Consider the following 88831-nt stretch of genomic DNA (forward strand, 5'->3'; position numbering starts at 1 on the left):
GCGAAGAGCACTTCGCGCCACGAGTAATCCCGCGCGGTGGATGTCGGTGCTTGCTGTTCGCCGCTGATCCGACTCCATACCCTGGTGAACACCGCGTTCGCCGCGAGGCCACCGAGCACGCTGATCACCATGCCGAGTGGCTTGTAGAGCGTCTTCATCGCCGCCTCCGTGCGATCTGCCACACCAGTGCCGTGATCACCGCGGCGCCGAGGGCGGCCGGGATCGGATGCGCGCGCAACGCTGCACCGGCCTGCTTGCCGCGTACGGCCACCGGCTCCGGTGTCGCCTCCACCGCACGGTGGGCGAGGCCCGCGGCGGCCGTCCGGGCCTGCTGAGCCTTCTCCGTGACGGCGAGCGCCGCCTCCGACGCCGCGTGCTGGGTCGCCTCGACGGCGTCGTGCGCCTTTTCCTTGCCGCGGGCGGGCACGTCGAGTTTGTGGCCGAGTTCCTCGACCGTCCTGCCGAGGTCTTCTCTGGCCTGATCGCGGTCGCGCCGCAGCGCCGCGACGTCGTCGGCGGGCCTGCCGGCCTGCGATCGGCTGTCGCTCATCCTCGCCTCCTGTCCTTGATCACTTCGATGTCCTCGCGCACGCCCTCGACCGCTTCCTGGGGTATCGGCGGGGTGGCGGTCTCCACGCTCTTCTTTCCGGATAATCCGAGGATCGCCGCGACCACGAGCAGCGCGCCCGCGACGATCAACGCCGAAGCCCACCCCGGCAGCAGTTCGGTGAGCCCGAGCACCGCCGCGGCGACCAACGCCGCCCCGCCGTAGAACGCCAGCAGCGCGGCGACCCCCGCCAGGCCCGCTCCGCGCCCGAACTGTTTGCCCTTCTGCCGCATCTCCACGCGGGCGAGCTGGAGTTCGTCGCGGATGAGCCGGGACAGCTGTGCGGTGGCGTCCTCCACCAACTCGGCGACCGACCGTGAATTCGCTGGCGGGCGGGTCGGTGTCGTTCCGGTCATGAGACCTCCTTCGGCATGTCGCACCTCCTGCAGGGCGACTACCCGCGCGGCCGCATTCCAATCGGACGCCTCCGCGGGGATCGCGCCCCGCGGGCTCGGGACGTACGGAGGTGGGTCACCCGTGCGATCGGAGATCACGCCGCGTTCCGAAGCGGTTGGGCCGCAGACGAAATCGCTTCAGGACGGATCGATGTAGTCGCCGATCTGCCCGATCGCTTCGACCGGATGCCGGGCCCGCACTCCTCTGCCGATCCCCTCGAACTGCCAGCCGCCGTCGGTGCGACGCACTCGACCGAGCACCAGGCCGGTGTGCGCGCCGCCGCCGGTGAGGTCGTAGCGGGCCAGCTGGGTGCCCGCGGCGGTGTCGATCACCCGGCAGTAGGCGTTCGCGATCCGCTCGAAACTCTGGCCGGTGTAGCAGGTGACGAGGAACAGCACTGTCGTGACTTCCGTGGCGAGCCGGGACAAGTCGACGCTGATGATCTCGTCGTCGCCCGACCCCTCACCGGTGATGCTGTCGCCGTGCAGCCGGACCGACCCGTCCGTGGAGTTGAGTTGTTCGTGGTACACGACGTCGACCAGCCGGCCCGTGGCGAAGAGCAGAGCCGCGACGTTGAGATCGATCTCCTCGCGCCGGCCGAAGAAGCGCCGGTGCGCGGCGGGGTCCCAGCCGATCGCCACGGTGACGAGCTCGAGCGGGATTCCGCGCTCGTCGCGGAGCACGGTGAACATAGGGATTCTCCTCTGCGTCGGAGCCCGGGGCGGTATGCCTCCGCCATCGGGCGTCGAGTGCGCTCTGGTCGTCGGCCGACGCGCTGAGCGTGACCGCTGGGCGACGTTTGTGCCGAGACGATCGGGACGAGTCGGCGGACGAGCAGCGTACCTGTGCCGGTGTCGAAAATGGCGAGAATCCAATCCGCCAGGCGCAGCGCAGCGAAGTCCAAGGCATGCGGGTTGGCACAGGGCAGGTGCGCCGAGGCCGCGGCGCGGATCCACCCACGCGCGGTCGTTCGCCGGCGCGATCCGCGGTCCGTTCGAGTCCCGAGGTAGCGGCGAGCGCGCGATCGGCGGGTGGGGTGCGGGCGATCGGTGCAGGACATCCGGTCGGTCCGTCACAAGGCGACCGGCCATGACCGACACCAAGCCGTGCCGCGCGGAGCTGACCGACCTGGCGTACCCCTACGCGATGGACGCGGTGGCCGAGATAGAGCGCAGGCACATCGAAAACCGCCTCGCCGGAGCCGATTTCGGCACCGCGGCGGCATTCGCGGTCGCGGTGCGCGGGATCCGGGAGACGCTGGCGGCGCTGAGCGGCGCCGAGGCGGTGAACCCGCCCCCCACCCTCGAGTCGAAGATCCTCCGGGCGATCGACGACTCGGCTCCGGCCGCGCGGCGCGGTCGCCGTGACCTCCGCGAGGTCTTCCGTCGCCGCCGCGTGCTCCGCCTGGCGGTGGCCGCCGCGGTGGTCATCGGAGTGGGGACGGGCAGCGTGGTGGTGGCCGAGCGGATCGCCCGATCGCATGCCGCGTCGGTCACGGCCGACCAGATCCTCGGGCAACCGAACGCGCGGTCCCGGGAGATCCCCCTGCCGAGCGGCGGCAGGCTGACCATCAGCACTTCCGATCAGCTCGGAGCCGTCGCGATCACCTTCGACGCGGTACCCGAGCCGCCCCCCGGACGGGCCTACCAACTCTGGCTGGTGTCCGCCGCCGGTGCCGCGCGCTCGGTGGGAGTGCTGACCACGGTGCCGCCGCTGGGTGTGGCGACCGGATTCGATCCGGCGGAGGCTCTCGCCGTCACGATCGAACCGGCGACGGGATCGGCCGAGCCGACCTCCCCGCGATTAGGCACCGTCGCGCTCAGCTGACCGATGCGTCGGAGCGCTGCGCTAGTCGCACCCTTCGAGGGTCGCGCCCGCCACCTCTTCGACGACATCATCGACCTCGCCGCGCGCCCGCAGCGCCCGCACCTGCCGTTGTGCGCCGTTCCCGCGGGCGAGCAGGCGAGCGAAGGCCTCGTCGACGAACTGGCGGTCACCAGCGTCCTCCAGCGCGGGCGAGATGTGCTCGATCAGCCGCAGCAGCAAGGTGCGAACGGGCGCCACGTTGCTGTCGTGGGGGTCGACACCCTCACCGGAAAGTCCGGAACGCGCCGCTTTCCAGTACGCGGCTCGCAGCACTTCGGCGGGCACCGGCGGCGCGACGTGGCCGGCGGCCAGAGATCTCCGCGCCGTTGCGACGATGGCGCGCACCATTGCCGCCAAGAGCGCGGTTTCCTCGACCATTGCCGGGATGTCGCTCACCCGCACCTCCACGGTGGGGAACGAGACCGACGGACGGACGTCCCAATAGACCATCTGCTTGTCCAGGATGCTGCCGCTGTTGAGCATCATCGCCACCATCGCCTCGTAGTGCCGTGCGGACTCGAAGTACGGCGGGGGTCCGGCGCTGGGCCAGCGTCGCCACAAGATGCTGCGCCAGCTGGCGAACCCGGTCTCGGTGCCTCGGTAGATCGCCGAATTGGCGGTCATGGCGAGCAGTTGCGGCAGCCACGGCCGCAGGTAGTTGCTGACTTGGATCGCGGTTTCGGTGTCCGGGATGCCGACGTGCACGTGGCATCCCGACAGCCCCTGTTCGTGGGCGAGCATGCCGAAGTTCTCGGCGATGCGCTGGTAGCGCGGGGTATCGGTGACCGGGAAATCGTGCGGGACGGTCGGTGGGATACCGACCGCGAGCAGGCGAGCGTCGTTGCGATCGGCGCAGGCGGCGATCCCGCGGCGCAATTCGCGAAGCTGCCGGTGCAGTGCGCCGATGTCGGTGTGCACGGCGGTGCTGGCCTCCACCTGGCAGCGGGTCAGCTCGAGCTGCAGGTCGATGCCGATCTCCTCGGCCGTGCGCGCCACTTCGACATTGCGCGCCAGCGGTGCGCCGGTACGGGGGTCGACGAGCAGGAACTCTTCTTCCACACCGACGGTCAGGCGCCCATCGTCCATGCGGGTGCGATACCCAAGTCCGCGCGGCCTAGTCAGGTGATCGCGCGGGGATCGCCGACTGGTTGCTGCCCGGCTCACGGCCGTTTGAACAGCCGAAAGGCGGCAACGCGCACCACAAGGGGGCCGGAAGAGAAGGAGTTGTCGGATGTTCCGCATCGCGCTACGTCTCGCCGTGACCGGGAGTTCCGCCGTGGCGGTGGCCGCCGCCTGCGCCGGGCAGGCCGCTGCTGGACCGACGTTGTCGGCGGACACCCAGGAAGAGGGCACTATCGCGGTGAGTAGCCAGCCGCCTGCCGAGGATTGGAACTGCGTGCTGGTCGGCTCGGGCGAGCAGGCGGGTATGCGGGTGGACATGGCCCGCACCGGTGAGAGCCGGGGCGGCTTCGCGCCGGGCAGCACCGTCACCGCCGGCTGTGCCGGGCCGCAGTGGCCGCTGGTGGCCGTGACCACCGGCGTCACGTCGCTCGACGACGACGACTGACGCCGACAGCCGCACCGCACGCGCCTCCCACGGGCGATGCTGCGAAAACGCCGCGTGGCGCGCCGGGCTGGATACGCTCGCCGACACGCTGCCGCGACCTGGTACCCGCTCTCGCCGACAGTGAAGTGCTGGAAACCGTGGTCGGATTGCGCCCCGGCCGCCGCGAAGTCCGCGTGGAACTCGACCACGCCGTACTGCCCGGCACGCCCGTAGTCCACAACTACGGTCACGGTGGCTCCGGGATCACCATCGGTCACGGATGCGCGCTGGAAAGCGCCGCTCTGGTCGCCGCGCTGTGAGCGGCGCGCTCTCCCGTCCGATCAGTTGGCGTAGCTGCGCGCCACGACCGAGTTCAACGCTTCCAGGAAATCGCTGAGCACGCCCGGCTCGACCCGGTCTCGCGGTGTGCGGCGCTCGGAAGAATCGGTCGCGGGGACCGCGAGGCGCGCGTCCACGCTGTCGCGCAGGACGGCGTGCACCGCTTCGATCGGAACGCCCGCCTGGGCGCACCGGCTCGCCGCGTGCTCGAACCGGCCCAGTGCGAGGCTGCCCGCGGCCTCGGCCGCGTCCACCAGGACGAGGGCCAATTCCAGACCCATTCTGATCAGCGCGTCGGGACCGCCGCGGTGGGTGCCACGATCGAATCTCGCGGACACCTCGGCAATGTCCCGATCTTTTTCGTGCGGGCCGATGTTCATGGCCCTCCCTCCGCCCGACGACCCTGCCGCCACCGACGTTACGACGGGGATCGAAAGTTTTCGACCGCGCGAATACGACTTGTGAGGCTTCACAGGGGCGGGCCGTCCGATTCGGGTGGTGTCCCCAACCGGGGGCTCGGCCCTCGGAACGTCGATCCGGTCAAGTTACCGTTGAGTACTTTCCGCGATCGGGGAGGGAAGGAGTCACATGTCCATCACCGATTCGGCAGGTCCGGATCTGACCCTGTCGGGCCGCCCGGCCAGTTCTTCACTGCGAGACGTGCGGAATCTGTCGCGCAAAATGGTCGGCCACTTCATCGAGACCGTCGCGCACTGCCGGACGCTACCCGGGGAGGCGCTCAACGGAGACATCACCAACATCACCCGTCTGTGTCTGGAACTGGCCGTCAGCATGCTCGACGGCAGCGACATCCCCGAGAAGACCCTCCTGCTGCGCAACGCCGCGGCGGGCTGGGCGCGTGAGGGCATCCCGATCGACACCATCCACCACGCCGTGCACGAGGGATTCAAGCTCGGCTTCGACCTGATCGTCGCGAACGCGACCGCCGCCGACTTCGACAGTCTCAAGGACATCAGCCGCCGCCTGCTGGAGATCCTGGACACCATCACCTCGACCGTCTCGCGCGCGTATGTGACCGAGTTGCGTGCTGTGGTCGGCGAGCATCACACGGCCGCCCACACACTCGCCTCGGCCCTGCTCGGCGGACATCCCACGTTCACCATGGCCCGCGAATGCGGTATCCAGATCGCCGACTCGTATTCGGTTCTCGCGCTCGCGATTCCGCCTCATCCGGAGGAGGGCAACCCGCAACTCGACGCGGCGGTGGTGGCGCGGCGAAAGCTGCGCCGAGTGCAATCCGAACTCGCGACCCGTTGCGGTGACACGGTGCTGTCGCTGCTGAGCGTCGACGGCGGCACCGTCCTGCTGCCGTCCGCGCAACCCGAGGACAAGGCGCTCGACGAACTGGTGGAGAGCCTCGGCCGCGCGGCTCAGGTACCGATCGCCGCCACGGTGATCGCCGCGACGCCGGTCGAGGTGCCGACTGCCGCCGACCGCGCCCACGAGTTGCTCGACATGGTGCAGCGGCTGCGCTGGACACGCGGGCTGTTCCGCTTCGACGACCTGGCGCTGGAATACCAGCTCACCCGGCCGGGGCCCGGGCTGGAAACGCTTCGGACCCTGCTCGATCCGCTCGACGAGCACCCCGAACTGCTCGAAACGCTCAGACGTCATATCAGTACCAACTTGAACCGCCAGCGCACCGCGCGCTCGCTGCACATCCACACCAACACGGTGGACTACCGGCTCAAGCGCATCGGTCAGCTCACCGGATTCGACCCCGCACAGGCATCCGGCGTGTGGTACCTACGCGCCGCGCTGGTCGCACGCAGCTACCGGGACTCCGAGGGCGAACCGCCGGTCGGCGCGTGGTCCGGGACCGCCACGATCTCCTCGTAGGCCCGACGCCGCCCCTCGCCTGCGCCGAGCAGCGCGCGGACTGCCTCGGGGGTCCATCGCCGGTCGGCGCCGGGACGAGTGGCGAGATAGCCCGCGGTCGCCCGGATGGACCAGCCGTGCGCGACGCGCAGACCCGCCGCCAGGTACCGCAGGTAGGCGGCGGCGGGTGGATTGCCTCGCACGTCGCGATAGCGCCAGGGCGCGGTGAAGGTGAGCACGGGGTGCCCCGCGTGGGTGCCGGCGCAAACCAACGTTTCGTACCGGCCGGAGCCGAGACTGGTTGTGCCCCTGTCGATCACCTCGGTCAACTTCACCTCCGCACCCGGTGCCCGATACATCTCTTGGGCCACGATGTCGGAGAACTGCGCGGCGGTGAGCAGGTGGGCGTGCACGGCGACCTCGCCAGGACAGCCCGGGTCGTAGAAAGCGCGGCCGCCGGTCCAGGTCAGCGATTCGGTGGCGAAATACAGCACGCCCGGCAGCAGGAGGGGTATCGAGCGGACCGGGTCGGACGGGTCGCGGCAGCCGGGCAAGGTAAGGGCTCCGCCTTCCGGCCTGCCGCCACGAAGATAGGTACGCAGCCTGTTCGGGCACATATTCGAGCCGTACGCCGCGTACCAGACCAGGCCGGATGCGCGGCGATCGCCATCCGCCGCCGACCCGGCCCCCTCGGTATGCGACGCCGTCATGGCACCCATTCTCGGCGCTTCGCCACGCCCTGCCCACCTACGTGGACCGTTCGCGCCGGAATCGCGCTCGGAATCTCGGAGAATTGCGGAAGCGAATCTTCCGCAATAGCGCGGAGAGTGTTCTGTATGACGAACACGAAGCAGATCCGCCCCTTTCGCATCGACATTCCCCAAGCCGAGATCGACGAGTTGCGGGTGCGGCTCGCGCGGACGCGCTTTCCGCACGTCGTCCCGGGTACCGAGGGGGATTGGGGGCGCGGGATAGCGCCGCGATACCTGCGGGAACTGGCTGAATACTGGCGTGAGGAGTTCGACTGGCGGGCGCAGGAAGCGCGGCTGAACGCCTACGACCAGTTCACGACCGAGATCGACGGGCAGATCGTCCACTTCTTCCATGTCCGTTCGCCCGAACCGGACGCGATTCCCTTGCTGATCACGCACGGCTATCCGGGCTCGGTGGTGGAGTTCGTGGACCTGATCGGTCCGCTGACCGATCCGCGGTCGCACGGCGGCGATCCGGCGGACGCGTTCCATGTGGTGATCCCGTCGCTGCCCGGGTTCGGGTTCTCCACGCCGCTGGCCTCGACGGGATGGGAGCTGGCGCGCACCACCGAGGCGTTCGCGGAGTTGATGAGCAGGCTCGGCTACGAGAAATTCGTGGCGCAGGGTGGCGACATCGGCGCGGGCATCACCGGGCGACTGGCCGCTACCCATCCGGAGCGGGTGATCGCGACGCATGTGAACAGCGACCGGGGCATGCTCGGCCTGGTGGGCGAGCAGCTGCCGATGCCGGACGGGCTCACCGACGACGAACGCGCCGAGATCGCGGCCGCACGCGAGGAATGGGATCAGCACAAGGGTTACCTGATGCTGCAGAGCACCCAGCCGAACGCGCTCGCGGCCGCGCTGACCGATTCGCCGGTCGCGCAACTCGGCTGGATCGCGGAGAAGTTCCAAATGTGGACCGACCCGGCGCGTCCGGAAGGCGAAGCGGTGGATCGCGACCTGCTGCTGACCAATATCAGCATCTACTGGTTCACCCGCAGCGGCGCGTCGGCGGCGCAATTCCTGTGGGAGTCCGCCCATTCCGGCCGGAACTGGGTCGCGCCGTCCGGGGTGCCGCAGGGATGGGCCGTGTTCAACACGCATCCGCTGATGCGTCGCGTGATGAACCCGGAAGGTCACATCGAGCATTTCACCGAATTCGCCGAGGGAGGGCACTTCGCCGCGGCGGAGCAACCCGCACTGTTCGTGGCGGACGTACGCGCGTTCTTCCGCGATCATCGCGGCTAGCGGCCGAGCGTCGGGCGGCCGCACGAGCGCGCCGCCCCGAGCCCCTTCCCTAGGCCGACTCGGCCAGACCCGCGGAGCGCCAGATGCCGGCGAGGTCGTCGAGGGGGACCGAGAGCGCCTGACCCAACGCCACCACGGTGCCGAACGCGGGAGAAGGCAACCGACCGGTCTCGATCTTGCGTAGCGTTTCCGGTGATATCCCGGCCGCGCGTGCGACTTCGCCGAGTTCGCGGTCGGAGCGTGCGGCACGCAGGGCGGCACCGAGGCGGCGGCCTGCTTCGATCTGCGCGGCAGTCAACGGGAGGCGGACCATGCGCTCAGGCTACGGACGGTATTTATATACCGCAAGCGACTCGATTGGTATTAAAATACCGACGGAGCTATGGTGGTATTAAAATACCGATGTTCTGGAGGATTGATGGTCGAGTTGAAGAGTCCCGCGGAGATCGCGCGGATGCGAGTGGCGGGGCGCTTCGTCGCGGACGTGCTCACCGAATTGCGTGAGCGCGCCCAGGTGGGAGTGAACCTGCTCGACCTGGAAGCCCACGTTCGCGAGCGCATCCGCGAGCGTGGCGCGCAGTCCTGCTACTGGGACTACGCGCCCTCGTTCGGGCGTGGGCCTTTCCGAAACACGGTCTGCCTGTCGGTGAACGACGCCGTGCTGCACGGGCTTCCGTTCGACTACGCGCTGCGAGACGGCGACGTGCTGAGCATGGACCTCGCGGTCGGGATCGATGGCTGGGTCGCGGATTCGGCGGCCACGGTCGTCGTCGGCGGGGGCGCGGAGGAGGACCTGCGGCTGGTGCGAGCAACCGAGGAGGCGCTGGCCGCCGCGATCGCGGTCGCGATGCCGGGCAATCGCATCGGCGACATCTCCGCCGCCATCGCCGCGGTGGCCCGCGAGCACGGCTATCCGGTGAACATCGAGTTCGGCGGTCACGGCCTCGGGCGCACCATGCACGAGGATCCCCACGTGCCCAACGATGGCCGCCCCGGGCGTGGCTACCGGTTGCGGCCCGGGCTGACCATCGCGATCGAGCCCTGGTTCGCGCGAACGACCGATCGGATCGTCACCGACCCCGACGGCTGGACCATCCGGTCGGCGGACGGGTCACGCACCGCCCACTCCGAACACACCGTCGCGATCACGCCGGACGGGCCGGAGGTGTTGACCGCGGCCTGACCGCCGTGACTACCCGCCGGACAGCCACGCGGCCAGGTCGTCGGGAGCGCGCAGCTCGTCGGCGACGGCGGCGCGTTCGTCCGGGGACATCTCCATCGCGCGCAGCTCGGCGCGGATCTGCTCGGCGCGGCCGGGGTCTTCGATCGCGACCGACACTTCGGCCAGCGCCGCGAGCGCCCTGGCCACGTCCAGCCGCGGCGCCTCGGCTCGGAACCGGCCGAGGCCGACCTCGAGTACGCGGAACGCGGCCTTGTCGTCGTTCTTGAAATCGCGCAGGATGCGGGCGTTGTCCAGCACCTTCGCCAGTCCCTCCAGCGCTTTCGATCCGCCGTACTCGACTTTCATGGGTTCGTCGCGCTGGATGAAGATCACTTGATTGCCTGCCGGGTCGACCACGGTGAACCGGCTCTGCCCGGGCCGGAAGCGGGTGATCCGCGGAAGGCCCTTTGCGGGTACCTTGCCGTATCGCGCGCGCAGCACCTTGGTGAAGAGCTGATGCCTGGTCGCGACGTCGTCGACCATGACCAGGCAGCCGGCGCGTTCGGCGGGCACGTCGCCGCTGTCGGGAACGGACACGAAGTGCAGAGCGCAACCGCGATCCTCCACGGCGCCGTAGACGTAGGGCCGGGTCTGTTCGTAAGTCACGGTGTAGCCGAGTGTTTTGTAGAAATCCAGCGTGCCGACCAGATCGCTGGTCCAGAGCTGCGGTACCGCCGTGTCGGTCATGGAACCTCTCGATCACCTACAGTAGTCAACTTTGAGTAGTCGAGCTTAGGGTCGATCTGGGGCGGAAGTCAAACTTGAGTACCATACGACCGGGAGTGGAAAAGGAGGTCTCCGTGTCGGTGGTGCGCTTACTGGTGCTGGGGGTGATGCGCCTGCGTCAGCCCGTGCATGGCTACGCCGTGCGTCGAGAACTGTTGTCCTGGCGCGCCGAAACCTGGACGAACGTCAAGCCCGGTTCGATCTATCACGCGCTGAAGCAACTCACGCGTGAGGGGAAGCTGAGCACGTTCGGCACCGAGAACAGCGACCAAGGCCCGGGGCGCACGCTGTTCGAGCTCACCGAGGCGGGCGAAGCCGAGTTCCGCCGGCTCATGGACGAGGCGCTGGTGAGCATCGACATGGAGGAGTTGGGCGCGGGCATCGCCTTCATGGACGCGTTGCCCAGGGCGCACGTCATCGCGAAGTTGCGTGAACAGCGCCGCCGCAGCGAGGAGGTACGCGCCGGCCTGGTGGCGATGATCCCGGAATTCCCGGGGCGATACGACGCGCCGCACGCGACCGATCTGCTGGAGTTGTGGAGCGGCGTGTTCGGCACCCTGTCGAAGTGGACCGACGGCGTGGTGGCGCGCCTGGAGGCGGGGGAGTACCGGATGCCGGAGTAGGACATCGGCGAGTCGCCTGGCCGGGGGATACGCTGCCCGCATGACGAATTCGCTGGACGCCGTCGCCAAGGCCGATTACGTGCTGCTGACCACCTTCCGAAAGGACGGAACCCCCGTCGGCACCGCGGTGTGGGCGGTGTCCGAGAACGGCAAACTGTACGTCTGGACCGTGACCGACAGCTGGAAGGTCAAGCGCCTGCGCCGCAATCCGGCGGTCACCGTGCAACCGTGCAGCGCGACCGGTAAGCCGCACGGAGATGTGGTCGAAGGGACCGGGCGGATCCTCGACGCCGAGGGCACCGAACGGGTGCGCAAGCTGCTGCGGCGCAAATACTGGCTCACCGGTCCGCTGATCATCCTCGGCAGCAATCTGCGGCGCGGCAAGGCCGGGACCATCGGCATCGAGATCAGTCCGGCCGCCTGATCCCCCGGGTCAGGTGGCCTGGCTGACCGACGACATGTGGAAGTCGGGAACGCGCATGGGCGGCATGGCCGTGCGAGTGAACCAGTCCTTCCACTCGCGCGGCAGCGTGTGTTCGGTCGCGCCAGCCTCGCTCACGCGCCGGAGCAGATCCAGTGGGCTCTCGTTGAACCGGAAGTTGTTCACCGCGGCGGTGACCTCGCCGTTCTCCACCAGATACACCCCGTCCCGGGTGAGACCGGTGAGCAGCAGCGTCGCCGGATCGACCTCGCGGATGTACCAGAGGGTGGTCAGCAGCAGGCCCCGCTCGGTGCGGGCGATCATATCCTCGAGCGTGGCGTCCGAACCTCCGGTGAGCAGCAGGTTCTCTCCGGGCACCGTGGCAGGCGCATCGAACTCGGCGGCGGTGGCGCGCGGATAGATCAGCGCGGAGATCACGCCGTCGCGCAGCCAGTCGACCCGCTCGGCGGGCAGGCCGTTGTCGAAGACCGACATCGATTCCGACGACGCGGTCGCCGCCACGAACGGACGGTATTCCAGACCGGGTGCGTACGGATCCGAGTAGAGCGTGAGCGGAACAGTGCTGAGACGCTCGCCGACCCGGGTCCCGCCCGCCCGCGCGAACGCCGTGTGCCCTTCCTGCGCGCCGCGCCCTTCCATCGACCACGCCAGGTAGATCATCAGGTCGGCGACGGTCGAGGGCGGCAGCAAGGTCTCATACCGGCCCGCGGGCAGCTCGATCTTGCGTTTGGCCCAGTCCAGGCGCCGGGACAGGTCGGCGAGCAGGCCGGAGACGTCGACATCGGTGAAGTCCGCGGTGCCCACACCGACCCACGCGCTGGCCAGATCCGCGCCGTCGCCGCGTTTGCCGTTGATCTCCACCGAACCGGTGGGCTGCACGAAACGGCGGCGGATGCCGGTCGAGGTGCCCAGCCATGTGGTGTGCATCTGGTGGTGGGCGAAGCCGTAGAGGCGGTCGGCGCTGTCGAACCCGGCGGCCAAACCGTCGGCCAGACCGGTGAACACCTCGATGCCGGTGCTTCCCGCGGGAGCGGCCCAGTCGTCGTCGACGGCGTCCGGTTCGAGCAGCGGCATCGCGTCCCGGGCGGGCTCGGCGCCGAGCGCGGCCTCCTCGGCGGCGCGCACCACCGCCTCGATGTCGCCGGGGTCCACGCTGGTCGAGGCGATCGTGCCGACGCGGGCGCGGGTGGGCCCGTCGCGGAACACCGCGATCACCGCCCAGTTGCGCGAGACCGACGACCCGTTGGTGGTCATCGAGTTCCCGGCCCAGCGCAGCGATGCCTCGTGCTCGTCGCGGACGATCACCATCGTCTCGTCGGCGCGCGAGAGCGCCAGCGCCCGCTCCACGGTCGCGCTCGCGGGAAACAGATCGTCGGTCACCGGCCCGCCTCCGTCCGGGTGTTGAGCACGTTGACGCCGCGTACCAGGATCGACGGGCAGCCGTGGCTGACCGCGGCGACCTGGCCGGGCTGGGCTTTTCCGCAGTTGAACGCGCCGCCGAGCTGCCAGGTCGAGCGTCCGCCGACCGCCTCCATCGCTCCCCAGAAATCGGTGGTGGTGGCCTGGTATGCGACGTCGCGCAACTGGCCGTCCAGTTTGCCGTCGCGGATGCGGAAGAACCGCTGGCCGGTGAACTGGAAGTTGTAGCGCTGCATGTCGATCGACCACGACTTGTCGCCGACGATGTAGATGCCATCGTCCACCCGCGAGATCAGCTCCTCGGTGCTGGTGTCCCGATCCGGGTCGGGTTGCAGTGAGACGTTGGCCATCCGCTGGATCGGCACGTGATGCGCCGAGTCCGCGTACGAGCAGCCGTTGGAACGATCCAGGCCCAAGCGCGGCGCGAACACCCGATCCAGTTGGTAGCCGACCAGGAGGCCGTCGCGGACCAGATCCCACCGCTGCCCGGCGACGCCCTCGTCGTCGTAGCCGACACTGGCCAGCCCGTGGGCTTCGGTGCGGTCGCCGGTCACGTGCATGATCGGGGTGCCGTAGCGCAGCGTGCCGAGCTTGTCCGGCGTGGCGAAAGAGGTGCCCGCGTAGGCGGATTCGTAACCGATGGCCCGGTCGTATTCGGTGGCGTGACCGATGGATTCGTGGATGGTCAGCCACAGGTTGGTCGGGTCGATGACGAGGTCGGTCGGTCCGGCCTGCACGCTGGGCGCTTTCACCTTCTCGGCCAGCCACTCCGGGATCCGCGCGAGTTCACCGTCCCAGTCCCACACTCCGTCGGCGCCGGTGACGTACTCCCACCCGCGGCCCACCGGAGCGGCCAGCGTGCGCATCGTCTCGAACACACCCGCCGAGGCGTCCACCGTGATCGCCTCGAGGCTCGGGTGCAGCCGCACCCGCTGCTGGGTGATCGAGGAACCCGCGGTGTCGGCGTAGAAGGTCTGCTCCTTGACCTGCAACACGCTCGCGGTGACGTGATCCACCCCGTCGGCGTGCGACAGGCGCTCCGAATAGTCCTGCAGCAGTGCCACCTTCTCGCCGGTCGGCACGGCGAACGGGTCGAGCTCGTAGGCCGAGACCCAGCGCGCGCCGGCGTAGCGCGGCTCTTCGGCCAGCTCGACGCGTTCGCGGTTGAGCGCCCGCAACGTGGTCGCGACGGTGACGGCGGTGCGCGCCACCTCGGCGGCGGTGGCCGGGGTCAGCGCGGCGTGCGAAGCGAAACCCCAGGTACCGTCCACGATCACGCGCACGGCGAAGCCGAGTTCGATGCTGTCGGTGACGGCCTCGACCCGGCCGTCGCGCAACCGGATCGACTGGGTGACCAGGCGGTGCACCCGCAGGTCGGCGTGCTCCGCGCCGGACGCCGTGGCCGCGGCCAAGGCGGCATCGGCGAGCGCGGCCAGTGGCAGGTCGAGGAACTCGGCGTCCACGTCTCTGGAAGTCGCGATGCTCACCCGCACCAACCTAGCCGGTGCCGCCGACAGCGTGAGATGGGGTGATCACACGCTGTGGGGAAGCGCATCGGCTGCCCGCTCGCGCCGAATGCTCGGTAGCGCAGCGTGAACGGCGCGCGCGACATTCGGGCTTGCGGCGTGTTGCTCACCGGATGCCTTACTGTGCCCGCGTGCCGCCATCCCCGCTCCGTGACCGCAAACGCGAACGTACCCGCCGAGCCATCCTCGAAGCCGCAGCCGAGCTGTTCGAGACCAGAGGCTACGAGGAGACGACGGTGGCCGACATCGCCGCGGCGGCGGACGTCGGCACGCGCACGTTCTTCAACTATTTCGCCAGCAAGGAAGAGCTGCTGTTCCCGGAATCCGACGAGCGCGTGCGCGCTGCGGTGGCGGCCATCGCGAGCAGGCGCCCGGGGGAACGTCCGGTGGAGGTCCTGCTGCGCGCGTTGCGCGCCGCCGGTGACAATCCCGGTGAGCACCTCGTCGACGACCTCAATGCCCGGATCGGCGCGCTGCGGGCCCAGGTGTCACGGACCGTGCCCGCGGTCAGCGGCCGCGCCGCGCACGCCCAGCTGGTCACCCAGCGGGAGATCGCCAGGCAGTTGCACAAGGCGTTCCCCGCCGAACTCGACGAAGTCGGTGCGGCCGCGTTGGTCGGCGCCGTCGTCGGCGCGGTGTCGGGTGCGTTGACGGTGTTGTTCCAGCAACCGGTGACCGGGGTGGAGGACGGTGAGCGCCTGCACCGCAAGATTCACGAGACGACCTCGCGGGTGCTGCAACCCTGGCTCGCCACCCACCACGCCGGGCCGGTCGGCTGATCAGCCGAACTGCTGCCAGCCCAACCGGATCACCATCCCGATCACCACCACCAACAGCACGATGCGCACGAACTCGGCGCCCTTCCGCAGCGCCATGCGCGCGCCGACCACCGCTCCGAGCACGTTCGCGACGGCCATCGCCGTGCCGAGCGCCCATAGGATGTGCCCGGTCGCCCCGAAGAACAGCAGTGCGCCGAGGTTCGAGCCGCAGTTGATCACTTTGGCCATGGCGGCGGCCCGAACGAACTCGGTGCCGAGCAGGGTCGCGAAGGTGATGATCAGGAACGTTCCAGTGCCTGGCCCGAGCAGGCCGTCGTAGAAGCCGATCAATCCCGCCGCCAGCGCCACCGTGAGGACGACCTTCCGCCGGGTGGGCGGGTGGGTGGCCAGCGTGACCCCGATCGAGGGGCGCAGCGTGACGAATACGGCGACGCCGACCAGCACCACCATCACGATCGGAACGAACAGCTCGCGGTCGATCAGCGACACCGCGGCCGCGCCCAGCGCCGCCGTCAGCGCGGCGATCGTCGCGGCGGGCAGCAGCACCCGCCAGCGCATCGGCACCTTGCGGGCGAAGGTCAGCACCGAGGCGCTCGTCCCGGCGACCGCGGCGAGTTTGTTCGTCCCCAGCGCGGTCTGCGGCGCGATCCCGGGAGCCACCACGAACAGCGTCGGCAGGACGATCAGCCCGCCGCCGCCCACCACCGCGTCCACCCACCCCGCGGCCGTCGCCGCCGTCAACAAAACCGCCCAGTCTCCGATCTCCACCCCGTCAGACAACCAGACCCCGGTCGGGAGGTGTACGCCGCGGCGGGGAGCCCTCCGCCGGTGCGGTGTGTCCGGCTTCCGGGCGCACCTAGGCTGACCACGTGCGCCGTTTCAGTCTGTGGCTCAGAGGCAAGCCCATCGTCGCCGATTCGGTGCTGGCGGCGGTTCTCCTGCTGCTCGAGATCGTCGGGGTGGGAAACGCGCACAACAAACTCGCCTACCTGGCGATCGGGGTGCTGCTTCCGCTGCCGGTCACCCTGCGGCGGGTGTATCCCCGGGCCATGGCGGCGGTCACGTTGGCCCTGTCGCTGACGACGTCGCTGGTGGGGTTCCTGACCGAGGACGACGCCGAGCACATAGCGCTGCTGTCCCACGGCATCATGCTCTACACGCTGGTCGCCTACGTCGGCAGGCGGGAGGGACTCTGGTACGGGGCCGGCCTGGCGGCGGATCTGGCGCTCGCAATCGTGGCGATCGGGAAACCCTCCGGGCCCGACATCGTCTTCACCGCCATGTTCTACGCGCTGTCCTGGACGCTCGCGGAATTCATCGGCGCGCGGCACGCCTACGACGCCGAGGTGGCGGCGCGACTCGCGGTCGCCGACTACGACAAGGAGCGGCGCGCGCACGACGCCGTCGCGGCCGAACGCACCCGCATCGCGCGCGAACTGCACGATGTGGTGGCCCACGCGGTGAGCGTCATCATCGTGCAGGCCGACGGCGCGAAGTACGCGCTGCGCCGCGACCCCGACGCGGCCGAACAGGCGCTCGCCACCATCGCGAGCACCGGCCGCGAAGCGCTGCGCGAGCTGCGCAGAACCGTCGCCCTGCTGCGCACCGAGCACGCCCCCGACCAGCTGCCCCAGCACGGCACCGCAGGCATCGCCAAGGTCGTGGAGATGATGCGCGGCACCGGCTTGGCCGTGGAACTCGAGCTGACCGGCGAACTCGACGACATCGCGCCCGAGGTCAGCCTCGGCGTGCATCGCATCGTGCAGGAATCGCTGACCAACACCCTGCGGCATGCCGGTCCGCACCCCAAGGCGTGGGTGCGGGTGCGTCGCACGGAGGCCGACGTGCTGATCGATGTCACGGATACCGGCGGTGTGCCGCTGCACGATTCGGGCACGCGCATCGAGGGCAGCGGCCTCGGCTTGGTCGGGATGCGCGAACGGGTCGCCGTGCTGGGCGGCAGCCTCGACGCAGGCCGCGACGCCGACGGGACCTGGCGGGTGCGCGCCAGCATCCCCTTGCGGCCCGGTCCGCCGGAGTGAGCCGGGCCCTGCTCGTACGCGAGGGTGTAGAACGCTGCGCCACAGTCGGATTCGCTCGGCCCCGCGATTCGGGCGTCACCCGGACGAAACCGGTCGCGCCCAGCTCGCCCGGTGCGCGGAAGCGGCCACGTTACATTGGGGACGTGCCGATCACCGTTCTCGTCGTCGATGACCAGGAACTCATGCGAATGGGATTGAAGATGGTGCTCGGCGCACACCCTGACATCGAGGTGGTCGGTGAGGCCGCCAACGGCGCCGCCGCGGTCGCCAGAGCGGCGGAACTGCGACCCGACGTCGTGCTGATGGACGTGCGGATGCCCGTGGTGGACGGGGTCGTCGCTACCACCCGCATCGTGGAGGCCGGGCACGGCAGCAGAGTGCTCGTCATGACGACCTTCGACCTGGACGAGCACGCACTGGGCGCGCTGCGCGCGGGAGCGAGCGGGTTCCTGCTGAAGGACACCCCGCCGGAGGACCTCGTCTCGGCCATCCGCAGCGTCGCCGCCGGTGACGCCGTGGTCTCGCCGAAGGTCACCAAACGCCTGTTGGACCGGCTCATCGCGGAGAATCCGGCGCGTACCCGCGACCCCGGGGTGCTCGACGTGCTCACCGCCCGCGAGCGCGAAGTGCTCGAGCAGATCGCGGCCGGACGCTCCAACGCCGAGATCGCCGAGCAGTTGTACCTGTCGGAGGCAACGGTCAAGACGCATGTGGGGCGGGTGCTCACGAAACTCGGTCTGCGGGACCGGGTTCAGGCGGTCGTGCTGGCTTATGAGACCGGGTTGGTGCGGCCCGGCGGCTGAGGCCGGGCGATCTCAGCGACCTATCAGGCGCATCGGGGAGAAAAATCCGGGTGTAAGACGTTGAACCGGGTAGATCGTCCGAAAGGATCGCCATGCCCGCGTTGTTGTTCGTGCTGTACATCGTCGTCGAAGTCGCCGCCCTGGTCACAGTCGGTCAGCTGCTCGGCGTGCTGCCCGCCATCCTGGTGCTGATCGCCGGGTCGGTCGCGGGCATGCTGCTGGTCGGCTCGCAGGGGCGGCGGGTGTTCGAGCAGTTCCGCCGGGCCGCCCGCGGGGAAGTGGCGCCAGGGACCGCCGTGGCCGACGGCGCCCTGGTCGCCGCCGGTGGGGTGCTGATGTTCGTCCCCGGCCTGGTCACCTCTCTGTTCGGTCTGCTCCTGCTGCTGCCGCCGACGCGGCTGCTGGTGCGTCCGCTGGTCACGGCCTTCGCCGCACGCCGCTTCCGTGGGCTCGCCGCGGCCGCGCCCTACCGTGGCGTGGTCATCGACGGCGGCGAAGTGGTCGACGGTGTCGTCGTGGGGCAGTGGTACGACGATGGCCAGGGCAACGCGCGCCGCGCGATCACCTCGCCCTGAGGGCGAATCGCCGCAGCCGGTTCCGTGTGGTCCCGCGAAGGGCTATCGTGGCGCGATGGCCACCGAGCAACTCACCGTGACGGTGAGCGAGGAGCTGGCCGCCGCGGTGAAACGTGCGGCGGCTGCTGCGGGACAGTCGATTTCCGGATTCACGGCCGCGGCGCTGCGGCTGGAGCTGATCGCGGTGGAGGCGGGCTGCCTGCCCACGGCGGCCGCGGGGACCGGTGGCGCGCCGCCGGAATACGCGGAGGTGATGGCGGTGCTGGCGCAATCGGAGGATCTGGCGCGCCACCCCGTCCTGAACGGCTGACCGGAACCGCCGGATCGGGCATACGGCAGACTGGTGCCTCGTGAGTACCCAGTTGCTGATCGGCGGTCGTTTCTACAGCGCCAGTTCACCCGACGCCACGGCGATGGCGGTGAGCGACGGTACCGTCGTCTGGCTGGGCGCCGAGCAGCCCGGCCGCGTGCTGCACCCGGACGCGGAGATCGTCGACCTCGACGGTGCGTTCGTCGCCCCCGCGTTCGTCGACCCGCACGTACACCTCACCGCGCTGGGCTTGAAGCTGACCGGACTGGACCTGTCTGCCGCACGGTCGCTAGAGCACTGCCTGCGGCTGCTGCGAGACTATGCCGAGGCACATCCGGACGGCGCCGTCCTGGGCGACGGGTGGGACGAGACAGCCTGGCCGGACGGGCGGCCGCCCACGGTCGCGGAGATCGACGCGGCGGCGGGCGCCGGGCGGCAGGTCTACCTCTCGCGTGTGGACGCGCACTCAGCGGTGGCGTCCTCGGCGCTGCTGGACACGCTGCCCGAGCTGGCGACAACCGACGGATTCACTCGTGGCCAGCCCGTGCGGGCCGCCGCCCACCACTTGGTGCGCACCGCCGCGCTCGCGAGTCTGTCTCGGGCGCAACGGGATCGAGCGCGCGCCGCGGCGCTGGACCATGCCGCCGCGCACGGCGTCGTCGCGGTCCACGAATGCGCCGGCCCGGAGATCGCGGGGCGCACCGACGTACGCGAACTGCTCGAATTCGAACACGGCGTGCAGGTGCGGGCCTATTGGGGGGAGGCGGTGCGCAGCGCGGAGCAGGCCCGCGCCCTGATCGCGGAACTCGGCGTGCACGCCCTCGGCGGTGACCTGTTCGTGGACGGCTCCTTCGGTTCGCACACCGCTCGGCTGCGTGCGCCCTATGCCGACGAGACCGGCTGCGGCCGAAGCTATCTCGATGCCGAGGCGATCGCCGACCACGTTCGCGCCTGCACCGTCGCCGGTATCCAGGCGGGATTCCACGTGATCGGTGACGCCGCCATGGACGCGGTCGTCGCCGGTGTCCGACGGGTGGTCGCCGAACTCGGCGGCCCTGCCGTCGCGGCGCTCGGACACCGCGTCGAACACGCCGAACTGATCCACGCCGAGCACATCGAGCTGCTGGCGCGCTGGGGTGTGATCGCCAGCGTGCAACCGGGATTCGACGCTGCCTGGGGCGGCCCGGACGGCATGTACGCCGCGCGGCTGGGGGCCGATCGGGCCGCGACGCTGAATCCGTTCGCCGCCATGGCCTCGGCAGGCGTCGCCCTGGCGATCGGCTCCGACGCCCCGGTCACGGCGCTCGATCCGTGGGCGGCGGTGCGGGCCGCGGCCAACCATCGCACACCCGGCCACGGCCTGTCCCCACGCGCGGCCTTCGCCGCGGCCACGCGGGGCGCCTGGCGTGCGGGCGGGGTGCGCGACGGGGTGGCGGGGACCCTGGTACCCGGGGCTCCCGCGTCCTACGCGATCTGGGATGCCGACGAACTCGTCGTCGCCGCCGCCGCGGACTCGGTGCAGCGCTGGTCCACCGATCCGCGCTCGCGCGTGCCGGGATTGCCCGCGCTGGAATCGGATTCACCGCTGCCCACGTGCCTGCGCACCGTGCATCGGGGAGTGACGATCTATGCGAAATGAGCGAGCGGTCGCGGAGCCGATGGTTGCCGACGGCTCCATGACCGGCGTTCGTGTGCGTGATCACCGGAGTTGCGGTAGGGATGGCCGGCCGCTCGGAGTGTTCACGCCCGGGGCGGAACCGCTGGACGGGGGGTCGCCGGGAGGGGCGCGGGTCGCGGATCTCCTGATGGACTCGCCGACGATCACGGCGCGGACGCCCCGCCGCGCCATCGTCGAGGCGCGATCCTGGACCGCCGAGTCACCGCGCTGGGCGTGGAGCGAGAGTGCAGAGCGGTATGACGTGGGCGGGCGAGCGACGGAAGTGTCCGCTTCCGTCTACTCGACCGGCTCGCTGTGGGAAGCCGCTGTCGGAAGTCCGGCCACGCCGTTGTGGGCGCAAGCCTCGCAAGGCCGGTACCGCACCGTCCGGTGGCCTGCCCGCGCGCAGTGGCGTCCGGTGGGGCGCAGGACGGAGTTGACCCGAACCCCCGCCGTAGAGGGCTTCACGGTCCGGTCGCGGTCGTCTATCGACGGGTGCACCCAGGTCGGCTCCCACACAGTCGGCCGTCGACGTGTGACTCGTGTCGTGTCCGCCGCGGGGTGCTGCCGCGTACTGAACCGGCAGCCACAGACTGCGCCGGGTGAAGCGGATCGCCACCGGGCCGCTTCGACCACACTCTGCGCCGCTCGGCGAGCCGACGCTCCGATGGCAACCCCCAGCGGCCGCTCCGGCCGACGGCGTCCAGGCCTGAGATGGCACTCGGTGCCGCCTAGGCACACGCCACTTGTCTCGCCTGAGAGACGCCGGTCCGTCCGGTGGAGTCCGAGCCCGGAGCCGACATCGCCCACCCGGTGGTCGACGCTTCCGCGGCCATCCGCGATCGCAGAGTGCGCACCTGCCGATTCGTACATGGTGGTTCGTGGTCGTCTGGGCCGTAACCTCACCGACGCGGTCGCGCCCACCAGGGTTGTGCGGTGCGCTGGGACTGCTCTGCGCACGCGAGGCATGGCGTTTTCGACGCCCGGTGTGAGAAGCGTCATAGTGAGCCCGTGGCCGGGTTCCGCCGGGTGGCGAACCGTTGGTGGATTGCGCCCATCGGCTGTCCGGTGCCCATCGGCCGACCGGCGGTCGCAGGCGCCATGCCGGACAGTGGCCGAGTGATGGTGCGAGAGCGAGTGCTCGGAGCGATGCGACCGGCCTGGGCGGCGGTATCCCGGCATCCGGTGGCGGCGCGCTCGGCGGCGGCGATCTTCGCCGGGCTGCTGTTGTTCGGCAGCTTCCCGCCCCAGCCGTGGTGGTTTCTCGCACCGCTGGGCATCGCGGTGCTCACCCTCACCGTACGCGGCGACGGACGTCTGCGGGCGGGCTTCGGGTACGGATTCCTGGGCGGTCTGGCGTTTTTCGTCCCGCTGCTGCCGTGGACCGGTATCTACGTCGGGCCGTTGCCGTGGCTGGCACTGTCCACCGTGTGCGCGCTGTACGTGGGCGTGTTCGGCCTGCTCGCCCGGTTGATCGGCGCGCTGCCCGGCTGGCCGCTGTGGGTGGCGCTGGCCTGGACCACCGCCGAGTGGGGTAGATCCAGCTTCCCGTTCGGCGGATTCCCCTGGGGCCGTTTGGCCTTCGGCCAAGCCGAAGGCTGGTTCCTGTCGCTGGCAGCGGTCGGCGGCGCCCCGCTGGTCGGATTCGCGGTGGCGCTCACCGGAACCGGTACGGCGGCGCTGGTCTCGCTGCTGTGGCGAAATACCGCCGGTAAGGGGAGCGGATCCGCCGGAGACGGGATCGAGCGGCCCGGGCGGCACACTCCGAGTGGACCTGCCCCGGCGACTCGACTCGGGTACGCCGCTGCGGCTTTCACCCTGCTCGTCATGCCGCTCACCGGTCTCCTGCTCACCTCTGCCCTGCCCGATCCGGACGAGGGCGATCGAACGGTCACGGTCGCGGCGATCCAGGGCAGCGTGCCGCGGCTCGGACTGGACTTCAACGAGCAACGGCGGGCTGTGCTGGACAACCATGTACGGCGCACCGAAGAACTGGCCGCCGAGGTAGCGGCGGGCCGCTCCCCTCGGCCCGATGTGGTGATCTGGCCGGAGAACTCCTCGGACATCGACCCGTTGCGCAACGCCGACGCCGCCGCCCTGATCACCGCGGCCTCCGAGCGGATCGGCGCGCCCATCCTGGTCGGTGCCGTGCTGATCAACCCGGATCGGACGACGACCAACTCGGTGATGGTGTGGAACGGCGCGGGGGGGCCGGGCGAACGGCACGACAAAAAGATCATCCAGCCCTTCGGCGAGTACCTGCCGATGCGCGGATTTTTCCGGCTTTTCTCCGAATACGCCGATCGGGCGGGATATTTCGTGCCGGGAAATGGTGACGGAGTTGTGCACGCGGCAGGTATCGACATAGGCGTCGCAACGTGCTATGAAGTGGCCTTCGACCGGTCGTTCGAAGACGCGATGCGCGCGGGCGCGCAGCTGCTCACCGTGCCAACGAACAACGCCACCTTCGGCGACAGCGAGATGACCTATCAGCAGCTGGCCATGTCCCGCATCCGTGCCGTAGAGCACGGTCGAGCGCTGGTCGTCGCCGCCACGTCGGGTGTCAGCGCCATTATCGCCGCCGATGGCGCTGTGCGGCAGGAAACCGCGTTGTTCGTGCCCGCAGCCCTGGTCGCCGAGCTTCCGTTGCGCGATGGCACCACTATCGCAACGCGAATAGGACCTGCGCCGGAGCGGTTGTTCGTTATCCTGACGGCTGTTGCCGTACCGGCCGCCGTTATTCGGCGGCGATCATCCGCGCGGGAGGGCGCCCGGACCGGCGGTCGAGCCGTCGCCGGCCGATAGCGGGTTCCCTGCCGAACCAGCGTTAACCGAACTTTCGGTATGTTCTTTCCTCCACCGCCCCGAAAGTAAAGGTGCGGAATTAAGTTGCGCAACGTTCGCCTGACAAGCGGGACGCCTGGCGAAGTACCATCGAACAGTCTGGTCAGAGCCCGTTTTGCTTCGGTTCGACCTAGTTGAGTCACAATGTTTGCGGAAATGTAACCAACCAAAGTGGCCTTCTGCCAAGGACGTTGGATGTGAAACAAATCCAAAACGTCGGCAATCCGGCTTAGGCGATGCTCCGAATCATAGGGCGTGGATCACGTCCTACGGCAGGCGCGCGTGCGCTTGCTGTAGTGGTGCTCGGGGAGTTGCGTCAACAGCGGCAGAACGGAGTGATTGATGAGTTCATTGGCCACGGATCGCGTCGACCAATGTTCATCCGGCGAATTTTCGGCACAACCGTTTGCACTGTCACCCGCACAGACGGCTCTCTGGTACGCGCAGCGCATCCGGCCCGACGTACCGTTGACGATCTCCCAGTACGTCGAGATACACGGCGACCTGGACGAGGGACGGCTGCTGTACGCGATCGAGCGTTTCGGCGCCGAGACCCAGGTGGGTCAGCTGCGCTTGGTGGAGATCGATGGCACTCCGTATCAGATCGTGGATCCGGTGCACCGGCCGGGCTGGGTCCGCATCGACCTGCGTGGTGAAGCCGATCCGTACGCCGCGGCGCTGCGCTGGATGCACGAGCACACGAGTTCGCCGATCGATCTGGAACGCGACCCACTGACCTCCAACGCGGTCCTGCGGATCGGGGAGACCGACTACATCTGGTATTCGTTCGCCCACCACATCGTCATCGATGGTTACGGCGCGATGAACGCACTGACCCGTACCGCGGAGATCTACACCGCACTGGAGAACCGAACCGAGCCGGTCGCCTCGCGGGCGACTCCGCTGGCCGAGATCTACGCCGACGAGGCGCGCTACCACGACTCCAGCCGCTTCCAGAGCGATCGCGAGTACTGGGCAGGGCAGCTGTCGGGGGTGGGCGAGCCGGTGAGCCTGGGCGGGACCAGGCTCGGCGCCGCCACGCACGACGCCGGACGCAGGCTGGCCGCCGCCGTGCTGACCGACGAACACCATGCCGCGATCGAGGCGGCGACCAGCGCGTGGAACACGACCGATTCGGCGGTGTTCGTCGCGGCGCTGGCCGTCTACGTGCGGTCGGTGACAGGCAACCCGGACGTGGTCTTGAGCCTGCCGGTCTCGGCGCGCACCACGGTGTCGCTGCGCCGCTCGGCGGGCGTGGTGTCCAACGTCGTGCCGATCCGGCTGCGGTTCGACGAGTCCACCACGATCGGCGACCTGGTGAAAGTCGTCGAGCTGCAGATCACCGGCGCCCTGCGTCATCAGCGCTACCGGCACGACGACATCCGGCGCGACAGCGGTTACTCCCGCGACGCCCGCGGGTTCTTCGGTCCGATGGTCAACCTGATGCTGTTCCACGAGGAGCTGCGTTTCGGCAGCCTGGTCGGCTCCATGCACGTGCTGGCCACCGGCCCGGTGGAAGACCTCTCGGTCAACGTCTACAACGGCGCGGGCGGGCGCTTGCACGTCGACTTCGAAGCCAACCCCCGCCTCTACGGCGAGGCCGAGGTGAACGTGCATCACGCACGCTATCTGGACTTCCTCGGCCGGTTCCTGGCAGCTGAAGCGACGCAGCCCACCGAGTCGCTCGGCGCGATCACCCTGGCCGAGCGGGAACAGGTCCTGCACGGCTGGAACGCCACCGAGGCGACCCGGCAAGAAGGCACACTGGCGAGCCTCTTCGCCGAGCGCGTCGCGACCGACCCGGAGGCGATCGCGCTCGAATTCGGCGACGAGGCGCTGACCTACGCCGAACTCGACGCCCGCGCCAACCGCCTGGCTCGGCTGCTCATCGCGCGGGGCGCCGGACCCGACACGACGGTCGGTCTGTGCCTACGCCGCAGCCTCGACCTGGTGGTCGGCATGTACGCGATCATCAAGTCCGGGGCGGCGTACCTACCGCTGGACACCGAGCATCCGGCCGAGCGGATCGGGCAGATCGTCCGTCAGGCCGAGCCGCTGTGTGTGCTCACGGTGGCCCGCGACGAGATCGAACTGCCCGCGATCGCCACCCGGCTGGACATCGACTCCGCGCAGGCGTCCGCCTTCGACGACGCGCCGATCACCGACGCCGATCGCAGAGGCGAGTTACGCCCCGGCCACCTGGCCTACGTGATCTTCACCTCCGGATCGACCGGAAAACCCAAGGGCGTCGGTGTGACTCATGCCGCCATCGTCAACCGCCTGCGCTGGATGCAGCACGAGTATCCGCTCAGCCGCGCCGACGCGGTGCTGCAGAAGACCCCGGCGACCTTCGACGTCTCGGTCTGGGAGTTCTTCTGGCCCTTACAGATCGGCGCACGGCTGGTCGTCGCCGCGCCGGACGGGCACCGCGACCCGGAGTACCTCGCGCGGGTCATCGCCCGCAAGCGCGTCACCACAGCGCATTTCGTGCCGTCCATGCTGTCGGTCTTCGTTACGGAGGCCGATCTGCGCGGTTGCACCAGTCTGCACCGGGTGTTCTGCAGTGGCGAGGCGCTGCCCGCCGCCACGGTGCGCGAGTTCTACGCGGCGTTACCCGCGTCCGAACTGCACAACCTGTACGGCCCGACCGAGGCCGCCGTGGACGTCACCTACTGGCCGTGCCCGCCCGACGCGAGCGCCGTGCCGATCGGTTCGCCGGTGTGGAACACCCAGACGTATGTGCTGGACGACCGGCTGCGGCCCGTTCCGCCCGGCGTGGTCGGCGAACTGTATCTCGCCGGGATCCAACTGGCTCGCGGCTACCTCGGACAGCCGCGGCTCACCGCCGACCGGTTCGTGGCCAACCCCTTCACCCCGGGCGCGCGGATGTACCGCACCGGCGACCTGGCCCGCTGGCAGATCGGCCGCTCCGGCGCGGAGCCGGGTGTGCTGGAATATCTGGGCCGCAGCGATTTCCAAGTCAAGATCCGCGGCCTGCGCATCGAACTCGGTGAGATCGAGGCCGCCCTGCTCGAAGACCCGAAGGTCGCTCGCGCGGTGTGCGTGGCGCACACCGGACGCGCCGGTGACGAGCTGGTCGCCTACGTCGTCGCCAAGCAGGAGCACGACGACGCCCGGCTGGACACCTCAGCGCTGCTCACCACCCTGCGCCATACGCTGCCCGGGTACATGGTGCCCTCCGCGCTGATGGAACTCGACGAGCTACCGTTGAGCGCCAACGGCAAGATCGATCGCAAAGCGCTGCCCGCTCCCGTGTTCGGGCCGCGTTCGATCCGGCCGATCGCCGAACCGCGCACCGAGGTCGAGCGAGTGCTCGCGGGCATCTTCGCCGAGGTCCTCGACACCGAGATCGGCATCCAGGACAACTTCTTCGATATGGGCGGCAACTCGCTCATCGCCGCTCGGGCGGTGGCCAGGATCAACGCCGCGCTCGGCACCGCGCTGAGCATCCGGGATCTGTTCGAGGCCGCCACGATCGACGCGCTCACCCAGCGGTTCGCCATGCAGACCACCGACGCGTCCTCACCGCGGCTGGCGCCGGCCGAGCGGCCGGAGCGGATTCCGCTGTCGCAGGCGCAGCAGCGGCTGTGGATCCTGAACCGGTTCTCCGAGCATGCCGCCGCGTACAACATGCCGCTGGCCGTCGCGGTGGAGGGACCCCTTGACGTGGCCGCGCTGCGGGCGGGTCTGGTCGATGTGATCGAGCGGCACGAGAGCCTGCGCACCACCTTCCCCGAATCGCCGGACGGGCCCTACCAGCTGATCCACCCGGCAGAGGCGATCCCGCTGACGCTCGACCCGATCGATGTCACCGACGACGACGTGGCCGGGCTGGCGACCGAGTACGCCGGCTACGGCTTCGATCTACGCGCCCAGGCCCCGATCCGGGTTGCCCTCTACCGCACCGGAGCGCAGCGGCACGTCTTCCTCATCGTCCTGCATCACATCTGCGGTGACGGCTGGTCCATCGCGCCGCTGGCCAAGGATTTGATGACCGCGGTGGCGGCGCGTGCGAACGGTGTCGCGCCGCAGTGGACGCAGTTGCCGGTGCAGTATGCCGACTTCGCGCTGTGGCAGCGCGAATTGCTCGGCGAGGAATCCGATCCGGCCAGTGCGCTCAGCCGCCAGCTGACGCACTGGCGTTCGGCGCTGGCCGGGCTCCCCGAGCAACTCGACCTCCCCCTGGACCGCCCGCGTCCACTGCGCCGATCGACCGTCGGCGGCCGCGTCGAGTTCACCATTCCGGCGGAGATCCGCCGCGGCGCGATCGAGCTCGCGGCCAGCCGGGGCGTGAGCATGTTCATGGTGCTGCACGCGGCGCTGGCGACGCTGCTGTCGCGGTTGTGCGCGAGCGATGACATCGCCATCGGCACCCCGATCGCGGGCCGTTCCGATCCGGCGCTCGACGACTTGGTCGGCATGTTCGTCAACACGCTGGTCCTGCGCACCGCGGTCGACCAGGGATCCGGGTTCGACCGGATGCTCGACGTGGTGCGCGAGACCGACCTCAACGCCTTCGCCAACGCCGACGTGCCGTTCGAGCGGCTGGTCGAGGTGGCCAACCCGGAGCGTTCCCCCTCGCGCCACCCGCTGTTCCAGGTGATGCTGTCCTACGACCACGCGCCGGACCTGCGGATCGATCTGCCCGGTGTGCGTGCCGAAGTGCTGCCGATCGCCTCCGACGTCGCCAAGTTCGACCTGCAGCTGGTCGTGCACGACGACTCCGGCGACGGACCGCTGTCGGCCGAATTCGGCTATACGACCGATGTTTTCGACCGTTCCACGGTGCAGTCGTTCGCCCGCCGTTTCATCGCGGTGCTCGCCGGCGGCGTGGCCGCCCCCGAACTGCCGGTGGGCGACCTGCCGATCCTGGACCGCAGGGAAACCGAGAACCTGGTGCCCATCGGGGGCGCACCCGCCGAGCCGCCGATCACCCTGGCCACGTTGCTGACCGACACCGCACGCCGCGTGCCGGGCGCGGTGGCGGTGCGTTACCTCGGCGCCGACACCACCTACCGCCAACTCGACGAGCGCTCGAACACGCTGGCGCGCGCCCTCATCGACCACGGCGCCGGTCCAGAGACGGTCGTCGCGATCGCGCTGCCGCGCGGTCTCGACGCGATCACCGCAGTGTGGGCGGTCGCCAAAACCGGTGCGGCGTATGTGCCGATCGATCCGAACTACCCGGGCGAGCGAATCGCGCACATGATCGGTGACTCGGGCGCGATGGTGGGCCTGACCGATCCCGAATGCCTCGCGGCCATGCCCGCTTGGCCCACGGCGCGGGGCAAGCACCGCAAGGCCTACGTCGACTGGCTGGTTCTCGGCTCCGCGGAACTGACGGCCGAACTCCGAGGTCACTCGGCGGATCCGATCACCGACGAGGAACGGCACCATCCGCTGCGGGTGAGCCACCCGGCCTATCTCATCTACACCTCCGGCTCCACCGGCACGCCGAAAGCGGTGGTCGTCACCCACGCGGGCATCGCCTCCCTCGCCGGTGAGCAGAACCACCTGTTCGGCATCACGGACGCGGCGCGCACGCTGCACTTCTCCTCGCCCAGCTTCGACGCGTCGGTGCTGGAGATGCTGCTCGGTTTCGCCGCGGGCGCGACGATGGTGATCGCCCCCTCGGGCATGTACGGCGGCGCCGAGCTGGCCACACTGTTGCGCGAGGAGCGGGTCACCCACGCCTTCGTCACACCCGCCGCGCTGGCCACCGTGCCGAACGAGGGGCTCGACGAGCTGGCGACGGTCATCGTCGGCGGCGACGCCTGCTCGGAGGAACTCGTCGAGACCTGGACCGCCGGACATCGCATGCACAACATGTACGGTCCCTCGGAGGCCACCGTCGCGGCGACCGCGAGCGGGCCGATGGAGCCGGGCCGTCCGGTGCCGCTGGGGACGCCCGTGCGCGGCATGCGACTGTTCGTGCTGGACAACCGGTTGCACCCGGTCCCGCCCGGCACGCCGGGCGAGCTGTACGTGTCGGGTCCCGGTGTCGCGCGCGGCTACCACGGGCGTTGCGGCCTGACCGCGCAACGGTTCGTGGCCAACCCGCACGGCAGGCGCGGGGAGCGGATGTATCGCACCGGCGACCTGGTCGTCATGGAGCGGTCGGGGCAGCTGCGGTTCCTCGGACGCGCGGACGACCAGATCAAGATCCGCGGTTTCCGCATCGAACTGCGCGAGATCGACAACGTGCTGCGCCTGCATCCCAGTGTCCGGTTCGCGCTCACCGTGGTGCACACCGACGAGCACGGCCAGGTGCGGCTCGCGTCGTATGTCACGGCCGACCGTCCGGTGGAGGCGCAGGCGGTGCTGGAAACCGCGCGCAGGCGGCTGCCAGGCTACATGGTCCCGGCCTCGGTGGCCGTACTCGACGAGATCCCGGTCACTCCCGCGGGCAAGTTGGACCGAAAGGCGTTGCCGGAACCGGTGTTCGCGGCCGCCGGGACGTCTCGCGCGCCGAGCACGGCACTGGAGCTGGCCGTGGCCGGCGTGTTCGGCGGGGTGCTCGGGCGCCCGGTCACCGGAGCCGAGGACAGTTTCTTCGACCTCGGCGGCAACTCGCTACTGGCTACCCGGCTCGCCGCCGCGCTACACGCGGAGTTCGGTGTGGAGCTGCCGGTACGGTCGATCTTCGAGGCGCCCACGGTCGCCGGGATCGCCGCGCATGTGGACCGAGCGCCCCGGACGCAGCGGCCGGCGCTGGCGGTGCGGACGCCGCGTCCGGGACGTATCCCATTGTCGCTGCCGCAGCAGCGTCTGTGGTTCCTCAACCGCTTCGCGCCCGAATCGAGTGCCTACAACATCGCTTTCGTGATCCGCGTCGCCGGAGATCTGGACGTGCCCGCGCTGCGGGAGGCGCTCACCGACGTGCTGCGGCGACACGAGGTGCTGCGCACCGTCTTCCCGGAGGACGCCGAGGGCGCACAGCAGGTCGTGCTTCCGGTCGAGCGGGCCGTGCCGGATCTGACGGTCACCGACATCGACGACTCCGGCGCGAAGGACGCGCTGGAGTCGTTGGCGCACAACGGATTCGATCTCACCAAGCAGACGCCCGTGCGTCTGGCGCTGCTGCGCACCGCGCCCGAGCGTTACCTGCTCGGCGTGGTGGTGCACCACATCGCCGCCGACGGCTGGTCGCTCGGTCCGCTGACCAGGGACCTCGCTGTCGCGTACGCGGCGCGGCACGAGGGAGATGCCCCGTCGTGGACGCCGCTGCCGGTGCAGTACGCCGACTTCGGGCTCTGGCAGCGTGCCTGCCTGGGCTCCGAAGACGACCCCGGCAGTGTCGCGGCGACCCAGCTGGAGTACTGGCGTACCGCGCTGGCCGGCATCCCCTACCAGCTGCCGCTGCCCTATGACCGGCCGCGTCCCTCGGAGCCGACGCAGCAGGCCGGGACGGTGCGCTTCGCGGTGCCGGAGCAGCTGCGGCGCGGGCTCGCCGCGCTGGCAGGCGAACAGGGCGTCAGCACGTTCATGGTGCTGCGTTCGGCGTTCGCGGTGCTGCTGCGCTGCGTCACCGGCGGTCGCGACATCGTGATCGGCACACCGGTGGCGGGCCGTACCGACACCAAGCTCGACGACCTGGTGGGCATGTTCGTGAACACGCTGGTGCTGCGTTCGGACGTGGACCCGGACCGCAGCTTCGCCGATCTGCTGCGCGCCGACCGGGACACCGAGCTGGCCGCGATGGCGCACGCCGACATTCCGTTCGAGCGCATCGTGGAGGAACTCGGCGCGGAGGCCCGCTCCTCGGGTCGTCACCCGCTGTTCCAGGTGGCGCTGAGCGTGCAGGACGGCCCGGTGCCGGCACTGCAACTGCCCGGCCTCGCGCTGCGCGCGGAGCCGTTGGACATCGCGCTGGCGAAATTCGACTTGGAGCTGCGCGTCTCCAACGACGCGGGTGGCCCGGGATCCGTCTCGGGCGATCCGGAGAGCGTTTTCGAATTCGTCTACGCCACCGAGCTTTTCGACGCGATGACGATCGAGACGCTGGCGGACCGGTTCTTACGCGTGCTCACGGCCGTCACCGGTGACCCGCGCGTACTGGTCCGCGACGTCGACGCGCGCACCGACCACGAGCACCGCACCCTCGCCCCGGCGCGGGGCGGGCAGGCGGCACCGCCGTGCACGCTGGCCGCGTACTTCACGGCTACCGCGCAGCGGTATCCGCATAACACGGCGCTGCGCGCCGGCACGGCATCGCTCACCTACTCCGAGCTCGACCGGCGCTCGAACCGCCTGGCGCGTGCGCTGATCGCGCGCGGACTCGGCCCCGGGACGCGTGTCGCGCTGGGGCTCGTCCGCTCGATCGACTCGGTGGTGACGATGCTGGCGGCGGCGAAGTCCGGCGCGGCGTTCGTCCCGGTCGACCCGAAGTACCCACCCGACCGGATCCAGCACATGCTCACCGACTCCGGCTGCGCGATCGGCGTCACGGTAGCGGCGCATGTGGAGCAGCTGCGCGCGGGCGCCCCCGCTGGAGGACACACCGAGTGGCTGCTGCTGGACCGTCCCGAGTTCGCCGCCGAACTCGACGGCCACGACGACGCGCCGATTCACGACAGCGAACGCTCGCGCACCATCCAGGTCGCCGATCTGGCCTACCTGATCTACACCTCGGGATCCACCGGAAAGCCCAAGGGCGTCGCGGTGACCCACAGCGGCCTGTCCAACCTGGCCGACGAGATCCGCGACCGCATCGGCGTCGACGAGCATTCCCGCACATTGCACTTCGCCTCGCCGAGTTTCGACGCGGCGATCCTGGATCTGCTGATCGCGTTGGGCGCGGGCGCGGCGATGGTGATCTGCCCGACCGACATCTACGGCGGCGACGAACTGGCCGCGCTGATGGACCGCGAGGAGGTCTCCCACGGCTTCATGACGCCGGCCGCGCTGGCCACCATCAATCGCGAACAGTGGCCGCTGCCGCACATGCGTGCGCTCCTGGTCGGCGGTGAGGCGGTGGCGCCGGACCTGGTGGCGCGCTGGGCGCCGGGCCGCGTGATGTGCGATGTGTACGGACCCACCGAGACCACGGTCGTCATCACCATGTCCGGTCCCCTGCGGGTCGGCGAACCGATCAGCATCGGCAGCCTGGTGCGTGGCGCTCGAGGATTGGTACTCGACGAGCGGCTGCGCCCGGTGCCGGTCGGCGTTCCCGGCGAGTTGTACCTCGCGGGGCACGGTGTCGCGCGCGGTTACTTCGACCGGTTCGGTCTCACCGCCGCACGTTTCGTGGCCGATCCGTACGGCCCGGCGGGAGCCAGGATGTACCGGACCGGGGACGTGGTGTGCTGGAGTGCTTCCGGCGAGCTGGCCTACCTCGGCCGCAGCGACCACCAAGTGAAACTGCGCGGTTTCCGCGTCGAACTCGGCGAGGTCACCGCCGTGCTCGGCGAACACCCGTCCGTGCGGTTCGCGCACACCGAGGTGCGCCGCATCGCGGGCGCCGACCGGATCATCGCCTACGTCCAGCCGGCCGACCGCACGGCCGGGGTGGACCCCGAGGCGGTGCGCGCCTCCGTCGCGCGACGGCTGCCCGCACACATGGTGCCCGCGGGCATCACCGTGCTGGACACGATCCCGCTGACGCCGGTCGGGAAGCTGGATGTCAGCGCATTGCCCGAGCCCCGATTCCTCGCGCACCCCACCGGTCGCGAGCCCCGGACCGAAACGGAGGGTTTGGTCGCCGCGGTGATGGGTGAGCTCGTCGGCGCCGCGGACGTGCGCGCCGACGACAGCTTCTTCGACATCGGCGGCAACTCGTTGCTGGCCACGCAGCTCGTCGCCCGGCTGGCCGCGGCGACGAACGTGCGACTGGCCGTGCGCATGGTGTTCGCCACGCCGACGGTCGCCGGGCTCGCCGAGTTGCTGGACGCGGGCGCCGAGTCCGACGCCGACCGCCCCGCGCTGGTGCGCAGGCAACGCCCGGAGCGCATCCCGCTGTCGGCCGCGCAACGGCGACTGTGGTTCCTCAACCGTTTCAACGCCGGTGGCGGCTCGGCCCCGGGACAGTCGGCCGGCGCCTACAACGTCCCGCTCGTGCTGCGCATGACCGGCAGCTTGAACGTAGACGCTCTCATTCGCGCACTGCACGCGGTGCAGGCCAGGCACGAGACCCTGCGCACGGTGTTCCCGGAGAGCGACGGCGCACCCGCCCAGGTCGTCCTCGATCCGGCCGAAGCGGCGATCTCGCTGGCGCGGGCGACGGTGCGGCCGGAGCAAGTGGAGGGCATCGTACGGCGTTTCGCCGCACCGGGGTTCGATCTGGCCGCGGCCGTTCCGATCCGGGCGGCACTGATCTCGGTGTCGACCGGCGACGAGCCCGCGGAGCCCGCCGAGCATGTTCTGGTCGTGGTCGTGCACCACATCGCGATGGATGGCTGGTCGCTCGAGCCGATGGCCGCCGATGTCGCCGTCGCTTACCGCGCGGCCTGCGGCGGTAACGCGCCGGACTGGGCGGAGCCGGAGGTCCAGTACGCCGATTACACGCTGTGGCAGCAGGACGTGCTCGGCAGCGAGGACGACCCGGACTCGGCGGTGAGCAAGCAGCTGGACTACTGGCGGCACACTCTCGACGGCATCCCCGAGTTGCTGACCGTACCAGCCGACCGGCCGCGTCCGCCTGCTCCGTCCTACCGGGGCGGCACGGTGGAGTGCGCGGTGGACCCGGTCACCCACCGCGAACTGCAGGCGATCGCGGGCGGCAACAACGTCAGCTTGTTCATGGTCCTGCACGCCGCGCTCGCGGTGCTGCTGCACCGCATGACGGCTACCGACGACATCATCGTCGGCACCCCGATCGCGGGCCGCGGTCACCCCGCCCTGGACCGGCTGGTCGGCATGTTCGTCAACACGCTGGTGCTGCGCACCCGCCTCGACCCCGGCGCACGGTTCACCGACCTGCTGCACGCGGTGCGCGAAACCGATCTGGACGCCTTCGCCCACGCGGACCTGCCGTTCGAGCGTCTCGTGGAGGTGCTCAACCCGGCCAGATCTCAGGCGCACCATCCGATGTTCCAGGTGATGCTGTCGGTGCGCAACGAGCCGGTCGGCGGGCTGGACCTGCCCGGACTGCGCATCGAGGCGGCTGACATCGACACGGGAGTCGCCAAGTTCGATCTCCAGTTCACGTTGACCGAAACGCAGACCGCGCAGCGCGATCCGGCCGGCATCACCGTGGCGGTGAACTATGCGAAGGATCTGTTCGACGAGTCGACCGCGCAGCGGCTCGGCAAGCGGCTGACCCGGTTGCTCGCCGCGATCGCCGCGAGCCCGACGACCGCGGTGGGCGATCTGGAACTGCTCGACCCCGCCGAGTGGTCGGGCCTGGCGCCGGTACGCGGTGGCAAACCGGACCGGCCGATCACCTTCCCCGAGGTGTTCGAGCAGGCGGCGAGCGTCGACCGCGCCGCGGTCGCCCTGGTCTCCGACGGTACCGAGGTGACCTACGGCGCCCTGGATCGCTGGACGAACCGGCTGGCGCGGGTGCTCATCGCCCGTGGGGTCGGTCCGGAAACTCTGGTGGCGCTCGGCATCCCGCGATCGGTCGAGTCGGTGGCGACGGTGCTCGCTGTGGCCAAGGCCGGAGCGGCGTTCGTGCCGGTCGACCCGTTGTACCCGCAGCAGCGCATCGCGCACATGCTGTCGGATTCCGGTGCGGCGCTGGGCATCACGCTGTCGGGCTACCGCAACGAGATGCCCGAGGGCACGGAGTGGATCGTGCTCGACGATCCGGACTTCCGCGGGCTGGTGCTGGACGCGCCGGACGAGCCGATCGCCGAGACCGAGCGCCTCGCCCCGCTGCGGATCGACAACCCGGCGTACGTGATCTACACCTCCGGCTCCACCGGCACGCCGAAGGGCGTGATGGTCACCCACGGCGGGTTGTCGAACTTCGCCGCCGAGACGGCGTCCCGGTTCGACGTCCAGCCGGGGTGCCGCGTACTGCACTTCGCCACGCCGAGCTTCGACGCCGCGATGCTCGATCTGCTGCTGTCCCTCGGCGGCGCTGCCACTCTGGTGATCACGCCCACCGGCGTGGTCGGCGGCGATGACCTGCGACGGGTCTTCGCCGAGGAGCGGATCACCCACGCGTTCATCACCACCTCCGCCCTCGGCACGGTCGACCCCACCGGACTCGACGAGTTGCAGCACGTGCTGGTCGGCGGTGAGGCGCTGCCGCCGGATCTGGTGACCAGGTGGGCGCCCGGCCGCAGCCTGTACAACGTCTACGGTCCCACCGAGACGACCATCGTCACGGTCATCTCACAGCCGATGACGCCGGCTGGGCCGATCACCATCGGCGGCCCCATCCGTGGCGTCAACGCGGCGATCCTGGACGCGCGACTGCATCCGGCTCCGATCGGAGTGACCGGGGAGTTGCACCTGGCCGGTGACGCTCTCGCCCGTGGCTACCTGAATCGTCCTGGTCTGACCGCCCAGCGGTTCGTCGCCAACCCGTTCGGCAAGCCGGGGGAGCGGATGTACCGCACCGGCGATCTGGTGCGCTGGTGGGCAGGGACGCGCGAGAACGGGTCGGCGGACGCCGCGCACGAGATCGAGTACGTCGGCCGCACCGACCATCAGGTCAAGATCCGCGGTTTCCGTATCGAACTCGGTGAGATCGACGCCGCGCTCGCCCGCCATGGCGCGGTGGCCTTCTCCACCACCATCGGGCATCGCACCCCGGCGGGCGCGACGGCGCTGGTGTCGTACGTCAAGGCCCGCGACGGCGTGACACTCACCGCGGCCGAGTTGACCGGGCACCTGGCCCGGCTGGTGCCGAACTACATGGTTCCGCAATCGATCATGCTGCTCGACGAGGTGCCGCTGAGCCCGGTGGGCAAACTGGACCGCGCCAAGCTGCCGGAACCGGTGTTCACCACGGGTGAGGGCTACCGCGCCCCGTCCACCCCGACGGAGCAGGCGCTGTGCGCGGCCTTCGCCGAGGTACTCGGTGTCGAGTCGGTGGGCGTGGACGACGGGTTCTTCGAACTCGGCGGCAACTCCCTGCTGGCCACGAAAGTGGTTGCGCACGTCCGGGAAACCGGCATCGACCTGCCGGTGCAGCTGATGTTCGGCGACGCGACGCCCGCGGCCATCGCGGCGCGGCTGGACGGTGAAGGCGCGACCTCGGGCGCCGCGGTGGCGGCGATGCTGGCGCCGGTGCTGCCGATCCGGCCGAGTACCGCGGCAAGCCCGGCGCCGCTGTTCTGCGTGCACCCGGCGATCGGATTGGCATGGTGCTATTCGGGGTTGCTCGCGCACCTGCCGTCGGACCGCCCGGTGTACGGCTTGCAGGCTCCGCATGTCGCGGGAGAGGCCGGGCACGAGTCGATCGCCGAGGCCGCGAGCCACTACGTGGCCCGGATCAAGGAAATCCAGCCGCAGGGGCCCTACCACTTGCTCGGCTGGTCACTCGGCGGACTGATCGCGCAGGAGATGGCGGTGCAGCTGCAGGAAGCCGGCGAGGAGGTCGCGCTGCTGTCGATGATGGACAGCTACCGGCTGTCGGACGCATTGCTCGAGGAGGCGACCCCGAGCGTGGCCGAGATCGTCGGGGAGTTCGGCAGCGACGAACTCGACGGGGAGATCGATCCGGGCATGAGCCTGCGCGACGCGGCCGAACTGCTGCGCGCGCGTTCCGGGCCGTTCGCGGCGCTGACCGTCGAACATCTGGAGCGGCTCTACGCCGGCTACGAGAACGGCACCGTGCTCGCGCACAGCTTCCGGCCCCGTGCGTTCGACGGTGACCTGTTGTTCTTCACCGCAGGCGACGACCCGGTCAACCGGGCCGATCCGGATCGGCGCGCCGAGGCATGGCAGCCGTACATCACCGGCGCGGTCCATGACTACGAGCTGCGCTGCGGGCATTCCGCGATGACCACACCCGAGGCGCTGGCCGAGATCGGGCCGGTGCTGTCGAGGTGGCTGGAGACGAAGGAGACGCACCGGTGAGTCTGGCGGTGGAGGTAACCGGCCTGGTGAAGAACTATGGCCGGGTCCGCGTGCTGGACGAGGTCGACCTACGTATTCCCACCGGCACCGTGATGGGCTTGCTCGGCCCGAACGGCGCGGGCAAGACGACGACCGTGCGGATCGTCACCACGCTGCTGAAGCCATCCGCCGGGTCGGTGCGGGTAGCGGGCATCGATGTGCTGCGTGACCCGGCGGCGGCGCGCAAACGGATCGGGCTGTCCGGTCAGTACGCCGCCGTGGACACCAACCTGTCCGGCTACGAGAACCTGCGTATGGTGGCTCGCCTGTACGGGATGTCCCCGAAACAGGCGAGCGCCCGGGCCACCGAACTGCTCGATGCCCTCGGGCTGGACTATGCCGCGCACCGCAGGGCCGGAACCTACTCCGGCGGCATGGCCCGGCGGCTCGACCTCGCGGGTGCGCTGGTCGCCCGGCCGTCCGTGGTAGTACTGGACGAGCCGACCACCGGGTTGGACCCGCGCGGCAGGCTGGACATGTGGAAGGTGATCGGCGACCTCGTCGATGACGGCACCACGGTGCTGCTCACCACGCAGTATCTGGAAGAGGCGGACCTGCTGGCCGATCGGATCACCGTCATCGACCACGGGCGCGTGATCGCGCGCGGCTCGGCCGACGAGTTGAAGACCTCGATCGGTGGTGACCGGCTCACCGTCACCCTGGCCGCCGGGCAGGCCGCCGCGCCCGCGCTGGCGGTGTTGGCGCAGATCGGCGTCGGCGAGCCCGCGCACGAGGCAGGCACCGAGGAGGTGTCGGTGGTGGTCGGCGACGGCTCGCGCACCATGGTGGAGGCGCTGCGCAGGCTGGACGACGCGGGCGTCTGCGTCGTCGACGCGAACGTGCACCGGCCCAGCCTCGACGACGTATTCCTTTCCCTCACCGGCAAGCCGGGCAGCGCGCCGGCCATGGCACCGGAAAACCACGACCTACCAGAGGAGATCATGTCGTGAGCACGGCAATGGTCGGGGAACAAACCCCGACGGCGGAGCCGGAGCCGAGAAAAGACGCGGCGCAGCGGGATTCCGGCCCGCGGCTGCGGCTGTTCCGGGACAGCGCGATCGTCGCCCACCGCAATCTGCTGACCATCCTGCGCGTGCCCACCCTGCTGGTGACGGCCACGATCCAGCCGTTGATGTTCGTGTTCCTGTTCGCCTATATCTTCGGCGCCTCGCTCGGCGGTGGGCAGTACCGGGAATTCCTGCTCGCGGGCATCTTCACCCAGACGGTCGCGTTCAACGCCGCGTTCACCACCGTCGGGCTCGCCGGCGACCTGCAGAAGGGCATCATCGACCGGATGCGGGCGCTGCCGATGTCGCGGTTGGCCGTGCTGATGGGCCGCACGCTGTCGGATCTGGTGGTCAACATTCTCAGCTTGGCCGTGATGGTCGGGTGCGGGTACGTCGTCGGCTGGCGCATCCACGGCAGCGTCACCGACGCGGTGCTGGCGTTCGCCGTGATCCTGCTCTTCGCGTTCGCGATGTCCTGGATCGGCGCGCTGACCGGCTTGCTGTCACCGACAGTGGAAGTGGCGCAGAGCGCGGGGCTGATCTGGCTGTTCCCGCTGACGTTCATCTCCTCGGCGTTCATCTCGGCCGAGACCCTGCCCGGGCCCCTGCGCACGATCGCCGAATGGAATCCGATCACCGCGGTGTCGGCGGCGGGACGCAAGCTGTTCGACAACGACTCGCCGCCCACTTTCGTCCCGCCCAGCGGCTGGGCCGCCGACCACTGTGTCGAATACGCGGTGGCCTGCTCGGTGGCGATCCTCGCGGTGGCCGTGCCGCTGGCGCTGCTGCGTTATCGCAAGGTGGCGAGCCACTGACGGGCGAGTGACGACACGAACAGCGAACGGCCGCCGCATCGAGAAGATGCGGCGGCCGTTTCCGTATCAGCGGGCCGTCAGGCGCGGCGGCGGGTCTTGAGCAGTTCGAGGCGCTCCTTGAGCAGCTCCTCGAGCTCCTCCTTGCTGCGGCGCTCCAGCAGCATGTCCCAGTGCGTGCGCGGCGGCTTGACCTTCTTGGCCTCCTGCGTGGTGCCCTCGATCAGCACGCCCTCCTGGCCATTGCGGCACAGCCAGGTCGGCGGGATCTCGGCGTCGTCGGCGAAGGGGACGTCGAATTCCTCGCCGTTGTCGGTCCGGTACCGGGCGATCCGACGCGGAGCCAGGTCGTGGTCGCGATCGGTCTCGTAGCTCACCGCTCCGAGCCGACTGCCTCGGAGTACGCGATCTGCCATGGTGTGCCTCTCCCTGTGTGCTCGAGTCTTCGTGCGCTGCGACCGTGTCCGCACGAGTGCGCGGTGCGCTCGCCGGACCTGAAGTACAACGATCGGGCCTGCGCCGATAGTTCCCGACGCGGCCGCGGTGAACCGTTCCATTGTAGTGCCCTGGTCGCGGCAGGCTCGTCACGCCCGGCGCCGGGTGATTCGCGGGGGTCGCTGAGCGGATGGCGGGCGGCGAGCTACTAGTGTTCAGCGTCATGTCGCGCCGCTTGTCCTGCCAGTGGTGTGGGCGGGAGATCGTGGAATCGGAGGCCGGCCGCCGTCGCCGGTACTGCCGTCAGTCCTGTCGCCAACGCGCCTACGAACACCGCAACAGTCTGAAGGGAACCGGGATTCCCGACGATGCGGTGGTGCTCAGCGCCCAGGAGGCCGCCGACCTGGCCGATCGCTGGTTCGCCGCCCGCTGCGCCGCCGAGGACGTCGCCATCGCCATCGACGAGGGGGCGACGCCCGAGGAGCTGGCGGCGCTGGGCAAGACCCTGGTCGCGCTCACCCGCGACGCGGAACGTCTGCGCTGACCAGCTCCCTCGACCTCCGGCGGTGCGCGCCGCCGGTAGCACGGTGGCGTAGATAGACCGTGCCGAGCAGCGCTGCGACAGTCGTGGCGAGCCCGCAGCCGGCGAGCCAGGTCGCGGTGTCCGGGTGGACCAGCGACTGCGCGCGCATCGCCTGCCAGAAGACCAGCGCCAGCAGTCCCGCGTAACCGGCCGCCAGTACACCGACGACCGCGGTGCGGGCTCGCTCCGGGCGCAGCCAGCGATAGCGCGGAGCCAGCCAGGCGAGGGTGACGGCCGTGAGCAGCAGAATCTGAATGCCGTGCAGTCCGACGAAGTGCGGAACGCGCAGGTCACCGCCGACGGTGCTCCAGTGCGTGATCGGCATGCCGCCCATGGCGTCGCGCGGCGCGAGATCGCTCGCGTCGGGCACGACCGTGTGGCCGGCGGCCAGTTCGACGATCCGTCCGTCGCTGTCGCGCACGAGCTGCCTACCGGTGAATCCCATCAGGTAGCCCAGCGCCATACCGACGACGGCCAGCGCCAGGCCGGCGTGGATGGCTCGTGCCGTCGGCCGGTCCACCAAGCGCTGCCAGGACAGAATGAGCACGATCACGAGGTTGGCGAGGAAGAGGCCCGGCACGCCGGAGGCGAAGATCACCTGCCCGATCGAGTTCACCGGGTCGTCCTCGGTGTTGAAATGGCTGAACGTGCCGCGTGCGGCCTGCAAGACGACGAAACCGACATCGACGAAACCGGTCACCGCGAACACCGTGCCCAGCCACCAGGTGGCGCGGCTGCCCTTGTGCGGCAACGACAGCAACCAGGCCAGGGTGAGGCTGTAGAGGAAGAACGCCGAGCCGAATTTCATCGGCTTGAGCCAGACGGATTCGCCCAGCAGTGTGCGGTCGTCGACCAGCATCGCCGCGAGTGAGAACAGGACGAGCGCGGCCATCGCGGCGACCGTGCCCAGCAGCGGGCGATGCAGTCGCCCGCGCATCGCTACCTTCGTACTCGCGCCCTGCCGCGGCGCCGACGACCCGTCCCGTGGTGCGGCGGCGAAATGTGTTGTGGACATGGACCGAACGTAGGAATCGCCGACCCTCGTGAGCGTCCCGCCGCGGCGCTATTCGCCTCTAGTACCACGGTATCGGCTACCGGCACGGGCGATACCGCGGAACCGTCGCAGGTTGGCGCAGCGTCGAAAATTCGCATCGATAAACCTGACATCGCATGTACCCAACACGGTGGTAACCATGTTACTGTCTGGTTCGTGCTTGTTGTGACCGAAGCCATAGCAAGTACCTATCGTGATGCAGGCCACTCCCGCTGATGCCGGGGCGATACCGATGGAGAGTTGTCGATGTACGAACCGGGATCGGTGGCATGCACGACTCGAGCGGCCGCTGCGGCCCGGCTCGTTCCGCGCCGACGCCGGCCATAGCGCTCGGCCGATCGAGTCTGCTCGAACCGCCATCTCGCCGAATCGGCTACCCCGCTGCGCTCGTCGGTCTCGGCGACCTCGCAGCACCCGAATAAGCGCTCGGTGAAGCTTTCGACGAGCGAGTTCACGGCGTGCCTTGCGGTATGCCCACCATGAAGGATCCCTGATGACAAGAATCTCGCGCCGCTCACTGTTGACCGGCGTCGCCGCGGTCGGCGCCGCGGCTCTTGGTGCTCGTTCGATGGCTGCGCCCGCCGCCGCCCAGGTGAACAACGTTCCGTTGACTCGTGAAGAGCACCGTGTGGTGGTTGTCGGTTCGGGTTTCGGTGGTGGTGTCAGCGCCCTGCGCCTCGCTCAGGCAGGGGTGCCGGTGACCGTGCTCGAACGGGGCCTGCGCTGGAGGACCGGGCCGAACGCCGAGACTTTCCCACGAGCGTCCTCGCCCGACAAACGACTGCTGTGGTGCCGATCCAGCCCGAATCTGTTCGGCCGTCCGATGGTGTTCGAACCCTACACCGGCCTGGTCGAAGCGGTGCCGGGGGAGAATATGACCGCGCTGTGCGCGGCGGGCGTGGGTGGCGGTTCTCTTGTCTATCAAGGGATGTCGCTGCAACCGAGCCGGGAGGTGTTCGATACCCACTTCCCGCAAGAACTCGACTGGGCGTTGATGGACCGGGTTCATTACCCGCGCGTGGCCGGGATGCTCGGCCTTGCCGAGGCCCCCGACGAGCTGATCGCCAGCGAGAATTACCGGGCGGCGAGGGTGTTCGCCGATCGTGTCCGTCGGGCGGGCATGCCGTTGTCGAAGATCCCGATGCCCATCGACTGGGATTTCGCGCTCGCCGAACTGCGCGGGGAGATGAAAGCGTCCTACACCAACGGCGACGGCGCGATGGGCGTCAACAACGGCGGCAAGCATTCGGTCGACGTCACCTACATCGCGGCCGCCGAAGCCACCGGTCGGGTGCGGGTGGAGACCTTGCACGAGGTGACCGACGTGGAACGGGCTTCCGACGGCCGCTGGATCGTGCATGTGCAGCGGCTGGACACCACCGGCGCGGTGGTCGAGCACAAGGTTCTGACCACCGGCGCGCTGATCCTGGCGGCGGGCAGTCTCAATACCACCCGGCTGCTGGTGCGTGCCGGGGCCAAGGGGCTCATCCGCGATCTGCCCGACGGATTGGGACAAGGCTGGGGTACCAACGCCGACCGCATCTACGTCTGGACCGATCCCTCGGCCGAGTTCGGCGCCCCGCAAGGCGGCCCGGTGGTCTACGGCAGCAAGAACTGGGACGACCCGCACGCCGCCCACACCGTGATCCAGGCCTCCATCCCGCCCCTGTCGCTGGACGCTCGCAGCACCATGATGGTCGGATACGGTGTCAGCGACGGACGCGGCGGCTTCACTTACGATTCGGCACGCGACGACGCGATCCTGCACTGGCCCGCCGGCGGTGACAGCTACATCCAGGACAATCACATCGGCCCCGCCGTCCACAAGATCGCCGGTCCGGACGGCATGCTGATCGATACCAACGCCTTGTTCCCCTCGACCTGGCATCCGCTCGGCGGGGCGAGCATGGGCGCGGTCTGCGATCTCGACGGACGCGTCCACGACCAACCCGGACTCTACGTGCTCGATGGAGCGCTGATGCCGGGTAACACCGCGGCGTGCAACCCGTCGATGACGATCGCCGCCGTCGCCGAACGCGCGTTGGACAATATCGTCGCCCGCGACCTCGGCAACCGGATCTAATGGGCCGTGAACGCGTTGTTGCGTTCACGGCCCGTCGCGGGCGACGGCTCTGCCGCCGAGTCGGTTCGCAAGCCCCTCATGTCCCGCGAACGAGAGGGATCAGTCCTCCGGGGCGTGCCCGACGTCGATGCCGCGCTGGGCCAGCCACGGCTGCGGATCGATCGGTACGCCGCCGGGAAGGTGGACCTCGTAGTGCAGATGCGGGCCGGTGGAGTACCCACGGTTGCCGACCGTCGCGATGACGTCGCCCGCGCGGACCGGCTGGCCGACGGCGGCGAGGATGTCGTTGACGTGGCCGTAGACGCCCACGGTGCCGTCATCCTGTTGCACGCGCACCCACAGCCCGAAGCCGGAAGCGGGACCGGCCTCGATCACGACGCCGTCGGTGACCGCGGCGATCGGCGCGCCGAGCGGGTCGCCGAAGTCCAAGCCCGCGTGCATCGTGCCCCAGCGCGCGCCGTAGTTCGAGGTGAGCACCCCGCCGACGGGCCGGACGGTCTTAGGGCGCGCGAAATTCTGCGCGAGGCGATTCGGATCCCAGGCCTCCGGCGCGTGGGCGGCCTGCGGAGCTTGCGTTTCGTGCGGGGCGAAGAGGGCGAATTGAGCCATGCCCTCTGCCGGGCGGATCTCGCCGGAGGCGATTTTTCCCGCGACGAGGCGGGCGGACGCGTCGGCGTCCTGGTCCTGCTGTGCCGCGGCGAGGATGCCGAGGGAGGCGGTGACGACCGCGGAGGCGGCGACCACGCGGGTGGCGGCGTGATTGCGGCGGAACCGGGTCACGCCGCGACGGATCGGTAACGGAAAGGTCACGGGCATGGGAACGAACGTACGGCAGCCGTGTACCCCGCTCGCAATCTTGTGGCAACCGTCACGGGCGGATAAATGCCCAGTTCGACGGTCACGAAGAGGTAACGGATCGTCGCGGTTTTCGGCGCGAACTGGGAAAACGATGTCTTACCCAGGAGTTGACCAGCAAAACGTCAGTTGACCAGACTGTGTGAGTGGCGACTAATGGAGTGCGCGCCCTGACCGCTCTGGCGGACCCGACCCGTCGCGCGATCTTCGAGGCCCTGCCGCAGGCCCCGCGCTCGGTGGGCGAACTCGCGCGAGAAGTCGGCGTGACCAGTTCGGCGGTCTCGCAGCACCTGCGCGTGTTGCGTGCGGCGCGGCTGGTCATGATGCGGGCGGAAGGCAACCGCAGGCTCTACTCCCTGGACCCGCGCGGCCTCGCCGATGCGCGCGACTATCTCGAACAGTTCTGGCCGAGTGCGATCGCTGCCTATTCGGCGGCGCTGCGCAGTGCCGCGACAACCGCCTGAATGCGGTGGGAGCGCGCACTTCCCCGAGTGACCGTCATCCCCGGGTGGCTTCGGGACGGCGGTGGCGGCGTCAGCCGACGCGCCGATACGCCGTCTTGCGCCGCTCGGTGCCCGTGCCGGGCCAGTTGCGCTTGCCCAGTTGCTTGTCGACGGCCTCGATCACCTCGCTGACCCCGATCTGCAACAGGCCGGGGTCGGGGGTGTCGGCGTCCGGGTCGCCGATCCGGCCGCTCCACAGCACGGCGTGCCTGCCCAGCAGGTGGGACGGCGGACCCGCCCACCGTGGCGGTGTGGGGCCGAACAGGAGGACGGTGCGGGTGCCGAACGCCGTGGCGAGGTGTGCTACGCCGGTGTCCCCGCAGATCACCAATGCGGCCTCGGCGACGGTGGCGGCCAGATCGATGAGGCTCTGCTCTCCGGCCAGCACGCGGCCGATCGGCAGCCCGGCCCGTGCGGCGATGCCCAGCGCGAGTTCGCGCTCGTATTCGTCGCCGGTGAGCACCACTTCGCGCCCGAGCACCAGCAGATGTCGCACGACCGCGGCGAAACGATCCGGGGGCCAGCGGCGGGCCGGTGCGCCCGCGCCGACGTGGACGACAACGCAGTCGCGACGGCTGGTCGTCGAAACCGGCGGAACCAGTCCTAGGTTGCGGCGATCCGCGCCGATGCCGTCGTATTGCAGCAGGTGACACCAGCGGTCCACATCGTGCATGTCCGGCTCCCATTCGGGGCCGGACACCTCGGGGAACGCCGAGTTGCGGAAGGACAGGATGCGCCCGGGCTGGGTCTTGGACAGCGCGACGAGGCTTTCGGGGCTCGCGCCGTGCAGGTTGACCGCCAATTCGGGCGGGGGAGCGTTCCAGCGCAGGGTGCCCAGTTCGGCCGTCGGCAACAGCGCGTCGACCGACGCGATCAGATCGACGATCGGCTTGAGCCGCTGGGGGGCCGCCAAGACGATGCGATCGTGCGGTTTGGCCCGGCGCAGCGCCCGTAAAGCCGGGACCGCGGTGAGTAGATCACCCAGCCCACGCGCCTGCAACACGAGCAGAACCGCCACCCTCTTCTCCTAGCCACCCGAGTCTCACCGAACCCCGACCCACCCGTGCAGCCCAGGGGCGCCGACGAAGAGTCACTCAGTACTGACTACCCGACCGCTCCGACGGCGAAACGTGAACAACGGGCAACACCGTGGTGCTGAGCCGAGCGAGCACGGAGAGACGCGGTAGGCAAATGATCAGCAATCAAGCCTGAGCGGGTTATAGCATCGGCAAATGACGACAAACAGCGTGGTAGAGGGTCCTCTGCAGTCTCTTGCCCGCAGGGCATGGCAAACCATCCTGCTCACCGGCGTCATGGCGGTGATTCTCGGCGTCCTCATCCTGGTCTGGCCGGACATCACCCTGCAGGCCGCGGGCATCATCTTCGGCGTCTACCTGGTGGTCACCGGAGTTCTGCAGTTGGTCGCCGCCTTCGGCGCGCCGACAGGCACGGGTATGCGGATCCTGTCGTTCATCATCGGCGTGCTGTCCATCATCGTCGGCGTCTTCTGCTTCCGCGACGAACTGGCCTCCCTCTTGCTGCTCGGCTTGTGGATCGGCATCGGCTGGCTCTTCCGCGGGGTGGCGCTGCTGGTAGCCGCGATTTCCGAGCCGGGAATGCCGGGGCGCTGGTGGCAGGTGTTCTTCGGTCTCGTGACCGCCATCGCCGGTGTCGTGCTGATCGTCTGGCCGGTGCGCTCGGTGGCCACGCTGGCCATGGTGGCGGGCGTCTGGCTGATCATCCTCGGCATCATGGAGATCATCGTGGCCTTCGGCGTTCGCAAGGAGGCCGGGACCGCTGTGCCCGCGGGCGTCTGACCAGCACGGTTCCTTCCCGCTGGAACTCGTGACAGAATCACAGGCGCATTTTCACCAGACGTCGGCTTCGGGGTTGGCCGACATCGAAAAGAACTGGAGGCGCGAATGATTCGTACTGCTGGGTTTGTCGGTGCGCTGGCCCTGGCAGGGGCCGCGGCCATGCTGTCGGCGGGGACGGCGCAGGCCGCGGTCGGCACGGTCACGATCAACGGTGAACGCTATGAGGACCCGGTGGGTTGCCTGAACACCGACCACACCACCACCCTGCTCCAGAGCACCATCGGCAACAGCACCGATCGTGCCGTCACGTTCTACTCCGGGCGGGATTGCACCGGCTCCGTCCTCGGTGAGCTTCAGGTGGCGACGTTGGGATTCCTGCCCAAGGGCGGCAGCATCCTCGTCAGCTGAGGCTGCTCGTTTCGGCGGCCGAGGCATGCGTGGACGCCGCCGCGCGCCGGTGAGCTCATGCGCTTCGCCGGTGCGGGCGGCGAGCAGCCTCGGCCGCTTCCGACTATCTACCGCCGCCTACGCAACCATGATCGCCACGGCGACCAAGCGGGATTCGGTGAACCGCGGAATGCCCGCTTCGTGCGGCGACGGCCTGGCAGCCGTCGCTGGAGAGTTGGGTGAGGGCGTGTCGCCGACGCGGGGGAGCAACCCGTGTAGACGCCGTCCTCGACGATCCGGCTCTCGCACATGATCCGGTATGCGACCTCGGTGCGATGCTCGATTCAGCGCGTGCGCGGCCACTCGCCGGGGCGCCGCACTGCGGACTCGGCGGTTACCGAGACCGGGACCGGCTCGGCGTCGCCCGAGCGGCGACGTCCTCGCGGATCCCACGCCATCGCCGTCGCGGCCGAACCCAGCAGGACGACCACGATCATCGCCACAACGCACCAAACCAACACAGTCATTGCCTCCCTGGCAGCACCATCCGGCTGACAGACTGCGTTGGCTTGGCAAGGCGGACAGTTGTTTTCGAGTCGTCCACAGTATTCACGGAATGGGTGGCGCGCGCGAGTCAGCGGCGTAGTCGCCGGAGGAGACACGGATCACGGCTCAGCCGTAGCCGGTCAGGTGTGCGGGGCATGTCTCAGTCGAACGGTGCCCGGCTGTCGGACGCGAGACGGGGCCGTCGACCTGTCGACGCGGTGAGGGGTGGCGTCGACGCATCCAGCGGGACGCATCCGAGGTTCCCGCGCGACGCGGCCGGATGTACTGCGGACCTTGCGAGCGGTCGCTTCGAGTCCGTGCAGAGGGATCGCGAGAGGCCGCTGTCTGTTTGCTGCCTTTCCGCCGGGGTAGCACGGTGGAGACGGAGATCTCCCGGAGACGCCGGAAAGGGCTGGTTCGACGATGTCCGACTCCATACCTGGCGCGACGACAGATCGGCGGTCCCCTGTCCAGGTCGCCGCCGTGGCGGTGGGAGCGGTCTTCCTCCTTGTCGGAATTCTCGGATTCATCCCCGGCATCACCACCGACTACAGCGAAATCGGCTGGGCGGGACATCACTCCGAAGCCCAATTGCTCGGGATTTTCAACGTATCCGTGCTGCACAACGTCGTCCATCTGGCTTTCGGAATCGCCGGAGTGCTCGCCGCCCGGGCCGCCACATCGGCGCGTGGGTACCTCGTCTTCGGCGGAGCCGTCTACCTCGTCCTGTGGCTGTACGGACTCATCGTGGACCCGGACAGCACCGCCAACTTCGTGCCGCTCGACACGGCGGACAACTGGCTGCACTTCGCCCTCGGTATCGGCATGATCACGCTCGGCATGGTCTCGGCTCGGAGGCCCGCGACACGGGCGCCGGGAGCGGGTGGGCAGACCGGGATGCTGGAATGACGCGAGGTAGTTGCCGAGTCATTGCGGTGATCGACATCGTGTCCATTGAACCGATCACTCTTCGGACGTAGAAAGCCGACCGGCACGCATGCCGGACTCCGGTCACGCCTGCTCGGCCCGACCTCGTCGCCGTGCGGCCGGGTCGGGTTCGGCCGCACGGCCGATGCGCTGCGTGCGGCAGTGTGCGCTGCGTCTCGTGTACTCGGAATTTGCTGCTATGCAGGACATCTCGCGCCTAGCGGTCCACCCGGCCGCCGCCGGGTACTCGGCGGTACCCTCGACGTGGGCGGCGCTCGGTCGCTGCGCGGAAGTGGCGTTCGTCGGATGCCGCACATGTTGACATCGACTGCTGTTGACAACATATGATGTCAAGACCTTGCTCAGCCTGCACCTCGATGCGCCGACACCGCGCGAGCTGCGGGAGTGCAGGCGCTTCGACCACTTCAGCAACGACCCGCGGCAAGGGAGAACCGATGAGGGCCAAGCCACCCGCGCTGGGATATCTCCGCAAGGACGTCTCAGGGGTGTCCCAGGATTGGGACGAAGCGCAGATGCGGAGTTTGGCGAAACGCCTGGGCTATGAGTTGTGCAAAACCGTGACTTTCGGCGCCGGTACCGACGCACCGGTGGATCGCCTGGTCGACGTCGTCCGGAACTTCGGTGTGGACGCGGTCATCACGCCGAACCTGCGTCACTTCGGCAACGCGGTACCGAACGAACTCGTGGAAGTCTGCGACCTGATCACGGTGACGCCGCAGGAGACCTACTCCCGCTCGGCACTGTCGCGAATCTGGGCGTAGGCCGCCCCCGTGCGCGAGTAGTTCGGCCGCCCGATCGGTTCCTTCCAGGCCGTCAAACGCGCCTGCGCGGACATGCTGGTGCAGATATCGGTGGCCCGGAAGCTGGTGGCGGCGGCCGTCCGAGCCGAGGCCGGATTCGCGCCGGATGCGGGCGTCGCGGCGTCGATGGTCAAAGCGTTCACCACCGACACAGCCGTGCGGGTGGCGGGGAAAGCCATGCAACCACACGGCGGCATGGGTACCTCTGGGACGGGATAGTGGAATCCACACGTACATCAAGCGAGCCACGCTCGATCGGTCCCTCTTCGGGACGCCCACCGAGCCTCGGAAGCGACTGGCCCGGCGATACGCCTCGGCGTAATCGGCGCCGGAGCGTATCGCCGGGCCGCCTCCGGCAGGCGTACCGGAATACCGGATCAGTCGTCCGGAGTCTCGGTGAAGCGCTGGAGGTACAGCGGCTCGCCCAGCTTCTCCACCAGATCGAGTTCGGTCTCCAGGTAGTCGACGTGCTTCTCTTCGTCTTCGAGAATGTGCTCGAAGATGCGAGCCGAGGTCACGTCGCCGCGCGAACGCATCAGCTCGATGCCCCGCCGGAGCCGGTCGACCGCCTCCATCTCGATCTCCAGATCGGCGCGCAGTTGCTCCGGCACGGTCTGCCCGATGCGCAGCGCGTTGAGCTTCTGATAGTTGGGCAACCCATCCAGGAAGAGGATGCGGTCGGTGAGGAGCTCGGCATGTTTCATCTCATCGATGGACTCGTGCCGAGTGTGCCGCGCCAGCTTGGTGAAACCCCAGTTCTCCTGCATCTTCGCGTGCAGGAAGTACTGGTTTATCGCCGTGAGTTCGGCCGTCAGCTGCTCGTTGAGCAGCGCCACGATGTCGTTGTCGCCGTCCATAGCTGCGATCGTGGCACAAATTGTGCGCAGCGGCGGATAGACCGCCTGGTGTGTCGTATCAGGCGGCCGACGGTTGTGCCTCGGCCGATGCGCGAGCCCGGCCGAGCACCTCGGCCAAACGCGCCGTGCAACTGCCACAGCCCGGCTTCCAGCCGCAGGCGTTCTTCACCTGGCGGATGCTGTCGGCGCCGGCCGAAACGCAGCGGTGCACGTCACCTTCGGACACTGCGTTACAGATGCACACGTACATGAAGCCTCACCAGGGTCAAGTTTTCACTGAGGTTAGCCTCGACTAACGAGGTAAGCCTCCCCTAATGTATAGCAGCTGAGTCCTCAGGTGGGAACCCCCGGGTCGCGCCGGTCGCGGGGACCGCTGTCCGGCCGGTCGTCGCCTGTGCTCGTCCTCGCCGGGCAGCGGACGCAACTCGTTGCCGCAGGCGATGACCGCCCGGCGTGCCAGCGCACGTCGGTGTGCGGCTGCCGGAAAGCGTGGCGTTGCGGATCAGCATGTGCCGCTCAGGCCAGGTACCTCACCACGTGCTCCGCGACGCAGGCTGGCTTGTCCGCGCCCTCGGCGGTGATCGTCACGGTGCGTTCGGCCTGGACCCCGCCGGGCACGTCGGTGACGGCGGTGAGTGTGACGGTGCCGCGCACCCGGCTGCCGACCCGGACCGGGCTCACGAAACGCACCTTGTTCAACCCGTAGTTGATCGCTATCCGGGCCGAACCCACCGTCATAAGTTGCTGGCTGATCGGAGCGAGCAGCGCCAGGGTGAGGAATCCGTGCGCGATCGTGGCCCCGTACGGACCGTCCGCGGCGCGGCCTGGATCGACGTGGATCCACTGGTGGTCACCGGTCGCCTCGGCGAACAGATCGATGCGCTGCTGGTCGATCTCGATCCACTCTCCGGGCCCGAGCACGGTGCCCACCGCGGCGCGCAACGCGTCGAAATCACCAAATTCGGTCATACGGAATCCTTTTCTGCGATCGGCGCCTTGCACGATATCGGGCGCGTGCCCGCGCTTGGTCAGCAGCTACCGCAGGGCCGTTCCTGCGAAACAACGAAACTCGGGCCTCGGCGATCACCGGACCCACCGGCGCGGCGAGCAGGTAGCGCAGGCCGAGGAAACCGAGGCTGTCGCCGGGGGTGAGCGAGAGCACGGCCTCCTCGGCGGCCAGCGCGATCAGGCCGCCGTTGATGGTGTCGGAGGCGTTCAACCCCTCCGTCGACCGCGGGAGTACCACCCTTCCGGGGGTGACGCGCTCACAGCCGGCCCGATCGGCCAGCGATAGGGGCAGCTGCTCGGCGGTGGGCGGCAGCTCGACGCTCAGCCACGGCGGCAGCTGCACGTCCGGATCCGGTGCCACCATGAAAGAACATGAAAGAAGCGGCGCCTAGAGCGATCGGCGATTCCGGAGATTCCTCGCCGCTGCGCCGGCGAAGTCTCGACCGTGGCTCGATGAGTCGACTCGGCTCGTGGCCGCCTCTCATGCTGGTCGAGCGGCGGTGTCGGAGGTACTCGGATCGGCGCTGACCGCGAAGACCGGGAACCTGTCGTCGCGGGGACATGCTCGGAATCGCACCCGGACCGGCGCCGCGGAGGACGGCGGTAGTTCGCCGTGGATCGTCGTGTACAACCACGGACCCTCGTCGAGTTCGACGATCGCGATCGTGGATCGTTTCGTCTCGTCGCGCGGGTGCGCGGAGCAGCGCAACACCCGCCACGACACGATCGACCCGCCGCCGGAGGCGGGCACCCATTCGAGGTCGGCGGACCGGCAGTACGAACACGCGTCGAACAGCGGCGCCAGCAGTCTGTCACAGCGCCCGCAACGACGGATCATCAACGTTGTCGCCGCACCGCCGGCGGGGGCGTCACCGACGTTTCGAGTGTGCATCGGGTTGTACTGGTACATAGAAGCAGCCGCCTGGGTGTGCTCGTGCTGTCGAAATCAACCACGTCAGCCTCTCGTGCCCGCAGTCCGGCCCGCGACGGCCGATCGGCCGCAGGTATACCTATTTTTCCTCAACCGGCGGTACGGCCCTTCCCGTTGAGCGCTTCGTCCAGCGCCGTCATCCGGGCTCGCGAGAAGGCCCGCGAGACGGGCGCTCGGTGCTCGATCAGCTCGAAGCCGTGGTAGCCGCCGCGCACCTCGTGCAGGGTGCAGGGAACACCCGCCTGCCGTAGCCGGTCGGCGTAGGCGATGTTCTCGTCGTAGAACAAGTCGTTGGTGCCGACGCCGATCCAGGCGGACGGCGCCGCCGACAGATCCACGTAGCGGGCCGGTGCGGCCAACGGTGGAACCGGGCCGTTTGCGACCGGGCCGAGGTAGGCGCGCCATCCAAGCCTATTGTGCCGCTGGCTCCACATACGCAGCCGCCGCGGGTCGATGTCGGTGCGCTCGGCGGTCCGGTCATCCAGCATCGGGTAGGACAGCGCCTGCAGGACCGGGCGCACCTCGGCACGTTCGCCAGCCAGCAGCGCGAGGGCGGCACCGAGGCCTCCGCTGGCGATCGCGATGCGTTCGGCGTCGACGTCGGGCTGGGCGGCCAGCGCAGCGCGGCGTAGCAGTCCTAGAGGGGCGCGGGGAACCGATGCCGTGGCGCCCGCCGGTATTCCACCGCCGCGGCGACCGCCCCGAGCCGCGCGGCGACGCGGCGGCAGAAATGATCGCCGAGCGATGCCGTGCCCAGGACGTATCCGCCGCCATGGATGAAAAGCACGCCGGGGGCTGCCGGATGACCGCGACGGCCGCATCGTCGGCTGTGTCAAGTGCGGGGAAGCAGTGGGCGCACCGCCGTGGCTTCGGGGCCGCGCTTGCGCAAGGTGGCGGTGAATAGCACGGGCTGGCCTGCGTACAGCGACTTGTACCCGCTGGTCTCGATGCTGGTGTACTCGACGAAGACCGGAGTGGGGTCGTCCGCGGGTTGCAGGAACCCGAAGCCCTTCTCGATGTTGAACCAGACCACCGTGCCGCGGCGCCAGAAATTCGCCGCGGTGCGGTGGTGGGGCTGGTCGGTCACGGTAAGGATCGGCGGTCAGGCGGCGTCGCGGCGCAGCGGATCGGGGTGCATGATCCGGCGCCACCAGGCGTCCAGCGGGCTGGGGTCGGGCCAGATGACCGCGGTCTCGGACGAATTCCCGGATCCGGGCTCGGCCGGTGCGAGCAGGGGGTCGCGTGGTTCGATGCGTGCCATGATCGGTCGCTCCATCAGGTTTCCGTTGGCGAGTAAGTCTTGTGCGGTAACGCCTTTCGCGTTCCAGCCCAGTGCGGGCCCGGAACTCCGGGCCCGCCCGAAAAGGGTGATATGACACTTGTCGCAGAGCTGTCGCGCCATCGCTCGATACGCCATCACCTCACTTCTCGGTTCCGGTAGCGTTCGTATGCGGTCGGTCAGGCGTCGATCGCCTTGTGTCCGTTGCCGCGACCGATCTCGATCTTGCGCGGCTTGGCCTTCTCCGCGACCGGAATGGTCAGTCGGAGGACGCCATCGGTGTACTCGGCACGGATCTTGTCGGTGTCGAGGTTCTCGCCCAGGAACAGCTGACGGCTGAACACGCCGCGGGAGCGTTCCGCGGCGATCATCTCGCGTCCCGAGTCGAGTTCGGGACGACGCGCGCGCACCGTCACCACATTGCGCTCGATGTCCAGGTCCAGGGACTCGGGGTCGATACCGGGCAGATCGAACTCCACGACGAATTCCTCGCCCGCGCGCCAGGCGTCCATCGGCATCACCGCAGGATGTGCCTTCGTGCCGAACACCTGCTGCGTCAGACGGTCCAGATCGCGGAACGGATCGGTGCGCATCAGCATGGTCGCCACCTCCAACTCACTCCATTCTCCATAGTAGGGACCTCAGATAACCTCTGTTATCCGGCAGAGATTTTTTATAGCATCGAGAGGAGTTGAGTGCAAGACGCTAAACTAGGAAATCTGTTGGTCAACATGAAGTGAGGATGGATGGCGCAGGAGAGGGGCTACTCGGGGCATCTGCCGGATCCCGGCCAGGCGGTCTACGGGATTTCGGTCGCTGCCGGGCTGGCTGGAATCGGCGTGCAGACGCTCAGGCTGTACGAGCGCCACGGGTTGTTGACTCCCGCCCGCAGCGACGGGGGCACCCGCCGCTACAGCGGCAACGATCTGGCTCGCCTGCGGCGTATCACCGACTTGGTCGCGACGGGGGTCAATCTCGCGGGGATTCGCCGCATTCTCGACCTGGAAGACGCGAATGCCGACCTGCACGCGGACAACGACCGGCTCTACGCGGACAATGACCGGCTGCAAGCGGACAACGTCCGGCTACGGGACGCGCGCGACCAGCCGCACGGCAAGCCGTAGGCGCGCGATCATTCCGTGAAGCGTGCGCGCAGATCGACCACAGTGCCGGAATCGCCGGTGGTCACGCTGACGTCCGGGATGAGCGCGCGGATCAGCTGCATGCCGCGCCCGCGTAGTGAATCGGCGGCGTGCGGATCGGGCGGTTTCCAGCGGCCGCTGTCGGAAATGGTCACCCGGAGTTCGTCGCCGTCGATCGACGCCCGCAAGCGGACCACGCCGCCGTCGCCGCGATGGCCGTGCTCGACGGCGTTGGTGCAGGCCTCGCCGACGGCCAGCAGCACGTCGTAGGCCGGGCCGGGCGCCATCCCACTGGCGGCCAGCCATTCCTGGAGGGTGTGCCGGACGGTTGCCAATTGCTCCGCCTCGGCGGGAAAATCCATGTCCAGCGGCGTCACGGCGTTGGGTAGCGGGACCCGGTCGCCCGCGCTCACGGGCGCGTACCAGCCGCGGTCCGGGTGTGTCTGTCGCGGAGAGGCCATCTCGTCGTCGTCTCGTGTCGAGGGCGTCGATGCGCCGTCACCTCGTTACCTCCCTGTCGGGGATCGGTGCGCTGTACTCGCGCCACGCCGAGCACGTGGGCCGTCGTCGGGCTCGGCTGTCGTGTTCGCCGTGCGTGTGCCATATTCCCCGAAGCTATACCCAAGTGATCATTCCCCATTCATCCCCGCGGTGCCGCCGGTGAGAACCCGGTCATCCGAGGTCTCGTGGACACCGTAAACGGCTGTGCCGCAGATCGGCACAGCGGGGGGAACGCGGCTACTGCTTGTGCGGCGGCAGCCGGACGACCTGGACGAAGAAGTCATCGATCTGCTTGATGGCGGCGACGAACTGGTCGAGGTCGACCGGCTTGGTGACATACGCGTTGGCGTGCAACCGATAGCTGCGGAGTATGTCCTCTTCGGCCGCGGAGGTGGTCAGCACGACCACCGGGATGTGCGACAGGTCGGGGTCGGCTTTGATCTTCTCCAGCACCTGCCTGCCGTCGTACTTGGGCAGATTGAGGTCGAGCAGAATCAGGTCCGGTCGCGGCGCGTCCGCGTACTCGCCCTGGCGGTAGAGGAAGTCCAGCGCCTCCTCGCCGTCTCTGGCGACGTGCAGGTTGTTGCCGATCTTGTTGTCCTCGAACGCCTCTCGCGTCATCAGCTCGTCGCCCGGATCGTCTTCGACGAGCAGGATGTCGATGGGCTGGCCGGAAGTGGTCATGCGGGGGCTCCTTCGTGGACGGGGGCGTCGGCGGTACCGGCGCTGAGGTCGGCGTCGGCGGCGCGCAGGGTGAAGCAGAAGCGAGTGCCGGCCGTGTAGTCGGTGTCGATCCAGATCCGGCCGCCGTGATACTCCACGATCTTCTTGCAGACGGCCAGCCCGATGCCGGTTCCGCTGTACTCCTCCCGATTGTGCAGCCGCTGGAAGATGACGAACACCTTCTCGGCGAATTCGGGCGCGATCCCGATGCCGTTGTCGGTGACAGACAGCAGCCAGCCGCTGCTGTCGTCGGTCGGTGCGCAGGTGATCTCTAGCTCCGGTGCGCGCTCGGGCGCGCGGAACTTGATGGCGTTGGCGACCAGGTTCTGCCAGAGCATCGTCAGCAATGTCGGATCGCCGATGATCTCGGGCAGGTCGTCCGGTCGCCGGATGACGGCGCCGGTGTCATCGATCGCGTTGGACAGATTGGTCAGCGCCTTGTCCAGGGACTGGCCCAGGCCGGTGGGTTCGGTGCGGTCGGTGATCCGGCCCACGCGGGAGAACGTGAGCAGATCGTTGATCAGCACCTGCATCCGCTTGGCGCCGTCGACGGCGAAGTCGATGTACTGCTTGCCCCGCTCGTCGAGCTGGTCGCCGTACCGCTTCTCCAGCAGTTGGCAGAACGACGCCACCTTGCGCAGCGGCTCCTGCAGGTCATGGGAGGCGACGTAGGCGAACTGCTCCAGCTCGGTGTTGGACCGGCGCAGTTCCTCGGCCTGGAGATCCAGATCGGTCTTCTGCTCGGCGAGTACGGCTTCCTTGGCGCGTGAGGAACTCAGCTCGGTGACGATGCGGCGGCGCATGCTCTCGACCGCGTTCGCGACGGTCGCGAGATCGGCCGGGCCGTGCACGTCGATGTGATGGTCGAAGTCGCCGCCCGCGACGCGAAGCGACGCGTCGGTCAAGGAACCGAGGGGACGGGCGATCAAACGCCGGATCAACACGGTCAGCAGTACGCCGGTCAACAGGAACGCGACGACCATCCCGGCCAGCACCGCGTCCCGGACCTTGCGGGTGTGCGTGAGCTGTTCTTCGTCGTGCGCGATGGCCGCCGTGAGGTTGCTGTTCTGGGCTTCGAAGCGCATCCGGAGTTCATCGAAGAGCGGTTTACCGCGTGCCGGGACGGCGGGATCGACGCCGCGGGCCGATCCGGAGGCCAACGCCGCGACCAGCGGTTCGGCGTAGTCGATGCGCCATCGCTGTGCGGCGCGCTCCAGGGCGTCGAGTTCTTCGAGCAAGGGTTGCCGGTCGGCCAGCAGCTCCCGCAGGCGGGCGACGGACTGCGCCTCGTCGCGGGTGCCGTCGCTGTAGGGTTGCAGGAACTGCGGGTCCGCGGTGATGGCGTAGCCGCGCAGGCCGGTCTCCTGATCCACCAGCGCGCTCTGCAACCGGTAGGCCTCGGCCGCCGCGGGCAGCGAGTTGTCCAGCAGCCGATCGGTCACGCGGTTGGTGTGTGCGATCACCTGGGCGCCCGCCACGGTGCCGATGATCACCACCAGCACCATCGCGGCCAGCACCAGCTGGAACCAGGCTTGGGCGGTCAGCCGCGCGCTCAGCGGCGGCCGGCCGGTCTTCGTCGTCATCAGTTCTGGTCCTGTCCTTGCCGGTCGCGATTCCACCCGAGGTACAAGATCGCGACATCGTCGTCCAAACCCCCGGACGCGCCCGCCAGCCCCTCGACGCGGCCGATCAGCTCATCGACGAACCAGTTCGGGTCCGCGGCTCGGACCGCGCGGGCGACCTCCATCAGCCCCTGCTCGCCGAGGCGTTCCTGATCGGTCCCGACTCGTCCCTCGAACAAGCCGTCGGTGAACACCATCAGCCCGGAACCCAGCGGCAGGTCGAGTTCCTGGACGGGCCACTCGGCGCGACCGGGCAGAAAGCCGAGAGCCGGCCCGCCGGGCACCTCGACCCAGGCCAACTCGGTGGCCGAGCGCAGCAGCATCCCGGGGTGCCCGGCTCGCAGCACCTGAGCGCGGCGATCGCCCGGATGCAACATCAGGCTGGTGACCGTCGCGAAGGTCTGCCTGCCGGTGCGTTCGGCGAGCAGGACCTGTTCGAGCAGCCGGAGTTGCCGCTCCCCGGTCACTCCGCTCAGCACCAGGGTGCGCCAAGCCAGGCGCAACGCCACACCGGTCGCCGCCTCGTCCGGGCCGTGTCCGGACACGTCACCGATGACGGCGTGCACGGTGCCGTCCGCGTCTTGCACCACGTCGTAGAAATCGCCGCCGAGCAGGGAATGGGCCCGGCCGGGACGGTAACGCGCCACGACGTCGACGACTCTGTGTCCACGCAGGAGTGGGGTGGGCAGCAGACCGCGTTCCAGCCGCGCGTTCTCCTGCGCGCGCATATTGCTCGCCTGCAGTGCGGCGCTGGTGCGCTCGGCCTGCTTGCGCTGGATCGCGTAGCGCACCGCGCGCCCGAACAGTTCGGGCTCGACCCGGCCTTTGACCAGATAGTCCTGGGCTCCGGCCGCGACCGCGGCCAAACCGGTCTGCTCCTGATCGAGCCCGGTCATCACCACGATCGCGACCTGGTCGGTGTGCTGGCGGATGCGATCCACCGCCTCGAGCCCTTGGGCGTCGGGCAGATGCAGGTCCAGCAGCACGCAGTCGGGTTCGGCCGCGGACAGATGCTCGGCGGCCTCCGCCAGCGACCGGACCCAGTGCAGTTGCAGGCCGGGCGCGCCGTCGGAGACCAGTTCCTCCACCAGCAGCGCGTCGCCGGGATCGTCCTCGATCAGCAGCACCGAAGGTTGCTGCCAGGGCCAATCCGCGTCCACGATCAGCTCGGGATCGTCGTCCGTCCCGTCACGCCGCACGGACACCACCGGTCGCGGGTCCAGTCGCGGTGGAACGAATGGCAGCGTCACTGCCGTCGTCGGCGAACACCGACAACCCGGCCTCCGATCACCAAAGGGCGGCACGAGCGCACGCCGACTGTCTCCGCGGCCTTTTGCTGGACCGCGAGGCAGCCAAGATCGTATCCGATCCGCTATCCGACCGAGACATGACGGTGTTGACCTGCGCGAGCGCGGAGGCCGGGGGAACGGCGGCGGGAGTCAGACCGTTGTGCCGGTGAGCCGCGCGGTGGGCTGCTCGTCCCGCATTGCGCCCTCGCGGCGCGGGGAGCGAAGTTCCGCCAAGCTGCGTGCGACGACCGTGGCATGGACCGCGATGACGGCAAGGGAGGCCGAGCCGATCACAGCAAGAAGCACAACCACGACAGATACCGGTCCTTTCGGGTGCGAGCGGGCCCGTTGCCCGCTCGATCGGGTGCCGAGATCGCGTCCGCGGCTTCCGGCGGGCGCGCGCTCCGCCTCCAACGTGCCCCGGCTCCTCCGGATCAAACACACCGATTCCGGCGGCGCGAGCGGATGGTGCGATCACGCGAGGACGACCTCCGCCACCGCGCGACCGAAGATTTTGCGCCCGTCGTGCTCGGCGGTGATCGCGATGGTGGCGCTGCGCGTGTCCGCGTCCATGCGTTTCACCCGGCCGGAGAACTCGATCCGGCCGCCGGTGACGCCGACGTGGACGGGATTGGTCAGGCGCACGTTGTAGGAGCGCAGGGCGGTGGGATCGCCCAGCCACGAGGTGAGTAGATCCACACTGAGCCCGATGGTGAACATGCCCTGGGCGACAACGGTTTCCATGCCCATCCGTGCGGCTGTCTCGGTGCTCCAATGGATGGGGTTCGGGTCTCCCGACACTCCGGCGTAGTTGACCAGATCGCCCCGCCTGACCGTGAGTGTGCGTGGCGGAAGCTCCGCCCCGGCAGTTACCTCGTCGAAGCGCCGCACCCACGGGCTCGCCGGTACGGGCTGCGCCTGGCTCACGGACTCGATGCCGTGTCCCACGTAGCGCGGGGCCGGCGCGCGGCGCGCGTTTCGCGCTTCCTGGCGTGCGCCGTGCATGACGACCGCGTCGAACCACGGCGGGAGAGCCTCGTCATCGCGCCCGACCAGGCTGGTCCGAGACGTGAGGACCGGCCGGTCGTGCTGGTCCAGGATGGTTTGGCGCAGTCCGATGAGGTCGCCGCCGAAGGCGTGCCGGAACGAATCCAGGCACATCTCGAACCGGATGCGGTCGCCGGCCAGGAGCGGGCGATGGAATTCGATCATCTGATCGGTCTGGATGGTCCGGCTCAGGTCGTAGCCGGGCAGGATCGTGTCGAACACCTCGGCGTAGGCGAGATATCCGGGGACCGCGCCGAAGGTCGGGGGAGCGAGCAAGCTGTGGTAGCCGAGGTCGGCGGCGGCCTCCTGCGACCAGTGCGCGGGGTGGTTGTTGCGCACCGCGCGGGCGTACTCGCGGATCTTCTCGCGACCGACCTCGTAGTGATCGCTGGTGCGATACCGGCGCCCGACCATCGAGGCGGGGAGCGCGGCATCGGTCACGTCGTCCGCACCGGAAGTGGTAGGGGTTCTGGACATCGCGGGGAATCTACCCAACCAGAGCCCGAATTCCGGTCAGCCCGCATCGCACGCCGTTTCGCGGCCTCCGGCGCGCCGACCGGCGCGGGTGCGCAGGAGCGCCGGTCAGCCGTGGTTTGAGGAACAGGTCCCTGGGAAGTCGATCGACAGATCTCGTGCCGCTCGCCCGACGGTGTCGTCGCCGGGCTCTCGCCCGCGGCTCGTGGGAGAGGAGAGAGATGTCCGTTCCGAACTACACCACCGACGACGCCGGGATCCCGGTACCCAGCGACGAGCATTCGCTGACCGTCGGGCCGGATGGGCCGATCCTGCTGCAGGACTGGTATCTGATCGAGAAGATGGCGGCGTTCAACCGGGAACGGGTGCCCGAACGTCAGCCGCACGCGAAGGGCGGTGGGGCGTTCGGCGTCTTCGAGGTCACCCACGACGTGAGCGCATACACGATGGCGGAGGTGTTCCAGCCGGGCAAGAAGACGGAGATGCTGGCCCGGTTCTCCACCGTGGCCGGCGAGCGCGGCAGCCCCGATACCTGGCGGGATCCGCGCGGGTTCGCCCTGAAGTTCTACACCGAGCAGGGCAATTTCGACATGGTCGCCAACAACACGCCGATCTTCTTCGTGCGCGATCCGATGAAATTCCAGGACTTCATCCGGTCCCAGAAGCGCCGCGCCGACAACAATCTGCGCGACCACGACATGCAGTGGGACTTCTGGACGCTCTCACCCGAGTCGGCGCACCAGGTCACCTGGTTGATGGGTGACCGCGGCATCCCGCGCACCTGGCGGCATATGAACGGTTACTCCAGCCATACCTATATGTGGGTGAACGCCGCCGGGGAACGGTTCTGGGTCAAGTACCACTTCAAGACCGATCAGGGCATCGAGTTCTTCACCCAGGACGAAGGCGACCAGATGGCCGCGATGGACACCGACTACCACACCCGCGACCTGTGGGAGTCGATCGAAGGCGGCAACTATCCGAGCTGGACGCTGAAGATGCAGATCATGCCGTTCGACGAGGCGAAGACATACCGGTTCAACCCCTTCGATCTCACCAAGGTGTGGCCGCACGGCGACTATCCGCTCATCGATGTCGGCAGGATGACGCTCGATCGCAACCCGGCGGACTACCACACCGAGATCGAACAGGCGGCATTCGAGCCGAGTAATTCGGTGCCCGGCACCGGCCCCAGCCCGGACAAGATGCTGATGGCCCGCTGGTTCTCCTACCCGGACGCCCACCGGTACCGTATCGGCGCGAATTACAAAGAGCTGCCGGTGAATACGCCGCACGCCACTACCGTCCGGTCGTACAGCAAGGACGGCGCGATGCGCCACCGCAACCCCGGCGACCCGGTCTACGTGCCGAACTCGAAGGGCGGCCCGCACGCCGATCCCGCTGTCGCGGGCCCGCCCGCGACCTGGTACGCCGACGGCGAACTCGTGCGCTCGGCCTACACACTGCACAAGGACGACGACGATTGGGGCCAAGCGGGAACCATGGTCCGTGACGTGCTCGACGACGCGGCGCGGCAGCGGCTGGTCGACAACATCGTCGGACACCTGCTGAACGGAGTTTCCGCGCCCGTGCTCGACCGGGCCTTCGAGTATTGGCGCAACGTCGACAAGCATCTCGGTGACCGCGTCGAGGCGGGTGTGCGCGCGAAGCAGGGTGAGCGCGACCCCAAGGCGGCCGGGCAAGCCAATCCGGCTCGCTCGTCGGCGCAGGCCAAAGCCTGACGGGTCCCGGCGGCGGCCGGTGACCACCGGCCGCCGCGGTGTGCTAGTGCGCCGTGCGGGTACGCCGGGATGTCGGTGACCATGCCACCACCTATCGACACCGTTCGTGATCTTTTCGTTATTCCCTGGCTCGTGTGTCCCGATGCGTCCCTCCGATCGCATGCGGAAACATGACCGCCGGATCCAGCGACACATAGCACCGTGGTGTTTCGAATCAATTCGAGGCTCGGTGACATCCGCGCGCCACCGGATGGTCGCATCGGGCCGGTCGACGGAGATCGGAGGACCGCATCATGGCGTTCGACGCCGATGTTCGACCTGATCGACGCTCGCAAGGAAGGCCGTGGCGAGCGATCACAGTCGCGGCTGCCACTCTCGCCGCCGCGGCAGCACTCGGCGCCGCACCGGCGGGGGCGCAGCCGTCGTCCAGCGGCGCACCCGATGTTCCGGTCGAGGTCCCGATACCCGGTGGATTTCCGGGATTTCCCGAAATCCTGCGATTCATCCCGCCCGCGCCTCCCACCCCGCAGATGCCGTTCGGTCGATTGGTGCCGCATGGCAGCCCTGTGGCGGCTCACCCGGCATAGGCAGGTTCATCCCGTCGTCGCGTCCGCGGCGTTTCCCGCAGCAGCCCCGGAACCTCGTCGTCACCGGTCTGGTCGAACTGCCGATAGCCGCTGGCGCCTGATCAGCTGACACGCCGCGCACGACCCGGCCACTGCGGTGGCCGGGATTTGAGCGTTTCAGACAATAATCCGAGCTTTTCGCTCATTCTTCTGCTCGCGGCTGATCCGTAGAGTCCTCAAAGAACAGGCGGGGTTCGCGCCGGCGCCACCAGGGCGGCGACCTCGGCGAGAACTTTCGATCAGCACACCTTGATGGTGTTCCCGGCGACACGGAGGAAGTCCGTTGACAGAATTTCCACAACCGGCGGTGCCGACAATTTCCCGGCATGACCCGGTTCGGTTCGTGACGGGAATCCGCGACACGGATAGCCACGAGACATCGGACAAGATGACGCCCGACCTCGTCCGAGCGGCGTCGCAGGCATCGTTGGAAACCGCCGAAGGATGGGCGCGACGATGACCCTCCGAAAGATACGAACCGCCGTGCTCTCGGCATTGGCCGCGCTGCTGCTGGCCATCACCAGCACAGCGTTGTACACCGAGGCCACCGACCGAGCCCAGCGCGAGGCCTGGCTCGACAGTTGGTCCACCGCGCAAATGGCCGACGTCGATGTGCTGGGACCCAATTGGTCGACAAACGGTTTCGTCAACCAGACCATCCGCCAGACCGTGCGCCCTACCCTCGCCGGTGACTCCGTACGAATCACGATGACCAATCTCTTCGGCGATCGACCGCTGCGGATCGCGGCAGCCACCATCGCGCACACCGCCAAGGGGGCAGCGGTGCGCTCCGGCACGGTCCGCCCGCTGACTTTCGGCGGTGCAGCGGGCGCGGTGATCCCGCAGGGAGACGAACTGGCCAGCGACGCGACCGATTTCCTGGTCAACGCCCGCCAGCCGATCACCGTGACCCTCTACCTGAGCGAGGCAACCGGGCCGGCCACCTTCCACTCTCTCGGCAACACCACCGCTTACCGCGCGAACGGCGATCACAGCGCCGACATCGAAGGGGTGGCGTTCACCGAGTCCGACAAGTCGTGGTACTACCTTGCCGACATCGAAGTCCGGGGCACACCGAACCGCGGCGGTGTGGTGACCTTCGGCGACTCCATCACCGACGGAGCGGGCGCCGGCGTGGACGCCGACAACCGGTACCCGGATGCCCTGGCCGACCGCCTTGCGGTCGACAGCGAGCCCCGGGCAGTGCTGAACACCGGCATAGGTGGAAACCGGATCGTTTCGGACTCCGACTACCTGGGCCAACGCGCGGCCACCCGATTCCGTCGCGACGTACTCGACAAAGACGGGATCGGCACCGTCATCCTGCTCTCGGGTATCAACGACATCGGCGCCAGTGAACTCTCCGAGCCGTGGCTGCGACCGAACCCCGAGATCACGGCCGACCAGCTGATCGCCGAGTACCGACTGCTCATCCGGATGGCACGTGCCGACGGACTGCGCATCCTCGGCGGCACCCTGCTCCCATACCGCGGAGCCCCGTACTACAGCGAGCGCGGCGAACGGGTCCGAGACGAGGTCAACTCCTGGATACGCCATTCCGGAGAATTCGACGCCGTCATCGACTTCGAGCGCGCACTCGCCGACCCGGCGGACCCGGACGCACTCGCCGCGCAGTTCGACAGCGGAGACCACCTGCATCCCGGCCCCGCGGGGTATTCCGCGATGGGCGACGCCGCCGCGCTCGTCCTGCACGAGACGGTCGACTGAGAGGCAGGCGGGACGGGATGCTGTCCACGGGGCTGTCTGTAGTCGCGGCGGCCCCGTGGACAGCGCACGATCACCCGTGCGGCCGCGCGGCGGATACGTCCACACCCGGACCGTTCTCTCCCGGCGGTGAGCCCGATAGCGGCGAGTTGTCGAGGTATCGGATCTCGTAGACCCGTTCGGTGAACTTCCAGCCGTCGGTCGTTCGCCGGTAGCGATCGTGGTAGATCGCGTAGTTCAGATGTGAGCTGCCGCTTTTCAACCGCCCGAGTTCACAGATGTGGGCGCGACCGGTCGCGGTGTCGCCGTCGATTCGGATCGCACCGGGATGGGTGTGCTGAATGAAATAGTCCCAGGCGTCTTGCATCAGCCGTGCTTTGGTCTGGAATTCGGCGCGGCCGGCGACTTCGATACCCGCGTCGGGGATGCGCAGCACCGCGTCGTCGGTGAACAGCGATGCCAGGCGATCGAAGTCGCGCATCATCACCGCGTCGGTGAATTCGCCGCGCAGTGCTTCGATCTCGACACGGTCGGCGAGTGACCGGAAGTCGTGTGGTGACAGCATGATCGGCTCCTCAGGAATCGACGAGAGTGGGTTCGGCGCTTGCCCGCCGCAGCGGCGCGAATGCGGCGCTCCATGCGATGACCTGATCCAGCAGCGTGTGCAGGGCTGTGGTGTGGTGGTCGCCCGGTGTGAAGGTGGTGTAGTTCTCGAAATCGGTGAGCACCGAGATCGTGACCTGGTGGCTCACATCGGCCATCCGCAGGGCGCTGCAGACCAGCCGCAGATGCTCCACCGCGCGGACGCCGCCGCCGGCACCGTAGGAAACGAATCCGACCGCCTTGTCGGCCCATTGGGCGTACAGGTGGTCGATGGCGTTCTTCAGCACTCCGGGGGCCGAGTGGTTGTACTCGGGGGTCACGATGACGAAGCCGTCCAACGGGGCGATCCGCTCGGCCCAGGCGCGGGTGTGCTCATGTACGGAGGGGCCGAACATCGGCGCCACCGGCTCGTCCAGATGCGGCAGCGGGTGGTCGCGCAGGTCGATCAGTTCGAACTCGGCATCGCCGCGCCGCGACGCCGTGTCCAGAACCCACTGAGCGACCTGCGGACCGTTGCGGTTGGGCCGGGTACTGCCGAGAATGATGCCGATTCTGATCACGGTCGGAACTCCTGCTCTGCGGAAGGTGTCACAACCTTCCGACGACGCAACCGGCCGGAATGTCAGGCGGCCCCCACTTCGGGTGCGCCGAAGCGCCTGGACTCGCAGGTGACCGAGTCGAGGGGTCGACGGCTGACGGCTCGACGCGCCGACCACCGGAACTGCCGATGAGCAGGGACATCGCGCCGATGCGCGGTGCTGTGGCCGGATGCTCGGACAGCCGCCGATGAGCCTCGGCCAGGCCACGATTGTCGACGACGTGGACGGCGGCATGCGGAAGCCGCCGCTCCACCCGGTTCGGCTGGGTGTTCGCGCTGCCCCGGACACGGACCTCAGCTGATTCGCGGATATCGGGCGCCGTCGAGTCGCTGTCCCGGTTCCCGATCCGGCACCGTGTCCTGGTACCACGCGTCGGGGTCGGGGTGGTAGACCGCCTCGGCGTCCATATACACCGTGGCCAGCGAAATCCGCGCCATATCCGTGTGGTTGGCGCCCGCTGAGTGGACCAGGCGCGCATCGTGGAAGGTGCAGTCGCCCGCGCGCACAGGGACCGTCACGTGTGGCCACCAGCGCAGTTCCGGTCGAGCTTCGTACGGCTCGCCGACCGTGGGGATCGCGTCCTCGGGCCACCGGTGCGATCCCGGAATGAAGGTCAGGCACCCGCGCTGCACCGGGACGTCGACCAAGGCCACCCATGCCGTGAGGGTCACGGGGGCCGCGGCGATCGGAAAGGCGGGGGCATCGATGTGCATCGGTGTAGGCGCGCTGTCGGAGGTGTGTTTACGCAACAGTTCGGATTTGAACATTCGCAGTGGCTGTCCGGCCAGACGCTCGGCGATCCCGGTGATCTCCGGATGCAGCGCGAGCCTGCGCATCAGCTCACTGGCGTTCTCCGGCTCGGGCACCCAATCCATGACGTTCCCGCCTTCGGCCGCGTTCCAGGAAACAAGGCGCTGCCGGTCCAATTGGGTGCCGGCGTCGGCCAGGTACTCCTCCACCTCGGAACCGCCGAGAACACGGGGAATATGGACGTAGCCGTCGCGGTGATACTGCTCGACGAGGTCGACCGAAAGGGTGCGCGCGGTCGTGGTCTCGCCGCTCGGGCGCGGGTGTTTCGTTGTTTCGATCACGGATCCCACGGTAGAAAAAGCTTAGGTCGATTCGCTTCCTAACGATGGACGAGGCCGCGACGGGGATTTCGGTGCCGTCCGGGCTCGAGGCGACATCGGCCGGGTGCCTCGAGATCGAGCGTGACGGCCATCATCAGCCGACCCGTTCTGTCACGGCACCGTTTCTTCGCACGTACGTAAGCGATGCGACAGCCCGCGTAGGGGTGTTCGTGGGGCTGCTCGTGCACGCTCGGTTCCCGCAGGAAGACCGGAGAGGTGACCGGGGGCGAGATGACCGAACGGCGCGCCGGCAACGCTGTTCGCGCGCAGCGGCGCGACGATGGACGGCGGATCGGATCATGGTTGACCGCGGGCGCGGTCGTGCTCAATCTTCTTCAGCTCTTCGCGCTGCCGCTGCTGCTGTTGCCCCGGGACCCCGCGTGGGGATGGGCACTGCTGCCGTCGGCGCTGCTGACGACGACATTCTGGTCGCTGATCCACGAGGCCGTCCACGGGAACCTGCACCACCGGCGCTCGCTCAACGACAGATACGGACGCGTGCTCGCCGTGCTGTACGGTTCACCGTTCGCGTTGCTCAAAGCCGGTCACCTGCTGCACCACCGCTACAGCCGGACGCGGGAGCGGGCCGAGGTCTACGACCCAGCGACGTCCAGCTGGGCGAAAGCCGCGCCCGGGTACTACCTGCGGCTGTTCGGCGGGCTGTATCTGCTCGAGGTCGCGGCGCTCGTGCCGGCGGCGCTGCCCGCCGCGGCGGTGCGCCGGCTCGCCCGCGTGGTGGACAGGCCGGACACGGTGGCGGGGCCGCTGCTCGGACGCGTCGCGCAGGCCGAGGTGTTCCGTCGGTTCCGCATCGACGCGGCCGTGATCACGGTGCTGTACGGCGCGGCGTTCGTCGCCTACGGCAGTCACGGATGGATGTTGCTCGCGGCGCTGGCCGGGCGCGGCGTGATCGTCTCGCTGTCGGACAACGCCTATCACTACGGCACCGATCTCGACGAGCCGCTCGACCTGGAACTGCCCGCGCCACTGGAGGTTCTGGCCCTGAGCTTCAACCTGCATGGGCTGCACCATCGTCACCCGGGCCTGCGCTGGTACGAACTGCGGCCCGTCTTCGACGCCGAGGGCGGCCGGTACGATTCCGGCTGGTTCCGCGCGGTGGCCCGCCAGTTGCGCGGCCCGATCAGGAGCACTGATCGCTGAGCGGGTCGGCGCGGGTGCGACGTGACGCCGTGCCGGGTCACTCCTCGGTTTCCATGTGCGAATCCATGCCGCGCGAGCATCGGCACGTACTGTCGGAGCACTGCGCGGGCGCTGGAGAACACACGCCGCAGCCGGGTGGTGTCGAGAGCGGAGGAGTGGGTCATCGATCGATCCCGTCTGTGAGCGCGGACCCTGTCCCGCATCGGGCGATGTTCAGGTGCGTACGCGGCGCGTCGCGCTGAACGCGATCGGGTTCGACGGTGATCCACTGCGGGACGTTCTCGGCCGACGCGTCAGATCCGCTTGTCGTCGATGAGTGCGGCCAGCACTCCGAAACTGTCGTGCGCTTCGGCGCCCGCGACGGCTCGCTCGACGCCGCCCCGGGAGACCTCGAGCGGCTGCATGCGCGCGCCGGCTTCGGCGGTGCAGACGGCTGCGAGGTACAGCTCGGTGATGCTTGCGCGATATAGGGTCCACATGCGATCAGCGTCGGCATGAACGCCCGCGGCGCTCAGCCCGGCCGTATAACGATCGACGAGGCCACGTTCGATCGTGCGCAGCAGATCCGGTTCGACCGACGCGTTGGCGAAGTAGGCGATGTCGCGGATACCCGCCCCGGCAGTCGCGATCTTCCAGTCCAGGAATCCTGGGCCGGAACTCTCGAAGAAGAGATTGCCCAGATGAGGGGCGCCATGGATCAGAGTCTGCGGCTGGGCGGCCCAGAAGGCATCGATATCGGCGCTGCGGTCCAGTCGGTAATCGTCGGGCCCGATGACTCGGACCCGGCCGGTGTAAACCGGGCCGTCACCGTTGCCGCCTTCGCGATCCACATCGGAGACCCTCGGCAAGCAAGGGTCGTACGAGGGATGGCAGTCGGGTCCGCACCATGCCCGTAACGGCGTTGTCGTCGACTTCGTCCCGGATGCCGGGACATCCTCGACGACCTGACCGAACCCCGCAGCCGATCGACGAGCAGGGGCCGGGATTCAAGATCACGCTGATCGCAATCCTTCTGCGAAACGTTCTGCCTCTCTTACTGTTCGGCCAGCCCGCTGTGCGATCTGCTCGATGACCGGAACTTCGATCGGCTCCGCAGCGCCCACGGTGCGCCGACGATGCCTCGACCGGGTTCGCGCCGCCTGCCGGGCGACGCGAAAGCCGGCGGGCGGTCGAGCGCCGCCCGACTCGGCTCTCGACGCCGACCTACGCCTGATTCGGAGTGATGGTGCAGCCAACCCCATGGACAGCCGATGACATTCGATCCGGAGGAGCGCCCAGCGGGGCGCCGCGGCTCGCCGGTCTCCGGACACGTCTGTCGATACTGGACGGCTACTGGGGGTATCTGGGCGCCGCGGCCGGCAGCATTGTCACACTGATCCTGCTGTTCCAGCCGTGGCTGACCGCGGCGGGCGCCGACGGTAAGGCCAGCGTCGATGCCTTCGGCCGGATGACCGCGACCACGTCCTTCCTGAACGTGTGGTCGTCATCGCCGCCGCCCACCGCGCGGATCAGCGGCGCTTTCGCGATTCTTTCCGTGGCCGCGATCGTCATCACGGTCTGCACGGTGGCGGTGAATCTCCGGTATCGCACCGGGGCCCTCGCGCGACTGGCCACGATTTCCACGGTCACCGCCGCGGCTCTGATCGCGCTCACGGTGCTCTACATCAACAGCAAAAGCCCCGAGTTGCGGGCCATGCTCGCGCGCACCTCAGATCTCGGCGGGCAGGCCGGGATGGTCATGAGTTGGGCTTTCGGCAATGGCAGCCTCGTGGTGCCGGGGGTACGCCAAGTTTCCTACAACACCGCCGGACTCACGCCCTGGGCGATGCTCGCGGGCGCCACGTCGCTCGCCTCGGCGGTCGCAGCGCTCGCCCAGTGGATACGCGACCACCCAGTCACCTCTGTTCGCCTGCGGTGGCGCATCGCCATCGGTGAGTCGAAACCCTCGGGCGAGTCGGCACGGCAAGATCACTGAACCGTCGATGGAACGTTCTGCGCCACAGCGGCGAATGCCGTATCTCGAGCCGAGAGTATGTCGGTGATCGCGCTCATGACGCGGGCCGGTTCCTCGAGCGCGACGATCTGTGTCAGAGCGGATCCGGCGATGCGGGCGGCTTGGTCGCAGGCCTGGGCGCCGGTGCGGGCTCGGGCGATGTCGTCGGCGGCGCGGCCGGAACCGTTCAGCACGAGAACGGAGCGGCCGGCCGCGAGGCTGTGCAGTGCGTCGGTGTAGGCGATGGCGCCGCCGTTGACCAGCAGGGTCGTCGAGGGGCCCCCCGCCGCGATCGAGGTGGCGGCGGCCGCCAGCCACGGGGACTCGTCGCCCCATCGGGTGCCCGGCACGATGATCAGGTGGGTGTGCCGAGTCTCGGCGGACGCCGAGTCCGCGGAAGGCGGCTGCTTTCCGGGCAGTGTCACGGTGCCGGCCGCGGCGACGCCGATCAAGGGGAAGGAGGCGCGGGCGCGGGATCTGGCTTGCCCGATCAGCCGCATCACGCCCGCGTCGGTACCGCCGTCGACGACCGTGACGCCGAGCCGATCCAGCGTGGGCACGAGCTGATCCGAGCACAACGCGGCGAGCGCGGGCGGCGGCTCGGAACCCATGCCCGACGCGCCACCGACCACCACGAGTACGGGGCGGCTCAGAGCTATGCCGGCGCGTGACAGTTCCGCGTCGAGCGCTGCGGTCGAGGCGACCCGGATGACTTCGGGGCCGCTCATACCGGCTCGGTCACGCGTCTGGTGTGCACTTCTCGAGTGTGGCACGCGCCCGACACGGGGCACGTCACACGCGGGGACAGGTCGCACAGCGGGTTGGAGGACTCAATCGGGGTGGAAGGCGTCGGAGCCGACCTCGGCGGGGTCGAGCAGATGAGTGAGGAACAGGCGGGTGGTCGGCGTCGGGGTCCGGGTGGTGACGGCATGCCACGGGCGGTCCAGCGGGGTGCCGTCGACCGGCAGGACGCGCAGCACACCGTTCGCCAGGTCCTGCGAGATGGCGTCGCTGTGAATCAACGTGACGCCCAAGCCTTCTCGTGCGGCGGCCAGGACGGCGCCGTGTGATCCGAGGGTGAGCGTGGACGGTTCGATCCTGAGCCGGTCGAGCAGGCCGAGGGTGGCCTCGCGGGTGCCGGAGCCCCGGCCGCGCAGCAGCCATGTGGCGCGCAGGGGATCGAGTTCCGGCAGCCCGACCACGACCAGGCGGCTGGGGCGCCGGGCGCGCACCACCAGTCCGGTGTCGCGCGGTGGACGGCCCGCGATGACGAGATCCGTTTCGTGGTGCTGCAATTCGAGGAACAGCGCATCACGCGGGTGCACCGACAGGCTCAGCTCGATGTCGGGGAACCGGCGGCGGAACGTTGCGAGCGGACGCAGCAGGACGTATTCCCCCGCGGTGGCGACCACGCCGATGCGCAGGCGCCCGGTCTCGGCCCGGCGAACGGCGGCCTGCGCCTCCTTCATCAGTCCGAGGATGCCGCGGCAGTACTCGGCGTAGACGCGACCGGCTTCGGTGAGGGCGATGCCGCGCCCGGATTTCGCGATGAGCTTGGCGCCGAGCTGTTTCTCGATGTGCGCGACGGCCGCGGAGACGGCGGCCTCGGTGATGTGCAGCTGCGCCGCGGCCCGGCGAATACTGCCCTGGCGGGCGACGGCCAGGAAGGTTTCCATCCGAGCCGCGCTCACCATACCCATCGGACGACGGTAACAAACTCAATGAATTGGTTGGGTATTGCGAGAAACAATCAAATTGTTTGTCGGTGTCCGCCCCGTCATCCTGGAAATCCCAAGGCACGCCCGTTCGCCCGGGTGCGGGTGTCCCGCAGTGGCACAGCAGGAGGAACGATGGCTGAAGAGACCGAACGCGACCGCTGGGATCCGGGTGTCCAAACCTATGCGTCGATGGGCTATTACGCGCCCGACTACCAGCCGTCGGAGACCGACGTGCTCGCCGTGTTCCGGGTGACGCCGCAGCGTGGCGTCGACCCGATCGAGGCGGCCGCCGCCGTGGCGGGCGAATCCTCCACGGCGACTTGGACGGTGGTGTGGACCGACCGGCTCACCGCGCACTCGCGCTATCAAGCCAAGTGTTATCGCATCGACGAGGTGCCCGGCCGGCCGGGGGAGTACTTCGCCTATATCGCCTACGATCTCGATCTGTTCGAGGAAGGGTCGATCACGAACCTGACTTCCTCGATCATCGGCAACGTCTTCGGGTTCAAGCCGCTGCTCGCGCTGCGGCTCGAGGACATGCGCATTCCGGTGGCATACGTGAAGACGTTCCAGGGTCCGCCGCACGGCACGGTGATGGAACGCGAATATCTCAACAAATACGGCAGGCCGTTGCTCGGTGCGACGGTGAAACCGAAACTCGGGCTATCCGCGCGCAATTACGGACGGGTCATCTACGAGGCGTGCAAGGGCGGTCTGGATTTCACGAAGGACGACGAGAACATCAATTCGCAGCCGTTCATGCGCTGGCGCGACCGGTATCTGTTCGCGATGGAGGGCGTCAACCGCGCGACTGCCGAGACCGGCGAGATCAAAGGCCACTACCTGAACGTGACTGCCGCGTCGATGGAGCAGATGTACGAGCGGGCGGAGTTCGCCAAGGAACTCGGCAGCGTCGTGATCATGATGGACCTCACCGTCGGATTCACCGCGATGCAGTCGATGTCGCACTGGGCGCGCCGCAACGGGGTGCTGCTGCATCTGCATCGCGCGGGGCATTCCACCTACACCCGGCAGAAGACACATGGCGTCAGCTTCCGGGTGCTGGCCAAATGGTGCAGGCTGATCGGTGTCGATCATCTGCACGCGGGCACCGTGGTCGGGAAGCTGGAAGGCGATCCGGCGACGACGAAGGGGTTCTATGACACGTTGCGGGACAACCACATCCGGACCGAACCGGCCAACGGGATCTTCTTCGACCAGTACTGGGCGAGCCTGCCCGGCGTGATGCCGGTGGCTTCCGGCGGCATCCATGCCGGGCAGATGCATCAGCTGCTCGACTTGTTCGGCGACGACGTCGTGTTGCAGTTCGGCGGCGGCACGATCGGGCATCCGCTGGGCATCGCCGCGGGCGCCGAGGCGAACCGGGTCGCGCTGGAGGCGGTCGTCCAGGCCCGCAACGAAGGCCGTGACCTGCTGAAGGAGGGGCCTGAGGTGTTGCGGAAGGCGGCCGAGATCTGCCGTCCGCTCGATGTCGCGCTGGCGACCTGGGGCGATGTCACCTTCGACTACACCTCGACCGACGCGCCGGACGCCGTGCCGACCGCCAGCCGCTGAGCATCCCGAAAGGACGAGTCATGTACTTACGGCACGGAACGTTTTCCTACCTGCCGCCGTTGGCCGACGAACAGATCGCCGCCCAGGTGCGCTACGCGCTGCTCAACAGCTGGCCGGTCTCAATCGAGTACACCGACGATCCGCATCCGCGCAACGCCTACTGGGAGATGTGGGGATTGCCGCTGTTCGACCTGGACGAGCCCGACGGCGTGCTGGCCGAGATCGATGCGTGCCGGGCCACTTTCCCGCGCCATTACGTGCGGGTGCTGGCCTATGACGCCCGGTACACGAGGCAGACGACGGCGCTGAGCTTCCTGGTGCAACGCCCGCCCGACGAGCCCGGCTTCGTGCTGGCCCGCACCGAGGGCCCGGACCGTCAGCAGAGGTACGGCCTGCACTCGTATGCGACGACCGTCCGCCCGGGAGACCGGTATGGCGGCTGAGCGCAACGGCTCCGGATTCCGTCTGCACCGCCCGGGGTCCGACGCCTCCGGGGCGGTGCGGGCGGCGTCCGCCGAACCCGAGACACAGGAGATCCTCGGTGCGGACGCGGTGCTGGATCTGTCGACCGACATCGCCGGGCACGACGTCGAGGAGACGCTGGCCCGGCTGGACGCGGAACTGATCGGGTTGGCTCCGGTGAAGCGGCGGGTGCGCGAGATCGCGGCGCTGCTGCTGATCGATCGCGCGCGGCAGCGGTTCGGGCTGACATCGTCGCGGCCCACCATGCACATGAGCTTCACCGGCGGGCCCGGTACGGGTAAGACCACGGTGGCGTTGCGTATGGCGCAGATGTTGCACGCCCTGGGCTACATCCGCAAACCCAAGGTGCACACCGTCACCCGCGACGACCTCGTGGGCCAGTTCATCGGGCACACCGCGCCGAAGACGAAGGAGGCGCTGGCCAAGGCGGCGGGCGGTGTGCTGTTCGTCGACGAGGCCTACTACCTGTTCCGGCCGGAGAACGAACGCGACTATGGGCAGGAGGTGATCGAGATCCTGTTGCAGGAGATGGAGAACGAGCGCGCCAGCCTGGTGGTGATCTTCGCGGGATACCCGGATCGGATGGACCGCTTCTTCTCCGCCAACCCGGGCCTGTCCTCCCGGGTGGCCCACCACCTGGAGTTCGCCGACTACACCCACGCGGAACTGCTGGCCATCGCCGAAATCATGGTGGCCGCGGAGCACTTCCGGTTCGATGACGCGGCGCGGATGGCGTTCGGGGAGTACCTGGAACGCCGGATGGCTCGTCCGCGCTTCTCGAACGCGCGCAGCGTACGCAACGCCCTGGACCGCTGCCGGCTGCGGCAGGCCAAGCGTCTGGTCGAACTGCGCAGACCGCTGACCAAGACCGACCTGCTCACGCTGACCGACCGGGACGTATACGGCAGCAGCGTGTTCACCGGCACCGAGCTACCCGACGGGCCCACCGTGCGAGCCCCCCGGTGACGAGATCGAGGCGTTGTGCCAGAAGGACTGAAAACCCTCACCCGCTACACCATCGAGCAGGAACACCGGCATCCCGGATCATCCGGTGAGTTCTCCGCTTTGGTGAACGTGATCGCGACCGCGACGAAGATCATCGCCAATCAGGTCACCCGGGGTGCGATCGCCGGTTCGCTCGGCGCGGTGATCGATCCCGCCTTGCTCTCACCCGGCAATCCAGATAATTCGCCACCGACCGTGCACCGCGAGCTGGACGCGATCACCAACGACATCATGGTCGCCGAAACCCAGTGGACCGGGCATCTTTCGGCGCTGCTGTCCGAACAGATCAGCGAGATCCATCCGGTGCCCGACGCCCATCGGCGGGGGAAGTACCTGCTGGCGTTCGATCCCCTGGACGGTTCGTCGAACATCGACGTGAACCTGCCGGTGGGCACGATCTTCAGCGTGCTGCGCGCGCCGGCGCGTAGCAAGGATGGCCAGAAGCCCCCGGCGGCCGGATTCGACCTGACCGTGCGGCGCGGCACGGTGCACGGCCTGCTCGGGCCTAACGGCGCGGGCAAGACCACCGCGGTGCGCATTCTCTCGACGCTGATCCGGCTGGACGGCGGCCGCGCCGAAGTGGCCGGTCTGGATGTCGCTCGCGATCCGCGCGAGGTGCGCGCCCGCATCGGGCTGACCGGCCAGTACGCGGCCGTAGACGAAGTGCTCACCGGACGCCAGAACCTGGAGATGTTCGGCAGGTTGTTCCATCTCGGTGGCCGGCGCGCCGAACAGCGGGCCACCGAACTGCTGGAGCGCTTCGACCTGACCGAGGCCGGTGACCGAGGCGTCGGCAAGTACAGCGGCGGCATGCGCCGCAGGCTCGATCTGGCGGCCTCGATGATCCTGGCGCCGGACGTGCTGTTCCTCGACGAGCCCACGACCGGACTCGACCCGCGCAGTCGCGGCGAGGTCTGGGCGTCGGTGCGCGCGTTGGTCGCCGATGGCACCACGGTCCTGCTGACGACGCAGTATCTGGAGGAGGCGGACAAGCTCGCCTCCCGCATCACCGTCATCGATCAGGGACGCGCCATCGCCGACGACACCCCGGACGGGTTGAAGAGCACCGTGGGCGGAGACCGGATCGAGGTCGTTGCCGCGGACGTCGCCGACCTGCCCGCGGTCGCCAAAGTGGTGGCCCGGGTGTGCGACGGCGAGCCGGACATCGACGACGTCGAACGGCGGGTCTCGGCGGCGGTCACCGATCGTGTCGCCGCGCTCACCGAGGTCGCGCGCACCCTGCAGGACGAAGGCGTCGACGTGGAGGACATCGGTCTGCGCAGACCGAGCCTCGACGACGTCTTCCTGCAGTTGACCGGACACCGCACCACCGCAGAGGAGGCGGCCTGATGGGCACCACGGACCTCACCCCGAGCCGCTCGCGTTCTCGCGCGTACTGGGCGATCTCCGACTGCTGGAATATGGTGCGCCGCGGCCTGACCCATTATCAGCGCCAGCCGATCAACATCGCCTGGCAACTCGGCTTCCCGATTCTGTCGGTCCTGCTGTACGGCTACGTGTTCGGCAGCGCGATGAGCGTGCCCGGCGGCGGTGACTATCGCAGCTTCCTGATGCCGGGCATGTTCGCGATGACGATGGCGTTCGGCTTCGTCAACACCGCGACGGTGGTCGTCTACGACGTGACCAACGGCGTGATCGATCGTTTCCGCTCGATGCCGATGGCCTCCTCGGCGGTGGTGTCCGGTCGGGGGGTGACCGATCTGATCGTGGCGTGCGCCGAGTTGACCATCCTGATGTCGACCGCCCTGCTCATCGGCTGGCGGCCCGACGGCGGCGTACTGCGCGGCGTCGCGGCGTTCGGTTTGCTGCTGTTGCTGCGGTTCGCGTTGATCTGGGTGGGTGTATGGCTCGGGTTGCTGGTGCCGAACCCGGAGGCCGCGGGCGGATTGTTCGCGGTCGCCTTCCCGCTCACCATGATCTCCAGCATCTTCGTCGCGCCTCAGTTGATGCCGGACTGGCTGGGCGTCATCGCGGCCTGGAATCCGATTTCCTCCACGGTGGCGGCGACTCGCGAGCTGTTCGGTACGCCGGTCGGCAGCGGCGATTCCTGGGTGGAACAGCACTCCTTGCTGATGGCAGTGGTGTGGCCGCTGATCATCACCGCGATCTTCCTGCCGCTCGCGGTGCGGCGATTCCAGCGCCTGAGCCGCTGAGTCTTACCATCCGCCCGTCGTCTCCGTTCAGCCGAGCACGCGGCGGGTCTGGCGTGCCGAGGCGAGCAGCACGCCGCCGCGGTCCCAGATCGAGGTGTCGTCCACCGACCAGCCGCCGCCGGTCGACGCGTTCACCGTGCGTACCAGTACCGGCAGGCTGCCGGTGGGTTCGGCGTGCAGATGCATCGACAGCGTCACGGTGGGGATCGCGACGGGTGCGCGCAAGGTGGGAAAGACGGCGGGCGGCAACGCGTCGGCGAGGATGGCCAGCGCCGCCGCGTCCGCGGGCACGTCGGGGACGAGTGCGATCCAGGCGCACATCATCCGTTCGTCCGCATCGCTCAGCGGCAGCGGTCCGGCGGCGGGGCGGATGTCGAAGTGGGCTCCCACCGGCACGATTTCGGGTGGGAGGGCGAACGGCGCACAAGATTCGGGATTGGGCACCGCCGGTGCGGGCGTGCCCGTATAACCCTCGATGCCCGTCTCCACAGTGCGGCCCAGCGTGATCGCCGCCGCGGCGATCGGGGTGCCGTCCTGCTCGGCGCGTACCTCGAGCGCGACGGTGCTGCGGCCGACTGCGTGCTCGGTCGCGCGGAAGGCCAGCACACCTTCTGTGGGGCGGCCCAGGAAACGGAGATCCAGGGCGCGCACCGGAAGGGGTTCGGCGGCCGCCGCACGTGCCACCTCGATCAGCAGGGCCGCGATCACGCCGCCGTGCGGCCCGGTCCAACCGCGCCAGGACCGGCCGACCCGCGCCTGCCACCCGTCGGCAGCGGTCCCGGAAAGCGCGAACTCCTCGGCGAGAGTCCGGGTAGTGAGTTGCTTCATGCAACGCACGATAGGTCAGTGGGTTCTGTGAAGCAACTGACTATGCTGACGGATATGCGCAGGACGAGCTTCGGGGACATGAACTGCTCGCTGGCCCAGTGCCTCGAGGTGGTCGGGGAGTGGTGGACGCTGCTGATCGTGCGTGACGCCCTGTTCGGGGTGACGCGCTTCGACGACTTCCGCGCCCGCCTCGGTATCGCCCGCAATGTGCTCACCCAGCGTCTCGAGCACCTGGTCGAGCACGGCGTGCTGACCAGGGAGCCCTATCAGGACAATCCGGTTCGCTACGACTACCGGTTGACCGCGAAAGGCCGCTCGCTGTGGCTGGTCGTCACCGCGATGCGTCAGTGGGGCGACGAATGGGCCGCCCCGGACGGCCCTCCGGTGCAGACGAGGCACGCCATGTGCGGGAACCTCGCGACCGTCGAGCCGGTGTGCTCGGAGTGCGGCGAGCGCATCGCCCCGCGTGACCTCCGTTCGGTTCTCGGCCCCGGCGCCAAGGATCCTTCCCTGCTGCCGTCCGGCTGAGGCGAGAGCGACGCCCGCTCCGCCTCGGGCGCCGTGTCGCGTTAGGCTGCGGCGGTGGCGGACGGGCAAGGGCGGCAGCTGATCGACACGGTGGCATGGGTGCGCATCGAGGACGGACGGATCCTCTGCGCCAGACCGCGCGGCAAGGACGTCTTCTACATCCCGGGCGGCAAGCGCGAAGGCGGCGAGACCGATCTGCAGACCCTGCTGCGCGAGATCGAGGAGGAACTCACCGTGGCCCTGCTGCCGGAGACCGCCGCGCACGTCGGCACCTACGAGGCGCTGCACGGCCCAGCCGACGCGGTGGTGGTCCGGATGAGTTGCTACACCGCGGATTACCGTGGAACGCTCGTCGCGAGCAGTGAGATCGAAGAGGTCGCGTGGTTCGGCTACGCCGACCGCGCACTCGTTCCCCCGGTCGACCAGTTGTTGTTCGACGATCTGGTGCACGCGGGCCTGCTGCGGTGAATCGCGGGCCGAACAGCGCTACCGTCGGCGGTATGTCGTGGATTCGGACACTCCTGCGTTATGCCGCGTACGCGCTGCGGGCACTGCCGCTGGCGGTGCGGCGGATCCCGACCCGGCTGCGCGTGCCGCGACGGATGCTCGGCGAATCGGTTCTGCCGCATAAATTCTCCGCCACCCGGTCGGTGACGCATTCGGTGCTCAGCGGCGCGGTCGGCCTGCTGGCCCTGTTTCTGGCGTTCCTGGCGGGCATCGCCGCGTTCCGGGGGATCTGCTATCCGCTCGTGGCCGGCGACGATCTCGAAAGTTCCTGGGGCGGCCCCACCTTGGCGGGCGCATGGGCAACGCACGCGGCGCTCGGGATCGGCCTGCTGCCGATCTGGCTGCTGATCCTGGCCGGGCTCGGCGCGTTCCAATTACGGCTCACCCGCGGTTTGCTCGGCCGGAACGGGCCGTGGTGGCCGGCTCCGGTCGCGGTAGCGCTGGCCGCGAGCGGCGCGCTGCTGTTCCTGGCCTGGTTGCGGCAGGTCTGAGGACGCAGCGCCGCCGTGGCGGCAGCCCACCGCGAGCGGACGCGCCGCGGAGCCGGAGTGCGCTCAGGCGGTGGCGTGAGCGCGCTGTGCCCGCTGGATCAGATGCTCGACGAGGGTGAGCAACACGTCTTTGCATGATCCGCGGTCGCGGGCGTCGCAGAGCATGACGGGAGTGACCGAGTCGAGGTCGAGGGCGTCGCGTACCTCATCGATGGTGTAGCGCGGCGCGCCGTCGAAGCAGTTGACGCCCACCATGAACGGCAGCCTGCGCCGCTCGAAGAAGTCCACGGCCGCGAAGGAGTTGCCCAGCCTGCGGGTATCGGCGAGAACGACGGCGCCGAGCGCGCCGCGCGCCAGTTCGTCCCACAGGAACCAGAACCGGTCCTGGCCGGGCGTGCCGAACAGGTAGAGCACCAGGTCGCGGTCGATGGTGAGTCTGCCGAAGTCGAGCGCGACCGTGGTTGTGGTCTTCTGCTCGACACCCGACAGATCGTCGATGCCGGTGCTCACCTCGGTGATCAGTTCCTCGGTGCGCAGGGGCGCGACCTCGCTGATCGCCGAGACCATGGTGGTCTTGCCGACGCCGAACCCGCCGGCGACGAGGATCTTGACCGACGCGGCCAGCTGCGGTGTACCGCTCGGGTCAAAGTTTTCGGATTCCATCCAGTACCGCTCGCAATATGTTGAGGTCATCGGGTCCGGCCTCCGTCGGAACGGGAGCGCGGAAGATCAATTGCCCATCGCCGATCAGATCACCGACGAGGATCTTCGTCACCGCCAGCGGCAAATGCAACTGGGCGGAGAGTTCGGCGACGGTCTGCGAAACACGGCACAGCCGAACAATATCGGTGTACTCGGGTTCGGTGCGTCGCAGTGCGGTCGCGGAGGGGTCCGCGACCACGGTGGTGAGCATATCCAGTTCGGGTCCATCGAAGCTGGTACGCCCGCGCGTGAGCGCGTACGGACGCACCAGCGGGCCGGCCGCTTCATCGAACCAGGGCTCACGCGGGCGGGTCATGGCCGGTTCTGCTCGACGTGTCCGACGAGGTCTTGGCGGGCAGTGGTGGACAGGTAGCTGCCGACGCGCTGGACGGTCAGGTTCATCTCGTAGGCCACCATGCCGAGATTGGCGGACTCGGCGGCTTGCAGTGCCAGGCAGGCGTTGTCGCCCGCTGAGGTCACGAACAGCACCGCGCGGTCGAGTTCGATGACCGCCTGGCGGACGCCGCCACCGTCGAATCGGTTGCCCGCGCTGCGCGCCAGCCCGTAGAGCGCGGAGGACATCGCACCGAAGTGTTCGGCGTCCTCCCGGCTCATTCCGCTGGAGCGGCCGAGTAGTAGCCCGTCGGTGGACAGCACCACCGCGTGGCGCACGCCGGCCAGCCGATCGACGAGATCGTCGAGCAGCCAATTCAGATCACCTGCGGGAGAAGCGGACACCCCTAGCCTTCCTGTTCGTCGGGGATGGTGGCGCGACGGCCCTGCCTGGTCCCGTTCTCGATGGCGGACATCAGATCGCGGGCTTGTTCGGCGGAGCGTGCGGGCTGCGCGGAGACGGCTTGCTCCGGAGCCGAATGCGCCAGTTGCGGTGCGAGATTGGTCTGTCGGTTGCGCCGGGGCAGCGCCGGGCGGCCGTCCGGACCCGGCTGCGGCGGCGCCTCGGTGTACGGCCGGGGTGCGTAACGCGGAGGCGCGGCGGATTCGACCGCGAGCGTCGCGACCGGGGACGCGGCGGTCTGCGTGGAGTCGCTCGCCTCCGCCGCTACGACGGGCCCGGCGATGAGTCTGCGGCGGCTGCCGGGATCGGTGAGTTCCGCCGGTGTCTGCGGCGCGCCCGATTCGCCCGCGACGAGCGCGGACGGAATGAGCACGATGGCTTTGATGCCGCCGTAGTCGGACTCCGACAGCCGCACCGAGATGCCGTGGCGCGTGGCCAGCTGGGCGACGACGAACAGGCCCAGCCGCGAATCGGCCGACAGCGCCGCCACGCCGAAATCCGGTGGCTCGCGCAGCATCTCGTTCATCTTGGACAGCTCGGCCTCGGACATGCCCATGCCCTGGTCGCCGATCTCGACCACGACGCCTTTGCCGACCACGTTGCCGGTCACCTCGACACGCGACTGCGGCGGCGAGAAGGAGGTCGCGTTGTCCACCAGTTCGGCGAGCAGATGGATCAGGTCGGCGACCACCGTGCCGAGGACGTGGACTTCGGGCAGCCTGGCCACCCGCACCCGGGCGTAGTCGAGGGTCTCGCCGACGGCGCTGCGCACCAGATCTACCAGCGGGACGGGATTGCGCCACTGCCTGCCCGGCTTGCCTCCGCCGAGAATGGTGAGGTTCTCGGCGTTGCGCCGCTCTCGGGTGGCGAGGTGGTCGAGCCGGAACAGGGTGTCGAGCAGGACCGGGTCTTCCTGGCGCTGCTCGGCTTCGTCGAGGATTTCCAGCTGCCGGTGCACCACGATCTGGCTGCGGTGCGCGATGTTCAGGAACACCGCTTTCACGCCCTCGCGGGTGCGGGCTTCGGCCACCGCCGCGGCGACGGCCACGGAGTGCGCGTGCTGGAACGCCTTGGCCACCTGGCCGATCTCGTCGCTACCGTAGTTCAGGTTCGGTGATTCGGCGGCGGGATCGACGACTTCGCCGTCGCGCAGCCTGCGCAGCATGTCGGGCAGCCGCTCGTCGGCCAGCGCCAGCGTTTCGCCCCGCAGCCGCTTCAACCGGCGGATGACGCGGTTGGCCAGGACAACCGCGACGACGAGCACCAGAATGCCGACCAGGAGCATGCCGCCACCCGTGACGGCGGAGCGGGTCGCCGCGGCGGCGGCTTTGTCTTCGGCGGCCTTCTGCACGTCCCGGTTGTACACCGACCAGGCATCGAGCATCCCGCGGCTGACCTCGGCGGCGGCACGACGCCATTCGTCGATGCTCAACGGCAGCGCGGGCAAGGTCGGTTGCCGTGTGCTCGCATTCGGATTCGCCGAGGCGGGCGACGATGTGGTCGCCGCGACGACGCGCTGGACGATGGCGTTCTCCATCGCGGTGAGCTTTTGCCAGGCTGTGCCGGTGGTCAGCGCCTGCAGGCGAGCTTTGATCGGCCCGTCCAGTTCGGCAATGAGCGTGGCGATTTCGGTGTGGTAGAAGCCGGTCTGCCGGGTGTACTCATCGATCGGGATCGGCGGGGGAGCCGCGCCGTTGACGTAGACCGCACCGAGGGCGTCGCTGCGCGCCATGGCCTCGTTCGCGTAGAACAAGCGGACGCCGGCCACGGTGCCCACGGCGATGTCGCTGTCCGGAGCGGTCTGCACCGTGGACTTGGTGCCCGCGGGGATCGGGTCGAGCAGCCGGTTGTAGAACATGTACGCGTCCGGGATCGGCAGTGCGCCCGCGTCGGCGGCGGCGCGCACCGTGGTCAGGCTCTGCGTCAGCATAACGAGGTCGGCGTCTTCCTCGGTGATCTTCGACGCGTCGACGTCGCGCAGGTCGGCGGAGGCCGCGAGCAGGCGCCGCACCGCCGCGTCCACGCGCACGCGAGCGGTGCCGAGCGCGGCCGCGAGGGTGTCGTCGCCGGATAGCTGGGCGAGGGTGAGGTGGCGTTCCTGCTGGACCGCGTCCATGACCTCACTGGTCACCGGGATGGCGTTCTGGCTCTCCGCGGCCCAGTCCTTGGCTTTGGTTCCTTCGGCTACCAGGTAGCCCGCGGCGCCCAGACCGGCCAACAGCAGAGTCAGACTCGGTATGAGCGCGATAGCCAGAATCCGGGTGCGGACCCCGAGCCTCGCTCTGAACATCGGCATAACGTAAACCACGAACCCGGCCATCCGGACAGCCGGTCCCGGTGAGTGGGACTCGATTTGACTCGAGTGAACGAACTGTGAACTGCCGATGACCATCGGTGGACCCGGCGCGCGAACCATGAGGTATTCGACGCGGCGGCGGCCACGGACGGCCCTGGTACGCATTGCGTGCAGCGGGTTCATTGCGAGCGATAAGGGGCGTAGATTGTGTGTATCTCGAAGTTACTCACAAGTAGGAGGCAACGATGCCCGCGCCGGAAGCCGATGTATTCGACCGCCTCAGCGCGCTGGCCGCGATCGCGGCGCCCGCGGACCGGCAGAGCAGGACGATCGCCGAGACGTTCACCGGGAATCCGCTGGGTACCGTGCCGGTGGGCACCGCGGACGACGTCGCGGCGGCCTTCGACAAGGCGCGCGCCGCGCAGGAACACTGGGCCGCCCGGCCGGTGGCCGAGCGCGCCGCGGTGCTGAATCGTTACCGCGCGCTGGTGGTGGAGCACCGCGAGTTCCTGATGGACGTGGTGCAGGCCGAGACCGGCAAGGCGCGCTGGGCGGCCCAGGAAGAAATCATGGGCCTGATGTTCGCGGCCCGCTACTTCGCCGAGATCGCCCCCGGACTGTTGGGCGGACATCGGGTTCCGGGCGCTTTTCCCGTGCTCAACCGCGCCTCGGTCCGGTATCAGCCCAAAGGCGTGGTCGGTGTCATCGCTCCGTGGAACTACCCGCTGCTGTTGTCGATCGGCGATTCCATCCCCGCGCTGCTGGCGGGCAATGCCGTGGTGGTCAAGCCCGACAGCCAGACCCCGTTCTCGACGCTGGCCGGCGCGGAGTTGCTGTACCGGGCGGGCCTGCCGCGTGAGCTGCTCGCGGTGGTCCCCGGCCCCGGCGGCGTGGTCGGCACCGCCATAGTGGAGGCGTGTGACTACCTGATGTTCACCGGTTCCTCGGCGACCGGGCGCACCCTGGCCGAACAGTGCGGCCGCAGGCTGATCGGATTCTCCGCCGAACTCGGCGGCAAGAACCCGATGATCGTCACCGCGGGCGCCGATCTGGACGCCGCCGCCAAGGCGGCCGTGCGCGCCTGCTTCTCCAATGCCGGGCAACTGTGCATCTCGATCGAGCGACTGTATGTCGAGCGTCAGGTCGCCGCGGCGTTCACCGCGAAATTCGTCGCCGCCGTCGACGCCGCGAAACTCGGTGCCGCCTACGACTATTCGGCCGATATCGGCAGCCTCATCTCCGAAGCGCAACTGGAGACGGTGTCCAAGCATGTCGCGGACGCCACCTCGAAGGGAGCACAGGTGCTGACCGGCGGCAAGGCCCGCCCGGATCTGGGGCCGCTGTTCTTCGAGCCGACCGTGTTGAGCGAGGTGACCGACGAGATGGAATGCGGTCGCAACGAAACCTTCGGCCCGCTGGTGTCTATCTACCCCGTCGACAGCGTCGAGGAGGCCGTGCGCCTGGCCAACGACACCGACTACGGCTTGAATGCCTCGGTCTGGGCGGCGAGCAAGTCCGACGGCGAGCGGATCGCGGCGCGGTTGCACGCGGGCACGGTCTGTGTGGACGAGGGGTACGCGCCCGCCTGGGGCACCACCGCGGCCCCGATGGGCGGCATGGGCATCTCCGGTGTGGGGCGCCGCCACGGACCGGACGGCCTGCTCAAGTTCACCGAACCGCAGTCGATCGTGGTCACCCGGTTCATGAATCTGGACGCGCCCAAGCTGTTCCCGAAGGACAAGTGGCAGCCGTTCCTGATGAGCGTCGCCCGCAGCCTGCGCTTCCTGCCCGGACGCTGACGCGCGAGGCCCGCCCGGGTGGTCGTGCCCACCCGGGCGGACGATCCGCCGGTTCACTCGTGCAGGGTCACGCCAACCGGTCGGCTCCGGTGCGCGGCGGCCCCCCGGCCGCCAGCGCCGCTGCTTCTTCGTCGGTGAGCAGCCGCGATCTGATGACGAAACGCGAATCCTCGAGAGCATCCGAAGCGCTGCCGCCGGGGCCCTCGGCCACGTCCACGGTCAGGTGGGTGTGCTTCCAGTGCTCGTATTGCTCCGCGCTGATCCACAATTCGGTGTGCCAGGGCAGGGTTCCCAGGAGGACGTCCGCGCGGTCGATCCGGGATTCCCGGATGGGCAGGCACCTGGGCGTGCCGCTGTCGAGGCGCCCGCCGGACTGGTGGAGCAGGACCGCCCCGTGCTGGTCGATCATGCGTCGTAGGACCGCCCTGGCGCGCTCGGTGATGTCCACCCGGCGCGTTCGGTGCGGTATCGCCGCGCGGTTCGGCCGACGTGGATGACGTGGCCGGAGTGCGTCGGGTAGTCGGCGGTGCCGGAGACCCGCCCCCGGTCTGGTGTAGCTCATGGTTCCTCGCAGATATCTCGGACCGGGTCCACTATCGTCCGCCGAGGTTGGTGCGAGGTTGGTGGGAAAACCTCAGTCGCGCAACGCCGTATGGAGACGGGCCGCGACCACCGCCCGACGGACGTCGTCAGCAGGCAGCAAGCGCAACGCGTGCTCGTGGACCGCGATATCGCGCGGCGCGCGTTCGCCGAACGCCACCGCGTGCTCGGCTCGGTCGCCTGCGAGCACGGCGGTCCGCACACCGACGTCGAGGTGATCGCGCCACTGCAGCACGCCGGGCGCCTCGGACCCGGGCAGCAATGGCCCGCGATACAGCCACACCGCGGAGGTGGTGTCGCCCGCTGTGACGGCGGCGAGCAGGTCGACGGCGTCGCAAGATACCGGCCCCGTCAGAACGTAATGGCGATTGGTGATCTTGCCGCCGATCGCGCGGCGCAGATGCGAGACGTCCGCCTTGAGCGTGCTGGCGGACACGCCGCGATCGCCGTACAGCGCGGCATGCAACTGCTCCGGTGTGAAGCCGTCCGGCTGCAGCGCCAGCAGTGCGAGGATCTCCAGTTGCCGGGGCGGCAGGGGTACCGGCACGGCATCGCGCAGCAGACGTGCCGCACCGAGACATTCCAGCCGGATTCCCGGTGCCGGTGCGGGCATGGCGGTGCGCAACATCGTCTCCACCGCCGTCACCAGCGCGCGGACCGAGGTGAGCACCGCGGGATGGGAGCGGTCCCAGGAACTGGACAGGTCCAACGCCCCGACCAGTCTGCCGTCGGGTCCGTGGATCGGCGCGGAATAGCAGACCCAGCCGTGTAGGGCGGCGACCAGATGCTCGGCGGAGAACACCGCGGCGGGGCGGTCGGTGTGCAACGCCAGGGCCACACCGTTGGTACCCATGTGGCTTTCGTCCCAGCATCCGCCGGGCGCGAGGTTGACCTGCTCCGCCTGCCTGCGCAGCGTTCGGTCGCCGCAGGACCACAGGACGGTGCCCGCGTGGTCGGTGACCACGGCCAGGTAACCGGAGTCCTCGGTGACGGCGCGCAGTTCACCCGCCAGCGCCGTGACCGGTTCACGTAGTGGGGAGGCGGCCCAACGGTCGCCGATGTCGTCGACGCCGGGCGCGATCGTGGTCGCGGGATCGACGGTGTGCAACGACCGCCGCCAGGATTGTGCTACTTCGCTGCGCAGGACGGTGTTCCGGGACCTGGCGGTCGCCAGGGGAGTCGTCGCCCAACGCTCCCATTCTCTTTCCAGTTCGACCCGCTGCTGTGTGAGGGTGTGGGACTGCGCCACGTGGATGACCCATCGTCGTGTGAGCTCGTCTTCGCTTTCTCATTCTGGCGTACGCAGGACGAGGAGGCGAGTGACGCCGCGGTCACTTCCGGATGAAAAAGCCTGCGACGTCGGCATTCTTGATCGGGGTTTCGGCGTTGGCCTGCGCGCCGCAGAGCAGGTCGACCGACACCATCGTCGCGTCCACCACCGTTCCCGCCGGCTCGCGGTCGTCGCGGCTCTGTTCCTTGACGAACTTGGTGATCGTCGTGCGCTTGGTGTCCTGGTCCTGCTTGATGTACTCGTTGCACGGCGTGTCGCCGCCGCGGTTGAGGGCGCGTTCGATGTCGGTGCAGCCCGCGAGCGCCATGGCGACCATCGCGATCCCGAGGCCGGTCCGGCCGGTCCGTGACAGCGTGGTGTTCATGGGCTCCTCCTGAAGGTCCGCGCACGGCGATGCCCGCCGCGATCGGACTCCAGACTAGAGCCATCGCGGGCGAGTGTTCGCCGACCGGCGAACGCTAGGCCCGGAAGACGCAGAGCGGGACGTTCATCTCCGCCGGTGTGAGCGAACCGTGGTGGCCGACCAGCCGGGACTGCAATGGTTCGGCGCCGGTGCGGATGACGCCACGCCGCCCACCGGCGACCACGACCAGATCGCCGATGCGTTGAACGATCGCGGGATCGACCCTGGGGCCGAACCAGCCTCGGCCCACGGCTTCCTCCTTGCCGAGCACCTCGAAGTCCGTGCCGAGTGCGGCCCGCCAGGCCGCCGCGACGTCGGATTCGGCGCCGGGCACGGTGTAGACGTGGCGGGCGCGTGGCTCACCGCCCAGCGCGCGGACGCCCTCTTGCAACGCGGCGGTGGTGTCGAAATCGATGCGGTCGTCCAGCTCGACCATGCCGTGATCGGCGGTGACCAGCAGGGTCGCGCCGGAGGGCAGCTCGTCGGCGAGCGCGGTGGCGAGTCGGTCGGCGTTGGCGAGCTCGAGTTCCCAGGCGCGCGACGCGGGGCCGCGTACGTGTCCGGTCAGGTCCAGATCGCCGTGGTAGGTGTAGACCAGGGAACGCGACCCGGCGCGCAACGCCTCGCCCACCTCGGCGACGAGGTCACCGAAGGACAGCTGGGGGCGGAACTGGCAACCGCGCAGCACCGCCTTGGTCAGTCCCGACCCCGCCTGATCGCGCGGTGACACCTGGGTGACGGCGATGCCGTCGGCGGCGGCGCGCTCGAACACCGTTGTGCGAGGCTGGAATTCCTCTGGAACGAGTTCGTCGCGCAGATCGGATTTCGGCGCGCCGTGCAGCCGCCAGGACAGCGGGGTGAACAGCCGGTCGTAGCCGGGGATATGGAACAGATAGCCGACGATTCCGTGCTCGCCGGGCGGAACGCCCACGCCGAGCGAAGTGAGGCTGGTGGCCGTCGTGGTCGGGAAACCGGCCGTCAGCCCGACCGGCGCGAGACCGGTCAGGAACGGAGCGGCAGCGGGATTCGCCACCAGGTGCTCGTAGCCGAGCCCGTCCACCAACAGGACGCAGACCCGGTCGGCGTTCAGCCCGAGTCCGAGCCGGTCCTCCTCGCCGGGTACGCCGAGACCGGCGAGGACGGAGGGGAACAGATCGGCCAGGGAACCGGTACCGTAACGCGGCGCGACGAACACGAAGGTCAGGATGTCAACGTCGGCGGGTGCATGGCAAGGGTATTCAGGCCTGTCCGGTCTCGAAACGGGTCACCTTGCCGTCGCGCAGGACGAAACGCCACGTGGTCCGCATCGACCCCCAGCGTGAATTGGTATATTCGGCAACCAGTTCCGTGCCGTCGTCGCCGACGGACTCGATCCGCATGCGTGCGTTGCTGTCGAAGATCTCCGCTTCGGTCCACTGGGCGAGATCGCGCTCCACACCGTCGTCGGACATGGTGGCATCGTCGGTGAGAACGGCGTAGAAACGGTCCTGATCATTGGCGTTGAGCGCGTCGACGAACTCCTGCACCGTCGGATCCAGCTGCGCGGTCATCCGTGTGATCTCCTCGGATCGGTGTGAGAAGCAATCGGTGTGAGAAGCATCGGACAGCAAACGTCTGGCGTCCACTCTAGGTGTTCTGCCCAGGGAGGTTGGTCGAGGTTTTGTGACGACACGCTGTAGGTGATCGTTGAATGGCGAAGGTCTCCTGTCGTGGAGTGGGAGTTGCTGAGACAACCACTGCAACGAACAGGAGACCTTC

Annotated in this window: 88 protein-coding genes and 1 pseudogene (1 of these 89 running past the window's edge); 40 read left to right on the forward strand and 49 right to left on the reverse strand. The window is 68.8% G+C overall.

Annotated elements, in window-relative coordinates; translation table 11 throughout:
* From GVY39_RS16625 to GVY39_RS16640, 4 genes are all read right to left on the reverse strand, one after another.
* On the reverse strand, window positions 1-158 hold the 5' portion of the coding sequence (locus GVY39_RS16625) for a DUF4235 domain-containing protein (RefSeq protein WP_159925355.1). The gene continues 100 nt to the left of window position 1, outside the view; only the first 158 of its 258 coding nucleotides appear in the window; the start codon lies at window positions 156-158; its stop codon lies beyond the left edge, outside the window.
* A complete protein-coding gene (locus GVY39_RS16630) occupies window positions 155-550 on the reverse strand; it encodes a DUF3618 domain-containing protein (RefSeq protein ID WP_159925353.1) in 396 nt (131 codons plus the stop codon). Before GVY39_RS16630 ends, GVY39_RS16625 begins: the two co-directional genes overlap by 4 nt.
* A complete protein-coding gene (locus tag GVY39_RS16635; protein WP_159925351.1) occupies window positions 547-963 on the reverse strand; it encodes a phage holin family protein in 417 nt (138 codons plus the stop codon). The genes GVY39_RS16630 and GVY39_RS16635 overlap by 4 nt, the downstream gene beginning before the upstream one ends.
* 177 nt (window positions 964-1140) lie before the next feature.
* On the reverse strand, window positions 1141-1695 hold the full coding sequence (locus GVY39_RS16640; protein WP_159925349.1) for a TerD family protein: 555 nt from the start codon (window positions 1693-1695) through the stop codon (window positions 1141-1143).
* Window positions 1696-2092: 397 nt separating this feature from the next.
* Here GVY39_RS16640 and GVY39_RS16645 point away from each other — a divergent pair, with 397 nt between their 5' ends.
* On the forward strand, window positions 2093-2830 hold the full coding sequence (locus GVY39_RS16645) for an anti-sigma factor domain-containing protein (protein ID WP_159925347.1): 738 nt from the start codon (window positions 2093-2095) through the stop codon (window positions 2828-2830).
* A 21-nt stretch (window positions 2831-2851) separates the two neighbouring features.
* On the opposite strand, the gene GVY39_RS16650 is transcribed toward GVY39_RS16645, so the two are convergent.
* Window positions 2852-3955, reverse strand: a complete 1104-nt coding sequence (locus GVY39_RS16650; protein ID WP_159925345.1) for a glutamate--cysteine ligase — start codon at window positions 3953-3955, stop codon at window positions 2852-2854.
* 145 nt (window positions 3956-4100) lie between these two features.
* On the opposite strand from GVY39_RS16650, the gene GVY39_RS16655 reads away from it, so the two are divergent.
* Together GVY39_RS16655 and GVY39_RS16660 are read left to right on the forward strand one after the other, a co-directional pair.
* Entirely contained in the window at window positions 4101-4436 is a 336-nt protein-coding gene (locus tag GVY39_RS16655; protein WP_159925343.1) for a hypothetical protein, read from the forward strand.
* A gap of 125 nt (window positions 4437-4561) precedes the next feature.
* Window positions 4562-4735 (forward strand): hypothetical protein, encoded by a 174-nt coding sequence (locus tag GVY39_RS16660; RefSeq protein WP_195071185.1) that lies wholly within the window; start codon window positions 4562-4564, stop codon window positions 4733-4735.
* 21 nt (window positions 4736-4756) lie between these two features.
* On the opposite strand, the gene GVY39_RS16665 is transcribed toward GVY39_RS16660, so the two are convergent.
* On the reverse strand, window positions 4757-5092 hold the full coding sequence (locus GVY39_RS16665) for a hypothetical protein (RefSeq protein ID WP_159925341.1): 336 nt from the start codon (window positions 5090-5092) through the stop codon (window positions 4757-4759).
* A gap of 250 nt (window positions 5093-5342) precedes the next feature.
* Between GVY39_RS16665 and GVY39_RS16670 the strand changes: the two genes are divergently transcribed.
* A complete protein-coding gene (locus tag GVY39_RS16670; RefSeq protein WP_159925339.1) occupies window positions 5343-6614 on the forward strand; it encodes a CdaR family transcriptional regulator in 1272 nt (423 codons plus the stop codon).
* Here the strand turns inward: GVY39_RS16670 and GVY39_RS34415 are convergent.
* Window positions 6548-7303 (reverse strand): histone deacetylase, encoded by a 756-nt coding sequence (locus tag GVY39_RS34415; protein ID WP_236565486.1) that lies wholly within the window; start codon window positions 7301-7303, stop codon window positions 6548-6550. The genes GVY39_RS16670 and GVY39_RS34415 overlap by 67 nt on opposite strands.
* Window positions 7304-7429: 126 nt before the next feature.
* Between GVY39_RS34415 and GVY39_RS16680 the strand changes: the two genes are divergently transcribed.
* Window positions 7430-8596 (forward strand): epoxide hydrolase family protein, encoded by a 1167-nt coding sequence (locus GVY39_RS16680; RefSeq protein WP_159925337.1) that lies wholly within the window; start codon window positions 7430-7432, stop codon window positions 8594-8596.
* A 49-nt stretch (window positions 8597-8645) separates the two neighbouring features.
* On the opposite strand, the gene GVY39_RS16685 is transcribed toward GVY39_RS16680, so the two are convergent.
* Window positions 8646-8909 (reverse strand): helix-turn-helix transcriptional regulator, encoded by a 264-nt coding sequence (locus GVY39_RS16685; protein WP_159925335.1) that lies wholly within the window; start codon window positions 8907-8909, stop codon window positions 8646-8648.
* 105 nt (window positions 8910-9014) lie between these two features.
* Between GVY39_RS16685 and map the strand changes: the two genes are divergently transcribed.
* Entirely contained in the window at window positions 9015-9779 is a 765-nt protein-coding gene (gene map, locus GVY39_RS16690; RefSeq protein ID WP_159925333.1) for a type I methionyl aminopeptidase, read from the forward strand.
* A gap of 9 nt (window positions 9780-9788) precedes the next feature.
* On the opposite strand, the gene GVY39_RS16695 is transcribed toward map, so the two are convergent.
* On the reverse strand, window positions 9789-10505 hold the full coding sequence (locus tag GVY39_RS16695) for a glyoxalase (protein ID WP_159925331.1): 717 nt from the start codon (window positions 10503-10505) through the stop codon (window positions 9789-9791).
* A gap of 113 nt (window positions 10506-10618) precedes the next feature.
* On the opposite strand from GVY39_RS16695, the gene GVY39_RS16700 reads away from it, so the two are divergent.
* A complete protein-coding gene (locus GVY39_RS16700) occupies window positions 10619-11167 on the forward strand; it encodes a PadR family transcriptional regulator (RefSeq protein WP_159925329.1) in 549 nt (182 codons plus the stop codon).
* A gap of 40 nt (window positions 11168-11207) precedes the next feature.
* Entirely contained in the window at window positions 11208-11591 is a 384-nt protein-coding gene (locus GVY39_RS16705; protein WP_159925327.1) for a PPOX class F420-dependent oxidoreductase, read from the forward strand.
* 9 nt (window positions 11592-11600) lie between these two features.
* Here the strand turns inward: GVY39_RS16705 and GVY39_RS16710 are convergent, their stop codons facing one another.
* Both GVY39_RS16710 and GVY39_RS16715 read right to left on the reverse strand, forming a co-directional pair.
* Window positions 11601-12917 carry a metallopeptidase TldD-related protein gene (locus GVY39_RS16710; protein WP_159925558.1) on the reverse strand — a complete coding sequence of 439 codons (1317 nt, stop codon included), beginning with the start codon at window positions 12915-12917 and terminating at the stop codon, window positions 11601-11603.
* A 68-nt stretch (window positions 12918-12985) separates the two neighbouring features.
* Window positions 12986-14515: a TldD/PmbA family protein gene (locus GVY39_RS16715; protein WP_370523797.1), complete on the reverse strand. Its 1530-nt coding sequence runs from the start codon at window positions 14513-14515 to the stop codon at window positions 12986-12988.
* 170 nt (window positions 14516-14685) lie between these two features.
* Between GVY39_RS16715 and GVY39_RS16720 the strand changes: the two genes are divergently transcribed.
* Window positions 14686-15333 (forward strand): TetR/AcrR family transcriptional regulator, encoded by a 648-nt coding sequence (locus GVY39_RS16720; protein ID WP_223514058.1) that lies wholly within the window; start codon window positions 14686-14688, stop codon window positions 15331-15333.
* Here GVY39_RS16720 and GVY39_RS16725 read toward each other — a convergent pair whose 3' ends face one another.
* On the reverse strand, window positions 15334-16101 hold the full coding sequence (locus GVY39_RS16725; RefSeq protein ID WP_159925325.1) for a TSUP family transporter: 768 nt from the start codon (window positions 16099-16101) through the stop codon (window positions 15334-15336). It abuts the gene before it with no gap.
* Between the two features lie 101 nt (window positions 16102-16202).
* On the opposite strand from GVY39_RS16725, the gene GVY39_RS16730 reads away from it, so the two are divergent.
* The 9 genes from GVY39_RS16730 (at window position 16203) to GVY39_RS16770 (ending at window position 39417) form a co-directional block, all read left to right on the forward strand.
* The gene (locus tag GVY39_RS16730; RefSeq protein WP_159925323.1) at window positions 16203-17375 is read left to right on the forward strand and encodes a sensor histidine kinase; all 1173 of its coding nucleotides are present in this window, start codon (window positions 16203-16205) and stop codon (window positions 17373-17375) included.
* A gap of 143 nt (window positions 17376-17518) precedes the next feature.
* Window positions 17519-18178: a response regulator transcription factor gene (locus GVY39_RS16735; RefSeq protein ID WP_159925321.1), complete on the forward strand. Its 660-nt coding sequence runs from the start codon at window positions 17519-17521 to the stop codon at window positions 18176-18178.
* Between the two features lie 92 nt (window positions 18179-18270).
* Window positions 18271-18753 (forward strand): FxsA family protein, encoded by a 483-nt coding sequence (locus GVY39_RS16740; protein WP_159925319.1) that lies wholly within the window; start codon window positions 18271-18273, stop codon window positions 18751-18753.
* A 55-nt stretch (window positions 18754-18808) separates the two neighbouring features.
* On the forward strand, window positions 18809-19063 hold the full coding sequence (locus tag GVY39_RS16745; protein ID WP_159925317.1) for a ribbon-helix-helix protein, CopG family: 255 nt from the start codon (window positions 18809-18811) through the stop codon (window positions 19061-19063).
* A 40-nt stretch (window positions 19064-19103) separates the two neighbouring features.
* Complete coding sequence (locus tag GVY39_RS16750) at window positions 19104-20702, forward strand: amidohydrolase (protein ID WP_159925315.1); 1599 nt, start codon at window positions 19104-19106, stop codon at window positions 20700-20702.
* Window positions 20703-21842: 1140 nt separating this feature from the next.
* On the forward strand, window positions 21843-23525 hold the full coding sequence (lnt, locus tag GVY39_RS16755; RefSeq protein ID WP_370523800.1) for an apolipoprotein N-acyltransferase: 1683 nt from the start codon (window positions 21843-21845) through the stop codon (window positions 23523-23525).
* A gap of 381 nt (window positions 23526-23906) precedes the next feature.
* Window positions 23907-37556 (forward strand): non-ribosomal peptide synthetase, encoded by a 13650-nt coding sequence (locus GVY39_RS16760; protein ID WP_159925313.1) that lies wholly within the window; start codon window positions 23907-23909, stop codon window positions 37554-37556.
* The gene (locus GVY39_RS16765) at window positions 37553-38545 is read left to right on the forward strand and encodes an ATP-binding cassette domain-containing protein (RefSeq protein WP_159925311.1); all 993 of its coding nucleotides are present in this window, start codon (window positions 37553-37555) and stop codon (window positions 38543-38545) included. The genes GVY39_RS16760 and GVY39_RS16765 overlap by 4 nt, the downstream gene beginning before the upstream one ends.
* 89 nt (window positions 38546-38634) lie before the next feature.
* Window positions 38635-39417: an ABC transporter permease gene (locus tag GVY39_RS16770; protein WP_159925550.1), complete on the forward strand. Its 783-nt coding sequence runs from the start codon at window positions 38635-38637 to the stop codon at window positions 39415-39417.
* A gap of 77 nt (window positions 39418-39494) precedes the next feature.
* Here the strand turns inward: GVY39_RS16770 and GVY39_RS16775 are convergent, their stop codons facing one another.
* Window positions 39495-39830, reverse strand: a complete 336-nt coding sequence (locus tag GVY39_RS16775) for an RNA polymerase-binding protein RbpA (RefSeq protein ID WP_043691230.1) — start codon at window positions 39828-39830, stop codon at window positions 39495-39497.
* Window positions 39831-40072: 242 nt separating this feature from the next.
* Here GVY39_RS16775 and GVY39_RS16780 point away from each other — a divergent pair, with 242 nt between their 5' ends.
* Window positions 40073-40393, forward strand: coding sequence for a hypothetical protein (locus tag GVY39_RS16780; RefSeq protein ID WP_159925309.1), 321 nt, complete (start codon window positions 40073-40075; stop codon window positions 40391-40393).
* On the opposite strand, the gene GVY39_RS16785 is transcribed toward GVY39_RS16780, so the two are convergent.
* Window positions 40365-41447 (reverse strand): hypothetical protein, encoded by a 1083-nt coding sequence (locus GVY39_RS16785; RefSeq protein WP_201295235.1) that lies wholly within the window; start codon window positions 41445-41447, stop codon window positions 40365-40367. The two genes, GVY39_RS16780 and GVY39_RS16785, sit on opposite strands and share 29 nt — an antisense overlap.
* 532 nt (window positions 41448-41979) lie before the next feature.
* Between GVY39_RS16785 and GVY39_RS16790 the strand changes: the two genes are divergently transcribed.
* A complete protein-coding gene (locus GVY39_RS16790; RefSeq protein WP_159925307.1) occupies window positions 41980-43569 on the forward strand; it encodes a GMC oxidoreductase in 1590 nt (529 codons plus the stop codon).
* 99 nt (window positions 43570-43668) lie between these two features.
* Here GVY39_RS16790 and GVY39_RS16795 read toward each other — a convergent pair whose 3' ends face one another.
* Window positions 43669-44385 (reverse strand): M23 family metallopeptidase, encoded by a 717-nt coding sequence (locus GVY39_RS16795; RefSeq protein WP_159925305.1) that lies wholly within the window; start codon window positions 44383-44385, stop codon window positions 43669-43671.
* 185 nt (window positions 44386-44570) lie between these two features.
* On the opposite strand from GVY39_RS16795, the gene GVY39_RS16800 reads away from it, so the two are divergent.
* Window positions 44571-44888 (forward strand): helix-turn-helix transcriptional regulator, encoded by a 318-nt coding sequence (locus GVY39_RS16800; RefSeq protein WP_159925303.1) that lies wholly within the window; start codon window positions 44571-44573, stop codon window positions 44886-44888.
* Window positions 44889-44958: 70 nt separating this feature from the next.
* Here GVY39_RS16800 and GVY39_RS16805 read toward each other — a convergent pair whose 3' ends face one another.
* The gene (locus tag GVY39_RS16805; RefSeq protein WP_159925301.1) at window positions 44959-45945 is read right to left on the reverse strand and encodes a glycosyltransferase family 9 protein; all 987 of its coding nucleotides are present in this window, start codon (window positions 45943-45945) and stop codon (window positions 44959-44961) included.
* Between the two features lie 214 nt (window positions 45946-46159).
* Here GVY39_RS16805 and GVY39_RS16810 point away from each other — a divergent pair, with 214 nt between their 5' ends.
* Both GVY39_RS16810 and GVY39_RS16815 read left to right on the forward strand, forming a co-directional pair.
* A complete protein-coding gene (locus GVY39_RS16810) occupies window positions 46160-46744 on the forward strand; it encodes an HdeD family acid-resistance protein (RefSeq protein ID WP_159925299.1) in 585 nt (194 codons plus the stop codon).
* 105 nt (window positions 46745-46849) lie between these two features.
* Window positions 46850-47152 carry a hypothetical protein gene (locus GVY39_RS16815; RefSeq protein WP_159925297.1) on the forward strand — a complete coding sequence of 101 codons (303 nt, stop codon included), beginning with the start codon at window positions 46850-46852 and terminating at the stop codon, window positions 47150-47152.
* Between the two features lie 323 nt (window positions 47153-47475).
* On the opposite strand, the gene GVY39_RS16820 is transcribed toward GVY39_RS16815, so the two are convergent.
* Complete coding sequence (locus GVY39_RS16820) at window positions 47476-47658, reverse strand: hypothetical protein (protein ID WP_159925295.1); 183 nt, start codon at window positions 47656-47658, stop codon at window positions 47476-47478.
* 442 nt (window positions 47659-48100) lie between these two features.
* Between GVY39_RS16820 and GVY39_RS16825 the strand changes: the two genes are divergently transcribed.
* The 3 genes and pseudogenes from GVY39_RS16825 to GVY39_RS16835 form a co-directional block, all read left to right on the forward strand.
* On the forward strand, window positions 48101-48586 hold the full coding sequence (locus tag GVY39_RS16825) for a DUF4383 domain-containing protein (RefSeq protein ID WP_159925293.1): 486 nt from the start codon (window positions 48101-48103) through the stop codon (window positions 48584-48586).
* Between the two features lie 473 nt (window positions 48587-49059).
* Entirely contained in the window at window positions 49060-49386 is a 327-nt protein-coding gene (locus tag GVY39_RS16830; protein ID WP_159925291.1) for a hypothetical protein, read from the forward strand.
* Window positions 49387-49407: 21 nt separating this feature from the next.
* Window positions 49408-49747, forward strand: a pseudogene (locus GVY39_RS16835) (acyl-CoA dehydrogenase family protein); the annotation flags it as partial.
* A 55-nt stretch (window positions 49748-49802) separates the two neighbouring features.
* Here GVY39_RS16835 and bfr read toward each other — a convergent pair.
* From bfr to GVY39_RS16880, 10 genes are all read right to left on the reverse strand, one after another.
* Window positions 49803-50282, reverse strand: a complete 480-nt coding sequence (gene bfr / locus GVY39_RS16840) for a bacterioferritin (RefSeq protein WP_159925289.1) — start codon at window positions 50280-50282, stop codon at window positions 49803-49805.
* 58 nt (window positions 50283-50340) lie between these two features.
* Window positions 50341-50532, reverse strand: coding sequence for a bacterioferritin-associated ferredoxin (locus GVY39_RS16845; protein WP_159925287.1), 192 nt, complete (start codon window positions 50530-50532; stop codon window positions 50341-50343).
* Window positions 50533-50798: 266 nt separating this feature from the next.
* Complete coding sequence (locus GVY39_RS16850) at window positions 50799-51251, reverse strand: MaoC family dehydratase (RefSeq protein ID WP_159925285.1); 453 nt, start codon at window positions 51249-51251, stop codon at window positions 50799-50801.
* Complete coding sequence (locus GVY39_RS16855) at window positions 51235-51654, reverse strand: hypothetical protein (RefSeq protein ID WP_195139367.1); 420 nt, start codon at window positions 51652-51654, stop codon at window positions 51235-51237. The genes GVY39_RS16850 and GVY39_RS16855 overlap by 17 nt, the downstream gene beginning before the upstream one ends.
* 117 nt (window positions 51655-51771) lie before the next feature.
* A complete protein-coding gene (locus GVY39_RS16860; RefSeq protein WP_159925283.1) occupies window positions 51772-52182 on the reverse strand; it encodes a Zn-ribbon domain-containing OB-fold protein in 411 nt (136 codons plus the stop codon).
* A 128-nt stretch (window positions 52183-52310) separates the two neighbouring features.
* Window positions 52311-52901 (reverse strand): alpha/beta hydrolase fold domain-containing protein, encoded by a 591-nt coding sequence (locus GVY39_RS16865; RefSeq protein ID WP_370523801.1) that lies wholly within the window; start codon window positions 52899-52901, stop codon window positions 52311-52313.
* Window positions 52859-53008 carry an alpha/beta hydrolase fold domain-containing protein gene (locus GVY39_RS35280; RefSeq protein ID WP_195071213.1) on the reverse strand — a complete coding sequence of 50 codons (150 nt, stop codon included), beginning with the start codon at window positions 53006-53008 and terminating at the stop codon, window positions 52859-52861. Before GVY39_RS35280 ends, GVY39_RS16865 begins: the two co-directional genes overlap by 43 nt.
* Before the next feature lie 45 nt (window positions 53009-53053).
* A complete protein-coding gene (locus GVY39_RS16870; RefSeq protein WP_159925279.1) occupies window positions 53054-53308 on the reverse strand; it encodes a cold-shock protein in 255 nt (84 codons plus the stop codon).
* A 15-nt stretch (window positions 53309-53323) separates the two neighbouring features.
* Window positions 53324-53482: a hypothetical protein gene (locus tag GVY39_RS16875; protein ID WP_159925277.1), complete on the reverse strand. Its 159-nt coding sequence runs from the start codon at window positions 53480-53482 to the stop codon at window positions 53324-53326.
* Window positions 53483-53679: 197 nt separating this feature from the next.
* Window positions 53680-54099, reverse strand: coding sequence for an Hsp20/alpha crystallin family protein (locus tag GVY39_RS16880; RefSeq protein WP_159925275.1), 420 nt, complete (start codon window positions 54097-54099; stop codon window positions 53680-53682).
* 147 nt (window positions 54100-54246) lie between these two features.
* On the opposite strand from GVY39_RS16880, the gene GVY39_RS16885 reads away from it, so the two are divergent.
* A complete protein-coding gene (locus GVY39_RS16885) occupies window positions 54247-54624 on the forward strand; it encodes a MerR family transcriptional regulator (protein WP_159925273.1) in 378 nt (125 codons plus the stop codon).
* An 8-nt stretch (window positions 54625-54632) separates the two neighbouring features.
* On the opposite strand, the gene GVY39_RS16890 is transcribed toward GVY39_RS16885, so the two are convergent.
* The 6 genes from GVY39_RS16890 to GVY39_RS16915 all read right to left on the reverse strand — a co-directional run bounded on the left by GVY39_RS16890 (window position 54633) and on the right by GVY39_RS16915 (window position 60301).
* Window positions 54633-55103, reverse strand: coding sequence for an ATP-binding protein (locus tag GVY39_RS16890; RefSeq protein WP_159925271.1), 471 nt, complete (start codon window positions 55101-55103; stop codon window positions 54633-54635).
* A gap of 277 nt (window positions 55104-55380) precedes the next feature.
* Window positions 55381-55827 carry a response regulator gene (locus GVY39_RS16895; protein ID WP_159925269.1) on the reverse strand — a complete coding sequence of 149 codons (447 nt, stop codon included), beginning with the start codon at window positions 55825-55827 and terminating at the stop codon, window positions 55381-55383.
* Complete coding sequence (locus tag GVY39_RS16900) at window positions 55824-57449, reverse strand: CHASE3 domain-containing protein (protein WP_159925267.1); 1626 nt, start codon at window positions 57447-57449, stop codon at window positions 55824-55826. The genes GVY39_RS16895 and GVY39_RS16900 overlap by 4 nt, the downstream gene beginning before the upstream one ends.
* A complete protein-coding gene (locus tag GVY39_RS16905; protein WP_223514101.1) occupies window positions 57449-58687 on the reverse strand; it encodes a PP2C family protein-serine/threonine phosphatase in 1239 nt (412 codons plus the stop codon). The genes GVY39_RS16900 and GVY39_RS16905 overlap by 1 nt, the downstream gene beginning before the upstream one ends.
* Before the next feature lie 240 nt (window positions 58688-58927).
* The gene (locus tag GVY39_RS16910) at window positions 58928-59089 is read right to left on the reverse strand and encodes a hypothetical protein (protein ID WP_159925265.1); all 162 of its coding nucleotides are present in this window, start codon (window positions 59087-59089) and stop codon (window positions 58928-58930) included.
* 162 nt (window positions 59090-59251) lie between these two features.
* Window positions 59252-60301 (reverse strand): fused (3R)-hydroxyacyl-ACP dehydratase subunits HadA/HadB, encoded by a 1050-nt coding sequence (locus tag GVY39_RS16915; RefSeq protein WP_159925263.1) that lies wholly within the window; start codon window positions 60299-60301, stop codon window positions 59252-59254.
* A 218-nt stretch (window positions 60302-60519) separates the two neighbouring features.
* Here GVY39_RS16915 and GVY39_RS16920 point away from each other — a divergent pair, with 218 nt between their 5' ends.
* Both GVY39_RS16920 and GVY39_RS16925 read left to right on the forward strand, forming a co-directional pair.
* Window positions 60520-62040, forward strand: a complete 1521-nt coding sequence (locus GVY39_RS16920) for a catalase (protein ID WP_159925261.1) — start codon at window positions 60520-60522, stop codon at window positions 62038-62040.
* 1082 nt (window positions 62041-63122) lie between these two features.
* Complete coding sequence (locus GVY39_RS16925) at window positions 63123-64394, forward strand: SGNH/GDSL hydrolase family protein (protein ID WP_236565485.1); 1272 nt, start codon at window positions 63123-63125, stop codon at window positions 64392-64394.
* Between the two features lie 70 nt (window positions 64395-64464).
* On the opposite strand, the gene GVY39_RS16930 is transcribed toward GVY39_RS16925, so the two are convergent.
* The 3 genes from GVY39_RS16930 to GVY39_RS16940 form a co-directional block, all read right to left on the reverse strand.
* Complete coding sequence (locus GVY39_RS16930; RefSeq protein WP_159925257.1) at window positions 64465-64956, reverse strand: nuclear transport factor 2 family protein; 492 nt, start codon at window positions 64954-64956, stop codon at window positions 64465-64467.
* Between the two features lie 10 nt (window positions 64957-64966).
* On the reverse strand, window positions 64967-65554 hold the full coding sequence (locus GVY39_RS16935) for an NADPH-dependent FMN reductase (RefSeq protein ID WP_159925255.1): 588 nt from the start codon (window positions 65552-65554) through the stop codon (window positions 64967-64969).
* 332 nt (window positions 65555-65886) lie between these two features.
* Window positions 65887-66684 carry a phytanoyl-CoA dioxygenase family protein gene (locus tag GVY39_RS16940; protein ID WP_159925253.1) on the reverse strand — a complete coding sequence of 266 codons (798 nt, stop codon included), beginning with the start codon at window positions 66682-66684 and terminating at the stop codon, window positions 65887-65889.
* A gap of 270 nt (window positions 66685-66954) precedes the next feature.
* On the opposite strand from GVY39_RS16940, the gene GVY39_RS16945 reads away from it, so the two are divergent.
* Window positions 66955-67884, forward strand: a complete 930-nt coding sequence (locus GVY39_RS16945; RefSeq protein WP_159925251.1) for a fatty acid desaturase — start codon at window positions 66955-66957, stop codon at window positions 67882-67884.
* A gap of 293 nt (window positions 67885-68177) precedes the next feature.
* Here the strand turns inward: GVY39_RS16945 and GVY39_RS16950 are convergent, their stop codons facing one another.
* Window positions 68178-68714, reverse strand: coding sequence for a phosphotransferase (locus GVY39_RS16950; protein ID WP_159925249.1), 537 nt, complete (start codon window positions 68712-68714; stop codon window positions 68178-68180).
* 392 nt (window positions 68715-69106) lie between these two features.
* On the opposite strand from GVY39_RS16950, the gene GVY39_RS16955 reads away from it, so the two are divergent.
* Complete coding sequence (locus GVY39_RS16955; protein ID WP_159925247.1) at window positions 69107-69859, forward strand: hypothetical protein; 753 nt, start codon at window positions 69107-69109, stop codon at window positions 69857-69859.
* Here the strand turns inward: GVY39_RS16955 and GVY39_RS16960 are convergent.
* Window positions 69853-70605 (reverse strand): hypothetical protein, encoded by a 753-nt coding sequence (locus GVY39_RS16960; RefSeq protein ID WP_159925245.1) that lies wholly within the window; start codon window positions 70603-70605, stop codon window positions 69853-69855. The genes GVY39_RS16955 and GVY39_RS16960 overlap by 7 nt on opposite strands.
* A gap of 102 nt (window positions 70606-70707) precedes the next feature.
* On the reverse strand, window positions 70708-71577 hold the full coding sequence (locus tag GVY39_RS16965; RefSeq protein WP_236565484.1) for a LysR family transcriptional regulator: 870 nt from the start codon (window positions 71575-71577) through the stop codon (window positions 70708-70710).
* 150 nt (window positions 71578-71727) lie between these two features.
* Here GVY39_RS16965 and GVY39_RS16970 point away from each other — a divergent pair, with 150 nt between their 5' ends.
* The 5 genes from GVY39_RS16970 to GVY39_RS16990 are packed head-to-tail and all read left to right on the forward strand — an operon-like array spanning window position 71728 to window position 76832.
* On the forward strand, window positions 71728-73170 hold the full coding sequence (locus GVY39_RS16970) for a form I ribulose bisphosphate carboxylase large subunit (protein WP_159925243.1): 1443 nt from the start codon (window positions 71728-71730) through the stop codon (window positions 73168-73170).
* Between the two features lie 20 nt (window positions 73171-73190).
* Window positions 73191-73613 carry a ribulose bisphosphate carboxylase small subunit gene (locus GVY39_RS16975; RefSeq protein ID WP_159925241.1) on the forward strand — a complete coding sequence of 141 codons (423 nt, stop codon included), beginning with the start codon at window positions 73191-73193 and terminating at the stop codon, window positions 73611-73613.
* Window positions 73603-74619, forward strand: coding sequence for an AAA family ATPase (locus GVY39_RS16980; RefSeq protein ID WP_159925239.1), 1017 nt, complete (start codon window positions 73603-73605; stop codon window positions 74617-74619). Before GVY39_RS16975 ends, GVY39_RS16980 begins: the two co-directional genes overlap by 11 nt.
* Before the next feature lie 15 nt (window positions 74620-74634).
* Window positions 74635-76008 (forward strand): ATP-binding cassette domain-containing protein, encoded by a 1374-nt coding sequence (locus GVY39_RS16985; protein ID WP_159925237.1) that lies wholly within the window; start codon window positions 74635-74637, stop codon window positions 76006-76008.
* Window positions 76008-76832, forward strand: coding sequence for an ABC transporter permease (locus GVY39_RS16990; RefSeq protein WP_159925235.1), 825 nt, complete (start codon window positions 76008-76010; stop codon window positions 76830-76832). The genes GVY39_RS16985 and GVY39_RS16990 overlap by 1 nt, the downstream gene beginning before the upstream one ends.
* A 27-nt stretch (window positions 76833-76859) precedes the next feature.
* Here GVY39_RS16990 and GVY39_RS16995 read toward each other — a convergent pair whose 3' ends face one another.
* Complete coding sequence (locus tag GVY39_RS16995) at window positions 76860-77660, reverse strand: acyl-CoA thioesterase II (protein ID WP_159925233.1); 801 nt, start codon at window positions 77658-77660, stop codon at window positions 76860-76862.
* A gap of 54 nt (window positions 77661-77714) precedes the next feature.
* Here GVY39_RS16995 and GVY39_RS17000 point away from each other — a divergent pair, with 54 nt between their 5' ends.
* From GVY39_RS17000 to GVY39_RS17010, 3 genes are read left to right on the forward strand one after another with little or no spacing between them, the layout of a single operon-like run.
* Window positions 77715-78188, forward strand: a complete 474-nt coding sequence (locus GVY39_RS17000; RefSeq protein ID WP_159925231.1) for a helix-turn-helix domain-containing protein — start codon at window positions 77715-77717, stop codon at window positions 78186-78188.
* A gap of 54 nt (window positions 78189-78242) precedes the next feature.
* Entirely contained in the window at window positions 78243-78656 is a 414-nt protein-coding gene (locus tag GVY39_RS17005; protein WP_201295234.1) for an NUDIX domain-containing protein, read from the forward strand.
* 32 nt (window positions 78657-78688) lie between these two features.
* Window positions 78689-79186, forward strand: a complete 498-nt coding sequence (locus tag GVY39_RS17010) for a hypothetical protein (protein WP_159925229.1) — start codon at window positions 78689-78691, stop codon at window positions 79184-79186.
* 63 nt (window positions 79187-79249) lie between these two features.
* On the opposite strand, the gene GVY39_RS17015 is transcribed toward GVY39_RS17010, so the two are convergent.
* From GVY39_RS17015 to GVY39_RS17030, 4 genes are read right to left on the reverse strand one after another with little or no spacing between them, the layout of a single operon-like run.
* Window positions 79250-79849, reverse strand: coding sequence for an ATP/GTP-binding protein (locus tag GVY39_RS17015; RefSeq protein ID WP_159925542.1), 600 nt, complete (start codon window positions 79847-79849; stop codon window positions 79250-79252).
* Window positions 79830-80204 (reverse strand): DUF742 domain-containing protein, encoded by a 375-nt coding sequence (locus GVY39_RS17020; RefSeq protein ID WP_159925227.1) that lies wholly within the window; start codon window positions 80202-80204, stop codon window positions 79830-79832. The genes GVY39_RS17015 and GVY39_RS17020 overlap by 20 nt, the downstream gene beginning before the upstream one ends.
* Complete coding sequence (locus tag GVY39_RS17025; protein WP_159925225.1) at window positions 80201-80626, reverse strand: roadblock/LC7 domain-containing protein; 426 nt, start codon at window positions 80624-80626, stop codon at window positions 80201-80203. The genes GVY39_RS17020 and GVY39_RS17025 overlap by 4 nt, the downstream gene beginning before the upstream one ends.
* Before the next feature lie 2 nt (window positions 80627-80628).
* Window positions 80629-82974 carry a nitrate- and nitrite sensing domain-containing protein gene (locus tag GVY39_RS17030; RefSeq protein ID WP_159925223.1) on the reverse strand — a complete coding sequence of 782 codons (2346 nt, stop codon included), beginning with the start codon at window positions 82972-82974 and terminating at the stop codon, window positions 80629-80631.
* Between the two features lie 251 nt (window positions 82975-83225).
* Here GVY39_RS17030 and GVY39_RS17035 point away from each other — a divergent pair, with 251 nt between their 5' ends.
* Window positions 83226-84779: a succinic semialdehyde dehydrogenase gene (locus GVY39_RS17035; protein WP_159925221.1), complete on the forward strand. Its 1554-nt coding sequence runs from the start codon at window positions 83226-83228 to the stop codon at window positions 84777-84779.
* 67 nt (window positions 84780-84846) lie between these two features.
* Here the strand turns inward: GVY39_RS17035 and GVY39_RS17040 are convergent, their stop codons facing one another.
* The 5 genes from GVY39_RS17040 to GVY39_RS17060 form a co-directional block, all read right to left on the reverse strand.
* Window positions 84847-85188: a DUF779 domain-containing protein gene (locus tag GVY39_RS17040; protein ID WP_236565483.1), complete on the reverse strand. Its 342-nt coding sequence runs from the start codon at window positions 85186-85188 to the stop codon at window positions 84847-84849.
* Between the two features lie 225 nt (window positions 85189-85413).
* The gene (locus GVY39_RS17045; protein ID WP_159925217.1) at window positions 85414-86628 is read right to left on the reverse strand and encodes a transcriptional regulator; all 1215 of its coding nucleotides are present in this window, start codon (window positions 86626-86628) and stop codon (window positions 85414-85416) included.
* A gap of 82 nt (window positions 86629-86710) precedes the next feature.
* Window positions 86711-87034: a hypothetical protein gene (locus tag GVY39_RS17050; protein WP_159925215.1), complete on the reverse strand. Its 324-nt coding sequence runs from the start codon at window positions 87032-87034 to the stop codon at window positions 86711-86713.
* Window positions 87035-87128: 94 nt separating this feature from the next.
* Window positions 87129-88268 (reverse strand): alkaline phosphatase family protein, encoded by a 1140-nt coding sequence (locus GVY39_RS17055; protein ID WP_159925213.1) that lies wholly within the window; start codon window positions 88266-88268, stop codon window positions 87129-87131.
* A 43-nt stretch (window positions 88269-88311) separates the two neighbouring features.
* Window positions 88312-88623, reverse strand: a complete 312-nt coding sequence (locus tag GVY39_RS17060) for a nuclear transport factor 2 family protein (protein WP_159925211.1) — start codon at window positions 88621-88623, stop codon at window positions 88312-88314.
* Window positions 88624-88831: the final 208 nt, after the last annotated feature.

It is taken from the genome of Nocardia sp. CY15 (genome assembly GCF_009829295.1).
Classification (GTDB): Bacteria; Actinomycetota; Actinomycetes; order Mycobacteriales; family Mycobacteriaceae; genus Nocardia; species Nocardia sputi.

Excerpts from the sequence above, each read along its gene's own strand:
- GVY39_RS16855 (WP_195139367.1), bottom strand. The coding sequence starts at position 51,654 with ATGGTGGCACCGGATCCGGACGTGCAGCTGCCGCCGTGGCTGAGCGTC.
- GVY39_RS16740 (WP_159925319.1), top strand. The coding sequence starts at position 18,271 with ATGCCCGCGTTGTTGTTCGTGCTGTACATCGTCGTCGAAGTCGCCGCC.
- GVY39_RS16630 (WP_159925353.1), bottom strand. The coding sequence starts at position 550 with ATGAGCGACAGCCGATCGCAGGCCGGCAGGCCCGCCGACGACGTCGCG.
- GVY39_RS16790 (WP_159925307.1), top strand. The coding sequence starts at position 41,980 with ATGACAAGAATCTCGCGCCGCTCACTGTTGACCGGCGTCGCCGCGGTC.
- map (WP_159925333.1), top strand. The coding sequence starts at position 9,015 with ATGGTCGAGTTGAAGAGTCCCGCGGAGATCGCGCGGATGCGAGTGGCG.
- GVY39_RS16760 (WP_159925313.1), top strand. The coding sequence starts at position 23,907 with ATGAGTTCATTGGCCACGGATCGCGTCGACCAATGTTCATCCGGCGAA.
- GVY39_RS16670 (WP_159925339.1), top strand. The coding sequence starts at position 5,343 with ATGTCCATCACCGATTCGGCAGGTCCGGATCTGACCCTGTCGGGCCGC.
- GVY39_RS16785 (WP_201295235.1), bottom strand. The coding sequence starts at position 41,447 with ATGTCCACAACACATTTCGCCGCCGCACCACGGGACGGGTCGTCGGCG.
- GVY39_RS16920 (WP_159925261.1), top strand. The coding sequence starts at position 60,520 with ATGTCCGTTCCGAACTACACCACCGACGACGCCGGGATCCCGGTACCC.
- GVY39_RS16895 (WP_159925269.1), bottom strand. The coding sequence starts at position 55,827 with ATGACCACTTCCGGCCAGCCCATCGACATCCTGCTCGTCGAAGACGAT.
- GVY39_RS16875 (WP_159925277.1), bottom strand. The coding sequence starts at position 53,482 with ATGGCACGCATCGAACCACGCGACCCCCTGCTCGCACCGGCCGAGCCC.
- GVY39_RS17030 (WP_159925223.1), bottom strand. The coding sequence starts at position 82,974 with ATGTTCAGAGCGAGGCTCGGGGTCCGCACCCGGATTCTGGCTATCGCG.
- GVY39_RS16965 (WP_236565484.1), bottom strand. The coding sequence starts at position 71,577 with ATGGGTATGGTGAGCGCGGCTCGGATGGAAACCTTCCTGGCCGTCGCC.
- GVY39_RS16685 (WP_159925335.1), bottom strand. The coding sequence starts at position 8,909 with ATGGTCCGCCTCCCGTTGACTGCCGCGCAGATCGAAGCAGGCCGCCGC.
- GVY39_RS16830 (WP_159925291.1), top strand. The coding sequence starts at position 49,060 with ATGAGGGCCAAGCCACCCGCGCTGGGATATCTCCGCAAGGACGTCTCA.
- GVY39_RS17010 (WP_159925229.1), top strand. The coding sequence starts at position 78,689 with ATGTCGTGGATTCGGACACTCCTGCGTTATGCCGCGTACGCGCTGCGG.
- GVY39_RS16995 (WP_159925233.1), bottom strand. The coding sequence starts at position 77,660 with ATGAAGCAACTCACTACCCGGACTCTCGCCGAGGAGTTCGCGCTTTCC.
- GVY39_RS17000 (WP_159925231.1), top strand. The coding sequence starts at position 77,715 with ATGCGCAGGACGAGCTTCGGGGACATGAACTGCTCGCTGGCCCAGTGC.
- GVY39_RS16990 (WP_159925235.1), top strand. The coding sequence starts at position 76,008 with ATGGGCACCACGGACCTCACCCCGAGCCGCTCGCGTTCTCGCGCGTAC.
- GVY39_RS17040 (WP_236565483.1), bottom strand. The coding sequence starts at position 85,188 with ATGATCGACCAGCACGGGGCGGTCCTGCTCCACCAGTCCGGCGGGCGC.
- GVY39_RS16845 (WP_159925287.1), bottom strand. The coding sequence starts at position 50,532 with ATGTACGTGTGCATCTGTAACGCAGTGTCCGAAGGTGACGTGCACCGC.
- GVY39_RS16635 (WP_159925351.1), bottom strand. The coding sequence starts at position 963 with ATGACCGGAACGACACCGACCCGCCCGCCAGCGAATTCACGGTCGGTC.
- GVY39_RS17050 (WP_159925215.1), bottom strand. The coding sequence starts at position 87,034 with ATGAACACCACGCTGTCACGGACCGGCCGGACCGGCCTCGGGATCGCG.
- GVY39_RS16885 (WP_159925273.1), top strand. The coding sequence starts at position 54,247 with ATGGCGCAGGAGAGGGGCTACTCGGGGCATCTGCCGGATCCCGGCCAG.
- GVY39_RS16775 (WP_043691230.1), bottom strand. The coding sequence starts at position 39,830 with ATGGCAGATCGCGTACTCCGAGGCAGTCGGCTCGGAGCGGTGAGCTAC.
- GVY39_RS16810 (WP_159925299.1), top strand. The coding sequence starts at position 46,160 with ATGACGACAAACAGCGTGGTAGAGGGTCCTCTGCAGTCTCTTGCCCGC.
- GVY39_RS16825 (WP_159925293.1), top strand. The coding sequence starts at position 48,101 with ATGTCCGACTCCATACCTGGCGCGACGACAGATCGGCGGTCCCCTGTC.
- GVY39_RS16680 (WP_159925337.1), top strand. The coding sequence starts at position 7,430 with ATGACGAACACGAAGCAGATCCGCCCCTTTCGCATCGACATTCCCCAA.
- GVY39_RS16890 (WP_159925271.1), bottom strand. The coding sequence starts at position 55,103 with ATGGCCTCTCCGCGACAGACACACCCGGACCGCGGCTGGTACGCGCCC.
- GVY39_RS16955 (WP_159925247.1), top strand. The coding sequence starts at position 69,107 with ATGGTGCAGCCAACCCCATGGACAGCCGATGACATTCGATCCGGAGGA.
- GVY39_RS16930 (WP_159925257.1), bottom strand. The coding sequence starts at position 64,956 with ATGCTGTCACCACACGACTTCCGGTCACTCGCCGACCGTGTCGAGATC.
- GVY39_RS16745 (WP_159925317.1), top strand. The coding sequence starts at position 18,809 with ATGGCCACCGAGCAACTCACCGTGACGGTGAGCGAGGAGCTGGCCGCC.
- GVY39_RS16795 (WP_159925305.1), bottom strand. The coding sequence starts at position 44,385 with ATGCCCGTGACCTTTCCGTTACCGATCCGTCGCGGCGTGACCCGGTTC.
- GVY39_RS16880 (WP_159925275.1), bottom strand. The coding sequence starts at position 54,099 with ATGCTGATGCGCACCGATCCGTTCCGCGATCTGGACCGTCTGACGCAG.
- GVY39_RS16945 (WP_159925251.1), top strand. The coding sequence starts at position 66,955 with ATGACCGAACGGCGCGCCGGCAACGCTGTTCGCGCGCAGCGGCGCGAC.
- GVY39_RS17020 (WP_159925227.1), bottom strand. The coding sequence starts at position 80,204 with ATGACCCGCCCGCGTGAGCCCTGGTTCGATGAAGCGGCCGGCCCGCTG.
- GVY39_RS16900 (WP_159925267.1), bottom strand. The coding sequence starts at position 57,449 with ATGACGACGAAGACCGGCCGGCCGCCGCTGAGCGCGCGGCTGACCGCC.
- GVY39_RS16915 (WP_159925263.1), bottom strand. The coding sequence starts at position 60,301 with ATGTCCAGAACCCCTACCACTTCCGGTGCGGACGACGTGACCGATGCC.
- GVY39_RS16655 (WP_159925343.1), top strand. The coding sequence starts at position 4,101 with ATGTTCCGCATCGCGCTACGTCTCGCCGTGACCGGGAGTTCCGCCGTG.
- GVY39_RS16780 (WP_159925309.1), top strand. The coding sequence starts at position 40,073 with ATGTCGCGCCGCTTGTCCTGCCAGTGGTGTGGGCGGGAGATCGTGGAA.
- GVY39_RS16970 (WP_159925243.1), top strand. The coding sequence starts at position 71,728 with ATGGCTGAAGAGACCGAACGCGACCGCTGGGATCCGGGTGTCCAAACC.
- GVY39_RS16705 (WP_159925327.1), top strand. The coding sequence starts at position 11,208 with ATGACGAATTCGCTGGACGCCGTCGCCAAGGCCGATTACGTGCTGCTG.
- GVY39_RS16645 (WP_159925347.1), top strand. The coding sequence starts at position 2,093 with ATGACCGACACCAAGCCGTGCCGCGCGGAGCTGACCGACCTGGCGTAC.
- GVY39_RS16925 (WP_236565485.1), top strand. The coding sequence starts at position 63,123 with ATGACCCTCCGAAAGATACGAACCGCCGTGCTCTCGGCATTGGCCGCG.
- GVY39_RS16860 (WP_159925283.1), bottom strand. The coding sequence starts at position 52,182 with ATGCACACTCGAAACGTCGGTGACGCCCCCGCCGGCGGTGCGGCGACA.
- GVY39_RS34415 (WP_236565486.1), bottom strand. The coding sequence starts at position 7,303 with ATGACGGCGTCGCATACCGAGGGGGCCGGGTCGGCGGCGGATGGCGAT.
- lnt (WP_370523800.1), top strand. The coding sequence starts at position 21,843 with ATGGTGCGAGAGCGAGTGCTCGGAGCGATGCGACCGGCCTGGGCGGCG.
- GVY39_RS16710 (WP_159925558.1), bottom strand. The coding sequence starts at position 12,917 with ATGGTGATCGTCCGCGACGAGCACGAGGCATCGCTGCGCTGGGCCGGG.
- GVY39_RS16975 (WP_159925241.1), top strand. The coding sequence starts at position 73,191 with ATGTACTTACGGCACGGAACGTTTTCCTACCTGCCGCCGTTGGCCGAC.
- GVY39_RS16960 (WP_159925245.1), bottom strand. The coding sequence starts at position 70,605 with ATGAGCGGCCCCGAAGTCATCCGGGTCGCCTCGACCGCAGCGCTCGAC.
- bfr (WP_159925289.1), bottom strand. The coding sequence starts at position 50,282 with ATGGACGGCGACAACGACATCGTGGCGCTGCTCAACGAGCAGCTGACG.
- GVY39_RS17015 (WP_159925542.1), bottom strand. The coding sequence starts at position 79,849 with ATGGAATCCGAAAACTTTGACCCGAGCGGTACACCGCAGCTGGCCGCG.
- GVY39_RS16815 (WP_159925297.1), top strand. The coding sequence starts at position 46,850 with ATGATTCGTACTGCTGGGTTTGTCGGTGCGCTGGCCCTGGCAGGGGCC.
- GVY39_RS16850 (WP_159925285.1), bottom strand. The coding sequence starts at position 51,251 with ATGACCGAATTTGGTGATTTCGACGCGTTGCGCGCCGCGGTGGGCACC.
- GVY39_RS17035 (WP_159925221.1), top strand. The coding sequence starts at position 83,226 with ATGCCCGCGCCGGAAGCCGATGTATTCGACCGCCTCAGCGCGCTGGCC.
- GVY39_RS16980 (WP_159925239.1), top strand. The coding sequence starts at position 73,603 with ATGGCGGCTGAGCGCAACGGCTCCGGATTCCGTCTGCACCGCCCGGGG.
- GVY39_RS17060 (WP_159925211.1), bottom strand. The coding sequence starts at position 88,623 with ATGACCGCGCAGCTGGATCCGACGGTGCAGGAGTTCGTCGACGCGCTC.
- GVY39_RS16820 (WP_159925295.1), bottom strand. The coding sequence starts at position 47,658 with ATGACTGTGTTGGTTTGGTGCGTTGTGGCGATGATCGTGGTCGTCCTG.
- GVY39_RS16640 (WP_159925349.1), bottom strand. The coding sequence starts at position 1,695 with ATGTTCACCGTGCTCCGCGACGAGCGCGGAATCCCGCTCGAGCTCGTC.
- GVY39_RS16650 (WP_159925345.1), bottom strand. The coding sequence starts at position 3,955 with ATGGACGATGGGCGCCTGACCGTCGGTGTGGAAGAAGAGTTCCTGCTC.
- GVY39_RS16695 (WP_159925331.1), bottom strand. The coding sequence starts at position 10,505 with ATGACCGACACGGCGGTACCGCAGCTCTGGACCAGCGATCTGGTCGGC.